Source organism: Arthrobacter sp. P2b (genome assembly GCF_900168295.1).
Taxonomy (GTDB): Bacteria; Actinomycetota; Actinomycetes; order Actinomycetales; family Micrococcaceae; genus Arthrobacter.
In genome coordinates this window covers 112,070-227,412 of the sequence record NZ_FVZL01000001.1, presented here as the reverse complement: position 1 = coordinate 227,412, position 115,343 = coordinate 112,070, and the positions used below count along the sequence as shown (strand labels likewise).

90 protein-coding genes (2 of these 90 running past the window's edge) are annotated in these 115,343 nt (G+C 63.0%); 40 read left to right on the top strand and 50 right to left on the bottom strand.

What is annotated here, in order from left to right; genetic code table 11:
- On the bottom strand, positions 1–711 hold the 5' portion of the coding sequence (locus B5520_RS00985; protein ID WP_254865434.1) for a rhamnogalacturonan acetylesterase. 498 nt of this gene lie to the left of the window's left edge; 711 of the gene's 1,209 nt are visible here — the first part of the coding sequence; its start codon is at positions 709–711; its stop codon lies off the left edge, out of view.
- A 622-nt stretch (positions 712–1,333) separates the two neighbouring features.
- Here B5520_RS00985 and B5520_RS00980 point away from each other — a divergent pair.
- From B5520_RS00980 to B5520_RS00970, 3 genes are all read left to right on the top strand, one after another.
- A complete protein-coding gene (locus B5520_RS00980; RefSeq protein ID WP_079595194.1) occupies positions 1,334–2,170 on the top strand; it encodes a response regulator transcription factor in 837 nt (278 codons plus the stop codon).
- Between the two features lie 81 nt (positions 2,171–2,251).
- Positions 2,252–2,671 (top strand): YkvA family protein, encoded by a 420-nt coding sequence (locus B5520_RS00975; RefSeq protein WP_079595193.1) that lies wholly within the window; start codon positions 2,252–2,254, stop codon positions 2,669–2,671.
- 74 nt (positions 2,672–2,745) lie between these two features.
- The gene (locus B5520_RS00970) at positions 2,746–2,925 is read left to right on the top strand and encodes a hypothetical protein (protein WP_079595192.1); all 180 of its coding nucleotides are present in this window, start codon (positions 2,746–2,748) and stop codon (positions 2,923–2,925) included.
- Between the two features lie 27 nt (positions 2,926–2,952).
- Here B5520_RS00970 and B5520_RS00965 read toward each other — a convergent pair whose 3' ends face one another.
- The gene (locus tag B5520_RS00965) at positions 2,953–3,981 is read right to left on the bottom strand and encodes a LacI family DNA-binding transcriptional regulator (RefSeq protein WP_079595191.1); all 1,029 of its coding nucleotides are present in this window, start codon (positions 3,979–3,981) and stop codon (positions 2,953–2,955) included.
- Positions 3,982–4,156: 175 nt separating this feature from the next.
- On the opposite strand from B5520_RS00965, the gene B5520_RS00960 reads away from it, so the two are divergent.
- The 4 genes from B5520_RS00960 (at position 4,157) to B5520_RS00945 (ending at position 7,709) form a co-directional block, all read left to right on the top strand.
- Positions 4,157–5,098, top strand: a complete 942-nt coding sequence (locus B5520_RS00960; RefSeq protein WP_079595190.1) for a dihydrodipicolinate synthase family protein — start codon at positions 4,157–4,159, stop codon at positions 5,096–5,098.
- A 127-nt stretch (positions 5,099–5,225) separates the two neighbouring features.
- Positions 5,226–6,524: an Nramp family divalent metal transporter gene (locus B5520_RS00955; RefSeq protein ID WP_176156717.1), complete on the top strand. Its 1,299-nt coding sequence runs from the start codon at positions 5,226–5,228 to the stop codon at positions 6,522–6,524.
- A gap of 335 nt (positions 6,525–6,859) precedes the next feature.
- Positions 6,860–7,144 (top strand): hypothetical protein, encoded by a 285-nt coding sequence (locus B5520_RS00950; RefSeq protein WP_104443411.1) that lies wholly within the window; start codon positions 6,860–6,862, stop codon positions 7,142–7,144.
- A gap of 256 nt (positions 7,145–7,400) precedes the next feature.
- Positions 7,401–7,709, top strand: a complete 309-nt coding sequence (locus B5520_RS00945; protein ID WP_139386194.1) for a hypothetical protein — start codon at positions 7,401–7,403, stop codon at positions 7,707–7,709.
- On the opposite strand, the gene B5520_RS00940 is transcribed toward B5520_RS00945, so the two are convergent.
- The 6 genes from B5520_RS00940 to B5520_RS00915 form a co-directional block, all read right to left on the bottom strand.
- Positions 7,675–8,358 carry a DNA alkylation repair protein gene (locus B5520_RS00940; RefSeq protein ID WP_176156716.1) on the bottom strand — a complete coding sequence of 228 codons (684 nt, stop codon included), beginning with the start codon at positions 8,356–8,358 and terminating at the stop codon, positions 7,675–7,677. The genes B5520_RS00945 and B5520_RS00940 overlap by 35 nt on opposite strands.
- 40 nt (positions 8,359–8,398) lie before the next feature.
- The gene (locus tag B5520_RS00935) at positions 8,399–9,268 is read right to left on the bottom strand and encodes a hypothetical protein (RefSeq protein WP_079595187.1); all 870 of its coding nucleotides are present in this window, start codon (positions 9,266–9,268) and stop codon (positions 8,399–8,401) included.
- Positions 9,255–11,822: a DUF4062 domain-containing protein gene (locus tag B5520_RS00930; RefSeq protein WP_079595186.1), complete on the bottom strand. Its 2,568-nt coding sequence runs from the start codon at positions 11,820–11,822 to the stop codon at positions 9,255–9,257. Before B5520_RS00930 ends, B5520_RS00935 begins: the two co-directional genes overlap by 14 nt.
- 68 nt (positions 11,823–11,890) lie before the next feature.
- Positions 11,891–12,211 carry a DMT family transporter gene (locus tag B5520_RS00925; protein ID WP_104443410.1) on the bottom strand — a complete coding sequence of 107 codons (321 nt, stop codon included), beginning with the start codon at positions 12,209–12,211 and terminating at the stop codon, positions 11,891–11,893.
- A complete protein-coding gene (locus tag B5520_RS00920; RefSeq protein ID WP_079595185.1) occupies positions 12,208–12,564 on the bottom strand; it encodes a DMT family transporter in 357 nt (118 codons plus the stop codon). Before B5520_RS00920 ends, B5520_RS00925 begins: the two co-directional genes overlap by 4 nt.
- Positions 12,565–12,681: 117 nt before the next feature.
- Entirely contained in the window at positions 12,682–13,320 is a 639-nt protein-coding gene (locus tag B5520_RS00915) for an isochorismatase family protein (RefSeq protein ID WP_079595184.1), read from the bottom strand.
- A gap of 136 nt (positions 13,321–13,456) precedes the next feature.
- Between B5520_RS00915 and B5520_RS00910 the strand changes: the two genes are divergently transcribed.
- On the top strand, positions 13,457–14,407 hold the full coding sequence (locus B5520_RS00910) for a GlxA family transcriptional regulator (protein ID WP_176156715.1): 951 nt from the start codon (positions 13,457–13,459) through the stop codon (positions 14,405–14,407).
- Between the two features lie 189 nt (positions 14,408–14,596).
- Here the strand turns inward: B5520_RS00910 and B5520_RS00905 are convergent, their stop codons facing one another.
- Positions 14,597–15,142 carry a LacI family DNA-binding transcriptional regulator gene (locus tag B5520_RS00905; protein ID WP_181039482.1) on the bottom strand — a complete coding sequence of 182 codons (546 nt, stop codon included), beginning with the start codon at positions 15,140–15,142 and terminating at the stop codon, positions 14,597–14,599.
- Positions 15,143–15,375: 233 nt separating this feature from the next.
- Entirely contained in the window at positions 15,376–16,731 is a 1,356-nt protein-coding gene (locus B5520_RS00900; protein WP_079595182.1) for an MFS transporter, read from the bottom strand.
- Positions 16,732–16,863: 132 nt separating this feature from the next.
- Between B5520_RS00900 and B5520_RS00895 the strand changes: the two genes are divergently transcribed.
- The 3 genes from B5520_RS00895 to B5520_RS00885 all read left to right on the top strand — a co-directional run bounded on the left by B5520_RS00895 (position 16,864) and on the right by B5520_RS00885 (position 22,636).
- On the top strand, positions 16,864–17,859 hold the full coding sequence (locus B5520_RS00895; RefSeq protein ID WP_079595181.1) for a LacI family DNA-binding transcriptional regulator: 996 nt from the start codon (positions 16,864–16,866) through the stop codon (positions 17,857–17,859).
- Positions 17,860–18,002: 143 nt separating this feature from the next.
- Positions 18,003–20,474, top strand: coding sequence for a glycoside hydrolase family 2 TIM barrel-domain containing protein (locus tag B5520_RS00890; protein WP_079595180.1), 2,472 nt, complete (start codon positions 18,003–18,005; stop codon positions 20,472–20,474).
- Positions 20,471–22,636: a hypothetical protein gene (locus B5520_RS00885; RefSeq protein WP_079595179.1), complete on the top strand. Its 2,166-nt coding sequence runs from the start codon at positions 20,471–20,473 to the stop codon at positions 22,634–22,636. Before B5520_RS00890 ends, B5520_RS00885 begins: the two co-directional genes overlap by 4 nt.
- Positions 22,637–22,791: 155 nt before the next feature.
- Here B5520_RS00885 and B5520_RS00880 read toward each other — a convergent pair whose 3' ends face one another.
- The 5 genes from B5520_RS00880 to B5520_RS00860 form a co-directional block, all read right to left on the bottom strand.
- Positions 22,792–23,796, bottom strand: a complete 1,005-nt coding sequence (locus B5520_RS00880; RefSeq protein ID WP_079595178.1) for a LacI family DNA-binding transcriptional regulator — start codon at positions 23,794–23,796, stop codon at positions 22,792–22,794.
- 103 nt (positions 23,797–23,899) lie between these two features.
- Positions 23,900–24,700 carry an ATP-binding cassette domain-containing protein gene (locus B5520_RS00875; RefSeq protein WP_254865433.1) on the bottom strand — a complete coding sequence of 267 codons (801 nt, stop codon included), beginning with the start codon at positions 24,698–24,700 and terminating at the stop codon, positions 23,900–23,902.
- Between the two features lie 29 nt (positions 24,701–24,729).
- Positions 24,730–26,550 carry a dipeptide/oligopeptide/nickel ABC transporter permease/ATP-binding protein gene (locus B5520_RS00870; protein WP_079595176.1) on the bottom strand — a complete coding sequence of 607 codons (1,821 nt, stop codon included), beginning with the start codon at positions 26,548–26,550 and terminating at the stop codon, positions 24,730–24,732.
- Complete coding sequence (locus B5520_RS00865; protein ID WP_079595175.1) at positions 26,547–27,488, bottom strand: ABC transporter permease; 942 nt, start codon at positions 27,486–27,488, stop codon at positions 26,547–26,549. Before B5520_RS00865 ends, B5520_RS00870 begins: the two co-directional genes overlap by 4 nt.
- A 75-nt stretch (positions 27,489–27,563) precedes the next feature.
- Entirely contained in the window at positions 27,564–29,093 is a 1,530-nt protein-coding gene (locus B5520_RS00860; RefSeq protein ID WP_079595174.1) for an ABC transporter substrate-binding protein, read from the bottom strand.
- Positions 29,094–29,685: 592 nt separating this feature from the next.
- Between B5520_RS00860 and B5520_RS00855 the strand changes: the two genes are divergently transcribed.
- Both B5520_RS00855 and B5520_RS00850 read left to right on the top strand, forming a co-directional pair.
- The gene (locus B5520_RS00855) at positions 29,686–30,948 is read left to right on the top strand and encodes a family 43 glycosylhydrolase (RefSeq protein ID WP_079595173.1); all 1,263 of its coding nucleotides are present in this window, start codon (positions 29,686–29,688) and stop codon (positions 30,946–30,948) included.
- Positions 30,941–33,028 (top strand): hypothetical protein, encoded by a 2,088-nt coding sequence (locus B5520_RS00850; protein ID WP_217700297.1) that lies wholly within the window; start codon positions 30,941–30,943, stop codon positions 33,026–33,028. The genes B5520_RS00855 and B5520_RS00850 overlap by 8 nt, the downstream gene beginning before the upstream one ends.
- Before the next feature lie 66 nt (positions 33,029–33,094).
- On the opposite strand, the gene B5520_RS00845 is transcribed toward B5520_RS00850, so the two are convergent.
- On the bottom strand, positions 33,095–33,697 hold the full coding sequence (locus tag B5520_RS00845) for a TetR/AcrR family transcriptional regulator (RefSeq protein ID WP_079595172.1): 603 nt from the start codon (positions 33,695–33,697) through the stop codon (positions 33,095–33,097).
- An 82-nt stretch (positions 33,698–33,779) separates the two neighbouring features.
- Here B5520_RS00845 and B5520_RS00840 point away from each other — a divergent pair, with 82 nt between their 5' ends.
- The 5 genes from B5520_RS00840 to B5520_RS00820 all read left to right on the top strand — a co-directional run bounded on the left by B5520_RS00840 (position 33,780) and on the right by B5520_RS00820 (position 40,496).
- Positions 33,780–34,559 (top strand): SDR family NAD(P)-dependent oxidoreductase, encoded by a 780-nt coding sequence (locus B5520_RS00840; RefSeq protein ID WP_079595171.1) that lies wholly within the window; start codon positions 33,780–33,782, stop codon positions 34,557–34,559.
- A gap of 153 nt (positions 34,560–34,712) precedes the next feature.
- Positions 34,713–35,768, top strand: a complete 1,056-nt coding sequence (locus B5520_RS00835) for a Gfo/Idh/MocA family protein (RefSeq protein WP_079595170.1) — start codon at positions 34,713–34,715, stop codon at positions 35,766–35,768.
- A 98-nt stretch (positions 35,769–35,866) separates the two neighbouring features.
- Positions 35,867–37,327 (top strand): MFS transporter, encoded by a 1,461-nt coding sequence (locus B5520_RS00830; protein ID WP_079595169.1) that lies wholly within the window; start codon positions 35,867–35,869, stop codon positions 37,325–37,327.
- A gap of 27 nt (positions 37,328–37,354) precedes the next feature.
- Positions 37,355–38,956: a GMC family oxidoreductase gene (locus B5520_RS00825; protein WP_079595168.1), complete on the top strand. Its 1,602-nt coding sequence runs from the start codon at positions 37,355–37,357 to the stop codon at positions 38,954–38,956.
- 37 nt (positions 38,957–38,993) lie between these two features.
- Positions 38,994–40,496 (top strand): aldehyde dehydrogenase family protein, encoded by a 1,503-nt coding sequence (locus tag B5520_RS00820; protein ID WP_079595167.1) that lies wholly within the window; start codon positions 38,994–38,996, stop codon positions 40,494–40,496.
- 597 nt (positions 40,497–41,093) lie between these two features.
- Here B5520_RS00820 and B5520_RS22305 read toward each other — a convergent pair.
- The 6 genes from B5520_RS22305 to B5520_RS00790 form a co-directional block, all read right to left on the bottom strand.
- A complete protein-coding gene (locus tag B5520_RS22305) occupies positions 41,094–43,334 on the bottom strand; it encodes a discoidin domain-containing protein (protein ID WP_139386193.1) in 2,241 nt (746 codons plus the stop codon).
- A gap of 181 nt (positions 43,335–43,515) precedes the next feature.
- Positions 43,516–45,846, bottom strand: a complete 2,331-nt coding sequence (locus B5520_RS00810; RefSeq protein ID WP_217700296.1) for an exo-beta-d-1,3/1,6-glucosidase — start codon at positions 45,844–45,846, stop codon at positions 43,516–43,518.
- Between the two features lie 175 nt (positions 45,847–46,021).
- A complete protein-coding gene (locus tag B5520_RS00805; protein WP_079595165.1) occupies positions 46,022–48,307 on the bottom strand; it encodes an alpha-L-rhamnosidase in 2,286 nt (761 codons plus the stop codon).
- A 147-nt stretch (positions 48,308–48,454) separates the two neighbouring features.
- The gene (locus B5520_RS00800; RefSeq protein WP_079595164.1) at positions 48,455–49,276 is read right to left on the bottom strand and encodes a carbohydrate ABC transporter permease; all 822 of its coding nucleotides are present in this window, start codon (positions 49,274–49,276) and stop codon (positions 48,455–48,457) included.
- Position 49,277: 1 nt separating this feature from the next.
- Positions 49,278–50,201 (bottom strand): carbohydrate ABC transporter permease, encoded by a 924-nt coding sequence (locus tag B5520_RS00795; protein WP_079595163.1) that lies wholly within the window; start codon positions 50,199–50,201, stop codon positions 49,278–49,280.
- Positions 50,202–50,298: 97 nt separating this feature from the next.
- Positions 50,299–51,570, bottom strand: coding sequence for an ABC transporter substrate-binding protein (locus B5520_RS00790; RefSeq protein WP_176156713.1), 1,272 nt, complete (start codon positions 51,568–51,570; stop codon positions 50,299–50,301).
- Positions 51,571–51,803: 233 nt separating this feature from the next.
- Between B5520_RS00790 and B5520_RS00785 the strand changes: the two genes are divergently transcribed.
- The gene (locus B5520_RS00785; protein ID WP_079595161.1) at positions 51,804–52,910 is read left to right on the top strand and encodes a LacI family DNA-binding transcriptional regulator; all 1,107 of its coding nucleotides are present in this window, start codon (positions 51,804–51,806) and stop codon (positions 52,908–52,910) included.
- A gap of 16 nt (positions 52,911–52,926) precedes the next feature.
- On the opposite strand, the gene B5520_RS00780 is transcribed toward B5520_RS00785, so the two are convergent.
- Together B5520_RS00780 and B5520_RS00775 are read right to left on the bottom strand one after the other, a co-directional pair.
- A complete protein-coding gene (locus B5520_RS00780; RefSeq protein ID WP_079595160.1) occupies positions 52,927–53,163 on the bottom strand; it encodes a hypothetical protein in 237 nt (78 codons plus the stop codon).
- Positions 53,164–53,649: 486 nt separating this feature from the next.
- Complete coding sequence (locus B5520_RS00775; RefSeq protein WP_104443408.1) at positions 53,650–54,465, bottom strand: alpha/beta fold hydrolase; 816 nt, start codon at positions 54,463–54,465, stop codon at positions 53,650–53,652.
- A gap of 159 nt (positions 54,466–54,624) precedes the next feature.
- On the opposite strand from B5520_RS00775, the gene B5520_RS00770 reads away from it, so the two are divergent.
- Positions 54,625–55,950 (top strand): saccharopine dehydrogenase NADP-binding domain-containing protein, encoded by a 1,326-nt coding sequence (locus tag B5520_RS00770; protein ID WP_139386192.1) that lies wholly within the window; start codon positions 54,625–54,627, stop codon positions 55,948–55,950.
- Between the two features lie 15 nt (positions 55,951–55,965).
- Here the strand turns inward: B5520_RS00770 and B5520_RS00765 are convergent, their stop codons facing one another.
- The 7 genes from B5520_RS00765 to B5520_RS00735 all read right to left on the bottom strand — a co-directional run bounded on the left by B5520_RS00765 (position 55,966) and on the right by B5520_RS00735 (position 62,719).
- Entirely contained in the window at positions 55,966–56,289 is a 324-nt protein-coding gene (locus tag B5520_RS00765) for a putative quinol monooxygenase (protein WP_254865432.1), read from the bottom strand.
- A 74-nt stretch (positions 56,290–56,363) separates the two neighbouring features.
- Entirely contained in the window at positions 56,364–57,536 is a 1,173-nt protein-coding gene (locus B5520_RS00760; protein WP_079595159.1) for a Gfo/Idh/MocA family protein, read from the bottom strand.
- A gap of 68 nt (positions 57,537–57,604) precedes the next feature.
- The gene (locus B5520_RS00755; RefSeq protein WP_079595158.1) at positions 57,605–58,420 is read right to left on the bottom strand and encodes a sugar phosphate isomerase/epimerase family protein; all 816 of its coding nucleotides are present in this window, start codon (positions 58,418–58,420) and stop codon (positions 57,605–57,607) included.
- Between the two features lie 62 nt (positions 58,421–58,482).
- Positions 58,483–59,472, bottom strand: coding sequence for an ABC transporter permease (locus tag B5520_RS00750; RefSeq protein WP_079595157.1), 990 nt, complete (start codon positions 59,470–59,472; stop codon positions 58,483–58,485).
- Between the two features lie 3 nt (positions 59,473–59,475).
- Positions 59,476–60,981, bottom strand: coding sequence for a sugar ABC transporter ATP-binding protein (locus B5520_RS00745; RefSeq protein ID WP_079595156.1), 1,506 nt, complete (start codon positions 60,979–60,981; stop codon positions 59,476–59,478).
- 53 nt (positions 60,982–61,034) lie between these two features.
- A complete protein-coding gene (locus B5520_RS00740) occupies positions 61,035–62,195 on the bottom strand; it encodes a substrate-binding domain-containing protein (RefSeq protein WP_079595155.1) in 1,161 nt (386 codons plus the stop codon).
- Between the two features lie 41 nt (positions 62,196–62,236).
- Complete coding sequence (locus B5520_RS00735) at positions 62,237–62,719, bottom strand: hypothetical protein (protein ID WP_079595154.1); 483 nt, start codon at positions 62,717–62,719, stop codon at positions 62,237–62,239.
- 218 nt (positions 62,720–62,937) lie between these two features.
- Here B5520_RS00735 and B5520_RS00730 point away from each other — a divergent pair, with 218 nt between their 5' ends.
- Both B5520_RS00730 and B5520_RS00725 read left to right on the top strand, forming a co-directional pair.
- A complete protein-coding gene (locus B5520_RS00730) occupies positions 62,938–64,017 on the top strand; it encodes a LacI family DNA-binding transcriptional regulator (RefSeq protein ID WP_079595153.1) in 1,080 nt (359 codons plus the stop codon).
- A gap of 126 nt (positions 64,018–64,143) precedes the next feature.
- Positions 64,144–64,785 (top strand): DUF1345 domain-containing protein, encoded by a 642-nt coding sequence (locus B5520_RS00725; RefSeq protein WP_079595152.1) that lies wholly within the window; start codon positions 64,144–64,146, stop codon positions 64,783–64,785.
- A 57-nt stretch (positions 64,786–64,842) separates the two neighbouring features.
- Here the strand turns inward: B5520_RS00725 and B5520_RS00720 are convergent, their stop codons facing one another.
- Genes B5520_RS00720 through B5520_RS00710 form a run of 3 tightly spaced genes read right to left on the bottom strand, consistent with a single transcriptional unit; the run spans position 64,843 to position 67,806 of the window.
- A complete protein-coding gene (locus B5520_RS00720) occupies positions 64,843–65,436 on the bottom strand; it encodes a hypothetical protein (protein ID WP_079595151.1) in 594 nt (197 codons plus the stop codon).
- 14 nt (positions 65,437–65,450) lie between these two features.
- On the bottom strand, positions 65,451–66,599 hold the full coding sequence (locus B5520_RS00715; protein WP_079595846.1) for a zinc-dependent alcohol dehydrogenase: 1,149 nt from the start codon (positions 66,597–66,599) through the stop codon (positions 65,451–65,453).
- 58 nt (positions 66,600–66,657) lie between these two features.
- Positions 66,658–67,806: a glutathione-independent formaldehyde dehydrogenase gene (locus B5520_RS00710; RefSeq protein ID WP_079595150.1), complete on the bottom strand. Its 1,149-nt coding sequence runs from the start codon at positions 67,804–67,806 to the stop codon at positions 66,658–66,660.
- Positions 67,807–68,493: 687 nt separating this feature from the next.
- Here B5520_RS00710 and B5520_RS00705 point away from each other — a divergent pair.
- The 12 genes from B5520_RS00705 to metH all read left to right on the top strand — a co-directional run bounded on the left by B5520_RS00705 (position 68,494) and on the right by metH (position 88,045).
- Entirely contained in the window at positions 68,494–69,585 is a 1,092-nt protein-coding gene (locus B5520_RS00705) for a sugar ABC transporter substrate-binding protein (RefSeq protein WP_104443407.1), read from the top strand.
- A gap of 60 nt (positions 69,586–69,645) precedes the next feature.
- Positions 69,646–71,229: a sugar ABC transporter ATP-binding protein gene (locus B5520_RS00700; protein ID WP_254865431.1), complete on the top strand. Its 1,584-nt coding sequence runs from the start codon at positions 69,646–69,648 to the stop codon at positions 71,227–71,229.
- A gap of 36 nt (positions 71,230–71,265) precedes the next feature.
- Complete coding sequence (locus tag B5520_RS00695; protein WP_104443406.1) at positions 71,266–72,336, top strand: ABC transporter permease; 1,071 nt, start codon at positions 71,266–71,268, stop codon at positions 72,334–72,336.
- 46 nt (positions 72,337–72,382) lie between these two features.
- On the top strand, positions 72,383–73,333 hold the full coding sequence (locus B5520_RS00690) for an aldo/keto reductase (protein ID WP_079595147.1): 951 nt from the start codon (positions 72,383–72,385) through the stop codon (positions 73,331–73,333).
- A gap of 41 nt (positions 73,334–73,374) precedes the next feature.
- Positions 73,375–75,027 (top strand): GMC family oxidoreductase, encoded by a 1,653-nt coding sequence (locus tag B5520_RS00685; protein WP_079595146.1) that lies wholly within the window; start codon positions 73,375–73,377, stop codon positions 75,025–75,027.
- 38 nt (positions 75,028–75,065) lie between these two features.
- Positions 75,066–75,779, top strand: coding sequence for a gluconate 2-dehydrogenase subunit 3 family protein (locus B5520_RS00680; RefSeq protein ID WP_079595145.1), 714 nt, complete (start codon positions 75,066–75,068; stop codon positions 75,777–75,779).
- A gap of 149 nt (positions 75,780–75,928) precedes the next feature.
- The gene (locus B5520_RS00675) at positions 75,929–76,921 is read left to right on the top strand and encodes a LacI family DNA-binding transcriptional regulator (RefSeq protein ID WP_079595144.1); all 993 of its coding nucleotides are present in this window, start codon (positions 75,929–75,931) and stop codon (positions 76,919–76,921) included.
- Between the two features lie 179 nt (positions 76,922–77,100).
- Positions 77,101–78,192, top strand: a complete 1,092-nt coding sequence (locus B5520_RS00670; RefSeq protein WP_079595143.1) for a nitrilase-related carbon-nitrogen hydrolase — start codon at positions 77,101–77,103, stop codon at positions 78,190–78,192.
- A gap of 205 nt (positions 78,193–78,397) precedes the next feature.
- Positions 78,398–80,143 carry an ABC transporter ATP-binding protein gene (locus B5520_RS00665; protein ID WP_079595142.1) on the top strand — a complete coding sequence of 582 codons (1,746 nt, stop codon included), beginning with the start codon at positions 78,398–78,400 and terminating at the stop codon, positions 80,141–80,143.
- On the top strand, positions 80,140–82,179 hold the full coding sequence (locus tag B5520_RS00660; RefSeq protein WP_079595141.1) for an ABC transporter ATP-binding protein: 2,040 nt from the start codon (positions 80,140–80,142) through the stop codon (positions 82,177–82,179). Before B5520_RS00665 ends, B5520_RS00660 begins: the two co-directional genes overlap by 4 nt.
- A gap of 216 nt (positions 82,180–82,395) precedes the next feature.
- On the top strand, positions 82,396–83,955 hold the full coding sequence (locus tag B5520_RS00655) for a TIR domain-containing protein (RefSeq protein ID WP_254865430.1): 1,560 nt from the start codon (positions 82,396–82,398) through the stop codon (positions 83,953–83,955).
- Between the two features lie 436 nt (positions 83,956–84,391).
- Complete coding sequence (metH, locus tag B5520_RS00650) at positions 84,392–88,045, top strand: methionine synthase (protein ID WP_079595140.1); 3,654 nt, start codon at positions 84,392–84,394, stop codon at positions 88,043–88,045.
- Between the two features lie 143 nt (positions 88,046–88,188).
- Here metH and B5520_RS00645 read toward each other — a convergent pair whose 3' ends face one another.
- From B5520_RS00645 to B5520_RS00635, 3 genes are all read right to left on the bottom strand, one after another.
- Positions 88,189–90,810: a GH32 C-terminal domain-containing protein gene (locus B5520_RS00645; RefSeq protein ID WP_254865429.1), complete on the bottom strand. Its 2,622-nt coding sequence runs from the start codon at positions 90,808–90,810 to the stop codon at positions 88,189–88,191.
- A 259-nt stretch (positions 90,811–91,069) separates the two neighbouring features.
- The gene (locus B5520_RS00640) at positions 91,070–91,363 is read right to left on the bottom strand and encodes a putative quinol monooxygenase (RefSeq protein ID WP_079595138.1); all 294 of its coding nucleotides are present in this window, start codon (positions 91,361–91,363) and stop codon (positions 91,070–91,072) included.
- 50 nt (positions 91,364–91,413) lie between these two features.
- Positions 91,414–92,412: a LacI family DNA-binding transcriptional regulator gene (locus tag B5520_RS00635; protein WP_079595843.1), complete on the bottom strand. Its 999-nt coding sequence runs from the start codon at positions 92,410–92,412 to the stop codon at positions 91,414–91,416.
- A gap of 165 nt (positions 92,413–92,577) precedes the next feature.
- Here B5520_RS00635 and B5520_RS00630 point away from each other — a divergent pair, with 165 nt between their 5' ends.
- From B5520_RS00630 to B5520_RS00615, 4 genes are all read left to right on the top strand, one after another.
- A complete protein-coding gene (locus tag B5520_RS00630; protein WP_079595137.1) occupies positions 92,578–93,696 on the top strand; it encodes a substrate-binding domain-containing protein in 1,119 nt (372 codons plus the stop codon).
- Between the two features lie 105 nt (positions 93,697–93,801).
- A complete protein-coding gene (locus B5520_RS00625) occupies positions 93,802–94,848 on the top strand; it encodes an ABC transporter permease (RefSeq protein ID WP_079595136.1) in 1,047 nt (348 codons plus the stop codon).
- Positions 94,845–95,639, top strand: coding sequence for an ATP-binding cassette domain-containing protein (locus tag B5520_RS00620; RefSeq protein ID WP_079595135.1), 795 nt, complete (start codon positions 94,845–94,847; stop codon positions 95,637–95,639). Before B5520_RS00625 ends, B5520_RS00620 begins: the two co-directional genes overlap by 4 nt.
- Before the next feature lie 103 nt (positions 95,640–95,742).
- Positions 95,743–96,702, top strand: a complete 960-nt coding sequence (locus B5520_RS00615; RefSeq protein WP_079595134.1) for a carbohydrate kinase family protein — start codon at positions 95,743–95,745, stop codon at positions 96,700–96,702.
- Positions 96,703–96,783: 81 nt separating this feature from the next.
- Here the strand turns inward: B5520_RS00615 and B5520_RS00610 are convergent, their stop codons facing one another.
- Both B5520_RS00610 and B5520_RS00605 read right to left on the bottom strand, forming a co-directional pair.
- Positions 96,784–98,424 carry a serine/threonine-protein kinase gene (locus B5520_RS00610; protein WP_079595133.1) on the bottom strand — a complete coding sequence of 547 codons (1,641 nt, stop codon included), beginning with the start codon at positions 98,422–98,424 and terminating at the stop codon, positions 96,784–96,786.
- Between the two features lie 124 nt (positions 98,425–98,548).
- The gene (locus tag B5520_RS00605; protein WP_079595132.1) at positions 98,549–98,725 is read right to left on the bottom strand and encodes a CsbD family protein; all 177 of its coding nucleotides are present in this window, start codon (positions 98,723–98,725) and stop codon (positions 98,549–98,551) included.
- A 115-nt stretch (positions 98,726–98,840) separates the two neighbouring features.
- Between B5520_RS00605 and B5520_RS22655 the strand changes: the two genes are divergently transcribed.
- Positions 98,841–99,110 (top strand): hypothetical protein, encoded by a 270-nt coding sequence (locus B5520_RS22655; protein WP_176156712.1) that lies wholly within the window; start codon positions 98,841–98,843, stop codon positions 99,108–99,110.
- Positions 99,111–99,273: 163 nt separating this feature from the next.
- Here B5520_RS22655 and B5520_RS00600 read toward each other — a convergent pair whose 3' ends face one another.
- From B5520_RS00600 to B5520_RS00555, 11 genes are all read right to left on the bottom strand, one after another.
- Complete coding sequence (locus B5520_RS00600; protein WP_104443404.1) at positions 99,274–100,785, bottom strand: DUF5597 domain-containing protein; 1,512 nt, start codon at positions 100,783–100,785, stop codon at positions 99,274–99,276.
- Positions 100,786–100,992: 207 nt separating this feature from the next.
- On the bottom strand, positions 100,993–102,024 hold the full coding sequence (locus B5520_RS00595) for a Gfo/Idh/MocA family protein (protein ID WP_176156711.1): 1,032 nt from the start codon (positions 102,022–102,024) through the stop codon (positions 100,993–100,995).
- A gap of 1 nt (position 102,025) precedes the next feature.
- The gene (locus B5520_RS00590; RefSeq protein WP_368483713.1) at positions 102,026–103,606 is read right to left on the bottom strand and encodes an MDR family MFS transporter; all 1,581 of its coding nucleotides are present in this window, start codon (positions 103,604–103,606) and stop codon (positions 102,026–102,028) included.
- Complete coding sequence (locus B5520_RS00585) at positions 103,603–104,496, bottom strand: sugar phosphate isomerase/epimerase family protein (protein WP_254865428.1); 894 nt, start codon at positions 104,494–104,496, stop codon at positions 103,603–103,605. The genes B5520_RS00590 and B5520_RS00585 overlap by 4 nt, the downstream gene beginning before the upstream one ends.
- Positions 104,493–104,897: a C-glycoside deglycosidase beta subunit domain-containing protein gene (locus tag B5520_RS22945; protein WP_254865427.1), complete on the bottom strand. Its 405-nt coding sequence runs from the start codon at positions 104,895–104,897 to the stop codon at positions 104,493–104,495. Before B5520_RS22945 ends, B5520_RS00585 begins: the two co-directional genes overlap by 4 nt.
- Before the next feature lie 7 nt (positions 104,898–104,904).
- Positions 104,905–106,458 carry a GMC oxidoreductase gene (locus B5520_RS00580; RefSeq protein WP_079595129.1) on the bottom strand — a complete coding sequence of 518 codons (1,554 nt, stop codon included), beginning with the start codon at positions 106,456–106,458 and terminating at the stop codon, positions 104,905–104,907.
- 53 nt (positions 106,459–106,511) lie between these two features.
- On the bottom strand, positions 106,512–107,399 hold the full coding sequence (locus B5520_RS00575) for an ATP-binding cassette domain-containing protein (protein ID WP_079595128.1): 888 nt from the start codon (positions 107,397–107,399) through the stop codon (positions 106,512–106,514).
- The gene (locus B5520_RS00570) at positions 107,396–109,231 is read right to left on the bottom strand and encodes a dipeptide/oligopeptide/nickel ABC transporter permease/ATP-binding protein (protein WP_079595127.1); all 1,836 of its coding nucleotides are present in this window, start codon (positions 109,229–109,231) and stop codon (positions 107,396–107,398) included. Before B5520_RS00570 ends, B5520_RS00575 begins: the two co-directional genes overlap by 4 nt.
- The gene (locus B5520_RS00565) at positions 109,228–110,163 is read right to left on the bottom strand and encodes an ABC transporter permease (RefSeq protein WP_254865462.1); all 936 of its coding nucleotides are present in this window, start codon (positions 110,161–110,163) and stop codon (positions 109,228–109,230) included. Before B5520_RS00565 ends, B5520_RS00570 begins: the two co-directional genes overlap by 4 nt.
- 80 nt (positions 110,164–110,243) lie before the next feature.
- Entirely contained in the window at positions 110,244–111,761 is a 1,518-nt protein-coding gene (locus B5520_RS00560) for an ABC transporter substrate-binding protein (protein WP_079595125.1), read from the bottom strand.
- 315 nt (positions 111,762–112,076) lie between these two features.
- Positions 112,077–113,336: an ROK family transcriptional regulator gene (locus B5520_RS00555; protein ID WP_079595124.1), complete on the bottom strand. Its 1,260-nt coding sequence runs from the start codon at positions 113,334–113,336 to the stop codon at positions 112,077–112,079.
- A gap of 171 nt (positions 113,337–113,507) precedes the next feature.
- Here B5520_RS00555 and B5520_RS00550 point away from each other — a divergent pair, with 171 nt between their 5' ends.
- On the top strand, positions 113,508–115,343 hold the 5' portion of the coding sequence (locus B5520_RS00550) for a glycoside hydrolase family 3 protein (protein ID WP_368483712.1). It continues 51 nt past the right edge of the window; 1,836 of the gene's 1,887 nt are visible here — the first part of the coding sequence; it begins with the start codon at positions 113,508–113,510; the stop codon falls past the right edge of the window.

Below are 115,343 nucleotides of genomic sequence, written 5' to 3'. Positions count from 1 at the left end.
CCGGACATCGAACTCCTCCGGATCCACGTACTGCGGCAGCATCTGGCCCCAGCCGCCCTGCACGCTGGATTCCAGAGGGTAGTAGCTGGCCACGGTGGAGTCGCCTCCCACCCAGATGGTCGGGTCCATCTCCGGGTGGCGGGACACCTTCTCAATCTCCAGCGCGCTGAGGGTGAAGGCAGTTCCCACCTTGCCCTCGGTAACCAGGAGGTTGAGCTGGCCGTCCAGGACCGGGAGTTCGAAGGAGGCAGTGGCACCGTTGCCGGTCAGGTTCATCTCCTGGAACACGCCTTCGGCGGCGATGCTGGCCCTGGAGGTGTCACCCAGCGTGACGGTCACCTTGTACAGGCCCTCCTTGAGATCCACGTTGAACGTGTTGGCGCTCTTGGTGCCGAACTGGAGGAAACGGACGGCGTCGCTTCCCGCTCCGGTGCCCTTGGCAGGCACGTCCACCATGTGCTCCGGAGTGTTGAAGCCGTAGCGGGTTTCGGGGCTGTAGGCGTGCGTTGCGCTGACGCCGGTGTAGCCGTCTTCCACCGGGCCGTTGCCGAAGTCGAAGCGGTAGTTGCTGGGCTCGGCACTGGCTTCCGGGGCTGCCAGGGTCAGCCCGGCGCCGCTGAGCAGGACGGCCGCAGCGAGTCCGACGGCGGTGGTCCGCTTCGAGATTTTGCCCGGCTGCGTGGGCATGGCGGCGCTGACGATCAAGGTCATCTCCTTTGATGGGGTGGGGCAGCCCGGAGGGGCTGGGGAGCCTCTTTGTAACGATTCATCGCGATGCGTTACAGCATTTGTAACAGCGCCTGCTGTTCGGAGTCAAGAGATTTTGTGCGCTTGATGTTTGGTTTTGGTTGGACATGTCACGCGCTGACCAGTGCGGCTGGTCGCGCGGGAGTCTGCGGTTGTAATCCTGACCCGCGTGGCGGCTTTTTGCCCGCCAATTTTTGTCCGGCATATTCACGGGCGTATCGGAATCGGGAATATGGCGGGCAATATTGGAGTGAGTGTGCGCTGCACCGCATTTTGTAAGGCGCTTCTGAGGGCGCTCCTCGTAGCGGAATGAGGAGCAGGCGACGGTGCACAACCCGCGTGTGACCTGCGACTACGTCGCCGGCCGAAGCGGAGGCGACCTCGTGAAGGCGAGCGAAAAATCGTAAAAGAAATGCCATATTTGCGAACCTCAAGAATCACTCAACCTGTGCCAAGGAAAGCCAATTTGCCCTATTTGATTAGGTAGGCTCAGGAGCGCATTCCGCAGACCATACAAAAAAGCCATCCGTCGGGCTTGCGGCACCGAATGCACTATGAGTACGTCAATACGGGATGCGGGGCATGCATGGTGGAGCGCGGTGTTGCCGTGGTGGTCGAGGACGACGACGACATCAGGTCCGCCCTGACGCAGGTGCTGCAGCAGTCCGGGTTTGCCGTGCACTCGACGTCCTCCGGCTGGGCTGGCGTCGAAGCGGTCCGTACCCACAATCCGGACATCGTCACCATGGACGTGGGGCTGCCGGACTTTGACGGGATCGAGGCGTCCCGGCGGATCAGGACGTTCAGCGACGCCTACCTCATCATTGTCACCGGCCGGGTGGACGAGGCCGACGCACTGATGGGATTCGAGGCGGGTGCTGACGACTACCTCACCAAGCCGTTCCGGCCTCGGGAATTGCGTGCCCGGATTGCCGCGATGCTGCGCCGGCCCCGCACCTTGCAGTCCGCCCCCGCCGAGCGCCCGCAGGTCAGGCGCCGCTCGGGGCGTCGCCAGCCCCGGCAGCTGTCCGAACATCCCCTGGCGGCCGCTGCCGTTCAGCAGCCGGACGACGGGCCGGACCTTGCAACGCCTCCGGACCGCTGCGACTTTGCCCACCAGGGATTAACCCTTCATGAAGGCTCCCGCCAGGCCGCCATCGACGGAGTGCCGGTGGACCTGACCCGCACCCAGTTCGACCTCCTGCTGTTCCTGATGGAGGGCGGCCGGACGGTGCAGAGCAAGGCTGACCTGGTCCGGCGCCTGCGCAATGAGCCTTATGCCACCGGGTCCTTCGTCAGCGCCGGTGAGGAGCGTGCCGTGGAGGTGCACATCGGCAACCTCCGCAAGAGGCTGGGCGACAATTCCGGCCGCCCCCGCTGGGTGGAAACCGTCCGCGGGGTGGGCTACCGCATGACGCCGTAGACGGGCGGATCTCAACCCGTCCGTTCCGGCGTACCCTCGTACAGGAGCCGGAACCCGTCCGGCCCTGCGGAGGGGTGAAGGATGTCCTGGGAAACCGTCGCCGGAATCGTGGCAGGGGTGCTGCTGGCATACGCCGTGCTCCTGTTCCTCCTGTGGCTCTACGCACGCCGCCACCCGGAAACCGTCACCATGAAGGACGCGCTGCGGCTGCTCCCGGACCTGTTGCGGCTCATCCGCAGGCTGGCCGCGGACCGCACTGTCGCCGTCGGAATCCGTGTCCGGCTGGTGCTGCTGCTGGCCTACCTGCTCTCACCCATCGACCTGGTTCCGGACTTCATCCCGGTGATTGGCTACGCGGACGACGCCGTCATCGTGGCGCTGGTGCTGCGCTCGGTCATCAAGCGCGCAGGTGCCGACGCCATCCGCAGGCACTGGCCTGGAAGCCCTGCAGGACTGGACGTCATCCTGAAAGCGGCCGGTCCGGTTGCGGGACCGCGGTAAATAAATACACAACCTTCGGCGCCTTTCCAGCCGAGGGCTGTTAGCGTGGAGGCCCGGCCAATGAAGGAGGAGCGATGACCATCAACTCACCCGATTCCCTGCCTGAGGACGAGCCCCGCGAGGGTGCAGCAGGTACCGAAGGCAAGAACGACGGCGGGATCCCCAAGGGTGGCGATGGCATTGGCATCTCAGCCGATGCGGAGCCGAACACCTTCGAGCCCGAAGAGGACCCGGACGCCACCGAGGAGCCTTAGCCGGCGGATGCGGGCCAGGTGGCGGGGCTAGGACCTGCCGGATTTCCCTTCGAAGCGCGGCCCGCTGGATTCGCGCGGAATCAGCGTGGGAATGGACTTCCGAACCCGCGGTTCCGAGCCCGGCTCCATGATGAGGTCGATCGCCGTCCTGGCGATCTGGTCCAGATGGACGTGGACCGAGGTCAGGGGAGTAGGGAGCCGTGACGCCAGTGGCGTGTCGTTGTAGCCCACCAGTGCCACATCGGTGCCGATCCTCAAATGATGCCGGTGGGCCGCTGACATGATTCCCATGGCGATGTTGTCGTTCGCGGCGAATACGGCGGTGGGGCGAACGGCCGCGTCCAACAGGGCTTCGCCTGCTTCGAACCCGTTCTCAATGCCGTAGCCGCCAGCAATGACCCAGTCCTCCCGGGGAACAATGCCGGCCTCGTTCAAAGCCCTGCTCGCTCCGGCCAAGCGTGCGATGCCGGTTGAAGTGAACGACGGGCCGGTAACGACGGCGATGTCCCGGTGCCCGAGGTCGATCAGGTGGCGGACGGCAAGGTAGCCGCCCACCTCGTCATCCCCCAGGGCCGAAGGACTTGCGCCGTCCGTGCGGAGGACCAGCGCGTGCGCCACGTTGCGCTCGCGCAGCAGCCGCGGAAGCTCGTCGTCGAGCCGTGCCGTGGCAAGGATCAGCCCGTCAACGTTCCGGTCGAGCAGCGTCTCGGCAGCACGGCGTTCATCATTGGGATCGTCCCCGCTGGTGGCCACCATCGCGAAGTATCCGCGGGCGGCCGCGGCACGTTCGAGTTCCTCGAACATCAGCGCCATGACCGTGTCGCTGAGGCGGGGGACCAGGACGCCCAGGGTCCGTGTCTCGCCGCGGCGAAGGCTGGAGGCAAAGGAGTTCCTGCGGTAGCCCAGCTCTTCGGCAACTTTCCGGACATGCGCGGCGGCAGCGGAACGGGAAGCGGTCCGCTCATCCAGGGCGCGGCTGGCGGTGGAAATGCTCACGCCGCTGGCTGCGGCAACGTCCTTCAGCGTGACGATGGTGCCCGGCGTGGCCCGTTCCATGGCGGTTCTCCTCTTCCTTGGCGGTGTACAGACACTCTATTCCTGAAATCTGCAAACGTTCTCTTGACAGTGACCTGTGACACGGCGCACAATGAAAACGTTCCCGCAAACGTTCTCATCCAGAAGAAACATCGCGGGACTGCCGACCATCAAAGAAGAGAAGAAGGTAGCTGCAATGACACTCGATCTCCGCGGACTCAGCCCCGCACCTGTCACCCCGTTCACCGAAGATGGCGCTGTCGACTTCGCTGCGATCCAACGTCTGGGCTCGTGGCTCGGATCGATTGAGGGCGTGAAGAGCCTCGTCGTCCTGGGGCACGCCGGCGAAGGCACGTTCCTTACCGAAGAGGAGCAGCTGGACGTTATCCGTGCGTTCGTGGCGTCGACGGACGGCCGTGTACCGGTCGTAGCGGGCATCACGAAGGAAGGCAACAAGACCGCGGCCCTCGAGGCCAAGAAGGCCGTCGAGGCCGGCGCAGCAGCTGGTCTCGTCTACCCTTCGCACGGGTGGCTGCGCTTCGGCTACCAGAAGGGCGCCCCGCAGTCGCGCTACCAGGAGATCTATGAAGAGTCCGGCCTGCCGCTGATTCTCTTCCAGTACCCCGACAACACCAAGGCGACCTACGACCTCGAGACCCAGCTGGAGATCGCCGGCCAGGAGGGCGTCTTTGCCACGAAGAACGGTGTCCGGAACATGCGCCGGTGGTACACGGAGATCCCCGCGCTGCGCGCCGCGTATCCCGAGCTGCAGGTGCTGTCCTGCCATGACGAGTACCTGCTGCCGACAATGTTCGATGTTGACGGCCTGCTCGTCGGCTACGGCAACATCGCCCCCGAACTGCTCGTCGAACTGATCGAGGCCGGCAAGGCGCAGGACTACCCGCGTGCACACGCAATTCATGAGCGGCTGCTGCCGGTGACCAAGAACGTTTACCACCGCGGTTCCCATATGGAGGGCACCGTCGCCTTGAAGTGGGGCCTCGTGAACCGCGGCATTCTGGACCACGCCACAGTCCGCACCCCGCTCCTGCCCCTGCCCGAAGGCGCCGAAACCGAAATCGCGGAAGCCTTCGCCGCCGCAAACATCGGCAAGGTCACCACCACCGCTGCCGTTTGACCCCACCCATCACGGGTCCTCACGGGTGGCGGGCTCCTTTGGCCCGCCACCCGTGCCCCAGCTTTTACTCTCCATCCCGGGCCAACGCACGCCCCCAGCAATGTCGCTGTATAAGGAGGACTCGCAGATGCGCGAGCACAATAGGACCATCACCCATCCCGGATCGACGGAACAGAAGATGGCTGCACCGCACGTACACCCCGCACCGGCAGGAACCGGGAAGCGCCGGACGTTCCTGGGCTACCTTGCCCTCATGGGCCCGGCCTTCGTCGTCGGAGCCTGGCAATTCGGACCCGGCAACCTGACCACCGCCGTCCAGGCCGGCAGCCGCTTCGACTACAGCCTCGTCTGGGTCATTGCGGTCTCCACCATCCTGATGATCTTCTTCACGGACATGAGCGTCAGGCTCGGCATCGCCACTCCCACCTCCCTGATCACCTCCATCAAGGAACACCTCGGCAACTGGGTGGGCGTCCTGGCAGGATTCGGCGTCTTCGGCATCACGCTGATGTTCTCCGTCGGCAACGCCGTTGGCTCCGGCCTGGGACTATCGCTCATTTTCGGCGGATCCCCGGTCCTCTGGACGGTCGTCTGCACCGCCGCCGTCGCCTTCGTCCTGGCTTTCAAGAACGTCTACGGGATCGTCGAAAAAGCCCTCCTGGTCATTGTCGTCCTCATGGGCATCGCCTTCATCGCCAGCACCGTGGTCGCACAGCCCGACTGGTACCGCTCCCTTGAAGGCATGGTCCCCACCCTTCCGGCCGGAAGCGAAATCCTCATCGTCGCGCTCGTAGGCACCAACTTCTCCATCAACGCCGCCTTCTACACCTCCTACGGCATCAAGGAACACCGCCGCACCCGTGCCGACTACCGCGACATCACGCTCGTCGACACCATCCCCGGCATCGTCGCCCCCGGCATCATGACGGCCCTGGTCATCATGGTCGCCGCGGCAGTCCTCGGCAAAACCGGAGCCGAAGCCGGAACCATCAACGCCCTCGCCTCCATCTTCACGCCCCTGGCCGGCCCCGTCGGTGCAATGCTCTTTGCCCTCGGCCTCTCCGGAGCAGCGTTCTCGTCCATGATCGCCAACGCCACCGCCGGCGGCACCATGCTCTCCGACGCAATGGGACGGGGCGCCAAGGCAGGATCAGTCGCCGCCCGGATCGTCACCGGCATGATCCTCGCCTTCGGCCTGATCATCACCCTGTCCTTCCAGTCCTCACCGGTGGCCCTGATCGTCATCGCCCAATCCCTGACCGTACTCATCGCCCCCATGCTGGGCCTCCTGATCGTCATCATGGCCAACAGGCGCTCCGTCATGGGCGATCTCCGCAACAAGTGGTGGCACAACCTCTTTGGAGCCATCGGCCTCATCGCCATCATCGCCTCCTCCATCAGGCTCATCACCACCCTGATCGGCTAGAAGACCAAACACCCAGACCCCTGAGTAGTGCCCGGCTCATCGAGGCGGGGCACTACTCAAGGTTTAATCAAGATTTGCGCAAGCCGACCGAAACGGTCTGGAACCGAGATTACTGGCGGGTAAATTTCTACCTGTTTCCACGTTATTTCCCCCAACACGGAAGCAAAGGAAGCCCTCGCGCTGGAGCCCGACTCGCGTGGGGGCTTCCGCCCAAACGGACGAAGGGGTTGCAGGAACTGCCGCCCACTTTCACTGGTGGACGCGATCAATGGGTTTCCTGCATTAGCCGGGGATCGATCCTTTCAGACCATGCGCGTGGTTGCTATCTTGTGTCGATGGACGCTGCCATTATCGGTCTCCTTGGTGCTTTGCTCGGCGCGGTTCTGACTTATGCCTTCAACCGCAAGAATGCATGGGACACCCGACTTCACGAGACGCGCATAGAGGCGTACCGGAACTTTGCAGCGGCCGCCATGGAGTACAGACGTGCGGTTATGGACGAGTGGTTCGAGGGCCACGACGTGGATGAAAAGACAGTGGACGATGACGTTCACCGCGCCCGTGGTTCCGCGTGGTCTGCGTACTACGGGGTGGGGCTACTTACTAGCACAAACGCATAGCCGAGCTGGCTCGTGAAGCGCTAACACGCATCACCGCATTGAAAAAGGTAGAGAGCCGGAAAAGCTTGAATGTGCTGGGCGAAAGCTGCCGGGAAGATGTCGAAAAATTTGTGGAAGCAGCGCGCGCGGATGTCCTGTCGCGTGGCGTGCGGAGGCGATCTTCCTGAAACCCCGGGCGGCGTGGAGACTCATCCGGTGGAAGGAAGGGCTGTGGGCGCTGTTTGTGCTGGTCGCAGCGTCGGCCATGGCGTGCGGCTTGGCTGACAGCTTCAGTTTCCTGGTGCGTCCGCCAACATATGTTGAAGGGCACCGCATGGTCCTGCTCGGAGCGATCGTATTTGCCGGGGCATCCGTGTGGGCTGCCTTACAGCGCAGGTCCCTCCACACGATCATCTCGATGGCGCTTCCCGCCGTCGTGGTTGGAGGGCTGGCCATCCAGATGCCCGACAGCATCCTTCAAAACGTCGTCGGGCTGGCCCTCATACCCATCGCACTGGCCATGATGCTGCTGGAGATCCAGGCTCCCGGACCTACTGATCCTGCTTACGTCGCACCATCTCGTTGATCCAGCTGGGCGCGAACGGGGACGTGCAGCCCGCAGGGGTCGGGTAATCCTTGAGGACCTGCAGGCGCTCGCCGATCTCCAGGGCACGGGCGCGGTGCCCGGCGTGCTCAATCCCGATCTGCGCCAGGCACGTGTTCATGGCCCACTGCAATCGATCGGGAGCACCCTGCATTTCCGCCTCGATGATGTCCAGCAGGCCGTCAAGGTCGAGGCCCTCGGGCTTCTTCACCACGCGTTCGCTGGTGAGGGCCCAGCCGGCGCTGGCCACTATCGGATCCGGATCGGTGAACCAGGCCTGCCGCAGTTCTTCGGCGTGCGGGCCCTTCTTCACCACGTAGTTCACCAGCCAGTCCTGCACCTTGGGGGACCGCGCCTCGCGCAGCATGGTGTCCAGTTCGCCAGGTTCGAACGCCTTCGGCCGGCATACCAGCAGTGCCAGCAGCCTGGCCGCCGTGTCGCCGGTCGACCACAGCTGGCGGGCCAGGTCATGCTGGATCTTGAGCCGCTTCGCGATGGCGCGCAGCTTGGCCAGGTTCACGCCGTGGTCGTCACCGTGCTTTTCGTTCACCTCGCGTGCCCTGGGGTCCTCGAGCGCGGCGAGCTCGGCCATCAGCTCAGCCACCTGCGGGTCGGTCAGTGTCTCGGCCACGTCGGTCTCCTGTCCATTGCGTCTAGGGCCAGCCTAAGCCCTACCCGAAACGTTCGGCGGTGGTGCCGGCGGACGCCCCCGCGCGCCTCAGCCGCAGCTCCGCCCACAGTGTGAGCGCTCCGTAGGACACGAGGGCGAGCAGCACGAGGGTCACGAACGCCCACGCGGCAGGCCGCTCCCAGTGCACGTCGGAACTGCCGACGGCGACCGAGGCCAGGATGAATACGAGGCTGACCAGCTGGGCGGCAAAGAGGACGCGGTAGCTGCTCCACCGGCGGTCCACCACCATGGGCGCGTTCACGAACCCGGTGAGGCTGAGGACCGCTCCCAGCGTCCGGGCGGTCAGCGGAGTGAGGTCCCAGCCCCAGCTCTGAATGAACAGCGCCGGGAACAGGAACATCACCAGGCCCGTCAGGGTGGCCACGCCGCCCACCCCCACCAGCGCCCGGGCAACGTGGTCCGGGATCAGCACATCGCGCGGCGCCGGAACCTGCGGATCCGCGCGGCGCTGGGCGAGGGCGGCCGCGGCCACGAGGAACGGGGTGGACGCGTAGAGCGCCGCCCAGGCGAAAAACGAGAGATTCCGCGTAAACAGCCCTTCATGCAGCGCGGTGGCGATGCCCAGCAGTGACGCAAAGACGAAGACGGGCAGGAATCCGCGCCGCACGCGGTGCCACTGGCCCGTCCGGAGGACGGCGGCGAAGAAGATGATCCCGCCGATATACGCCGAGCCCAGGATCATTCCGGTGAGGGGCGGCCTGATGGGCCAGGCGAACAGTTCCGCGATGCGGCCGGGGAGGAAGACGAGGATGGCGGCGGCGATCAGGAGGAACGGCAGGATGAAGGCTGCCAGCCACCGTACCGGGCGCAGCACGTGGTCGGTCCCTGCGACCGGCTCACGCGTGGGCATTGGCGAGCACCTCCGTCAGCGGCAGGGAACGGCCGCGGGAGGCGCCGTCTTCGAACGTCCGGCCCAGCCCGCCTGAACGCAGGGCCTCAACCACCGGTCCGTGGAAGGAGGCGACGGCAGGATTGAACAGGCCCGTCCGCTGGCGCAGCGCCTCCGCGGCGCCGGCCAGCTCGCCCGCGCGGGCCACGTCGCCGTGCCTCGCCGCGACGGCCACCAGTCCTTCGAGGCCGTACGCGATGCCTTCGTCGTGGCTGAGGCCCGCCGAGATCTCCAGGCCGCGCGCGAAATCCTGCGCGGCGCCGTCGACGTCGTCCTGCAGCATGCGTGCCCAACCCCGGTGGTGCAGGGCGATGGCGATGCCGAGGGGTTCGCCTTCCTCACCCGCGAGCGCGAGGCTTTCCTCAAAGCGCGACGCCGCCGCCTCACCTTCGCCGGCGACGAGCAGCACCCTGCCCATGGTGACGAGGGACATCGCCTCGCCCCAGCGGTCGCCGCCCGCGCGGAAGCAGTCCAGGCTGCGCTCCAGGGCGCCGATGGCCCCTTGGACGTCCGGGACTGGGGCAGCGAGCCGCGCCAGCGCTGCGGACACCAGCGCGAGCGCTTCCCCTGAGGCATCGCCGGACCGGGCGAAGAGCTGCGCGCTGCGGGTGAGGCCGCCGACGAGGTCCACGTCCTGCTGCTGCCAGAAGGCGACGGCCCGGGTGAAGTACAGGGCGATGGCCTCGGCGCGGCTGGAGAGGCTTTCACCGCTCGCCGCCGCTTCATCGAGCAGCCGCGTCATCCAGAGGCGGACCTGGCCCAGCAACCCGCCGAGCCAGAGGTAAAGGTAGAGCGACCAGGCGAGTTCGGCGGCGCGGTCCCACTGCCCTTGGGTGGTGAGCCATCCGACGGCCGAGGCGAGGTCGGCCCGCTGGAGCGTGAGGTCGGCGAGCCAGCGACCCTGGTCGCCGGTGCGCAGCCCGTGCGCGGCCGCGTGGGCGAGGCCGAAGAAGTACTGCGCGTGGTCGTCGCGGGCATCGTCCCACTCGTCCTGGGTGCTGAGGGACGCGGCGAACGAGCGGACGGTGGCCAGGAGGGTGAAGACGCTTTCGCCGCCGACGTCGCGCTGGCTCACGAGGCTGGACTCCACCAGGGCGTCGAGGGCATCGAGGGCTCCCTCGCCCACCAGGGCCTCCGCCGCGGCCAGGGTGAACGGGCCCGTGAAGACGGCGAGCCGGGCCAGGGCGGCGCGGGCGGACGCCGGCAGGAGGTCCACGCTCCACAGGATGGTTCCGGTCAGCGTGCGCTGCCGTTCCGGCAGGTCCCGGGCGCCGCCGGACAGCAGGCCCAGGCCGGTGCCGAGCCGCTGCAGGATGGATTCGGGGGTGAGGGTGCGGATGCGGGCTGCTGCGAGTTCGAGGGCGAGCGGAACGCCGTCGAGGGCGCGGCAGATCCCGAGCACCGCCTCGCAGTTGGCGGGGGTCAGCCCGAAGTCGGGCCGCACCGCGCGGGCGCGTTCAACGAACAGCGCCACGGACGGGATGCCGGCGGCTGTCTCGGGTGTGGGCCGGGCGTCCTCCGCGGGCACCTCGAGCGGCGCCACCTCGAATGTGCGCTCGGGGCGCACCCGCAGGGGAGAGCGGCTGGTGACCAGGAGCGTGAGTTCCGGCAGCGCCGAAATCAGCTTCATGACGACGGCGGTGGCGTCCAGCACGTGCTCCATGTTGTCGAGCACCAGCAGGAGCCGGCGGCCCTCCAGCGCCGTGACCAGTTTGTCCTCCAGCGGCCCGTCGCCGGCGTCGCGGACGCCGAGCTCGTGGGCGATGGCCGCCGGAACGAACTCCGCCGAACGGACGGATTCGAGCATGACAAAAACGACGTCGGCCCCTTCCTTGGCGATTTCGGCGGCGACTTCGATGGCGAGCCGGGATTTGCCGATTCCGCCGGGACCTACCAGCGTTACGAGCCTTACGTCGGGCCGGTCCAGCAGTTCACGGACGGTGGCAATGGCGCCGCCGCGCCCCACGATGGCGCTGTACGGCGCAGGCACGCGCCCGCCGTCGTAATGCTGTGGCGGCGGTTCCTCCGCGGCCGGGCGGCTGGCGTCGAACCGCTCGGCGAGGAGGACGGCGAGGTCGGCGCGGACCAGGTCGCCGAGTTCCTGCGGGTCTCCGTACCTCTTGTAGGAGGCGTCGTCGTCGTTCCGGATGCGGTCCAGCAGCCCGTCCAGGCGAGGCTCGCGCGTGACGCCGTCCTTGACGTAGATCAGCTTGGGCATGCCGGCGGACAAGGCGTACTCGTCCTCGAGCCCGGACACGTCCTCCCCGGGCGCCACCCAGCCGTAACTGCCGCCGTAGATGCCGACGAACACGTCGCTTTGCGCGAGGTAGGAGCGGTACAGGGAGCGCGGCGGGTGGGGGCGGGCGCCGAGCTCGAACATGACCGGCGCCAGGTGCAGTGATTCGACGGCCTCGCGGACGGCGCGGCGCTCCGGCTCGAGCTCCCGCAGGGTGGAACTGACGAAGACCCTGATGCGTTGGTCGGGTGTGCGGATCGACACCGCAGGTGCGTCCATCTACGCAGTTTGGACCCTGCCGGCGGGCCACGTCCACCACTTTCGGCCCTGGCGTGCCCCCTTCGGCCCTAGTGTGCCGCGCCGAGCTCGATCAGCAGGACGCCGCCGATGATGAGGCCGAGCCCGAGCATCATGACGGGGGTGATGGCCTCCTTGAAGAAGACCCGGCTGGCCAGGGCGGTCAGTGCCACGCCGGCGGCCGCCCAGATGCCGTAGGCGACGCCAAGGCTCATGCCCTGGTCCAGGGTCAGGGTGAGGAGGGTGAAGGCAAGGAAGTACCCGACGGCGACAGGGATGTACCAGCGGCGCTTGCCGGTGGAGGCGACGCGCAGGAAGAGGGTGGCGGTGACCTCGGTGAGGATCGCGCCCGCGAGAAGCAGCCACATCATGAGCGGGCCATTTCTTTCTCGGGTTCTTGTGCCGGTTCTTTGTGTGACCCCAGTTCCACGCAGAGCACGCCGGCGATAACCATGGCGACGCCGATCATCATCACCGGGGTCAGCGCCTCGCCAAAGATGAGGGCGGCCAGCAGGACCGTGAGTGTGACTCCCAGCGCGGCCCAGATGCCGTAGGCGACGCCGAGGCCCAGGCCTTTGCGGAGGACTGCTGCGAGGAATCCGAACGAAGCGGTGTATCCGGCAACAACCACAATGAAGAAGGCAGGATTATCCAGCGCCGCTTTCAGGGAGAGGGATGCCGTCACCTCACTCAGGATCGCGCCGGCGAGAAGAATCCACTTCATGTAAACAGTCCTTGATGATCGGTTGGGGATTGGTCCCCTGTTGGGAACACCGCTGATGGCGCTGGTGTTCCCGGGCTTCCCACCCCCGTTTGCCCCGTGGGAAGCCCGGGGCGCTGGTTAGGCCTGGGGGACCAGTTCGGAGCCCGCGATGGCGGAGCTGCCGAGGTCACTGCCTGCGAGCGCCTGCCGGGTGTGCAGTGCGTTGGTCCACGTATCAGTATCGGCCACCGCTGCCCAGTTCGAGTTCAGCAGGGTGAGGAGTGTCGTGTGCACGGCCTTTGCGTCGGCGAAGCCTGCGTCGTTGGCGAGGTTGATGGCGCCGGTGGCGTCGGAGAGAACCTCTGTGGTGAAGCCAAGGAACTCTGCCTCCACGGCGGAGGCGAGCACGCAGTTATTGGTCATGTAGCCGGCCAGGGTGACCGTGTCGACGTCGTGCTGCCGCAGCCACTCGGCGAGGTCCGTGCCGGCGTAGACGGAGCCGTACTGCTTGACCAGCGACTTCCACCCGGCGGTTTTGCGGCGCTCAATTTCGGGGTGCAGCTCGAAGCCTGGCGTGCCGGGCGCGAAGACCGGTGCTCCTTCACCTGCGGTGTGCTGGATGACGGCAACGGGCATGCCCGCGGCGGTGGCGGCGTCTACTGCACGCGCGATGGTGGGCAGGGACTCCTGGTGCGGCGGGTACTGGATTTCGAGGGGGCCGCTGAAGTACTGCTGCTGCACGTCGATGAGGATGAGGGCGCGGCGGGGGGTGCTCATGTTGATGGTTCTCCCTGTTGGTTCTTTGGCCTGCCTTGTGGCGGCTTTTCCAGTCTTCCGGTTGCCGGTGGTTGCCAACAGTGGCACGAAGGCGGATATACGATGGATTCGGGCCAATATAGCGGAAGGGGCACTTTTGAGGATCGCGGTGTACGCCTTCGATGGCGCGACGATGTTCCACCTTGCTGTTCCGCAGATGGTCTTTGATGAGGTGGCCCGTCAGGGTCTTGCCGATTGGAAGACTGTTCTTTTTACTGACCAGGAGGGCGGTATTACAAGCGCCGAGGGCTACCGGCTGGGCGAGGTGAAGGGGCCCGCGGCCGCGGAAGAAGCGGACGTGGTGGTGGTTCCGTCATGGTTCGACGACGGGCGCGTCCCCAGCGATTCGCTGCGGCAGGTGCTCCAAGGGGCGCACGGGCGAGGGGCGCCGATTTTGGGGTTGTGCCTTGGCGCGATCCCCGTCGCCGACGCGGGGTTGCTGGCGGGGCGTGGGGCGGTCACCCATTGGCAGGCCTTTGATTCTCTTGCTGTGCGGCACCCCGATGTGCCGCTCGACCGGTCCGTGCTGTACATCGACCACGGTGACGTCCTCACCTCCGCCGGCACGGCCTCTGCGCTGGACGCCTGCCTGCACCTGGTCCGCGCCCGGCTCGGGGCGGAGGCGGCGAACCAGGTGGCACGCAGCCTGGTCATCGCTCCGCACCGGGAGGGCGGGCAGGCGCAGTACATCGAGCACCCGGTGCCGGGGCGCTCCACGGATGATCCCATCTCGCGCCTGCTCGAATGGGCTCTGGGCCGGCTCGGTGAACCGCTGACCATTGACCGGCTCGCGGCGCAGGCACACCTGAGCCGCCGCACCTTTGTCCGCACCTTCCGGGCAGCAACGGGGACAACCCCGGCCGCCTGGATCCGCGCTCGCCGACTTGATGCCGCCCGGCGGCTTTTGGAGACCACGGACCTGTCGATAGATCAGATCTCCGCCGACTGCGGGTTCGGCAACGCCGTGACCCTGCGGCAGAACTTCGCGGCCGCTTTTTCCACCACGCCGACGGAATACCGGCGGCGGTTTGATGCGCGGGTTGGGTGACGGCTCGGGCGGACGCGTGCCCGAAGCTGTCAGGATGAGGCTTAGGACTTCCCTGAAGGGCCGTCTGGTATTAACCGATTAGGTCCTATCCTGACGCGATTTTGGGAGTCGCCTGACGTCAGGTTGGGGTGTGCCCTAACTGGGCGAAGGCCCTGTGGGCCGGATTATATGTCGACGTAACGAGCAGGTTTAGGTACCGGTTTTCGCATCTGCGGCCGCTGCCTCGCTACTGTCAATCATGCGGCGGCCCATGCCACCGTCAGTCCAGATCCAGAAACACGATTTATCTGGCATCACTTCGTCCACTGTGCCGCTCAGGAGTTCTGGCCCCACCCGCAACGTAAGTTGGTTCCCGGGCATTAGAATCTCCAGATCGAGGCCAGAATTCGCAGGGGCAAAACAGGAGTCAGTGACAGGATTCAATTGCGTTTCCATGACCTTTTGGCGGCCGCTGCGGATAGACTCTGGCCCCCTTCGTGGACCGGGTTTCGCATTGCTTGGCACCAGTCCACGCAGCGCCTTCGCGTGCGGATCGGGATGAAAATCCATTTCTCGGATGACGATCTGGACTCGCTCCCTAGTCCGGAAAGCAACCAGGTCTGGATGGTTGACGACATTTGAGACTGTGGCGACAGATACGCCTGCTGCTTCGGCTACATCGCGCATTCTCGCGCCCGAACGCGGTAAGTCTTCTGGCATTGCCCGCCTATCGTTGAGCTTGTCGAAATCGCTCACGGTCAACCTTTCTTCGTCAAGCACTAGGAACAGGGTCAGTCTGGCGTCAGCAGCCAAGGGAGCCGAGCGGCGCGAGTGGTCTTTGGCCATGGCCCCTGCCCGGCAGTGAATCACCCTCTGTTGATCGCACTTCCCGGAAATTCGAGTTCTTCCGTCCAGACTGCACCGCGTCTACGGCAGCCCGCGGGCGCCGGGCGCGAGCGGCTTTAGGAGCGCTCCCGCCCGGCGTTGCGTCAGCGTACGCCCTTCACCTTGAGGACTACGAGACCACCAGCAACTGCCAGGGCAGCGGCCGCGACGTAGACGAGGGAGTAGTTGGGCTCCGCCCCTTCTGCGACCCCGATGGTCAGGAGTCCGGCGGCAATGATGGGTGCGACTGCCTGGGGGATGGTGGTGGCGAACTGGGTGAGGTTGATGAAACGGGCGGCTTCCGTTTTCCGTTCGGGAAGCACATCGAGGAAAAGGGCCTGATCTACAGCGGAGAAGATGCCGATGGCAAGGTTCGCCAGGAAGGAGCCGACAATCATGACCGTCAGGTCAGGGGCGAGGACGATGATCACCGCACTCAACGCGAAGAGCAGTGCGCTGCCGAGAACGAATACCTTACGGCGGCGTAAGCGATCCGAGAGGAAGCCGCTGCCGATGGCACCTCCAAGAGTGCCGAGGATCCCGATTCCGCCGATGAGGGCAACCGTGCTGCCGATATCTTCGACGGGAATCCCCAACCGGGATGAGAAGAAGTATGCGGTGTAGGTCGTGTTCAGTGTCAGGGCGGAGAAGAACAGGAACCTTCCAAGCCAGTTCCAGGAGAAATCGGGATAGCGTCGTGGGTTGAAAACGTACTTGGAGAGGATTGTAACGGCTGTAAGGGGAGAGAGCTCCATGCCGCGGCTGTCCTCATCACGGAAGAGGAAGACGAACAGCATCAGGAATACCACCATGATTGCGCCCGGGATCAGGAACAGCAGAATGGGTTGGCCGGCGACAGTGCCGCCGATAACTGCGCCCACGACTGGAGCGACCATTGTGGCGAAGCCTGAAAGGCCGCCGACTTTGCCCCGCTGGGACTCCGGAACACGGTCAGCTTGAACTGCTGAAAAGAGGTTCGCAGCCTGGCTGAGGCCCATTTGGGCGATGACCCAGCCAAGGCCGAGCACGAAGATGCTGGGGGCGAGCCCCATGATCGTCAGGCCCACGATGCCGACCAGCATGCCCCCGACCAGCCAAGGCCGGCGGCGTCCGAACCGTGACCGTGTACGGTCGCTGAGCTGGCCCAGAAGTGGTCCGACAAGCAACGCGGCCAGAGACCCGATGCCCAGCAGCAGGCCAAGGTATTCCGGGTTGCCGGGGGCCAGTGCGTTGACCTGGATAGCCAGGGAGATTGCGATCGGGGTAACGAACGCAACGTAGGTGCCGAAGAGGCCAAGGATCAGGATCAGTATGAAACCGCCACTGACCTTGGGTATCGGCGATTCACCTGTCGAGGGAGCTGCCGCGAGAAGTTGCGCGGTGTCTTCTGCAGCGCCCGCAGATGCTAGGGGGAAGGTGCCTTCGGCTGGCGCCGGCGGTTGGCTCCTGGGTGTACCCATGGGAGTGACTCCTTTGTCGGATGCGTCTTTGTCGATAAGTCTGCGGCGGTATCAGCATTCTGATATCACGTGTCAGCTAAAAGTAGCTGTGTTTGATATCACGTGTCAACAGTTCTATGAGATGATCGGTCTGTGACGATCGAGACGCAGCAGGCTAAGCGACCTACGAGCTTTGATGTGGCAAGAAGGGCTGGGGTTTCCCGGGCTACTGTCAGCCATGTCTTGAATGGGCGTGGCAGGATCCCGGAGGAAACCCGCCAGCGTGTTCTGGCTGCCGCCTCTGAACTGCAGTACACACCCTCGCCTGCGGGCAGAGCCCTGGTGCGCGGCCGCAGTGACGTTCTGGTGATCGTCATCCCGCATACGACCTTTGGGCGCAATCTTCAGGATCTTGTCGATGACATCACCGCCCAGGCTGATACCCATGACCTCAGTGTCGTGGTCCGGTTCGCTGGACCCGACCCGGAAGAAACGCTGGCAGCGGTTCAACATTTCCGCCCGGTGGCAGTTGTGGATTTCGGCGTCCTTGGCGCTGCGGACCGGGACAGCCTTGAAGCATCCGGAGCGGTGGTCATTCCCAAACTCAGGCCCGATGACACCTTGGAAAACAATGCCAACTTCACCATTGGCGAGCTCATGGTCCAAGAGCTGCTTCGCAAGGGCCCCCGACGCCTCGTGTTCGGCGCACTCTTGGACGAGCGTTCCGACCCCTTCGGTCCGGCGCGTTATGAGGGCATGAAGCATTGGGCCCAGGCCCACGGACTTCCGATCCCTCGGCGCATGGAGATCCCTCTACACTTGGCCGGCGCCAGAGCAGCACTCCAAGCCGAGTTCGCTGATGAGCCAATCGGCGTGGCGTGCTATAACGATGCAGTCGCCCTTGCAGTGCTGGCAGCCGGACGCGATCTGGGGCTGAGCGTGCCCGGCCACCTCTCCGTCATGGGGGTCGACGCCACGGCAGAGGGGCAACTGGTTAGCCCCCGCCTTACAACTCTGAAGGCAGACAACGGGCCGGTAATGGCCCGTATCGCGGCGGATCTCACCTCCTTGGATGGCCGAACAGGAGCGCACCCCGGAACGCCTGAACGGACGCGGCCGTTCACTGTCATTCGCGGCGAAACCACCTAAGCGCCGACTAAAAGGCCCGCCGAATCACACAAATCGTTGACACGTGATACTGGGCAGATATACTGGTTGCACGTGATACCACGATATTTTTTGACGGCCGCTGTCTGATGGCCTGTCCATCATCGTTTACGAGGGAGAAACCGATGACCCGTGCATCGTTCAATAAGGGCTGGACATTGCGGCCCAAGAAGAGCATTTTCGATGAGCTCTCAGGTCCTGCCGCTGAGGCAACGCCTGTTACCTTGCCGCACGATGCCATGATCGCCTCGGACCGCGTAGCGGATATGCCCGGGGGTTCGCATGGTGGATACTTTCCTGGCGGGACGGTGGAGTATTCCAAGACCTTTGACGTGCCTGCAACGTACCGGGACAAGCGGGTTTCCATTGAGTTCCAAGGCGTCTACCGGGACGCCATGGTGTACGTCAACGGTGACTTCGCCGGTCAGCGCCCCAATGGGTATTCCACGTTCGAGGTGCTGCTGGATCCCTTCCTGAAGTACGGGCAGGAGAACATCATTCGGGTGGAGTCCCGCGCGCATGAGGATTCCCGGTGGTACACCGGACTGGGGATCCACCGGGACACGGTCCTCGTTGTCTCCGGTCTCGTTCATGTCCCCGTGAACGGTGTACAGGTCACCACCCCTGACATAACACCGGCCAGGGCAGTCGTCGAGGTGGCCACCACGGTAAGGAACGTCGGCCGGGAAACAGTCACTGTTGACGTCCTTACGGAGGTCCACGACGCGGCGGAAGCTTCGGTAGCCGCAGGGACAGCGCCCGTCACGGTCAGGCCTGGCGAAACCGCCGTCGTACGTCAACGGCTCTACGTCAAAATGCCTCTTCTATGGGATATTGATGCCCCGCATCTTTACACTGCGAGCACCACACTCCGGGACGTTACTGACGTCGTGGACCAGCACTCCACCACATTCGGGATCCGGTCCCTGCAGCTGGACCCTGAACTGGGGCTGCAGATTAACGGCTCAACCATCAAACTGCGCGGCGCGTGCATTCACCACGACAACGGTATTCTCGGTGCTGCGGCGATCGGCCGCGCCGAGGAACGCCGCATCGAACTGCTCAAGGAAGCCGGCTTCAACTCCATCCGCAGCTCCCACAACCCGATCAGCCAGGCCATGCTGGAGGCGTGCGACAAACACGGCATGATTGTCATGGACGAGACCTTCGACATCTGGACCGAGGGAAAATCGTCCTTCGACTACTCCCTGAACTTCCCCGAATGGTGGGAACGCGACGTCGAAGCCATGGTTGCGAAGAACTTCAACCACCCCAGCGTCGTCTTCTACTCGATCGGCAACGAAATTCCGGAAACCGGGACCGGGCTCGGATCCGGCTGGGGCCGGAAACTGGCAGAAAAAATCAGATCCCTCGACAGCACCCGATACGTCACCAACGGTATCAACGGCTTCGTTTCTGCCCTGAAGGAGGTCTCCGAAATGATGCGTGAACGCAGCAGCGGGGACACACCCCAAGGCGTCAACAATATGATGAACCAGGCAGCCGAATTCATGGCCCGGGTCAGCGCTTCACCCTTGATCACGGAAAAGACGGCCGAATCCCACGCCGTCGTTGACGTCGCCGGCCTCAATTACGGCGAAAGCCGCTACCTTTTGGACCGCGAACTCTTTCCCAACCGGATTATCGTCGGCACCGAAACCTACCCCGGCCAAATCAGCACCAACTGGAAGTTGGTCACCGAGAACTCCCACGTGATCGGCGACTACACCTGGACCGGCTGGGACTACCTGGGTGAAACAGGCATCGGCCGTGTCCGCTACCCGGGCGACGTAGGCTTCGGCGCACCCTACCCGTGGATCGCGGCCTGGTGCGGCGACATCGACATCACCGGCCACCGCCGCCCCGCGTCCTTTTACCGCGAGATTGTCTTCGGGCTCCGCCACGAACCCTACATCGCGGTCCAGCGCCCCGAACACCATGGCGTCGAGCATGCGACGGGCCAGTGGGCCTGGACTGATTCCATTTCCAGCTGGAGCTGGAGCACTCCCGAGGGTTCCCCTGTCCGAGTTGAGGTGTACAGCGACGCCGACGAGGTCGAATTGCTGCTCAACGGCCAGTCGGTCGGCCGCCAGCCCGCAGGTCAGGAACACGCCTACCGGGCCTTTTTCGACCTCACGTACAGCCCGGGGTCGCTGACTGCGGTCGCCTACTCCAACGGTGTGGAGCAGGCACGCACCACCCTTCGTTCCGCTGAGGGCCTGATCAGCCTCACGGCCAACGTCGACCGCGCCCACATCCGGTCCGATGACGCCGACCTCAGCTACATCGAATTCGAATTCCGTGACCAGCATGGGGCCCTTGCCTCGCATGTGGAAGAAGGAATCACGGTAACCGTGAATGGGCCCGGCTTTCTCCAGGCATTCGGAAGCGGCCGGCCCAACAACGAGGAAAAATACACCACGAACCATCACACGACTTTCGATGGCCGTGCTCTGGCTGTTGTCCGGCCCACAGGGGAAGGATCCATCAGCGTCAGCGCCAGCGCTCCTGGATACGAAACCATTACCGTAACCATCCATGCCGCAGCTGAGGTCCGCGAACTCGTTCCGGCCAGCGCCGAAGGAGTCTCCGCATGATCCCGGCCGAAGAACAAATTCAGGCCGAAAAGTCCGTTATCGACCGCCAAACGGTCGTAGCCCGGCACAACATCAGGATCACCGCTGTGGATCCCGAGCACGTCCTCACCGTGGGTAACGGCGACTTCGCCTACAACGCCGACATCACCGGCATGCAGACCTTCACCGACTACCACGACGCCCGGTCTGCCATGACGCGCGGCGAGGTCGCCGTGAACACCGCAACCATGAGCTCCTGGGGTTGGCACGAGATGCCGAACCCCGCCGGCTACGTCCTGGACGACGCAATGTCCCGGTATGAGACGGCACGCGGGTCAGTCTCGTACCCCGACCGGTACGACATGGAACAGGCCATGCGCGGGAATCTGACCGATGACAACAAACCGGGGGCGTGGCTCCACGCCAACCCGCAGCGGATCGACCTGGGCCGCATCGGGCTGCAGCTGCGGAACACCCCGGACAGCGAACCGGAAACGGACCCCGGCGTGCTCACTGACATCGAGCAGGAGCTGGACCTCTGGACTGGAATCATCACTACGACGTTCCGATACTCCGGGGAGCTGGTCCGTATCGAAACAGTCGCGTCCCCAGACCAGGCACGCGTCGGTTTCCGCATCGACTCCGAGCTGCTTCGAGACGGACGTTTGACCATCTCACTGCGCTTCCCCTACGCGTCGGAAGGCTTTTTCCAGACCTCCGACTGGGCCAGCCCCGAGCGCCACACCTCTGTCCTGACAGCCCGAGGCGCCGGCGGCTCAAGCATCCTGCGGCAACTGGACACAACCAGCTACCGGGTGGACCTGGACACCAACGGCGCCTCCATCACCCCGTCCCAGGAAGCACACCACTTTACCGTTTCCACCGCCCAGACAACCCTGGAGCTCGTGGCAGCGTTTACTCCGGATCCGACCGCACCGCGGGAGGCAACCGAAGCCGGTTTTGCGGAGGTCAAGGACTCCTCCGCCCGATCCTGGGAAGCCTTTTGGCTCTCCGGAGCAGCTGTCGACTTTGAGGGAAGCACCGACCCGCGCGCCCACGAACTCGAACGACGCGTCGTGCTCTCGCAGTACCTCACCGCCGTGAACAGTTCCGGGGTGATGCCGCCGCAGGAAACCGGGCTGATCACCAATTCCTGGCAAGGAAAGTTCCACCTGGAAATGCACCTCTGGCACGCCGCGCATTTTGCGACATGGGGCCGGCCGGAACTGCTGGAACGCAGCATGCCCTGGTACCTGTCGATCCTGGATCAGGCCCGGGCCACTGCAGCTCGTCAGGGATACCCGGGCGCCCGCTGGCCCAAACACGTGGGGCCCGATGGCCGGGAAAGCCCGAGTCCCATCGGATCGCTCCTGATCTGGCAGCAACCCCACCCGTTGTACCTGCTTGAACTCCTCTGGCGGGCTTCCAGCCCGGAGAAGCAGGCTGCCCTCGTGCAGGACTTTGCTGAGCTTGTGCAGGAAACGGCGACGTTCATGGCAGCTTTCACCGAGGAACGGGACGGGGTATTCCATCTGCCTTCCCCCGTCATGCCGGCACAGGAGTTCTATGACGCCGCCGCCACCGAAGACCCGACTTTCGAACTGGCCTATTGGTGGTGGGGGCTGGAAATCGCGCAGTACTGGCGCGAACGCAACGGGCAGTCACGGCAGGAGCAGTGGGCCCGGGTCCAGGACAACCTTGCACGCCCCCACACGGACGGCAAACGGTACGATGCAGTCGCCACCGAACCGTACCTCCGGCGCGATGACCATCCCTCCCTGCTCGCCGCCTTCGGGCTGGTCCCGCCCACCCCGCTGATAGACCCTTCCCGAATGGATGAGACCCTTCGCGAAGTCATCGACACTTGGGACTGGCCCAGCGCCTGGGGCTGGGACTTCCCCGTATTGGCCATGACAGCAGCCCGCTTGGGCAATGCCGAACTGGCCATTGATTGCCTGCTCAAGGATGAGGTGAAAAACCGACACACTACCGTCGGTCACAACCCTCAGATGGGCGGCATCCTGCCCCTTTACCTCCCGGGCAACGGGTCCCTGCTCGCTGCGGTGTCCCTGCTGGCCGGAGGCTCTGACACCACGCCCGGCGCGTTCCCTAAGAGTGGCTGGGCCGTCAAAACGGAAGGCTTCATCCCTTGGCCCTCAGCCTCCGTGGAGGCTAGGGCGTAACTGCTGACCGTCCTGGACCAGGAGAGACAAGGGCACTTGCGGTTTCTGTTCCGAATCTCCTGCAATTCAAGGGTGCAGGACGCAGGTGGCGGGGTTAGATGCAGTAATGCAGAGGAGGACGGTGCGATTCGCACCGTCCTCCTTTTGCTTCGACCTCAGCTGGTTTCGCCTTGGATGACGGTGAGAAATTCCCGCCCGGCATCCTGTGTCTGAATGGGGGCCTTATGTTTAGTTACTGCTTCGAGATCCGCTGCGATTTTGCGCATGAGGACGCTATTATCCAAGGCAATCGTGGTGAGACGGGGCGAAACAAGTTGACCCACCTCGGTAGCATCCACCCCGATGACGGCCAGATCCTCCGGGGTAGCGAGCCCGAGGGTGCGTCCCGCTGCCAGCACTGCGATGGCTACATGATCGTTGTAGCAGGCAACTCCAATGGATGCGCCCTCGACCGACACGGTATCAACCGCCAAAGTTGCGCCGACGATGTCCAGGGGAACTTCAATTCGTGCCGGCTGCGGCAACCCACGGGCATCTGTCACGGCTTTGAGTCCTGCATAACGGGCAGGCCCGAATGGATCTGTCCTCTCGTCAAGCAGAGCGGCAAAAACAAGGGGCCGGGGACCATCGCGGAGCAGCTCTTCGGCCATCCTCTGGCCAATCAGAAAATTGGGATCCTTCCCGGATGCATCCTCATCCCGTGCCGCACTTGGAATGGTTGCGGCACCTGAGGCTGCAAGAGTTGTCTGGTCATCCCTGGATAGGCCACCGAAATTGACAACTGCCACCGGGCGGAAGTTCATGACGGCGGCCAGGGTTTCCGCCGGGTCCCGGCCTGCGAAGCGGACCACGACGCTTAGCCCATGGAGTCCGGCCAGCCTGGTGACTTCGTCGACCAGGTCTTGAAGGTTGCTGCCAAAGGTGGTGTTCGGCATGACTACCACGATGACGTCACTTCGGCCGGTGACCAGGGCCCGCCCTGCCGGTGATGGCTGGTACTTCAGTTCGGATGCTGCATTGAGTACGCGGTTACGGGTTTCCTCGGGAAAACGAGAACCCTGCCCGTTCAAGATATGACTCACCGTGGCACGGGAAACACCCGCTTTTTTGGCGACGTCAAAGCTTGTTGGCCGCCGCGCTTGCCCCGTCTCCGTTACCACGGAAAGATCATCTCACAAAAGATTTTGACACGTGATACGTTCGGGGTTTCGTGCGGCGCTTCTCGGCCTCCTTGGGGCTCACGTAATCGGGTCATACTGGCGCTCAGGCCTTTGATCTGAGGCTGAGCATCCGTCGGGCTTCGCGGCGTTCGCGTTGACGATCGGGGTCGGCAGTGGGGGAGGCCAGCACAAGGCGGCGCGTGTAGTCGCTTTCGGGTGCCTCGGTTACTTGTGCTGTCGGGCCCGTCTCCACCAGTTCGCCACGGTACATCACGGCTATCCGGTGGCTGATGTGGCGGACAACAGAGAGGTCGTGGGTGATAAACAGGTACGCAACCCCTGTTCGGCGCTGGAGGTCGATCAGCAGATCCAAAACCCTCGCCTGCGTGGTGAGATCCAGCGCCGAGACAGGCTCGTCGCAGACGATCAGCCGGGGTTGCAAGGCAAGCGCACGGGCGATGGCTACGCGCTGCCGTTGACCTCCGCTGAATTCGCGCGGGTAGCGTGCGGCCGAATCCGCCGGCAGCCCCACCTGGTCCAGGAGGGCCGTCACTGACCGCCGGGCCTCGGACGGCTTCTTTCCTTGTCCGATCAGGGGTTCGGACAGGATGTCTGCGATCGGGAGAGCAGGGTTCAGCGAGGTGTAGGGGTCCTGGAACACAACTTGGATGTCACGGGCCAGCTTCCGGCGTTCACTCTGGCTGGCGGTTGTGATGTCGTTTCCGTCAAAGACGATTGAACCGGAGGTGGGGGCGGCCAGTCCGAGCACCGCCCGGCCGAGAGTGGTTTTGCCCGAACCTGACTCGCCCACAAGCCCGAGCGTCTCTCCTGGAGCTATGTCCAGGGAGATGCCGCGGAGCACTTCCGGGGCGGCCCAACGGAACCCGCGCCCCGGATAGCTCAACCGCAGATTAGAAACTTGCAATAAAGGATTCACTTTTGCTCCTTGGCGCTAGCCAGTACAGCCGGTGCAGGGTCGGTCCGGACAGTTTCCTCGTCCAGGATCGAGGCGATGAGTTCCTGCGTGTAGGGGTGAGATGGGTTGCGGAAGATGGTTCTGACATCGCCACCCTCGACCATCTCGCCGTCGCGCATCACAAGCACCCTGTCGCAAATGTCGGCGACCACTCCGAAGTTGTGCGTAACGAGCAAGACCCCCATGCCCAGTTCGCCCTGAAGATCGCGGAGCAGATCCAGAATCTCCGCTTGCACGGTGACGTCAAGGGCCGTGGTGGGTTCGTCCGCGATCAGAAGTTTTGGCCTGGGCGCAACTGCGCCTGCGATGAGTACCCGCTGGGCCATTCCTCCGGAGATTTGGTGCGGGTAGGACTTGAAGGTGCGCTCCGGGTCGGTGATTCCGACACGGGCGAGGAGGGCCAGCGCTGTTTCCTTTGCTTCCTTTTTCGACATCGATGATGAAAGACCTTCGACCAGTTGGCTGCCGATGGTGAATGACGGGTCCAGGTTCGACATCGGTTCCTGGGGTATGTAGGAGATCACGCTGCCACGCATACGCCGCAGCAGCTTCGCGTCATGGTTGAGCAGTGAATCGCCGGCGAGGTTCATGACGTCGGCTGAAACTTCAGCTTGTTTGGGAAGGAGCCCCAGGATCGAGAAGGCTGTCTGCGACTTGCCTGACCCCGATTCCCCGACGAGTCCCACGATCTCGCCTGCATGGATGTCAAGGGAGATACCCTTGACGACCTCCTTTCGCGTCCCGTCCAGGTTGGGATAGGAAACCCGAAGATTGCGCACTGAAAGCAGTTTCCCTTGCGTCTGGGCCGAAGCCTTCCTGGCCTCGGTTGGCTCTTCGGACGGTGCCGTGGCGTCGGACGTGGAGGCGGACCGCTTTTTCCGGTGACGGCGTGCAGCCGCCTGGGGCCCGGCGAGGGCGTCCCGGTAGGAATTGCCCAGCAGGACGAGAGCAGCGTTCATCAGGCCGAGGAACAGGGAGGGCCAGAGGAGCTGCAGCGGGGCCCTGTAGATGTTCAGGAACGCGTCGGCGGTCATTGTTCCGAAGTTTGCGTCCTGTGCTGAGCCAAAGCCAAGGAAAGCGAGGCCAGCTTGAATGCCGATGGCTGCCGTGGCCATGAATGCGGCGGAAATGATGATTGGTCCGCGCACCACGTACAGCACGTGCCGGGAGAGGATCCGGCGGTTGGAAAGCCCTGAAACTTTGGCTGCGTCGACGTATAGCTCATTTTTGACTCCCCTGACCAGGTTTCGTACCAGCCAGAAGATGCCCGGGGATATGAAGATGCCGAAGAGCGCCATCATGGTTTGGTACGTTCCGCCTGTGATGGGCTGGAGCACCATGATGAGGATCAGTGCCGGGAACGTCATGAGGAGGCTGAAAATCCAGGCGAGCACCCCGTCCACGCGCTTTCCCACGTAACCCGAAATCAGACCGAGTATGCTGCCGATCCCGACGGCCACACCGGAGCCGATCAGCGCCGAGGTGACAGAAACATTGATGGCCGTAAGCACGCGGGACCAGATATCCCGCCCGTTTTGGTCGGCGCCAAGAAAGTAACCGGGGGTCCCGGGAGGTGCGTTGATGGCAGCCAGGTCGGCGGTGTTGGGGTCATGGCCGCGCAGCACGGGCTCCAGTAATCCGAGCATTACGATGCCTATTAGGACGATGACCGAAAACAGCCCCAGGGGCGTGGTGATGATGCGCCGGAAGGCCCCTGCCCGCTTGGCAGCCGTGGCGTCAGCGACGTCCGTGACTTGGTCGATGGTGGGCGTGCTCATGACATCCTTACTTTCGGGTTGAGCCAGCCACTGGCTATATCGATGACGAGATTCATGACAACGACGAGGCCAACGCCGAAAAGTGTTACGCCGAGCATGGCCGGCAGGTCGAACTGGATGGTGGCTTGGAAGCCGTAGGTGCCGTAGCCCGGCAGGGCAAAGATTTTCTCTATAAAGAGGGAGGCGCCGAACAAGGAGATGAACTGCAGCGAAAAGGTGGTGAATCCCGGGCCCGACGCGTTGCGGAGAGCATGCTTGAGGAGTATTGATGTTTCCGATACACCACGGCTGCGCAGTGTCCGGACGTAGTCCTTGCTGAGTTCATCGACCAGGGAGCCACGGATCTGGGCTGCGAGGGCGGCGATGCCCCCGATCGAGAGGATGATCGCCGGCAAGATCACCGATGCGAACCACCGTTCGGGTGATTCGCCGAACGGTGTGTAACCCACGGCCGGGACCAGTTTTAGCGAAATGGCGAAAACGTAAACCATGGCGATGGCCAGGATGATCGCCGGGAAGACGAAGGTGATGGTCGAGAATGCCTGCAGGACAGCGTCCACGACGCCACCCCGAGCGGCCCCGACGACACCCAACCAGGTGCTGATGATTAGAGTGATGGCAGCCGAGAGGAGCACGACGGAGAGTGTGACGGGAAGGCGGCTGGCCAAGGCTTGCACTACGGGTTCGCTGGTGTAGTAGGACGTGCCCAGATCTCCCTGCAATACACCTCCGATCCAGGCGAAGTACTGCTCAAGGATGGGACGGTTCAGGCCGAGCTGACCGTTCAGTATGTCGACCTGTTCAGCGGAAGCTGTCGGGCCGAGTATGTTCCGGGCAACGGGAATGTTGGCGCCATAGGTCAGAAAGAACGTGATGGCAGTAACGATGACGATGAGGACAAGTCCGGCACCGACGCGGCGGAGGAAAAATGGGATCACAGAATGCTCCTTGTGATGCTGCGCGGGGCAGTGCCCCGCACAGCATCAGTAGTTGCTAACTAGCAGTCGTGCTGACTATTTGGTAGCAGGCTGGTAAGGCAGGACGTTCTGCCCCCGTGCGACCGGCGGCGTGAACTGGATGTCCTTCTTGACCACGTAAACGCCCTCGCCGGCCATGATCGGCGCATAGAAGGCTTCCTTGACGAGATACTCGTTGACGGCCCGGAATGCAGTGGCCTGTTCGCTGTCGGGCGCCGAGTCCGCTGTTGCCCGAAGCGCGTCAAGCTCAGGTGACGTTGTGTTGAAGGGGTTGAAGACACCGGTGAGATTCGCGTTCAGGTCCAGAGCGTCGGAACCGCTCAGGCCGTTGAACATGAAGAACATGCCGTAGGACCTGCCGAGGACCTTGGCGTAGAAGTCCTGGAAGGGAACCGTTTCCCACGTGACCCTAATGCCGATCGCTCCGAGCTGCTGGGAAAGCACGGATTCAAAGCGCAGAGAGATGGGAGTGCTCGGCATGGTGACAGCGAAACCGTCGGCGTAACCGGCTTCGGCCATAAGCGCCTTGGCCTGCTCGACATCGAAGGGGTGCTCGTTCAAGAGGTCCTTGTCGAAGGTTTCTCCGTTGGGGCTAACCATCTGGTTGGTGGCGCCGCGTTCGGCGCCAATGAGGTTCTTCTGAATGGATTCGCGGTCGATAGCCAGGTTGATGGCCTTGCGGACGCGGACATCGGCCAGGGCTGGCACCACGGTTCCTGCGCGGTCAACGAGGAAAAGACCGCCGACAGCTGCGGGGGGAGTCGCGCCGGTCGTGAACTGGCCCTCCGGGAATTGCTTGGCCTCTTCCATATTTGAGACCGAGGTTGCGTCAAGCTGCCCGCTGAGCATTGCGTTCTGCACGGCTGTTGCATCGGCGATGATCTTGGTTTCGACTGTCTGGAACGGGTAAGCATCCGCGTTCCAGTGGTCCGGGTTCTTGGTCAGGGTATAGACCGAGCCGGCTGTCGTCTTTGTCTTGTCAAGGATATAGGCGCCGGAGCCTACCGGCTCGAGTTTTGAGCTCTCGGCGGTGAGCACGCCGGGGGCGCCGATTGCGCCGGGGGTGCCGGTCAGCTGAGGAATGATCGAAGCGTCCGGCCGGGACAGGCTCACAACGACCGTGGAGGCGTCGCTGGCCTCCACGGTCGAGATGGAGGACAGGTTGGACTTGGTTGAGGGTCCAACCAGGGCTGCCTTTAGGGATGCGGTGACAGCCTCGGCGTCAACGGGAGCGTTGTCTGTGAACTTCATGCCATCGCGGATCGACAACGTCAGGGTCTTCTTGTCGTCCGAGTATTCCCACTTCTCGGCAACTCCACCTTCGAGCTTCCCGTCCACGGTTTGGTGGATCAAAGTGTCGTATACGGACAGGAAGAGCGTGGCGTCCCCACCCGTCCAGCTGCCGATTGTGAAGTTTCCCGGCGGCGCCGAGGCCGCAAGGTGGAGGGTTTGATCCTTAGGTGCTGCTTCAGCGCTGTTTTGGGACCCAGGGCTGCAGCTGGCCACGGCCAGAGCCGTGGATGCGACGGCGGCGACCGCCGCTAGTTTTCTGAGAATGCTTTTCACTACAGGACTTCCTTGTCAGGGGGCGATGACGCGTACTTACGGCTGAATGTTCAATGTGTGTGCCGGACGTCGTTTATCGACATGCGGTCGTTGTGGTCCGCACCACATCGGGTGACGCGTGATACGAGCGTACGGTATCACGCGTCACTTGCGCTAGGGGTGGGCGGATTTTGGAGCAGCCCGGCTTTCCCCGGTCCGGGAACAGTCATTGCTGACGGTGCCAGGAGGTCTGGGTAGGCAGGCGACAAGAAGGTTTCAGCAGTCGACTGGTTGTAGAGGCATATGCTCGGGGTGCTTTTTTCAGGTATTGCTCCGCCAGGGGACTGTCCTTTCAGGGGTTTGATTCGGGCAAGTGTCCCTGATTCCATCGCTTGACACGTGATACCAAGCCGAATATCTTCAGTGGTAAATACGAAACGATTCAATTCCTGTTTCCCGCAAGTTCGCGTGTCGGCGGACAGCCGCTGGCCCGCTCTTCTCATTGACTGCCGATACCGGCGGGCGGGGACCGGGGAACACCAGAGTCCCGACGACCCTCGGGTCGGTACAACGCCGACCTCGACACGTGAATGATTTTGACGAAGGAGTCCCCATGAAGCCCTCTGGCAACTACTCAGCTGCCCCGTCAGGCGCTTCTCAGCTGCCCAACCCTGGTACGGAGACATTCGAGCAGCACCTTGCCGGTGAATTCCCGGGCCCTGACGGCCCCTCCACGGCCGGTCCACGCCTGTCCGAGCCCGTTCAAAGGCAGACGAGCATCCGCCCGGGCCAGGTGTGGCTCGATACAAAGGGCGAGCGGATCCAGGCCCACGGCGGTTCAATCTTCTACGAAGATGGCGTCTTCTATTGGTACGGGGAGAACAAGGAGAAAACCACTCCCGGCAGTGGCAACTGGCACTGGGGTGTTCGCGCCTACTCCTCCACGGACCTTTACAACTGGGACGACCGCGGGTTGATCATCCCGCCGGTGGTTGATGACCCTTCATCGCCGCTGCACCCGGCGCAGAAGATGGACCGCCCTCACATCCTCTTTAACGAGGCCACGGGAAAGTACGTCTGCTGGGTCAAGGTGATGGGGGAGGGGAGCCACGATACGCAGCGCTCCACGGTGCTCATCGCCGACTCTTTCCTGGGGCCCTACGAAATCGTACGTGCCGGTCTCGAACCGCTGGGCATGAGCGCCGGTGACTTCGATCTCGTCATCGACCCGGTCACCCGTAAGGCGTACTACTACTTCGAGAAGGTCCACACCGACCTGATCTGTGCAGAGCTGACGGACGACTACACGGACGTTACCGGGGACTTTTCCAGCCACTTCCCGCACCCCGGCCCGCCGTTCACCAGGGAAGCGCCGGCGCACTTCGAACGGGACGGCGTCCACTACTTGATCACCTCCGGCTCCACCGGCTACTTCCCTAACTTCTCCGAGGTAGCATCGGCGCCCGCCTACCACGGCCCCTGGACAGTCCTAGGCGACGCGCACCCTGATGACCCCTCCCGGACCTCGTTCCGTTCCCAGATCAGCTGCGTGTTCAAGCATCCGCACAAGAAGGACCTCTACATTGCCCTCGCCGACCGGTGGTTGCCCCAGCTGCCGGAAAACATGCCAAACGTCTATGACGTCGTAGCGTCAATGACGCAGGCCGGCGGGGTGCCAGACGCGCCGCCAGAGAACGAAAACAGCAGCATCGCAGGCAGTGGCGGGGCGGACGCCGGCGATGGCCGGGCGGCAATGGCAGCAGGACTGGGTGAGAACACCGCGATCGCCGACTACGTGTGGCTCCCCATCCGCTTTGCCGATGAGCACCCCGTTATCGATTGGCACGACGAGTGGCGGGTTGAGGACTATGACTGAGGCTGCTGCGGATAACGCCATCCACACAGCAGCTCCGGCCGGCGCACACGATACTGACACCCACCCTGGTCCGCACGGGAAGAACCACGAGGTTGACGGGTTCTTCAAGGATCCCTACGTGGACGTCGACGAATGGCGTGAGATTCCCGTCCGCCACCGCTACCTTCACGGCGGATTCAAAGGTACAGATACCAACTTTTCCGTCTACCTGCCCCCGGCGGACCGGTACCAGGGGCGGTTTTTCCAACACATCACACCTGTACCTGACAGCGAGAACCTGGCGCAGCTGGACACGGGCCCGCACAACAAGATCGCCTTCGCGACCGCCAGCGGCGCGTACTTCCTCGAAACCAACGGCGGCGGAACTGCCGGGACGCCCGGGGGTGGGGCTGATCCCACGATCGCCGCGTACCGCGCCAACGCAGCAGCAGCTCAATACTCAAGGGTCCTGGCCGGGCAGGTCTACGGGGATCACCGTCCCTATGGTTACGCCTTTGGGGGAAGCGGCGGCGGGTTCCGCACCATCGGTGGTGCCGAAAACACCACCGGCGTCTGGGACGGAGTGGTGCCGTACGTGATCGGCTCCCCGATGGCCATTCCCAATGTCTTTACGGTCAGGATGCACGCCCAGCGTGTCCTGCGGAACTCCCTGGACCGAATAGTGGACGCGCTGGAACCTGGCGGCAGCGGAGACATGTTCGCCGGTCTGGACCCGGAGGAGCGCGAAGCGCTCCTTGAGGTCACCCGGATGGGGTTCCCGCCCCGCTCTTGGTTTGGCCACCGCACCATGGGAATGCACGGATTTTCAGCCCTGTACGCCGGGTTGGCCATGGCGGACCCGGGCTACTTTGACGATTTTTGGACCAAGCCTGGTTATCTGGGATTTGAGGCGCGCCCATCACTGACGCGTGACCGGGTACAGTACCGCTGCCGGATCGGGGGCCTTCTCAGAGCAACAGAACTGACGGCGCAGGGTTATGTGGTTGAACCCCTGGCCGGGCAGTCCCAGGGCGGCGTTGATGATGCCTGGGTTGGGTCTTCGGGCCGCAACGATGTTCCTGTCGCTGTGCGGCTGGAGCGCGGTCCCGGGAAGGAACTCCTCGGCGCGGAGTTGTTGGTCGAGTCTGGCGCGGCGGCGGGCGCGAGGATTGCGCTGCTGACAGTAGCGGAAGATCTCGCCGTCTTCGGCCCGACCGACAGTGCGGTTCTCCGTCAGCTCCGGGCCGGTGACGAAGTGAAGGTGGACAACAGCGGTTTCCTGGCTTCGCAGACCTACCACCGGCATCAGGTGCCTGGCCCGGATTACCCGGTTTGGGACCAGTTCCGTGACACCGACGGGTCACCCAGGTACCCGCAGCGGCCCATGCTGGTGGGTCCGCTCTTCGCAGCATCCACCGCCGGTTCGGTGCAGAACGGCCGATTCGACGGGAAAATGATCGTTGTTGAGTGCCTGCTGGACCGTGAGGCCTTCCCCTGGCAGGCCGATTGGTACCGGTCCAAAGTGCAAGAGCAGTTCGGGGAGGAAACGGCCGACAAGTTCCGTCTCTGGTACGTGGACAACGCACTGCACGGCGACAGCGAGGCCCAGGAGCGGCCCACCCACACCGTCAGCTACCTGGGTGTCCTCGAACAGGCACTGCTCGATCTCAGCGCCTGGGTTGAGCAGGGGGTCGAACCACTGGCGTCCACGAGCTACGACGTCGTCGACGGCCAGGTAGTTGTCCCCCCGACGGCAGCAGAACGCGGCGGCCCGCAGCCCGTGCTCTCCCTTCTCATTGACGGCCAGACGTGCGCTGAGGTGGCTATCGGTGAAGAGGTCACTCTCAGTGTTGCCGCTGAGCTGCCCGCACAGGCCGGCAGCATCACCGCCGTCGAGTGGAATCTGGACGGACACGGGGGCTTTCCTCATAAGGAAGCCGTTGCGCCCAGTTCGAGCATGGACACGTCCCGGACGTGTTCCTTTCCTCGGCCGGGCATCTACTTCCCTGCAGTTCGGGTCACTTCGCAACGTCAGGCAAATACGGGCACGCCCTTCGGGCGTGTCCAGAATGTTGCCCGGGTACGGGTGGCCGTCAGCTGACGACCACGTGGATTGGCTAACCGACCCCGCCGCAACCCCCACCGCGCTGGCAGGTTACTGTCCTGGTCACCCCTCACCCACGGTCAGTACTGCCAGTGCTGCCCGAATGTAGGGGATGGGATCGGAGTCTTCGCTGGTTGCCCACTGCAGCCAGGCTTCGAAGGTGGCTCCGATGAGAGCAGCGCACAGGTACCGTGCGGTGTCTTCGGGAATCCCGCGGGCCGTGAGGTAGGAGCGGGTCTGCTCGCGACGGGTCCCTAGAAAATCCTGGCTTCGGCTCATCAACTCCGGGTGCTCGGCGATCAGACGGAGCCTGCCGCGGGTGACGCCGAGGTCCGGGAGAGCGGCAACGCCGGCAAGCACCGCTTCGCGGAGTCCGTTCAAGGTCTCGCTGCGGGACATCGGCGGGGCCGGGGCTGACTCGAAGGCGTTACCTGAGGCTGCTATGACCGGTCCCATTCCGCCCCATACCAGGTCGGCTTTGTTCGCGAAATGGCGGTACAGGCTTTTGCGCCCGACCCCGGCCTCGCGCGCAATGTCCTCCATGGAGGTCTGCTCGTAACCGCGCTCAGCAAACATCTTCAGGGCGAGGGCCGCAACCGCCTCGGGATCGATGCTCACCGGCCGTCCGGGCGGACGGGCGGCGGTACTGAGGTCATTCGAAAGCATCCCACCAGTATTCACCCTTCCATAATGACACAGCGTGTCATAAACTAATCTTTATCCCCCTAAAACAGTCTGGAAGGACATCATGGGCAACGACGCCACCTGGCAGGAAACCATCACTAACAACCGCTTCGCAGGAAAAACGGTCATCGTCACAGGTGCAGCCTCAGGCATCGGGCAGGCGACTGCCCTGCGCGTCGCCAAGGAGGGCGGCAGGGTCATCGCCGCGGACATCAGCAAGGAACGCCTTGATGCCCTGGTGGAAGAAAACAGCGGCCTGGACCTGGTACCCGTCGCCGGGGACATCTCCACTGAAGAAACCGTGGCCGCTATCGTTGCGGCTGCCGGCGGTCGCATCGATGCCTTGGCAAACGTCGCCGGAATCATGGACAACTTCGCCCCCATCCACGAGGTGGACGACGAACTTTGGGACCGCGTCTTCCGGATCAACGTCACCGCACTCATGCGCCTTACCCGCGCCGTGGTGCCGCTGATGCTGGAAGCCGGGGCGGGATCGGTAGTGAACGTCTCCTCCGAGGCCGGCATCCGCGGCTCGGCCGCCGGCGCTGCATATACGGCCTCCAAGCATGCCGTCGTCGGCCTGACCAAAAACTCGGCAGTAATGTACGGCCCCAAGGGCCTGCGCTTCAACGCGGTGGCTCCCGGCCCCACCATCACCGGCATCGTAGCGAACTTCGGATCCCAGCTGGCAGCAGAACGACTCCTCCCGCTCATGAAGGCCAACATCCCCGCACCGGTAAGTGCCGCACATCTGGCCGCCTCCATCACCTTCCTGCTCAGCGACGATGGCACCAACCTTAACGGTGCCATCCTGGCCTCCGACGGCGGCTGGTCAGCGATCTAGCGTCAAAAGCAGCGGCTTGCGATGAAAGCGCCGGGAGGTTGATAACCTCCCGGCGCCCGAATGTAGATAAGGAAATTCAGTGAGCGGCATGCATCAAATAGTCGACAGTGTGGCCGACATGGAGGCGGACCGGCTCTTCAAGAGGGAAATGGCATGAGGCCCGGTGGCATGCAGCGGTGGGGGATAGTGGGCGCGGGCAGTATTTCCAGGACGGTTGTACCGGATCTTGCCAGTTGTCGGGGTGTCGAAATTTCCATCGTGCAGAGCCGGGATGGGGGGAAGGCTAATGCGTTCGCCCAAGAGTTTGGGATCAGCCGGTCCACCGGAGATTTCGGGGAAGTCCTCGCTGATCCTTCGATCGACGCTGTCTACATTGCGACACCTTTTGCCACCCACCATGCCCTGGCCAACCAAGCGCTTCTTGCAGGCAAACACGTGTTGGTTGAGAAACCTATAGCCATGAACGCAGCCGAAGCGGCCGATCTCTTTGCTGTGGCCTCGCGGATGCGGGTTTTCCTGATGGAAGCCATGTGGATGAAGTTCAACCCTGCATTTCGCCGTCTCCGCGATGAACTGGCGGCTGGCCGGATCGGTGAAGTCAGGAGTATGCGGGCCTCGTTCGGCATCCCTTTCCCGGCCGAACTTGGCAGCAGCCGGTGGGACCATGCCAGAAGTCCCGGGTCTCTGCTGGACCAAGGCATCTACCCGGTAACCCTTGCGCACACGATCTTTGGGCCGCCCGTTTCAATTCACGCCGCCGGCAGCGTGAACGAGGACGGAGTTGACTTCGCCGAACACTTCACGCTCGAGTTTGAAGGAGGGCGCTTCGCACAGTGTGCCAGCGGGATGACCGAGTTTTGCGACCCGTCCGCCTCAGTAAGTGGCCGCAGGGGCTGGATCTCGCTCCCGGCTCCTTTTTGGGCACGGACAGCCCTCGACATCCACGCAGACAGCTGGGATGTGATGTTCAGGGAGCCGCACCGTGTGGAACTGGGCCAGGAAGGGAACGGCTACGTCCCCATGTTGCGCGAGGTCGTCAAAGCCATCAACTCAGGAACCTGCGAGCATGCCATCCACCCGGCCAGCGAAACGATAGCCGTTTTCCACACCCTGGATACCATCCGCCGCGAACTGAAAGCGAAGACGGAGCCGCCGACCCCTCAAGTCCCTGCAGGGCAGACCACTTCTCCCCAGCTACGTACGGACTGAATCCCGGCGGAGGCCCATCGCGACGGGTGGCCCAGTACATACAACGCCATGGTTTGCGTGGCCCAGATCCAGACCGTCCCCTGCACAGGAGAATGCCCATGACTGCACCCAGTCCCGTTGAACCCCCCACCATCAGGACCGGACCATTGGTGGCAGTCCTGGCGTTCGCCGGGATCGTTGCCTCGCTGACCCAGACTTTGGTGGTCCCGCTTCTGGTTGAGCTGCCAAAAATTTTCGACACCACCCCGTCCAATACGTCCTGGGTAATTACCGTGACGCTCCTGGCGTCAGCCGTCATCACCCCCGTCGCCGGGCGGCTGGGGGACATGTACGGTAAGCGCCCAATCATTTTGGGCTCATTCGTTCCCCTGATCCTCGGGTCGGCTCTTTGCGCCGTGGCAGACTCCGTGGTCCCCATGATCATCGGTCGAGGCCTGCAGGGACTGGCAGCAGGCATGGTTCCTTTGGCCATCAGCCTCCTGAAAGACCTGCTTCCGCCATCCGAACTGCGCGGGGCCATCGCCCTGGTCAGTTCATCGCTGGGTATCGGCGGCGCATTGGGACTCCCGATCGCCGCCGCGGTCGTCCAGTTCACCGACTGGCGCATCCTCTTCTGGGCCACGGCAACGGTCAGCCTGCTGTGCCTGATGTTGATCTGGCGGGTTGTTCCTGCAGCTGTTGCCCCTGCACGTAGGGGAAAGTTCGACTTTCCGGGCGCCCTTGGTCTCAGTGCCGCACTGATCTGCCTGCTGCTGGCAGTGTCCAAGGGCGGGGACTGGGGATGGGGAAGCCCCCTGGTGGTGGGTCTGCTGGGCGCGGCAGTATTCCTCTTTGGCTTGTGGGGCTGGTGGGAGTTGCGCGTTCCTGGTGCCCTGGTTGACCTGCGCGTGACGGTCCGCCGGGCCGTGCTGCTGTCAAACGTGGCATCAATCCTGCTGGGCTTCGCCATGTACGCCCGGTCGCTGATCCTCCCCCAGATCCTCCAGCTGCCCACCGAGACGGGATACGGCCTGGGCCAATCAATGCTGCAGATGGGCCTCCTGATGGCACCGGCAGGCCTGGCAATGATGCTTGTCTCTCCACTGGGAGCCAGGCTCAGCGCAAGCAGAGGACCGAAGACAACACTGATCGTGGGCGCGGTCATTACGGCTTCCAGCTATGCGGTGTCGGCCTTCACGATGGACACCGTCTGGGGTCTGCTGGCCGCCAATGTGATCGCCGGCATCGGACTCGGCTTCGCCTACGGTGCCATGCCGGCCCTGATCATGGGCGGCGTCCCCAACACCGAAACCGGGTCGGCGAACAGCTTCAACGCCTTGATGCGCGCCATCGGCACCTCGGTCTCCGGCGCCGTCATCGGCGTGGTCCTCGCCCAGATGTCCACGCATTCCGGCTCGCACCTGGTGCCTACGGCCGACGGCTTCAGGACCGGGTTGTTCATCGGGTGTGCAGTGGCCCTGATAGCAGCCCTGGCTGCCGTTGCCATACCCAGGAGCCGGATGTCTGAGCGGGACCAGGACCGCCGGCAACACAACGAATCATCCGCAGTACCCAAGTAACCATCAAAACAACACTGGAGTTGAGCTGTGAACGAAGGCCCTTATGACTACATCATCGTCGGAGCGGGATCGGCGGGATGCGTCCTCGCGAACCGGTTAACGGAAGACCCAAAAATCAATGTTCTCCTGCTGGAGGCAGGCGGGCCGGATTCCCACCCCATGATCTCGATCCCCAAGGGAATTGCCTTCACCCTGAGCAACCCCAAGTACGCCTGGTTCTACCGGACCGAACCCTTTGGACCCAATAACCAAGTCGAGTACTGGGCCCGCGGAAAAGTTTTGGGCGGTTCCAGTTCGGTGAACGGAATGGTCTACAACCGCGGATCGCAGGCCGATTACGACGGCCTTGAAGCGTTGGGCAACCCGGGCTGGGGATGGAACGAAATGCTCCGCGTCTTCAAGAGCATGGAAGACCACTCATTGGGTGAATCCGAGATGCGCGGTGCTGGTGGCCCCCTCAAGGTGGGCGTCCGGAAGGACAGCGAAACAGTCGGAGAGGCCCTCATGAAGTCAGCCGGCGGTCTGGGCATCGAGACAGTTCAGGATCTCAACGCCTCCGATGCTGAACGGATAGGCTACGCACCCGCGACAATTCGCAACGGAGTACGGGTCAGCGCAGCCAAAGCCTTCCTCAAACCAGCACTGAAACGCCCCAACCTCATCCTGCGTACCAACACCACCGTCTCCGGGCTCACCTTTGAGGGTGAAACGGTCACCGGGGTGACAGCGCTGGCGGGGGAGTCCACCGTCACCTTCACCGCCAAGCGCGAAGTCATCCTCAGCATGGGCTCCATTGCCACACCCCAGCTGCTCGAGCTGTCCGGGATCGGACGGCGTGACGTACTCACGGCCGCCGGCATCGGCGTCCGCGTCGACAGCGAGAACATCGGCGAGGGCGTGCGTGAACACCGCTGCCTGCCGCTTCAGGTCCGCCTGAACAAGAACATCGGCTACAACAGGAAGCTTTCCTCGCCGCCCCGGCAGGGACTCAGCGGACTTGAATGGATGCTCACCCGCAAAGGGCCGATTTCCACGCCTGCCTACGACATGCTGACCTTCTTCAAGACCGCGCCGGAGCTGTCACGCCCTGACGCGCAGGTCCTGCTCACTCCGTACTCCTCAGGTGCAGGCTCGACTGGTTCCAATATCGAGAACAGGCCAGGCTTCTCCCTGCTCGGGTTCGCCTTGCGGCCCACGAGCAGGGGATCGGTGCACATCATCTCGAAGGATCCACGGGCCACCCCTCGGATCGTTCCCAATTACCTATCAACTGAACTCGACCGGTCAACGTCCGTCGCGCTGTTCCGAAAGATGCGCGCGCTCGTCAATGAATCTCCGATCGCCGAGTTCGCCAGCGCCGAAACCGTCCCGGGGCTCGCCGTCGAGGACGACGACTCCATCATCAGGTCCGCCTTCCTCAACGGCGGCACCGGCTACCACGCCTGCGGCGCCGTCGCGATGGGGCCGAACGAAACCGACGCCGTCGATTCACGACTGCGGGTGCGTGGCGTCCGCAACCTGCGCGTCGTCGACGTCTCCGTCATGCCGGCCATGATCTCGGGAAACCTCAACGGGCCGGCCATGGCTATGGCCTGGCGTGCAGCCGAGCTCATCCGCGACGACGCCTGAAACAAAACAGAAGTTACGAAGGAAGGAGGGAAAACGCATGACGACAACCCAGAACGACTCCATAACAACTGGCTCGGGACCACTTGAAGGGGAACGCCGACTGTTCATCGACGGACAGCTGATCGAGGCGAGTGACGGCGGCCTGTTTGAGAACATCGACCCCAGTACGGGCGAAAGCGCCGGCTACGCAGCCAACGCCACAGAAGACGACATGGAACGTGCAATTGCAGCAGCTCGGAGGGCCTTCGACGAGGGCATTTGGGCGAACGACCCGGAATTGCGCAGCAAGTGCATCCTGCAACTGCGCGACGCCCTTGAAGGGGAAAAAGAACGGCTCCGGCGCATCGTCGTAACCGAAGCGGGCAGCCCCATCGCCTTGACCTATGGCGTGCAGCTGCAGCAGCCACTGGACGAGCCTGCCTACTGGGCCAAAATGGCCCGCGAGTTCGCCTACGAAGAGGAGTGGTCACCCACCACCTCCCGCGGCGCGGTCTCCCGCCGCCGGATCCGCTACGAACCCATGGGTGTTGTCGCCGCAATCACCCCTTGGAACTACCCGCTGTATCTCAACGTTTCAGAGTCCATTCCGGCCCTGGCCGCGGGCAACGCCGTCATCCTGAAGCCGGCCTCTCTCACTCCCTGGAGTGGCCTTGAGCTTGGCCGCCTCGTGGCCGAGCGGACCGACATTCCGGCTGGCATCTTCAATGTCGTCACCACGAACACCGTCGCGGTGACCGAAATGCTCACCTCCGATCCGCGCATTGACATGGTGACCTTCACGGGCTCAACCTCGACCGGCCGCCGGGTCCTGGCGTCTGGGGCCCCGACGATCAAGAAGACCTTCCTCGAACTCGGCGGCAAATCAGCCCACATCGTGCTGGACGACGCAGACTTCACCAAGGTACTGCCGGGCGCTGCTGTGGTCTGTGCGCACGCCGGGCAAGGTTGCACCTATTCGACCCGGCTGTTGATCCCCCGGAACCGCTACGAGGAGGCGTTGCCCATCCTCAAGGGCGTCTTCGAAAACGTCCCCGTCGGTGACGTGTGGGATACCTCGGTCATCCAGGGCCCACAGGCCAGCGCCAAGCAGCGCGACGCGATCCTTGCCGCCATCGAATCCGGTGTCGCCTCGGGCGCCCGCATCTTGACCGGCGGTCACCCCATCGAGGGCCGGTCCGGGTACTACGTGGAGCCAACCGTCCTGGTCGACGTCGACCCCTACTCTGCCGTTGCCCAGGAGGAAATCTTCGGCCCGGTGCTGTGCGTCATAGGGTACGACACCGAGGACGAAGCCGTCGAGATTGCCAACTCCACCATTTATGGTCTTGCCGGCGAGGTGAGCAGCGCCTCTGACGACCGCGCGCTCGAAGTCGCACGCCGCCTCCGGGCCGGAAACATCTCCGTCAACGGCGGCGCCTATTTCGACGTGTCAACACCCCTGGGCGGCTACGGCCAAAGCGGCATCGGCCGCAGGAACGGCGAAGAGGGATTCCGCGAATACATGGAGCTGAAGTCGATCGGCATTCCAAGCCGCGGCTGATGTACGCATCGAGGGCGGCCCCCAGGCAGGGGCCGCCCCCGATGCGTCGGGACATCAATGACGAATAGCGGACTTACTAATTCTGCTGCCGCGTCAGTCCATATGGAACAGCAGGGTGTGCCCGCACTATGTAGCGGCCTGGGCCGACGCGGGTAACCAACACGCCTGTTTGGTGGCGTACGGCCGCTTCCGTGACTTGGGAAATCGCATTCTGGAGGGCTTCGTCTACTTCCCTGGCCTCTTGGACGTTTACCTCCAGCATGCCAGGTGAAGGAGCGTCCAAGTCCGGTCCGGGCGATGTCGCTCTACTTTGGCTTTGCTGTGGGTACTCCCGCGTTTTCCGAGACATGATGGCTAGTTCCTTTTTGTCTGAGTTCCAAAAGAAAGAGAGCAACGTGCAGCGTATATAGGCAGGGGCATAACCGCGTACTGCAGACCTATGTGCCGGCATTTTCGGAATATGGAACCTGCTCGCTAATACTTGCGCTGAGCTTGGCGAGTCAAGGGCGGAGCCGCGGCGACGAGCTGGCCTTGCCCCTTCTTGTCTGCCGCATGCGGGCGGCACCCGGGGTGGTGGCCTGGGTGCCGCCGAACATGTCAGCTTGCAGGGCGTTCGGTGAAGATGCCGACCCCTCCAGCGGGCAACCGGTAGATGTAAGGCGTTGGGCCCCAGTCGCCTTGGAAGGTGACCGGCGCTGTGCCGGCGTTGTAAAGAGCGGTCACCTCGGTGCCGTCCGCGAGTGTCGCGGTTCTGCGCTGCACCTGCGTCAGGTCGCCCTCGCCAGCGCGCTCTGCCACGGGGCCCGTCGGCGCAAAGACCTTGACGTCATAGATTGACCACCAGTTCTGCGCGGCACCGACGTTCATCACGCGGATGTAGCGAGCCTGAGTCTCGGGGAAGATCGCCGTCGACTGCTGACTCTTCCCGGCTCCGGTGACGATCGGTTCGCCCCAGTTCGTTCCGTCTTGCGACACAAAGATCTGGTAGCCGTGCGCTTGGTCGCCCAGGCTGGTCCCGGAGTCGATGGTGATCTGATCGACGGTTTGGGTTGATCCCATGTCGATGTCGAACCAGTCGCCTTGCTGCATCCCCCGGCCGGTGGCCCACCGTGTGGTCGGGTCTTCGTCCAGGGCGTTCTCGGGTGACCCGCCCGGTTCGGTGGCTATTGCCGTCGCCGTCCAGCCGGCACGCGGCAGGGGTTGTTGTCCGCGGGTTAGCTCGATTGATCCGCCGGTCGGCACGGTTTGCCCGAACCACCGGTCACCCACCCGAACCTGGTCCTCGAAGATCGACAGATCGGGGCTGTAGGTGACTACCGGATTCGTGCCGTCTTTCTGGTCGAAGACAAGGTCAACGGAACCTACGGCCTGCGAGTCGGTGCTGCCGCGCTGATCGCCTTTCCAGGTAAACGTGGCCGCTGCCCCGGGGTTGAGCGTGTACTCGAACCAGTGGTCGCCTGACTGCACCTTGAACGTCTGAGCTGCCTGCCCGGAGTTGTGGGTGACGAGGACCGAGGATCCGTCGGGGTTGACGAACGCCACGTCCTGCACGCTACCTGCGCCAAGCGTGCTAGATGCCACCCGCTGAGCTCCCGGCTCGACGAATTTGCTCGCCTGACCGAGGGCGTAGTAGTCAACGTTCTTGGTGTAGTCCCACTCGCCGTCGGCGCCCTCGGCTACTGTGAGGACACCGCGGCAGATGTCACAACCGCCATTGGTCGGGCCGCGGTCGGCGTCCAGGGCCATGTTCCATCGGACGACCGATTTCGCCCAGTTGCGGGTGGAGCCGATCACGTGGTTCATCGTGGCGTTGAAGGCATCCTGGTCGGTGCCCTCCCACGTGCCGCCGGAGCACTCGGTCATGTGAGTGGTCTTGTTCGGGTAATCGTTGTGGACAACGGTCTGCATCCGCACGTCGCCGGCGTAGCAGTGCCAGGCCGTGCCGTTCACGAACTTGGAGGACTCCGGGTCGGCGAAGGGTGTCTCGGCATAGCTGGGGAGGTCGTAGTTGAAGTCGTAGGTCAGGATTTTCGTTGAAAGGTCGTTGGCGCGCAGTGCCGGTCCGACGTAGTTCTTGATGAGGTCGTTCGCCTGCTCCACGGTCACGAGTGAAGACGGCGACGTCGGTGGTTGGTATGTGGGTTCGTTCTGGAGCGAGATGAAGTCGATCGGCACGCCGTTGGCCTCGTACGCCTTGATGAACTTGACGAAGTAGTTGGCGAAATCCTCGCGGAACTCGGGCTTGAGGGTGCCGCCGATCATCGAGTCCGAGGTCTTCATCCAGCCCGGCGGACTGAAGGGGGTGGCCATAAGGGAAATGTCCGGGTTGATCTTCAGCGCCTGGCGGAGCAAGGGCAGGGTGTAGGCCTGGTCGTGGTCAATCGAAAAGTTCTCGAGGCCCGGGTCTGTCTCCCCTGGAGGCATGTCGTCATAGGACCAGTTTCCTGCCGCCGAGAAGTCGGATGCACCCATGGGTTGGCGAATAAAGCTGAGCCCAATTCCTTGTTGGGAGTCGAACAGATCCCGCATCACGCTGTTGCGACGCTCATGATCGAGCTTGGTTCCGATGAGCCACGCGGAGGAATCGGTGAAGGATGCCCCGAAGCCATCCATCGTCTGATAGGCGCGGTTCGCGTCAATCGTGATTGTGTCGCCGTCAGGTGCCTTGCCCTCCTGCCACCGGATCTTCGGACCGCGGTCCAGATAGGTTCCGGTGGACAGGTCGGTCAGCGTGACGGAGACCTGAGAAGTGGGGGGCGCGTCCGACGCCTGGGCCGGACTCATGGTTAGTGCCAGGGCTACCGCTCCGGCGAGGCCGACTCTTAGCTTTTGTAGCACGGCATATCCTTTCGTTAGTAGTGCACGGAGAATCGGCGGGCAGTGTTGCCCCCACGGATTTAGGCCTTCGCGGTAGCCCGTCTGCCATCTGCAGCGAGCTGCGGTCGCTGTCGAAAATGCGGCCGCTTTGACGGACTTCCGTTCACCACCTGTTCGACCTATGGGAGCTCCATTCCCGTCGCTATTGATGCAACAGTGGCGCGGCGTTGCTGGAGATGGTGAACGTTGTGCGGATCAGGTCCCGGTCTCGTGAGCTGCTCCCGACCATCAACTCGAAGGTTCCCGCCTCGACGAGGCGTCGGGCATCGGCATCGACCAGGGAGCATTCAGTGGCCGGCAGTGAGATGTCCACATCAGTGGACTCACCTGGCCCGACCGCGATCTGCACGAATGCCTTAAGCTCCCGATCAGCCCATGTGACGCTGGTCACGGTGTCGCTGATATAGGCCTGGACCGTCTCGGTTGAGGGGCGGTTTCCTGTGTTGGTGAGCGTGATCGTGGCCTTCAGGGTCCCGTCTTGTTCGATGGTTTCGGAGTCGAGACGGAGATTGGAGTATTGCACGGTGCTGTAGCTCAGGCCCTCGCCGAAGGCGAAGAGTGGGTCCTGGGTGAGGTCGGCGTAGCGGTTTCCGTGCTGGCCGCGGAGCTGGTTGTAGTAGACAGGCAACTGTCCGGCGTGCCGGGCGAACGTGACGGGCAGCCGGCCGGCGGGTTCGATCAGGCCGAGGACAAGCTCCGCGAGGGCCCGGCCTCCCTGCATGCCCGGGTTAAAAGCTTCAATGATGGCCGCGGCCCCGTTTAGGACGATCTCTGGAAGGGTCGATGGCTTGGACTGAATCAGGACTACCACGACCGGTTTGCCCGTGGCGATGAGCTGTTCCAGCAGGATGTTCTGGGCGCCTTGGAGGTCAAGGGTTGCCGTTGACTTCATCTCACCGGCGAGGGCTACGGTGTCACCGACGACAGCAACGACATAGTCAGCGTCCCTGGCAGCCTGAACGGCGTCTAGCTGCATAACCCCGTTGACTGCTGCGGGGTGGAACAGCGGCGGGCGAGGCTGCCCGTCGGGGTAGGTGTCTCCGGCCGGGTCGGGAAGAAGCTCTCCTATGTCGGCTCCCCTGGAATGAGTGATGGTCCAGCTTTCGGGGGCGATATCCCTGAAGCCATCCAGCACGGTTCTCGTCAGTTCACGGGGATGGCCGTCAGGCATCCAGTTGATCTGCCCGGACGCGCCGGCCCAATCTCCAAGCTGCGCGTGCTGGTCATCGGCGTTAGGGCCTATGACTGCGATGGTCTTGGATTGCCCGTTGTCCCGGGCCCTGCCGTCGGAGCCGGGTTCCAGACCGCCGGCCAGTGGCAAGGTGCCGTCGTTCCGTAAAAGAACCAGGGACTTTCGTGCCATCTCCAGGTTCAGGGCCGTGTGTTCCTCGCAGCCGATGACAGCCCGTTGGACGTCCTTGTCCGGAAGCCGCGGGTCCTCGAAGAGGCCGAGATCGAACTTCAATGTGAGGATGCGGCGGACCGCGTCGTCGATCAATGATTCGTTGAGCAGCCCGTCCTGCACTGCCTGCTGCGCAGCGTCGAAGAACTGCGGGGTGTTCATGATCAGGTCATTGCCGGCATCAACAGCGACGCCGGCTGCCTCGATGTCGGTGTCGCACACCTTTTGCTCCCAGACCATGCGGCCGACATTGTCCCAGTCAGTAACGAGCGTGCCCTCGAAGCCCCATTCCTCCTTGAGGACCTCGTTGAGCAGCCAGCGGTTGGCAGTGATGGGGACTCCGTCAATGGCCTGGTAGCCGAGCATAAACGTCCTGCAACCGGCCTGGACAGCCTTCTCGAAGGGTGGCAGGAACCATGACCGGAGCTTGCGCCGGCTCAGGTCGGCTTCGCTGGCGTCCCTGCCCCCTTGGGTTTCGGAGTAGCCGGCGAAATGCTTGGCCGTGGCGAGCACGGCGGTGCGGTCAGTGAGTCCCTTCCCCTGGTAGCCACGGATCATGGCAGCCCCAAGTTCACCGATGAGGTGTGGATCTTCTCCGAACGTCTCGTTGACACGTCCCCAACGCAGGTCCCGGGTGATGCACAGGACCGGGGAGAACGTCCAGTGGAGGCCGGTTGCGGCTATTTCGGTGGCGGCCGCACGGGCCCCGCGCTCGATCAGGTCCGGGTCCCAGGTGCAAGCCATGCCGAGCTGTGTCGGAAAGATCGTGGCGCCGGGCCAGAAGGAATGCCCATGAATGCAGTCATCCGCCATCAGCAGGGGGATCTGCAGGCGGGTTCTGGCTACGAGTTCGCTGGTTCGGATCATCGTCTCTGGTGAGGCGTGGAGCAAGGATCCGCCGAGCTTGGTGCAGACGAGGTCTTCGACGTCGCCACGGGCGTCCAATTGGAGCATTTGGCCGACTTTTTCGGCGAGTGTCATCCGTGACAGGAGATCCTCGACCCGGTCAGGGGTGGGCATTGCAGCGTCCCTGTAGAGCTCCATTGTGGCTGTTGCAGGGGTTGTTTTCATGAAATGGGGCGCCCTTCAGAAGAGATGGGGGAGGGGACATGCGTGTTTGCGCGAAAGCCCGGAGCGGATCAGGGACCTCGTGGTCCAGAGGGGGCCGCCTGGAGATGCCGGCTCCGGCCCGGAGGTGAGGAGTTGCGTGTGGGGCTGGCCCATAATGGGCCCGCCCACACAGTTCCTATCGTTGGCGGGTCAAGCCTTTGAGTGACAGTGGAGTGGGCAAAGTGAGGACATGGCCGCCAGGCGCGAGTTCGGTGTCTTCGTTTCCTGGCCAGCGCAGGACGGCGGACGTTCCCTCGGGCACAGTTACCTCGACGGTGACGTCGTCGTTCGTAAGGCTCCAGGCGACAGCTGCGAACCCGTGCGGTGTCTGCAGGGAGGTGCGTGCCCAGTCGATTCCCTCCGCGATCTGCGGCGCGATGAGGATGCGACCGTACCCCGGGGTAAGGGGCGCCAGGCCGCCGACTACCCGGTGCATCCAGTCGACAACCGCTCCGAGTGCGTAGTGGTTGAAGCTCGTCATGTCGCCGGGGTTGATGCTCCCGTCAGGGAGCATCGAGTCCCAGCGCTCCCAAATGGTCGTGGCGCCCATGGTGACGGGGTAGAGCCAGGATGGACACTCGCGCTGCAGAAGCAGCCGGTAGGCGGTCGCTGTCTGGCCGGTGGAGGTCAGCGCGTCGGCGATGAATGGGGTGCCGGCGAAGCCGGTGGAGATGTGGAATCCGCTCGCCTCGACCAGCTCGGCCAGCCGTTCCCCGGCCCATTGCTGCTGTTCGGCGTCCAGGAGCCCAAAGACGATGGCGAGGGAGTAGACGGTGGTGCAGTCGCTGTAGATTCTTTCTGCCTGAACGTATTCACGCTGGAAAGCCGTGCGCAGAGCCAGCGCGTAGGATGCGAACTCTTCGGCCTCTGAAGTGCGGCCCAACAGTTCGGCCGCTGCACGGATGCGGTCGGCGGTGCGGAAGGCGCACGCGGTGGCGACGACACCGGGGTCTGCCTTCGCTTCGCCGGGATGCTCTGCCGGCGCGTCGGGGTCCAGCCAGTCCCCGAATTGGAATCCGGTGTCCCAGAGTCCCGATGGGGACAGCAGGGAGTGGACGCGGCGCCCGTGCGCGAGCATGGAGGGGAAGGCCGCTTCCAGCGTGCGGAGATCTCCGTATGCCTCCCAAAGTGCCCAGGGAACCCAGACAGCTGCGTCGCTCCAGAACGCTGCCGATTCACTGGCACCTGCCCCCTCCTGCGGAGTGGAAGCGTACTTGAGGATGTCCGGCACAATGTAGGGCACGATGCCGTCGTGGTGGGATTGCTCGAGGGCAACGTCCTGCAGCCAGTCGGCGAGGAAGTCCTTGACGTCGAACAGGTAGGCGGCTGTGGGGGCGAACGCGGAGATGTCCCCGGTCCAGCCGAGCCTCTCGTCACGCTGGGGGCAGTCGGTGGGTATGTCGATGAAGTTGCCGCGCATCCCGCGGACGACGTTCTCGTGCAGCTGGTTCAGATCCGGGACAGAGCATTCGAAGTGCCCTGTGCGGGGCAGGTCTGTGGAGATCACGACCGCGGTCACGCTGTCCTGCACCTCACCGACGTCGCCCGGCCACCCGATCAATTCGGCGTAGCGGAAGCCATGGAAGGTGAAGGTTGGCTCGAACGTGTCCTGCCCGCCGCTGAGCGTGAACCGGTCGGTCGATACTGCAGTTCTGAGCGGGCGGGTTGCCAGTTCGCCGTTGTCGAGGACCTCCGCATGCCGGGCGGTGAGAACGGCCCCGGACTCCCCGCGTACGTTCACGCGGAGATAGCCGACGATGTTTTCGCCGAAGTCGACCAGCACCGAACCGGAGGGGCTGCGCCAGACCTCTTTGGGCTTGAGTTCACCGACCCGGCGCACGGGGGCGACGGGGTCAGGAGTGAGTTGCCCGTCGTAGGGCACCGCGTGGACGCTTCCCCAGGAAGGATCGAGGAAACCCGGGTGCTTCCACCGGTCATCCTGACGTCTCGCGTCGATACTTTGCCCGTCGTAGAAATCATTCGACGTGATCGCGCTGGGCCCGACGGTCCAGGTCTCGTCAGTCACGATGACCTGTTCGTGTCCGTCGGCGAAGCGGATGCGAAGAACGGCGCAGGCGGCAACCTCGTCGCCGTAGCGCTGCGTTTCTATCCATCCCAGACGTCCGCGGTACCAGCCGTTACCGACGGCGATACCGATCGTGGAGCGCTCTTTGATGAGGGGGGTGACGTCATGATCGACGTAGTGCAGCCGCCACTCGTAACTCGTCCAGCCGGGAGTCAGCAGATCGTTGGAGACAGGCACACCGTTGATCCAGGCTTCACAGACCCCCAAGGCGCTGAGGGAGAGGGTCGCTGATACCACGTCACCGTGGCCGGCCTCGGCTACGAAATCGCGGCGGAACAACGGCGCACTGTCCGGTTCGACATCCGCGGCAATAAAACGTGCATTCAAGTCGGTCATTCTGGGTCTTTCTGGTGTTAAGGGGCACGGCGGTTGGCGCGGAGGAACTCGTGGCGATGACTGATCCGATTCCTCGGACGGCCGTCGGCCGATTTCCCCTTTTGGGGCGGCCCGCAACGAACAGGAGCCGGTGCGGGCGGGCGCGGATCAGCCCTTGAGGCCGCCGGCGAAGCCTTGAACGATGTACTTCTGCATGAAGAAGTACGCGATGAGGATGGGCAGGATGCTGATGATGATGCCTGCGAAGATCAGGTTCCACTGAGCGCCGTACTGACCGACGAATCCATAGACGGCGACCGTGATGGTCTGCTGGTCGGAGCCTGAGAGGTACAGCAGCGGCGTCAGGAAGTCGTTCCACGTGGCCACGGCCGTCAAGATGATTACGGTGCCGGTGATCGGCTGAACGAGGGGGAACACCACGGCCCAGAACGTGCGGAAAGCATGAGCTCCGTCGACAGCGGCTGCTTCTTCGTATTCTGCGGGCAGTGCCCGCATGAACCCTGCATATAAGAAGATCGAGAATGGCATGCCGCCGCCGACGTTGACGATGATGACACCGGCGAGCGTGCCCAGGAGGCCGAGATCGCGGATGGTCTGGTAGAGCGGAAGCAGGGCGAGCTGAGCTGGAAGCAGCAATCCGGCGAGGAAGCCGAGATAGGTGAACCTGGACCACCGTGTTCCCAGACGTGACAGCGGGTATGCCGCCGCTGCGGCGAGGACCACTGTGAGCGCGACGGTTACCACGGTCACGATAAAGCTGTTCATCAGGGCGCCGCCCAAACCTCCCTGTTGCCATGCATCGGAGAAGTTCTGGAGCGTCGGCTGCAGTGGGGGTGCGAGCTTGGCGCTCTGGTCTCCCGGGGCTTTGAGCGAGAGGATCACCAGTACGTAGATTGGGAACAGGAACAGCAGGCCGACCAGGACCATGGAGCCTTCCAGAATTGCTGTCCGCCAGGTGTATCGGTTCATGTCAGCGCTCCTGAAGGGCGAGAAGTCGGTACTGGATGATGGATGCCACCGCGACGAAGATCGACAGCACGACGGCGAGCGCGGCGGCGTATCCGAAGCGGCCGAGCGAGAACGCGTTCGAGTAGATCAGAGTCGAAATGGTGTTGGTGGCTCCGCCGGGACCGCCTTGGGTCATGATGAAGACCTGGTCAAAGAGCTTCAGGCCGCCGATGAGAGACAGCATCACGTTGATCGTGATGGAGGGGGCCAAAAGTGGCCGCACAATGGCCCAGAACCGGCGGATCGGGCCGGCACCATCGATGGCTGCAGCTTCGATGATCTCCTCGGGGATGCCTTGGAGTCCGGCGAGGAAGATCACCATGGAGTAACCCACGAACTGCCAGAAGACGACGACCATGATGGACCAGATAGCAATGTCCGGGTCGCCCAACCAGTTCTGGCGCAGCGCGCCGAGCCCCACAGCCTCGAGCGCTTCGTTGATTCCACCGTCCGGCGTAAAGAGGTTCTGCCAGAGGAAGCCAACCGCGATGGATGTAATCACTACGGGAGCGAAGATCAGCACCCGCAGAACGTCGCGGGATTTGATACGGGAGTTCACCGCGAGGGCGATCAGCAGGCCGGCCACATTTTGGACGACGGTGACCGCAAAAGCGATCAGCAGGGTGTTCTTGACGCTGGTCAGACCGTTCGGATCGGACCAGATGCGGGCGAACTGATCCAGCCCCACCCACTTCGGATCCTGAGAGATTCCGTCCCAGTTGGTGAACGCGAACAGGCTTCCCCGTACGCTCGGATATACGACCGCAAACACGTAGAGTGCTGCCGCGGGGAGCACGAACCACCACACGGAGTGGGCGAAGCCACGGTAGCGGCGGCGCTTTCTCGGCGGTGCTTCATTCCGGCGTACGGCTGTGTCTATTGCCATGGTGCTGGTTCCTTACTGGCTCTTCATCGAGAAGGGGTCGCGGCGCGCTGCTTCGGAGTGAAGTCAGCGCACCGCGACACTGGTGAGTGGCTATGAACTAGCCCTTGAAGGCGTCGTCCATCTGCTTCAGGAGGTCTTCAGCCGAACTGTTGCCACCGATGAAGGCCTGCAGTCCCTCGGTGTAGGTCTGGTTCACTGAGGCGTTCGGCCAGGTCTGGTCCGGGAATGAGAACGTTTTTTCGCTCCGTGCATGCTCGGCCACGCCAGCCAGGTTGGCGGGCGGCGTGTACCCTTCAACGGGCGCGCTCGGGAAGAGTGAACTCGTTTCGAGTGCGATCTTCATCCCGGTTTCAGACAGGTACAGGTCCACGAATTTCTTTGCGAGATCGATGTTCTTCGACTTCGCGTTGACTCCGAGGCCTGCGCCGAGCCCGACGGGAAGAATCGTCTCGGACTTGTTGTCCGTTGCCGGGAACGCTGCTGTCTCGAACGTCGTTCCCGCCGGAGCCTTGCCCTCTATGGTCTTGATCTGCGGGCTGACTGCGACCATGCCGATTGCGTCGCCCTTCGCGACCTGTTCCTGCGCAACATCCAGGCTGGTTCCGGTCGCGTCCTTGGTGAAGCATCCGGCATCCACCATTTGGCGATACTTGTCTAGGACGGTGGTCCACTTGGACCCAGCGAAAGTGGCTTTTCCTTCGGTCTGCTGTTCCACGAAGTCGGGAGTGGGCCCATAAACAAGGGATGCCGACAGGGCATACGGCAGGTAGGGGTAGTTTCCGCCAGCGACGGCAGAGAGGCCATATGCCACTTTGCCCTGGGCCTTCGCGGTACCGCACAGTGCAAGTACTTCGCTGAAAGTCGATGGTGCGGTGGCACCGAGTGCCTTCAGGGCCTGCGAGTTGTAGATCGCGGGAATGATGGTGGAGGCATTGGCGCCCATCAGGATTTTCCCGTCGGCGCCCATGACGGCCTTGTTCGCGTCGTTGTACTTGGATACCCATTCGGACGAGCTCAAGTCTGCGAGATAGTTGCCCTTGGCCAGGGTTTGCGCAGCGATCGGACCACCGTTGCCCGGGAACACAACAACAATGTCCGAAGCAGTGCCGGAGACGAGCTCCGTGTTGATCTGCGTAGTGATTCCCGGCCAGGGGAGTCCGGTGTAGTCGATGGTGACGCCGGGATTGTCTTCTTCAAATTTCTTGATCAGCGCGGCAGCGACATCGTCGTCGGCCCAACCCGACATCTTGAGTACCGTGCCACCATTTGCGCCGCCGGAATTTGACTGGGGGCCGGCCGAGCAGCCGGCAAGGCCGAGGCCCAGGGCCGTCAGTACCACGACAGGCAGTGCTGCAATTGCTTTACGCATGAAATGCTCCATTGGACTTCAGAGGTACGCGTGAACCGGGCGTTCAGGCGCAAGTCACGCGGTCAAGTGAAATGGATTTCCGATGTGACGTAGGACAACGCTAAGCCCCGCCGCATCTCGATGTCAATTGATTTACGTAAATCAATTGACACTCGGGTCCAGCTTCCGTGAATCGATTGACGCGGCGCCCGTTAGACTTTATGAAGTACCGATCCACAACGGAGGGAGACACGATGGCGCAACCCAGCTCGCCGACCGGTCGGAAGAAGCGCCCCTCCCTGGCGGACGTCGCCAACCACGCAGGCGTGTCACAGGGCGCCGTATCGAAGGTGATCCGCAAGGCCTATGGCGTCAGTCCCACGATGCAGCAGCGCGTACAGCAGTCGATTGAGGCGCTCGGCTATCGGCCCAGAACCGGCGCGCGGAGTTTGCGCGGGCAGACGTTCACAATTGCCATCAGTTCCGAGATTCCCCAAATCGGCAACGACTTCTTCACGCAGGTTACGAATGGGGCAGCGCGAAGGCTCACCGGCAGCGGCTACCAGCTGATCATCGCACCAGCCCTTGCCGGGGAAGGAGATCAGCACGTACTGGAATCACTCGTGGACCGGGAAGTGGACGGCATCATAGCCATCTCCCTTGACGTCAGCCGGACAACACTCGACCGGCTCGCGGAGTACGTCCCCATTGTCCTCATCGGCCGGCACGACGAGCCGCAGAACTACGACACCGTCACGAACGATGACGCAGCAGGGGTCATGCTTGCGATGGGCCACTTGCTCGAGCTGGGCCACAAGCGAATTGCCCACCTCACCGTCAAGCCGACAGCGGACCTGCCCGGATCGAGGCCACCGCACGCCATCCGACAGGAAACCTACGAAACGCAGATGCTCAAGCACGGCCTGCACCCCCATGTCCTCTACGCAGATGCCTCAGAAGCATCCGCTTACGACACGGCGCGGCTTCTCCTCGACGACCAAGAGCCCCCCACCGCCATCTTCGCCGGAAACGACACTCTCGCTATCGGAGCACTTCGTGCCGCCGCCGAACGTGGGCTCACCGCACGCGACGTTTCAATCGTTGGATACGACAACATTGAACTCGCAGGTCACCCGCTAGTGTCCCTAACCACAGTCGATCAGTACGGCGCTACAACAGGTGAAGCCGCCGTCGACCTCTTGATGGAACGCATAGCGGAATCACGCACCGAACCCCGACACGTAAAGCTCGACCCGAAACTGGTCGTCAGAGGCTCCTCATCAGAACCGGGGATGTCCGATAAACGGTACGTGGAGCCCGGCCGATTTTCGCCCTCCCCACGCCTGACACAGAGCCGATAATAAAGATTCTGTCAAGCTACTCGCGGAGGTATTGGCGGAGTCCGGGGATTGCGAAGTCGACTTTGCCGTAGCCTGCGGACTCGATCAGGCCCGCAGCGATGAGCCTATTCCGGTACTTGGATACGACGTTGGGCTTGGCTTTGAGGATTGCGCCGATCTGACCGGCGGCAGAGGGCCCGTCCTGGCCGGCCATCGCGTCAAGGAAGTCGCGGTCTCTGTCCGAGATGTCTGACAGTGCTGATTCGACGATCACCAACGTGTTCCGTCGTTGGGCCGCAGTGATTCCACGGTGGACGTTGGTCTGGTCGAGTTTCCATCCTGCCTTGTCGGCTTCGAGCCAGAGGTAGTAGCCGACCAGTTGGATCAGGAAGGGATACCCCCTCTGTGGCTTCGGCGGCCTCTTGGATGAGGTTTGGGGGAGATGCCGATGCCTCCCTGGCTGAAGAGCTCGCTGTACGATGCGGGAGGTATCAGCTCCTCATCAAAGCCCTGCTGGATGCGGCCACAGACTGAGCTTCCTACTGTATCGACACAGAGGCGCTTTTAGTCCCGCCACCCGCCGACGCCACCTGCTGGAAAGGTAACGGAGGGCATCTCGGATGCTTCAAGCAGTCGCTGTTCTGGGCCTGTCTCAGAAAGAAGTCAAGACGAACACGAAAGCTCGTCCGATTGGTGTGCCCTCGCTAGACGGTTGCTTACCGCATGGCAGTTTAGCCAGGGTGGGGGCGTGCGGCGCCTGTCACGAGAGGTAGTGCAGAATCGCCCGGGCCGTTTCCTCCGGAGCACTGACGTGGGGGCAGTGTCCGGTGGCCTGAAGCTGCATCAGGGTGCTGTGTCCCAGATTCTTGTGCAGGTAGGCGCCCACTTCCGGCGGGGCAAGGCGATCGTCGGAGCACTGCAAAATCAGGCAGTTGGTGCGCAACTTTTTCAGTTGTGGGCGGGTGTCGGAAAAGAAGGTTACCTCGGCGAAGTGGCGTGCGATGGCGGGATTTGTCCGGCAGAAGCTGGCACGCAGGTCCTCCGCTAATTCCGGCTCCTGCGGATTGCCCATGACCATGGGCGCCAGGGCCGCTGCCCAGGCGAAATAGTTGCTGTCCAGGGATGCCAGCAGGCCCTCGATGTCTTCCCGGGAAAACCCGCCCACGTACCCGTCGTACGGGTCATCCGTATGACGGGGCGAAGGAGCAAGCAGGACAAGGTGGGAGAAACGGTTGGGGTCCCGCACTGCGGCGATCACGGCGATCATTGTGCTGACGCTGTGGCCCACCAGGATGACGTCCTCAAGTTCGAGGGCAGCGCAGATCTCGAGCAGGTCCGACGCGTACCCGTCCAAGGACCCGTACTTCTCCCAGTCATAGGCGCTGATGTCGGAGTTTCCCGCACCAACATGATCAAAGAGCACCAGCCGGTAATCATCAACGAAGTAGGGCAGCAGCTTCCGCCACATAGCCTGATCACAGCCAAAACCGTGGGCAAACATCATTACAGGCCCATCATCCCGGCCGGTTATGGTGACATTGTTCCGGCCGATTACCGCAGCAACTGCTTCGATCACATTCTCACTGACGCTCGTCTAGGGTGGTGTCCTGCCCCAGACTATCCACGGGAAATAAAGAATCCTAGGGATTCCTACACTATGACCTTCAAGGTGACGTCGACTCAAAACAAGGAGCCGTGTATTAGCTTGGAGTTGCCGCTGTGAAAGGCTGCAGTTATGGACACCTCATCTCGGGAACATGACCTCGTTCTTTACGGAGCGACGGGTTTCGTTGGCCGACTGATCGCCGCCTACGTCGCGGAGCATGCGCCGGCCGGTATGCGAGTCGGTCTCGCGGGCCGGTCGATGTCCAGACTCGCGACGGTTCGGTCGCAGTTGCCGGTCGCGGCTCAGGCATGGGCCCTCATCGAAGCCGACTCGGAGGACGCGGACTCTATCGCCGCCCTGGCCGCGAACACACGCGTACTCTTCACTACCGTCGGTCCATATGCGAAACACGGACTACCCGTCGTCGACGCCTGCGCGCGGGCCGGTACGCACTACGCCGACCTCACCGGTGAGGTGTCCTTCGTCCGCGAGGCGATCGATTGTTACGACGCTTTGGCCAGGACGAGTGGGGCCCGGATCGTGCACTCCTGCGGCTACGACTCCGTGCCGTCTGACCTCGCTGTACTGATGCTTCATCAGGCGGCAGAAGCCGATGGCGCTGGCGGTCTGGTCGAAGTCCAACTCGTTGCTACGGCCAAGGCTGGCATCAGCGGAGGAACGCTCGAATCGATGCGCGGGCAGCTCGACGCAATGCGATTGAGCCCTGCCCTGCGATCATTAGCTGCGGACCCCTACGCTCTGAGCCCGGACCGCACACGGGAACCGACGACACAACAGCCCCCTGACTCCGGCCCTGTGCGCCATTCCGATGACGGCACCTGGACCGCGCCCTTCATCATGGCCCCGTTCAACACCCGGATAGTGCGCCGTAGCAACGCCTTGCAGGGCTGGGCCTACGGCCGCTCCCTTCAGTACGGCGAGGTGATGGGGGTGGCCCGGGGACCGGCGGGAGCGGTCATCGCCAGGGCGATGGCACTCGGGCTCCGGGCATTCACAGGCGCGATGGCGTTCCCGCCGACCCGAAGGGTGCTTGACCGCTCTCTTCCGGCACCGGGTGCGGGTCCGACCACAAGCATGCAGCGCGCGGGCTGGTTCCACTCCCAGGTGACCGCCCGCACCGAGGACGGACACCGATACCAGGCGGTTGCTGCGGGCCCCGGTGATCCCGGCTATGCCGCCACCGCCGTGATGGCAGGCGAGACTGCACTCGCTCTTGCCCTCGACGGTGACCGGCTGCCCGCCGCGAAAGGATCGCTGACACCCGCCACTGCACTCGGCAACGTACTCATACAGCGAAACGGGGAGTTCCCCGGCATGAACGAGGTGTACGGGGAGTTCTTCGACAAGCCCTATCCCGCCCGCACCACCGTCTCCGCCGGACTGGGGCCCGGAATGAAGGTGGAGATCGACGGAATCGCCGTGCTGTCGGGGTGACGCCAGGGAACGGAATTAGGTGAGGGGCGTGATGGGAGTGACGGAAAACGGTACTGCCAAGAGCGGTTCCGCTTCCTTCACAAACGCCTTGACATGGTCTTCTTCGTTATGCGCTGCGAGGTCCTCGTCACGCGCCCAGCCTTCGAAGAGAACGAAGGTACCGGGCTGATGTTCGTCAGAGAAAACGGTGTATTCCAGGCATCCTTGGTCTTTCCGGCTTAGCGTCTGAAGAGCGTGGAGGGCTTCCTGGAGGTCGGCTTCGTGCCCTGCTTTGGCGATGAAAACCGGCATGAGCCAGACTTCTGCAGTCTCCTGGCGGATCGGGAGGGGCTGTGGCATCTTGCCTTCCTTGCTTATGGTCGTCCTGGGTTTCCGGGAGGGACGGCTTTTCGCCGTCCCTCCCGGAAATGGGGTTAGTCGGTGATCTGCGGAACTTCCACCCATGATTCTTTTGCAGCGGATTCGACAATTGCGTCGTCGATGAGGGCCACCTGGTAACCATCGGCGAAGTTGGGGCTCACGCTGCCGCCTTCTGCAATGGCCTTGAAGAAGTCGTACGCTTCGATGATCTTCGTTTCCCCGTAGCCAATGCCCAGAGCTGGAATGGGCCACAGGCCTTCTCCGTAGGGATGGGCAGGGCCGGTGTAAACGGTGCGGAATCCGCGGCGGTCGGCCTGGTCGGAAGCGAAGCAGACCTGCAGCTCATCGCGTCGTTCGTAGTTGAAGACGATGCTGCCTTCGGTTCCGTGGATTTCGAAGGTGATGTAGTTGTTCCTTCCGTGCGCGTTGCGTGTTGCCTCCACGGATCCCACGGCTCCGTTGGCGAACCGGATCATCGTCATGACCTCGTCGTCGACATCAACCGGGCCCCGCGGGCCCTCTCCGCCCCGTACGGTGCCGAGCGCATCGGCCCCGCCCGCCTGGAGGGGCCGCTCGGGAATCCAGGTGGACAGGACCGCGTTGACGGCGCTGAACTCGCCGACGAGGTAGCGGGCCATGTCGAAGACGTGCGTGGCAATATCGCCAAGGGCGCCGGAACCCGCGATTGACTTCTGGAAACGCCAGGACAATGGCGAGTTAGGGTCGGCGCTCCAGTCCTGCAGGTAGGTCCCGCGGAAGCTGAGGATCTTGCCTATGGCACCTTCCTCGATGTACTTCTTGGCCAGCGCAACTGCAGGCGTGCGCCGGTAGTTGAAGGCGACCATGTGGACGATGTTCTTGTCTTTGACTGCGTCATACATGGCCTTGGATTCTTCGCCCGTGCGGGCCAGGGGTTTTTCGCAGATGATGTGCTTGCCCGCTTCGGCGGCAGCTATGGCGATTTCAGCGTGGAGATGGTTCGGCGTTGCAATATCCACCACGTGGATGTCCGGATCTTCGATGATGCTGCGCCAGTCAGAGGTGGAGTTTTCGAAGCCGAAGCGACGGGCCGCTTCGGCGGCCAGTTCCGGATTGGCCTCCGCGATGACCTTGCGGACCGGAAGAGCCGGTGCTGGCCAGAAGAACATGGGCATGGCGGCGTAAGCGAGGGAATGGGCTTTGCCCATGAAGCCCCCACCGATGAGGCCGACGTTGAGGTTCTGCATGTGAACGAGGTTCCTTTCGGAAAAGACGGGAGTCGCCGAGGCTGGCTTTCCCTGATGGTCAAAATTGGTTAGAGGATTTTCTCGAGATACTTCTTGCTGATTTCGGCAGCTTCGCGGGGATCGCCGTCGTAGTTGTCGAGTTCGACCATGAGCCAGCTGTCGTATCCGCTTTCCCGGATGGCGGCAATGATGTCCGGGAAGTCGAGTTCGCCCTGGCCCAGCGGGAGGAAGGTGAACGGGGTCTGCTGGAAGTCTTTGAGGTGGACGTGCCGGATCCTGTCGGGATACTTCCGGATGACTGCGGCCGGGTCTGCTCCGCCGGCTGCAAGATGGGCCGTGTCCGGGCAGAAGCCTATCCGGGTAAGCGGCATGAGCTTGTCCAGCTCGTCCGGGCTCTCCACGATGGTGCTGAGATGCGGGTGGTAGCTTGCCGACAGCCCAAAGCTTTCTGCGATGTCCGTGACGCGGTCCAGCGCTTCACCGAGGCGGCGGTAGTCCTCCTCGTTGGTTCCGGCAGCGCGTCGTGCCCCACCGCCGACGACGAGCCGTTCGGCTCCGAAGTTAGCCGCCAGCTCGGCGGCCCGGTGGATCCGGTGCATCTCGTCGGGCAGGATGTCGGCGTAAATGAAGTTGGCCCCGGTATACACACTTGCCAGGGAGACCCCGGAGCTGCTCAGGAGCTCTTTGAGTTCCTCCGGTTTGTTGGCATACTCCGCGAGGTTGCCGTCGAACATTTCCACACCTTCGTACCCGACAGATGCGATGTCCCGGACGGCGTCGCTCATGGATCCGTGGGTCATGTAAAAAAGGTCCTTGACGCTCGTCACGCCTTGGGGGTGGCCGACGACGCCGCCCCAGGTGATGGAACAGTAACCAAGTTTCATTGTTTGTGCCTTTCGACTGCGGGGATGGACTGCGAGTTGCGTGCCGGAATCACCGGCATTGTTTACTTCTTCCGGGCGAGCGCGACGGCGAGAATGATGATGACGCCGCGGACCACCTGCTGCTGGCTGCTGTCGAGCCCGGCCAGGATCAGTCCGTTGTTGATCAGGCCAATCAGCAGGGCCCCGAAGAGAGTTCCGACGATTGAGCCGAATCCGCCAAAGAGGCTGGTTCCACCCAAAATGACTGCGGCGATGGCGGAGAGTTCGTCGCCTGCTCCCCATTGGAATCGGCCCGACTCGAGGCGGCCGGCGTACAGCATGCCGGCGACGCTCGCCACCATGCCCGAGATGAGGAGCACCTGGAATTTGATCCGCTTGGTGTTGATGCCGGTGAACTCTGCCGCGTTGCGGTTGCCGCCTGTGGCGAGGACCTGCCGGCCGAACCGGGTGCGGTTCAGTACGACGGCGCCGATGGCAACGAAGATGGCGCTCCAGACCACCAGGCCCGGAATTGGACCGAAGTTCCCCGATCCGAACAGCGTGTTGAAGGTGTCGTTCAGAATCGGCTGGGGCGCCGAGGCGGTAATCCACTGGGCAACGCCAACGGCTATTCCCAGCATGCCGAGGGTCACCAGGAAGGAGGGGATTCCGAGGAGGCTCACCAGGGCGCCGTTGACCGATCCGACCACGAGCCCGACGGCGAGGCCGGCAAGGATGCCGGGGATCAGGCCCCACTGGGAGAGGGCCATGGCGGTGCAGACACTGGAGAGGCCGGCTACGGATCCGACGCTCAGGTCGATTTCAGCGCATGCGATCACGTATGTCATGCCTACTGCTATGACGGTGATGGTGGCAGTCTGCCGGAAGATGTTCAGCAGGTTGTTCGGCGACAGGAAGCCCTGGTCGCGCAGCAGAACGGCGAAGAAAAGGAAGACGACCACGAAGCCGATGTAGATGACGTAGCGGCGCCAGTCGAGTTCTTTCAGGATGGTGCCAAATTGACGGGGTGCCGCGGTGGTGTCCCGGGGCGCGATGGTGTTTGCCTTGCTCACTGTTCAGACTCCCTGGACTGCAAGTTGGAGATATTCCTCGTCAGCGATCTCGCTGCGGGGGATGTCGCGGATGATGGAGCCGTCCTTGAGGACGAGGACGCGGTCGCTGACCGCGAGTAGTTCGGGATACTCGGAGGAGATGACGATGACGGCCTTGCCGGCATTGGCCAGCTCACGGATCATGTCCAAAATTTCGCTTTTGGTGCCGATGTCGACGCCGGCCGTTGGCTCGTCCAGGATCAGGATGTCCGGATCGGTGCCCAGCCACTTGGCGATGACCACCTTCTGCTGGTTGCCGCCGGAGAGCAGCCGCACCGGCCGGTGGGGGTGGGCTACCTTTACTGCGAACCTCTTGATCAGCGACGAGGACAATTCCTTGCCTTTGGTGCCGTCCAGGAGGGGTCCGCGCTGAATCTGTCCAAGCAGCGGCAGCAGCAGGTTGTCCTGGACGGAGTGCTCGAGGACCAGGCCCTGGTCCCTGCGGTCCTCCGGGATGAGGGCGACGCCGGCGTTGATGGCCTGCTGCGGAGTTGCAAGGTTGACCTTCTTGCCGCGAAGCAGGACCTCTCCGCTGTCCACCTTGTCAATGCCGAAGAGTGCCCGCGCTAGCTCGGTGCGTCCGCTGCCCATGAGTCCTGCCAGGCCGAGGATTTCGCCGGGCCGGAGTGCGAAGGACACGTCCCGGACCCGGTGGCCGGCATTCAGCCCGCGGACCTCGAGCAGGGGTGCCGCGTCCTGGGCCACCTGACGGGCACGGTACGAAAGCTGGCCCTCGATTTTCTTCCCGACGATCCCTTCCACGATCTGCTCGGGAGTGACGTCAGTGAGCGGCTCCGTGAGGAGGTGGCGGCCGTCGCGGAGGATGGTGATGCGATCTGCGAGCCGGTACACCTCGTCCATGCGGTGCGAGATGTAAATGATGGAGATGCCACGTTGCTTAAGGCGGTCAATCAGTTCGAAGAGGGCCTCGGACTCGTGCCGCGCCAGGCTGGCGGTCGGTTCGTCCATAATCAGCACAGTTGCGTCCTGTGCGAGGGCCTTGGCGATTTCCGTCAGCTGCCAGTAAGCGGTGCCGAGCCGTGAAACCTCTGCCCGGGCGTCGACGTCGACCTCCATTTCGGCGAAGACCTCCTTGGCCCGCTTCACCGCGGTTCGGTCGTCGATGAGCCCGCCCGGGCCGAGCGGTTCAGCGGCGAGGAAGATGTTCTGCGCAACGGTCAGGCTCGGCACGAGGCTGAATTCCTGGAAGACCATGCCGATCCCGGCCGCCTTCGCGTCCTGGATCGAGTTGATGGAGGCAGGTTTGCCTCCGATGAGGATCTCGCCGGCGTCTGTCTGGTAGACGCCCTGGAGGATCTTCATGAGCGTGGACTTCCCGGCACCGTTACCGCCTGCCAGCGCGTGGACCTCGCCGTGGCGGACGTCGAAGCTGACATCCTTCAGCACGGAAACGCCATTGAAGCCCTTGGAAATCGAGCGCATCTCGACGACATTGTCTGCGGTGTTCATTGTTGCCCTTTCGGCGCGGTGCGGGGGTGGGGCCCCCGCACCGTCGGGTCTGGCTACTGCTTGTAGGACTCTTGGATGTCCTTCGGGGCGTCCTCGTGGTAAACCTGCTTCCAGGCCTCCAGGACGTTTGAGTGGTCAACCGGGAGGGCGCTCAACGCCACGTAGGCCGGCGCTTCCTTACCGAGCAGGGCGCCTGCGCCCAGCCGTGCTTCAGTAACACCCTGGTCGAAGGGAACCTGCGCTCCGAGGCCGACGACGAGCTCGTCCTTGGCCAGGGCGATGGCAACGTTTTTGCCGAGGTCCTCTGTGGCGATCTTCAAATCCTTCCGGCCGGAGGCACGGGCTGCTGCCATGACACCTTCTGCCGGGACGTCCCATACCGCCCAGATGCCGGCGAGATCGGGGTACTTGCTGATCATGGCGTTGGCCGCAGCCTGGGCGTCTCCAGCGAAGTCCGGGCCGGCGATGCCCTTTTCCTCCACTATCTGGATCTCCGGGTATTCCTTGGTGATGGTGTCCTTGAAGCCTTCGTGCCGCTGCTTGGTCACAAAAAAGTCGGCCTGGTGGAAGACAAGGCCGATCTTTCCCTTGCCGCCGAGCGCTTTGGCCATCTGGTGGGCGGAGACGACGCCGTTGCCATAGTTGTCGGCAGAGACAACGGAGACGTAGTCCTGGCCGGCGGTCAAGCCCTGGGGAACGTTGTCCATGAAGATGAGCTTCGTGCCGGCAGCAGCGGCCTTCTTGTAGGCGGAGGCGGTGGCAACGGGATCCGTGGGGATGGACACGATGATGTCCGGGTCCTGTGTCATCACGGTCTCGAGGTCGGAGACCTGCTTGTCCGGCTTGAAGTTCGCATCGGTCGTGGCGATGACCTTGATGCCCAGCTTTTCGAATTCGCTCTTGAGTCCGTTGACTTGGGCGGTGGCCCAGTCGTTGCCGCCGTAGTGCATCACAATTGCTGCTGTGGCGTTGAGTCCTTTGACCTTCTCGATCTCTTCAGGCGTCAGGTCTGCAACGGACGCGGGGGAGGGCGTTTCGCCGTTGGGGCCCTTGCTCAGGACCTGTCCCGTGATCTTGTCGAGGGCTTGTTGAGCCTTTTCGGAGATACCGGCGTCAGGAGCGTTCGAGCTAGCCGTTGTGGAGCTGCTGCAGGAGGCGACCGAAAGTGACAGGACTGCTGCCACGGCCATGAGGGGAAGCCTGCGGATCATCATTGTTCTCCAGTGCTTTGAGGTGGATGGATGGTTGGGGTAGATCAGGCGAGGGCTATGGCCAGCGCCGGGGGAATCGGCGACAGGACGAGACCAGCGGCGGCCGAGGCTGAACGGATAGCGCCGGCCTTGTCCGAAGCGCACAGGATGGCCTGTGCATGCTCTTTATTGACGAAGAAGCCCAGGGAGCACGGCCCATAGTGGGCTTGCACCCATCTCACTGCTTCGCCTGCCGCTTTAGTCATGTCACTGCCAGCTTCGGCAGCCGGGCCGTCCAGCGTGGACACAGATGCGCCTCCACCCGACGTGTCAACGGTGATGACCATGCTGGCCCAAAGGACGTTGTCATCGAAGATGCAGACAACGGCCGAGGAGCCAGCGGTGACGAAGGCCCGGACGGCTGCCGCGAGATCATCGACTGCTTCATCAGTGAGGAGCAATGCCAGATTTGCCCACTGCCCCCAGTGAATATTTCGAAGCCTGAAACAGGAATCGAGCGCAAGTGCATCTGCAACGGTGCCAGGCATTTCCGCTCCTTCCTCATTGAATGTTTTCGCTTCCGTAAACGCTAACGCGGCTACCGTGAACGTTTACGGAGACGATCGTAAACGTTTACGGAATGAAGTGTCAAACCTCACAGCAGCACGACGGAGGAGCAATGGGCAGGACCGGCGTCGACATAGGATTGACAGGCACGCCGTACCGGCGCCGGCGTCGGTACTGGCGACGCGAGACAGGAGAGACCATGGCAGACGCTGCAATCCCACGCGGGGCGAAAGGGCGGCTTTCGGACGCCCCGCCGCGGCGGAAGCCAACCATCAACGATGTCGCCCAACTCGCCGGAGTCTCGTTTGGCACTGTCTCACGGGTCCTGAACGATGCACCGGACGTCAGTGCCGCAACCCGGCAGCGCGTTTTGGACGTCATCAAGGACATTGGGTACCGCCGGAACAGGGCGGCCACCGCGCTGGTCACCAGCCGGTCCACCTCCATCGGGATACTGTCCGACGGCTCCCCTCGGTTCGGTCCTGTCGGGACACTCATGGCCCTTGAGAACGTGGCGCGGAAGAAGGGCTACGCCACAACCGTCATCAGTGTGGAGCAGCCCTACGCAGAGTCTGTGCAGCCCGCCCTGGACACCCTCGATGACGTCGGCGTGGGTGGAATCATCGTCATCGCACCAGTGGTGGATATGGCGGCAGCAGTCTGGAATGCATCATGCCGGGTGCCCGTGGAGATGATTGCCGCAGGTGCATCATCCACCCCCAACGTGTTCACATACTCTGAAAACCAGGAGCTCGGAGCACGGCTGGCCACCCAACACCTCATCGACCTGGGCCACACAGACATCGCCCACATCGCCGGCTCCATGGACTGGTTCGACGGACGGGTGCGCAAGCGCGGCTGGGAGGCCGCGCTTCGTGACGCGGGCCTTTCGCCCGGGCTCTGCCTCGAGGGCGACTGGAGCCCCCGATGGGCCTACGAAACGGGCCTGAAGCTGGTCCGCGAAGACAGGGTCCCCCAGGCGATCTTCGCGGCCAGCGACCACACTGCCCTCGGGCTTATTCGCGCGTTTGCCGAAAATGGGGTCCGCGTCCCGGACGACGTGAGTATTGTCGGCTTCGACGACATCGAAGGTTCCGACTATTTCCTGCCGCCCCTGACCACCGTGCGCCAGGATTTCACTGCATTGGCGCTGATGAGCATGGAGGTGCTTATCGGTGCCATGGAGGGGCAGGAGGTAGACCGTACTCCCATCGCACCCACACTTGTTGTACGCAACAGCTCCACCCGCGCCACACCCCGCACGTCACAGGAGACGTAGCAACAAAAAACCCTTGCGCGCGCGTCCACCGCTGCGCACACTGGACGGATGTGAGGATTGAACCCTGCCGGCTTGAGCAGCGCTGAGGCCAGGGCATGGCCCGCAACGTCCCTTCGAGGAGCATCCATGAACGGTCGGATCCTGTCAGCTCGCCGTGCTCTTGTCTGCGTTGCAGCCGGGGCAGTGGCCGGCACCGTCGCAGCGGTAGCCGTAGAACCTTCCCTTGGCCCCCTGGCCGGGTGGTGCACCGCCGGCGTCACCGCTCTGGCATGGGTGTGGCGGATCTGCTGGCGAAAGGATCCATCGGGGACTGAACGCCTCGCACGCGAGGAGTCCGCCTCCCGTGTGACCGACAACGCGATCGTCACGGCTTGTCTCGCGAGCATCGCGGCCGTGGTGGTCGCATTAATCCAGTCCAGCGACCGGAGCGAAGATCCCACCTCGGTGGCATTGGTCATCCTGGGTGTCCTCGGCACGATAGTTGCCTGGGCGCTCGTCAACACCGTCTATGCCTTGAAGTACGCCCGCATGTACTTCCTGGATCACCCCGACGACGGGTTCGACGTCAAGCAGGAGAAGCAGCCTACCTACAGCGACTTCGCCTACTTCGCCTTCACCGTGGGGATGTCGTACGCCGGGCCTGAGATCGAGCCCATCAATACTGAGGTCCGACGCAAAGCTCTTCTTCACGCTCTGCTGTCGTATTTCTTCGGCACAGTCCTGATCGCGGTCTCCATCAACTTGGTCACGAACCTCGGCCAAGGATGACGTGCGGGTGTCACCAGCAAATGCCTTGCTGGTGACACCCTTCGCCGTTCTGGCAGATCAGTTGTCAGGCTCTGTGCGCTCCTTTCGCAAGGTCCTATAGGCCGCTGCGAGCCCTACAGCCGCCAGCACCCAGGGGCCGGCCACGATGATCGGGTCGATCCACTGGTGGTTGGTGTCGGCCCGCTTTTGTCCGAAGCGTGAGCTTATGCCGTGGCTGGAGAACTCGCTGAGCACGCCGGTTTCGGTCACGGGGTTGTCCGGGCGCAGCGTCGCCAGGGACTTCACGTGGTGTTCCGTGGCGTCCACGCGGTCTGCGGCGACGAGCAGGAGCCAGTGCGCTGCCCGGCCCTCGCTGTACTTGTAGGCGTACTTCCGGATGGCCCCGGACGCGCCCTTGGGTGGGGTGGAGGTCCCGAAAACGGGGGTCAGGAAGGCGTGTTCGACGGACCGTTCCCGGGGCCATTTCTCGGGCTGGCGCTCAGGGAAGTCCCAATGTGCGCCGGTTTCGATGCCAGGTTGTTCGCGAGGGTAGGAGGGCCTGTCGGCCGGGTCCAGGTCCGCACCCCAGCCCGGGATCCGGGCGCGCAGGTCCTCCACGGACTCCTTCAGGGCCGGCTTGGCCGCGGTGTAGGGCGTTGGTATCTCAGCCATGATGGTTTTTCCTTTCAGGCCGCGCTGGGAATGACGAGGGGCTTGATGCATTCATCGAGCTTCGCGGAGAAGATGTGGTATCCCTCGGCGATGTGTTCCAACGGGATGCGGTGGGTGACGATGTCGCTGGGCTTGAGGTACCCGTTGCGGATGTGTTCGAAAAGCCGCGGCCACTGCCGTTTGACCGGGCACTGGTTCATCCGTAGCGTCAATCCTTTGTTCATGGCGTCACCGAATTTCACGGCACTGAAAATCGGGCCGTAGGCGCCCACCACGGACACGGTGCCGCCCTTGCGGACGGAGTCGATGGCCCAGTTCAGGGCAATGGGGGAGCCGCCCTGGAGTTTCAGTTTGCTGCTGGTGACGTGCTGCAGGAAGTTGCCGTCCGCCTCGGCCCCCACCGCATCAATCACGACGTCGGCGCCCAGGTAGTCAGTGGCTTTCTTCAGGTGCACCACAATGTCGTCGTATTCCGCGAAGTTGTACGTTTCAGCGTGGGCGAAGGTGCGGGCCTTCTCGAGCCGATACTCCAGGTGGTCGACCACAATCACCCGGCCTGCGCCCATCAGCCACGCGGACTTGGCGGCGAACAGGCCCACTGGCCCGGCGCCGAACACCACCACCGTGTCGCCTTGGACGATGTCGCCGAGTTGGGCGCCGAAGTAGCCGGTGGGCAGGGCATCGGTGAGCAGGACGGCGTCCTCTTCGTCCATCCAGTCCGGGATCAAGCCTGGCCCGACGTCGGCGAACGGTACCCGCACGTACTCGGACTGGCCGCCGTCGTAACCTCCGCAGGTGTGGGAGTAGCCGTAGATGCCGCCCACCGCCGTCGCGTTCGGGTTCACGTTGTGGCAGTTCGAATACAGGCCGCGGGCGCAGAAGTAACAGGACCCGCAGTAGATGTTGAACGGGACCATCACCCGGTCCCCGACAGCCAGGTTCTGCACCGAGGAGCCCACCTCGTGCACCACGCCGATGAATTCGTGCCCGAAAGTCATTCCCACCCGGGTGTCCGGCATCATGCCGTGGTAAAGGTGCAGGTCAGAGCCGCAGATCGCAGCCCTCGTCACCCGCACGATCGCATCATTAGGATGCTCGATCTTAGGGATGTCCTTTTCTTCCACGCGGACCTTGTAGGGCCCGCGATACACCATTGACCGCATCAGTACCACCTCCGGGAAATAGTTTGTTCAGTCATCAGAATTCTCCTGTCTGGGTTTGTCAGACTTTGGCCGGGTGGAGGACGACTTTGGTCCAGCCGTCTTCGCGGCTGTCGAAGTTTTTGTAGCCCTCGGGGGCCTGGTCCAGCGGCAGTTCGTGGCTGACGATGAAGGAGGGGCTGGCCTTCCCGCCGGCGATGAGGTCGCGCAGGGCCCGGTTGTATTTCTTGACCGGGCACTGGCCCGATCCCATCGTCTGTCCCTTGAACCAGTAGTTTCCGTAGTCAAAGGCCACCTGCCCCTGCTTTTCGAGCTCATCGGGGGAGCCAGGATCCTGGGGCAGGAACACGCCCACCACGCCCAGGCCGCCGACGAACCGGACGGAGTCCACGAGCCGGTTCAGGGTTTGGTTGGGATGTTCGTTTCCGGCCGGGTCGTGTGCCTGGTAGCCGACACATTCGCAGCCCCGGTCGGCCCCGAATCCCATGGTCTGGTCCTTGACGAACTCGACAGGGTCCACGGCGGAATCATCCACAGGGATGGCGCCGATCTGCTCGGCCAGCTTCAAGCGGTCCTTTTGGCGGTCTACGACCATGACTTTGCCGGCGCCTTTGATAATGGCCGAGTAGGCTGCCATAAGGCCTACTGGTCCCGCACCATAGATGACCACGGAGTCTCCCGGGTACACCCCCGCGAGCTCGGTGGCGTGCCAGCCGGTGGGGAAGATGTCGGCCACCATGACATAGTCGAGCTCTTTCTCCACGGAGTCCTCGCCCAGGCGCAGGCAGTTGAAGTCCCCGTACGGCACCCGCAGGTATTCTGCCTGTCCGCCTTGGTACGGGCCCATGTCCGCGAAACCGTAGGCCGCGCCTGCGAGCTGGGGTTCCGGCTGCATGGTCAGGCAGTAATTGGTGAAGCCCCGGTCGCAGTTCTTGCAGAATCCACAGGCGACGTTGAACGGCAGTACGACGCGTTCGCCCACCTTTACTTTGCTGACAGCCGGGCCGGTCTCAACCACTTCACCCAGGTTCTCGTGTCCAAAGGTGCGTCCGGGTTCGAAGCTGGTGCGGCCCTCATACATGTGTAGGTCTGATCCGCAGATATTCGCAGCGGTAATTCGCACCAGCACGTCGGCCGGGTGCTCGATTTTGGCATCCGGTACGTCCTCAACGCTGACGTCGTTCGGTCCTTTGTAAACTACTGCCTTCACTTTTCCGCTCTTTTCTTCTATCCCATCCGATCGTTAGTCCAGTACTGGTACCTTCCGGGCGCAGCAAAGCAAGGGACCTGCAGGACTGCGGCCCGGAAAAAGGGGGGAGTTGCACCCGATACGCGTATTGGAGCTGGCGAGGGAATGGGGGAATAAGGATAGTGGCCCCTGAGCCCACCCAAGGCTCGTGAGGCCAAAAGGTTGTCACACCGCCAGGCTTTCGGGAAAAAATCCCGCCTGACGGCTGTACGCAAAAGAGAACTTATCGAGCCTTAATGCTAAGCAGCCTTAGTAACGGTGTCGAGGGGTCATCCCCGAAATCTTCCCCCAATCGTGGGTTGGGTAGCTGAGCTTCGAGGAGGCAGGCGCGGATGCTCCGTGCCAGCGCTACACATCGACCTGCGATGGAAAGCGTCGGTAGTGACTACATTCCTTCTGGCCGATCTTGCCGTAGGGGCGTGGTCGTCCGAGCTGCTGAGTTAGCGATAAATCAGCACCCTTACTAATGCTGCTGGCGCCAGCGGCGACCTCTTATCCCTTTGTTTCCGCCACTTTGTATGCGAATAACACCAGTCGTCACACCTTTAACAAGTTTTCCGAAAACCCTTGATAGTGCGCTAACTCAGCATGTAAGTTAGCTCACAGCCCCAAAGGTGGGGTGATCACGAACACAAGGGAGTGTTGTTCATGCGGAGAACTACAACTGGAATTCGTCGGAACAAAAGACTTGGCAAGGCGGCTCTGTGCGCCTCCGTCCTGACGGTCGCCATGCTTGGGCTGACCGGGTGCAAGGGCGGCGCCACCGCGGACAATGCGGAGGAGAAGGCAAGCGGAAAGGGGCTTGTCATCGGCTGGAGCCAGCGCGGCATCAGCGGCAGTGACTGGTGGAAGACCCTCGTTGAGGGCGGCCAGGCTGAGGCGGGGAAGATTGGGGCGCGCCTCGAGTTGCTTGACGCCAATGGTGATACCGTCCGGCAGAACGCTGACGTGCAGACCCTCATCACAAAGGGCGTAGACGTCGTGGTGATGAACCCGAACGACCCGCTCGGCGTCGGACCCTCGGTTCAGGCGCTGAAGGATGCGGGCATACCCGTCGTCACCGTCAACTCAAGCCTGGATAAGTCACTGGTCCCGGACATGTTCTGCTACGTTGCCGAGGACCAGGAGCACACCGGCTCACTTGCCGGCGAAACCGCTGCCCAGAAGGCGCTCGAGAAGTACGGCGACAACGGCCAGATCAAGCTCGTCGGTATCGGCGGCTTCCCGGGAGACGTGTTGAGCGATCTCCGGTTCAACGGTTTCATGGCGGGGTGGAACCGCGTTATGGATAAGCACCCGGGCGTCACTACCGTAAAGCTCGATACGAAGTACGGGGAATGGAAGCCCGACAAAGCGCTCGCCCCGATCCGGGACGTGGCCACCGCCAACCCGGACATCAAGGTTGTCTACAGCATGAGCGACGTGATGCATGGCGGCATCGTTCAGGGCCTGCAACAGGCCGGTCTCTGGGGTGACGGGATCATCATGGCCAGCTATGACGGCGGCATGGGGGCGATCAAGGAAATGGTGGACGACCCGACGGGTCCGTTGCAGGCGGATGCCTCCAACCAGCCGTGGGACCAGGGAGCCGCCGCAGTGCGGATGGCACTTGCTGCCTTCAATGGCGACCAGGCCCAGTGCCCGGACAAGACGAACTACATCGACACGACGGTCATCACGCCCGCCGAGGCGCCGGATTACTACGTCCCCACGGACACCTATGTCCGCGCAAAAGACTGAGCTCCCTGGCCGGCGCTGCCCCGTGGCCGGCAGTTCCACCCAGAGCCCTATATAAGGAGCATGATGCTCGCCCATAACCAGGTCTCGCCTTCCACCGCAGCGGCGGAGACAGCACGAGACACCCATGACGGCGCTTCGGAGCTGCGGCTCGATGGCGTCACCAAGTCCTATCCCGGCGTCCAGGCGTTGAAGGGAGTCAGCTTCAGCGTCTCCCGTGGATCCATTCACGCACTTGCCGGGCAGAACGGCGCAGGCAAGTCGACGCTCGTAAAAATCCTCTCCGGAGCGGAGTCCCCGGACGGCGGGACCATCCGCCTTGGCGGCGAGCTTCAGCGTTTTCGAGACCCCATGGACGCCCAGCGCGCCGGGATCCACACAATTTACCAGGAACTCTCGCTCGTGCCGTCCCTCTCGGTGGCCGAGAACATCTTCCTGGGACAGTTGCCCCGGCGGGCGGGGGCCTCTGTCGACTGGCAGCGTATGCAGGCAGAAGCCCGGACCGCGCTGGACCGGGTAGGTTTCGATCTCGATGTCCGCCGCCCCGTGGCAAGTTACTCCACAGCGGAGCAACAGGCTGTGGAGTTGGCCAAGGCCCTGCACAAGGACGCCCGGGTCCTGCTTCTGGATGAACCCACCTCCACGTTGCCCCTGCCCGATGTTGAACGGCTGTTCACCGTCCTCCGCTCCCTGTCCGAACAAGGCGTGACGCTGTTATACATTTCGCACCGCATGGACGAGCTGTTTTCGCTCTGCGACGCCGTGACAGTGCTGCGCGATGGGGTAAACGCTGCGGATTTGAAGACAGCAAACTCCAAGCCCGCGGACGTGGTCACGGCAATGGTCGGGAAGAGCCTCGAAGGGTCCATTGCCGAAGCGGCCCTCCGCGGGGAACGCTCGCCCAGCCTCGGCGCCGGACCGAAGGAGAGCATCATCCTCTCCGCCCGCGACCTCTCAGAGCAGGGGTACGTGGACAAGGTGTCGTTCGAGCTGCGTGAAGGCGAGGTGCTCGGCATCTCGGGGCTCATCGGCAGCGGCCAGTCAGAACTGGCTGGCCTCATCGCTGGTGCGCGGAGGCGGACTTCCGGCGAGATCCGCGTCGACGGGAAAGCGGTGGACTTCCGTGCCCCGCGCGACGCGATCCGCCGCGGGATCGGGCTGCTGCCGCAGGACCGCAAGGCAGCGGGCTTCATCCCGGACATGGGCGTTGCCGGCAACATCACGCTGGCCAGTTTGCCGCAATTCAGCCGGCTGAGCGTGATCCAGTCCCGGCGGGAACGTGCCGTGGCCGGGGAGATGGTGGGCCGGCTCGGCATGAAGGTATCCGGAGTGCATCAGCCGCTCAAGACGCTGAGCGGGGGAACCCAGCAGAAGGCCATCCTGGCCCGCTGGCTTGTCCGCCAGTCACGCATCCTCGTGTGCGACGAACCCACCCGCGGCGTGGACGTCGGGGCGAAGGAGGACATGTACGAGCTCATCCGCGAGTTCGCGCAGGCCGGCGGAACCGTCGTGGTGGCGAGCTCGGAGATCACGGAGGCGATGATGTGCGACCGCGTCCTCGTGATGGCGCGCGGCCAAGTCGTCGCCGAACTCGACCATGACGACATCGACCCCTCCGGCAACGCCATCCTTGAGCGCTTCGCCTGACGGCCCCCCAATCAGTTTCTATTCAGGAGTACACCTATGTCCCGGACCTTGTCGTCCCTGCCGCCAACGAGTGGCGCCCCCTCCCCGTCCCCATCGCCATTGGCCAGCATCGGCTCCCGACTGCGGGGCAGCACCTTCCGTGCCCTGCCGAAGAGCTACCTGATCCTTGTGCTCCTCGCGATCGTCGCGGTGGGCTATTACGTCTCCGACGACTTCCTGACGTTCCGCAATGCTGAAAACGTGATCACGGCCGCCTCGATCGTCGTCGTGCTGGCGATCGGCCAATACTTTGTCATCCTGACCGGCGGCATCGACCTCTCCGTAGGTTCGATCCTGGCGATGTCCACGGTCCTTACGGCACTGACCCTGCAGTCCGGGATGCCCGCCGGCGCGTCCGTCGTGTTTGTGCTTGCCTGCTGCGCTGCCGCCGGACTGATCAACGGCATCCTCGTCGTTTGGCTGAACATCCCTCCGTTCATCGCGACGCTCGCCATGATGAGTGCCGTCAAGGGCTTCAGCTACATCATCCAGTCAACAAGCCTGATCGAGATCAAGGACCAGTGGATCATTCAGGTCTTCTCCCGCGGCAGCGTCCTCGGCATCCGCAACCCCGTCCTGATCTTCATCATCGTGGCCGTGATCGCGGCGCTCGTGGCCAAGTACACCACGTTCGGTCGCTCGCTTTACGCGATTGGCGGCAATCCTGAAGCATCGCGGCTTTCGGGCCTGCCTGTGGCGCGGAACCTGATCATCACCTACACAATCTCCGGCGTTCTCGCCGGCCTCGCAGGCCTGGTCGCCGCCGCCCAGCTGCGGCAGGGAAGCTCGCTCATCGGCGTAGGCTACGAACTCGACGCCATCGCAGCCGTCGTGGTGGGCGGCGCATCCCTCATGGGAGGCAAGGGCGATCCCCTGAACGCCGTGATCGGGGTGTTCATCCTGACCACCATCATCAACATCATGAACCTCGTAGGGATCTCCTCCGAGCCGCAGCTGGTCATCAAAGGCGCAGTGATCATCCTCGCCGTCTTCCTCTCCAGCGCAGGCGGCGTCCAGAGGATCTCCGGATTCTTCGCCAAACATTTCCGGCGCACCCAGCCCGCATAGCCGCGTAGCCATCGTCATCCCAATTCAGCTTCAGAAAGCAGGAATCATGTCCATTCACCCCTTCGGACGCACCGGCCTGACCGTCTCCGACATTTGTGTCGGCACCAGTGCGCTCGGCAGCTTTCCCGCCCAGTACGGTTACGAGGTCGACGAAGACACCGCCGTCGCCACGATCCACCGCGTCTTCGACGGGCCCTTCACGTTCATTGATACGTCGAATGAGTACGGCGGCGGTGCAAGTGAAGAGCGGATTGGCCGGGCCATCGCCGAGCGCGGCGGCATCCCTGAGGGATACGTCGTCGCCACGAAGGTCGATCCGCTTCCCGGCAGCACCGACTTCTCCGGGGACCGCGTCCGCCGGTCCGTCGAGGAGAGCCTGAAGCGCCTCGGGCTCGATAAGCTCCATCTCGTCTACCTGCACGACCCCGAGAAGATCTCCTTCGAGGAGGGAGTGGCCAAGGGAGGCCCGCTGGAAGCCCTCATCGATCTTCGGGACCAGGGTGTTATCCAATACCTGGGCGTCGCCGGGGGCCCGATCGACCTGGAGTTGCAGTACCTGGCGACCGATGCATTCGACGCCGTCATCAGCCACAACCGCTACACCCTCGTCGAACAGACTGCCGAGCCGCTCCTGGAGGACGCGGCCCGCCGCGGAGTGGCCTTCGTCAATGCTGCCCCGTTCGGCGGCGGGATGCTCGTCAAGGGACCGCGCGCGGTCCCGCGCTACTGCTACGCACCGGTGGACCAGGCGACGATCGACAGGGTCCTGCGCATGGAAGAGCTGTGTGGCCAGCACGGCGTCCCGCTCGCCGCAGCTGCCCTGCAATTCTCGGTCCGTGATGACCGGGTGGCGTCCACCATCGTTGGAATGTCGCAGCCGAGCCGGGTGGAGGAAACCGTCCGCCTGCTCAACCATGACATCCCCCAGGAACTCTGGGACCAGCTGCTGCCCCTTGCACGCGAGGGCCGGAACGGCATTGAAGCCGTGACGGTCTGACTGCCGGCGCGAAGCAGGAATTTACGAAAGGAAACAAAGCAATGACCAGGAAGAAGCAGCCTGAGGCGGTGGACGTCGTCATCGTCGGCGCAGGCGCCGGCGGGGCAACCGCGGCAAAGGTGCTGTCGGAGGCCGGACTGAAGGTGGTGGGCCTCGAGCGTGGGCCCTGGCTGAAGCCCGAGCACGCCTCGGGGGACGAACTCAAGTTCCTCAACCGGAATTTCATCTGGCAGGATCCGAAGATCAAACCGCGGACCTACCGCCCAAACGACAAAGTAGAAGCCGAAATCACCAACTTCTCAGCCACGCCGCAAGTCGTCGGCGGAGGCACCACCCACTGGGGTGGCATGGTCCCGCGCATGGCCGAGAGCGATTTCAAGCTGCGCAGCCTGCACGGCGATGTTCCGGGAGCAAGCCTTGTCGACTGGCCCATCTCCTATGACGAACTGGAGCCGTACTACACACGCGTTGAGTGGGAGTTCGGCACGTCGGGTCTTGCCGGGGCGAACAAATGGGAAGCGTGGCGCAGCCGCGGCTACCCCACCAAGCCGTCACCGCTGAGCCAGATCGGGCGGACCTTCGCCACCGCGATGTCCAAGCTCGGGCATGGTACGTTCCCCATGCCGCAGGGCATGGTGACCGAACCCTACCGGGGGCGCCAGCCATTCAGTGAGAACGGTTTCTGGCAGCAGTACCCGGACCCGGGAAGCGGCAAGTCATCCACGCTGATCAGCTTCATCCCGGACGCCGTTGCGACTGGGCGCTACGACCTCCGATCCGACTGCTATGTCAGCGAGATTCTCGTCGGCAAGGACGGCCGCGCCACCGGTGTCCGCTACCAGGACGAGGACGGCGACGAGTTCGTCCAGCACGCCAAAGCCGTGATCGTCTGCGGCGGCGGCATCGAGACTCCGCGCCTGCTGCTCATGTCAAAGTCAGGGCTCTTCCCGGACGGCCTTGGCAACGGCAGCGGCATGGTGGGCAAGAACGCAACCTTCCATCAGTACTCATTCTCCGTGGGCCTGTTCGACCGTGAAGTCAGCGACCCGCTCTACGGGTGGGCGGGCCACTACATGAGCTTGTGTTCGTTCGACTTCTACGAGACGGATGAGAGCCGGGGCCACATCCTGGGATCACTGATCTTCCCGTCCATGATCGGACACCCGGTGAACTGGAGTTACCCCGGCCGGCCTACGTGGGGCCAGGCGGCAAAGGACTCCGACCGCGAGTTTTTCAACCACAGCATGAAGATCGGTGTCCTCCTGCATGACCTGCCGGTGGAGGACAACCGGGTCGACCTTGACCCGAACGTCAAGGACGCCTGGGGTCTGCCGGTCGCCCGTATTACCCATACGCCCCACTCCAATGACTTTGCGCAGGAACGCTGGCAGGTCGCCAAGAACGGGGAAATCCTGGAGGCTGCAGGGGCGAAGAAGGTCATTCCGGTCAACATGGAGCGGATCACCGGCAACACCTCGCACGAACTGGGCACCGCCCGCATGGGCAATGATCCTGCGACGTCCGTCGTGGACCGCTGGTGCCGCTCGCACGAAGTACCAAACCTCTACGTCTTCGACGCGAGCTTCTTCCCGACAGCGACCGGTATCAATCCGGCCCTGACGATCATGGCGAATGCCTGGCGGTGCTCCGACCGCATTCTTCAGGTGGACCGCCATGGCTGGTCCGAAAACTGACTCGCACTTAACACAGGACACGAAAGGACAGATGTCATATGGGACAGGCGGAATGGGCTACGGTGCCCATCTCAACACGGGACGTTGACGGCCCGGTCTTCTTCACCGAGCACGAGTGGAACACCATCGAAGCGGCGTCGGCCCGGATTATCCCCACCGACCACCACCCGGGTGCACGTGAGGCCAAGGTGGTCCGCTTCATTGACCGGATGCTTGCGGGAACGCAGTTCATCTTCCCGGCAGCGGACGGCAACGGGTTCCTCCGGATGGAGGGCCGCGACGAGGCCGCATGGCAGGAGCGCATCAAGCAGCGCCGGGAGTTTTACCGCGAGGGCGTCCTGGAGTTGGACCGGCTGGCGAAAGAGCGTGCCGACGTCGAGTTCCTCGGACTTACGGAAGAGGACCAGGACGCGGTGCTCGAGACACTGTCGGGCGCGGCGAAGCCACACGCTTTCTCGCTGGAGCACTCCGAGGTTGGTCTTGGCGGCGCGCCGGCAGGAAACCAGCCGGTCAACGAGGACTTCCTGGAGTTTTTCCCGCTGCTGGTGCTCAACACCCGCCAGGGGTTTTACGGCGACCCGGTGTATGGAGGGAACGAGAACCGCGTCGGTTGGGGTGTCATCGGCTTCGACGGACCTCCGTCGCTGGCCTCAACAATGGACGGCAGCTACACCACCCGCAAGTACATGGTGGAGGGGGCCGAGTGGCCGTACGACCAGCATCCCGAAGTCCTGCGGTACCGGCGTCCGTGACAGCTGGCGCGCCGACCGGCGGCGCGTTCCGGGGCTCCTCGAGGGTAGCCGGGGATAATGGAGTGGTGTCCACGACTCCCGCGCCTTCAGAAGCCCGCAACACCAATGGGCGCGGGGAGCGGCTGGCCTCCAGGTCAAAGGCTCCCCGGATGTCCGACGTTGCCCGGCTCGCCGGAGTGTCCCAGCAGACTGTGTCACGGGTAGTCAGGGGAGCCACGAATGTGGATCCAGACATCCGACAACGCGTGGAGCACGCGATTGCGCAACTCCGGTACCGGCGAAATCCTGCAGCCGCGGCGCTCGCCAGCAACCGGACCATGACGATCGGTGTTGTCAGCTTCGAATTGTCGGTCCTGGGCCCAACGGTGGCCCTGTACGGTATTTCGGAGGAAGCCCGGCAACATGGCTACGCTACGCGTCTGGTCACGTTGGCCAGTCTCGAACGGCGGGATATCCGGGCAGCCTTCGAATCCATCAATTCGGACACGGTCGACGGCGTAATCGTGCTCGCGCCCCTGTTGGATGCGATCACGGTGCTTGAGGACCTCGACATCGGTGTCCCCGTGGTCACCTTCCAGCAGGGATCGCACCCGAGCCCCACAAGCGTTTCCGTTGACGAAGTGCGGGGTGCCCGGATGGTGGTGCGCCACTTGCTGGACCTCGGGCACGAAACGGTGTGGCATGTTCAAGGCCCTCCGGGTTGGATGGCAACATCAGCCCGGGTCCAGGGATGGGCGGCGGAACTGGGCGCGGCTGGACGCGTCGTTCCGACGCCGCTCGCAACGACCGATTGGTCGGCCGCTGAGGGATACCGCGTTGGACGTGAACTCGCCGCGAGGAAGGATGTCACGGCGGTCTTTGCCGCCAACGACCCCTTCGCGCTCGGCGTGATTAAGGCCATGGACGACGCCGGGCGCAACGTACCGGGCGATGTCAGCGTCGTGGGATTCGACGACGTCAAGGAAGCACCCTTCTTCCGGCCGGCACTGACCACGGTGAAGCTGGACTTCGAAGCCATCGGCCACATCGCTGTAGGCCGCGTCCTCGCCATGATCAAAGAGGAGGCGGAGGGGGACATCCCCCTGCTGGAACCGCTCCTCATGCTCCGCGACACCACCGCGTCGCCGCGTAGCCGGCGCTGATACCAACAGCGTCTGCCTGCACCCAAACCGGGGGCTGAACTCCCAGCTCTGGGACCCAAGGGCTCCTGGCCTATTTCTGAAAATCATTGACCTTCGGGTCTTGCAATTCCCTACCTCACCGCAATAGGCTGAGTTAGCGCTAACTCAGGAACTCAAAGAAGAGAAAAGAGAGAAAAACAATGGTCGATCCATTTGTCGTCGTTGCAGTTTCGCCGCGGACAATCAATGTGAAGAATCCCGGTGACGGCGTTGCGAACGTCAAGCGCATCAACGAATTCATCGATACAGCAGTCATGGTCGGGGCCTGGGAGGGCTCTCCTGTCAAGCTGGTTGTCCTGCCGGAGATGGCTATTCAGGGGATGATCGCTAACACCCCGGGTAACCGGGAAAAGGAGCGCCACTTTGCTGTGACAATCCCCGGGCCGGAGACGGACGAGTTGGCCAAGAAGGCCGTGGAACTCAACACCTACATCGCTGCCGAGCTGTACATGGTCAAGGATGATGATTTCCCGGACCGCCACTTCAATGTCGCCTTTATCATCGATCCGCAGGGCGACATTATCTACAAGCGTTACAAGGCCACCAGTGATGCCTATGAGGGCGGCATGCTTGGCAACATGAACCCGCACGACGTGTGGGACGAGTGGATTGAAAAGAAGGGCAATGGCAATGCAATGGATGCCATTTTCCCTGTGGCGAAGACCGAGATCGGCAACATCGGGTACGCCATTTGCCACGAGGGTGTCTACCCCGAGGTGCCGCGTGGGCTCGCGATGAACGGCGCCGAGATCATTATCCGGGGCACCCTGATCGAGCCGGCCGTGCAGAACGGCATGTGGGAACTGCAGAACCGGGCACACGCCATGTTCAACTCGGCGTATGTCGTCGCCCCGAACCTGGGGCCCGAGGTTCGTGACGACGGGAGCATGCAGGACCTGTTTGGCGGCCAGTCCATGATCGTCGGTCCGCGGGGCCAGATCCTGACCAAGCAGCAAGGCTGGACGTCGGGTGACTCGTTCGTCTGCACCACGATCGACATCGAGGCGCTCCGCCGGGCCCGAGTCTCCAATGGCCTGTACAACCAGTATAAGGACCTGCGCACCGAGCAGTACCGGGTTATCTACGACACCCCCATCTACCCGAAGAACCAGTACCTCGACGCCCCTCCCGGTGAGGACTGGCTGGCCCGGGAAGACTCAACCCGAGCCGCCAATATCGAGAAACTCATCGAGCGCGGGGTACTCACGCCGCCCTCGGGCTACAAGGCCTAAATTGGGGGATTGGCCGGGGTGCTCTTAGCGCACCCCGGCCAATTCATGTCCTGATTTGGTGAAGGCGCTTTTGCTTATGACGCACCTGAATACGCCCTCCGAGAACCCGCCCAACTTCTCCTCCACACGCACGTCCCCACCTCAGCCGCCGGACGTAAACTGACCTTCGCACCACACCTTGTGGACACTGTGTCAGGAGCCGCCCATGCTCTGGAAGCTGCTTGTTGAATACGTCCGGCCGCACCGGCAGCTGCTCGCCGCCGTCGTGGTCTTCCAACTGGCGCAGTCCATCGCGTCCCTGTACCTGCCCACCCTGAACGCGGACATCATCGACGAGGGCGTGGCCAAGGGGAACGTCGGCTACATCCTCAGCTTGGGCGGCGTGATGCTGGGGATCACCCTGCTGCAGATCGTGTGCGCGGTGATCGCGGTGTACTTCGCGGCGAAGGCGGCGATGGGCGTCGGCCGTGACCTCCGGGACGCCATTTTCACAAGGGTGGGCGACTTCTCCGAGCAGGAGGTCACCAAGTTCGGCGCACCCAGCCTCATCACACGGTCCACCAACGACGTCCAGCAGGTCCAGCAGCTGGTGCTCATGTCCGCCACCATGCTGGTCACCGCGCCCATGCTCAGCATCGGCGGCGTGATCATGGCCATCAGGCAGGATGCGCAGCTGTCCTGGCTGATCGCCGTCGCCGTCCCGGTGCTGCTGATCGCCGTCGGCCTGATCACCGTCCGGATGGTGCCGCTGTTCCGCAAGATGCAGAAGCGGATCGACACCGTGAATCGGGTCCTCCGCGAGCAGCTCACCGGCATCCGCGTGGTGCGCGCCTTCGTCCGCGAGGACATCGAGACCGAACGTTTCGCCCGCGCCAACGAGGACGTCACGGACACCGCACTGCGCGCCGGCCGGCTCATGGCGCTCGCGTTCCCCATGGTGATGCTGGTCCTGAACGTCTCGTCCGTGGCCGTGATCTGGTTCGGGTCGTTCCGCATCCAGGACGGCTCCATGCAGGTGGGCACGCTCATCGCGTTCCTGAGCTACCTGCTGCAGATCCTGATGTCCGTCATGATGGCCACGTTCATGGCCGTGATGATCCCGCGCGCCGCGGTGTCCGGGGACCGGATCGGGGAGGTGCTGCGGACCGAGTCGAGCGTCCGGCCGCCGCTTCATCCCGTCAGTACGACGGCGGGAAAGGACGGCCGCCGCGGCGAGCTGGAAATGCGCGACGTCGGATTCGCCTACCCAGGTGCCGACCAGCCGGTCCTCACCGGGATCAGCTTCACCGCCAAAGCAGGGCAGACGACGGCGATCATCGGCAGCACCGGCGCCGGCAAAACCACCCTGGTGAACCTCATGCCGAGGCTCTTCGACGCCACGGAAGGCTCGGTCCGGATGAACGGCGTGGACGTCCGCGAGCTGCACCCGGACCTGCTCTGGGGGCACATCGGCCTGGTCCCGCAGCGGCCCTACCTGTTCAGCGGCACCGTCCGCAGCAACCTGCTCTACGGCAAGCCGGACGCCACCGAGGACGAGCTGTGGGCCGCGCTGGAGATCGCCCAGGCCCGCGACTTCGTGGAGCGCACGGAGGAGGGGCTGGACGCGCCCATCAGCCAGGGCGGCACCAACGTTTCCGGTGGGCAGCGGCAGCGGCTGGCCATCGCCCGGGCACTGGTGAAGCGGCCCGAGCTGTACATCTTCGACGACTCGTTCTCCTCCCTGGACACCGGCACCGACGCCCGGCTCCGGCAGGCCCTCAAGCGCAGCACCGCCGGCGCCACGCTGGTGATCATCGCCCAGCGCGTCTCCAGCATCGTGGATGCGGACCAGATCTTAGTGCTCGACGACGGCAGGATCGTGGGGCGCGGAACGCACCGCGAGCTGCTGGAAACGTCGGAGACGTACCGCGAGATCGTCTCCTCCCAGCTGGCAGCGGAGGAGACGGTATGAGCGCGCCGCACCGGCCGCCGTCGTCCGCGTCTTCCGGTACCAGCTCCGGAACCGCACCCGGAGCCAAAACGGCAAGCGCCGACGTCGTACGCATCCCCCGCCCGGCAGGCGGACCGGGGCGGGGCGGGCCGTTCGCGGGGATGAACGTCCCGGCGGAGAAGGCGATGAACTTCTGGCCGTCGGCCAAGCGGCTGATGGGGACGCTGCGGCCGGAGCGGGCGTGGCTGCTGCTGGTGTTCGCGACGGCGGTGGCCGGGGTGGCGCTGTCCGTGATCGGGCCGCGGCTGCTGGGGGAGGGCACCAACCTGATCTTCGCCGGCGTGGTGTCGCGGGAGCTGCAGGCGGGGGTGAGCAAGGAGCAGGTGATTGCGCAGCTGCGGGCGTCCGGGGAGGGGCAGCGCGCCGACATGCTCAGTGCCATGGACCTGGTGCCGGGGCAGGGGATCGACTTCGCCGCGCTGGGCAGTGTGCTGACGTGGGCGCTGGTGCTGTATGTGCTGTCGTCGGCGTTTATGTGGGTGCAGGCGTATGTGCTGAACGGGGTGGTGCAGCGGACGGTGTTCGGGCTGCGGGAGCGAATTGAGGCGAAGATCAACCGGCTGCCGCTGCGGTATTTCGACTCGATCCAGCGCGGCGAGCTGCTCAGCCGGGTCACCAACGACGTGGACAACATTTCGCAGAGCCTGCAGCAGACCATCAGCCAGGCGGTCACGTCGGTGCTGACCGTGGTGGGCGTGCTGGTGATGATGGTGATCCTGTCGCCCACGCTGGCACTGATCGCGCTGGTGACCATTCCGCTGACGCTGGGGCTGACGGCGCTGATCGCCAAGCGCTCGCAGAAGCTGTTCGTGGCGCAGTGGAAGCACACGGGGGAGCTGAACGGGCAGATCGAGGAGACGTACACCGGGCATGCGCTCGTGAAGGTGTTCGGCCGGCAGCAGGAGGTGGGGGAGCGGTTCCGGCAGAAGAACGCGGAGCTGTATGAGGCCAGTTTTGGTGCCCAGTTCATTTCCGGGCTGATCATGCCGGCCATGACGTTCATCGGGAACCTGGTGTATGTGGGGATCGCCGTGGTGGGCGGGCTGCAGGTGGCGTCCGGGGCGATGCAGTTGGGCGATGTGCAGGCGTTCATCCAGTACTCGCGGCAGTTCACCATGCCGCTGGCGCAGCTGGGGTCCATGGCGAATGTGCTGCAGTCCGGGGTGGCGTCGGCGGAGCGGGTGTTCTCTTTGCTGGACGAGGAGGAGGAATCTGTTGAGCCCGCGCCGTCTGCTGGGCCGGTGTTTGGGCGGGGGCGGCTGGTGTTCTCGGATGTCTCGTTCTCGTACTCGCCGGACCAACCGCTGATCTCCTCGCTGTCCCTGGTGGCGGAGCCGGGGCAGACGGTGGCGATTGTGGGGCCCACCGGGGCGGGGAAGACCACGCTGGTGAACCTGATGATGCGGTTCTACGAGATCGATGCGGGGCGGATAACGCTCGACGGCGTGGACGTCACCTCGGTGCCGCGGCGCGAGCTGCGCTCGCGGATGGGGATGGTGCTGCAGGACACGTGGCTGTTCGCGGGGACCATCCGGGACAACATCGCGTACGGGCGGCCCGGGGCTACCGAAGCGGAAATTTTGGAGGCCGCCCGGGCGACGTATGTGGACCGGTTCGTGCGGTCACTGCCGGACGGGTACGACACCCTGCTGGAGGACGAGGGGTCCAATGTGTCCGCAGGGGAGAAGCAGCTGCTGACGATTGCCCGGGCGTTCCTGGCGCGGCCTTCAGTGTTAATCCTGGACGAGGCGACTTCTTCAGTGGATACGCGGACGGAGGTGCTGGTGCAGAAGGCCATGAGTGCCCTGCGGTCCGACCGGACTTCCTTTGTGATCGCCCACCGCCTGTCCACGATCCGCGACGCCGACCTCATCCTGGTGATGGAGGCCGGCCAGATCGTGGAGCAGGGGACGCACGCTTCCTTGTTAGCTGCCGGCGGGGCTTACGCGCGGTTGTACGAGGCGCAGTTCGCGGCTCCTGTTGCGGAGGACCTCTAGGGGCATTCTGGGTGCCGTGGACAGGGGTGAAACAGTCAGGGATTTCACCTGGAGGCAGGCCAAGTTCCGGAGGCGCGGGCTAGGCAGTGGAGCGATGTACAAAGCAGGGTGAGCTGCGGATGATCACAGAGTTCCTCCCCCAAGCCCTGTAATGTAAATCCACATGCGCTCCGGTGATGAAGCTGGGTGTCGAAACGGATGATTAGAAAAATTTCCTTGGGGGAAGATTTGAAACACAAACTCGACGAAGTATTCAACGAAGCGGGTTTGCCTGCTCTGACCTACGTTCCTCCCGCCGAGGCTCAGCAACTCAAAGGCTCCTTGTTTACTAGGGGCAAGCACGTCACCCTAGTTGGCCCTTCCGGCAGCGGCAAGTCCACGGTTGCCAATAGCACTTTGAAATCGCTTGACCTAGACGAGAATAAGGTACACGCCTTTTCAGGCCGTAACTACGCTGAAAGTACGAGCATCCTGGAAGTACTCGGACAGGAGTTCCGGGTTGCACCAACTACGGAAGAGATCTTGCCCTGGCTCAAACTTTATGACCTGGTAATGATCGACGATGTTCATCATCTTTCCTTAGGTGCACGAACGGAGTTGGCCAAATTTCTCAAGCTTTGGCATGAGGTTGGAATCCGATTTTTTATGATCGGGATTGCAAAAACCAGCGAAGAAATTCTTGGTCTTGACCCCGAACTGGCGATTCGCAACGACACGTGGCACTTGGAGTCTCAGTCGACCGAGTTTATGGAGAAGCTGCTTAAGAAGGGCGAAGCAGCTTTGAATATTCGGCTGGACGACGAGAGTAGGAGCACCGCGGTAGCGGCGGCACAAGGTTCGCCGTCCATTTTTCAAGCCATATGTCGAATCGCCTGTGTCGAAGCGGATGTGTTTTGGACAGGCGAAACGCTGGTTGATGTCCGAGTCGAGCTACCACTCATCAGGAACGCGGTGGTCAAACAGTATGATGGCCGTTATCTTACGAAGATCGTCAGTCTGGCTCGTGGGCGACGTCAAGCCCGCTCGGTTTATGACACCTACTACGAAATTGTTCACTTTGTAGCACGCAGCGGCAAGCAACAGATTTCGCAGGACGAGTTGTATCACAACGTTGTCGGAAGTGCTGAAGCTAGCGCTAAGGATGGTCTCAGGAACAGCTTCTATCGCGCGATGAAAGCACTGCCCGAAGTCATTCGAGAACATGAGCTCTCGGACATTCTCATCTTCGAAAACGGCACGCTCACTATTGACGACCCCGTCTTCAGGTTTTACCTCGACCACCTTGATTTTTCGAGGGTTCGTTCGCAGGTTAACATCCGGCGTCTTGGTTATGAGTACGACGTGGCCGTCTCATTCGCCGGAAGTGACCGCGCCACGGTGAAGAAGCTCGTTGACACCTTGAAGGAACGAGGCATGGAGGTGTTTTACGACTTTGACTCGCAGGCGATCCTCTGGGGCAAGGATCTGCGCGTCGAACTCGGACGCGTCTACAGTGAAGACGCTCAGTTCATGGTGGTGTGTCTTTCGGATGATTATCCCGAAAGCGACTGGCCTGCTTTTGAATTCGAAATTGGGAAGAACGCCGCCCACAAGCGCACAGGGGACTATCTCCTCCCCCTCATCGTGGGACCGACGCGACCAGCCATCATCGGTCTACCGGCTTCGACTGGCCATATTGACCTCGCCCACAGAAGCATCGAAGAAGTAGCAGACCTGCTGCAGGAAAAACTTGCGACTCTGCCCCCGCTGCGGTCCGAGGTGTCGGCCTCAGTCTAAGTTTTTCACCGACCTTGTAGTCCGCTGACTAGGCTGACTAGACAGTACTGGCGCCTCTCCAGGCCTAATGAGAATTTCTGGCTTCGGAGAGGGCCTGTGCTAGTTAGGCATTTACCGACCGCGGTAACGCAAGGAAATGCCCCCTAGTCCGCGCTCGCGGGGCAGGAGTTCGGTGAGGAGTGACTCGCTGATGATGCCGTGAAGACGGATTCGGTAGCGGCCGGAGGTGGACGCAAGAGTGTGTGGAAGATCAGGGACGGACGCCGGCACTGCCGGGAAATTGACCAGACACACGCTTACCGACGCGCCAGATGCATTCTTCTGTTCGTGCCGTGAGGATCTCGGACAGCTCACCCACCTCACTAACCCGCCGCCTCCGTCGTAGTACACGGACATACGAAGCAATGTTTCGGCGTGTCGACCGTAACCTGTTTAGATGCCTCGTTTTGCGCTTGATATTGAGTCCGTGCCCCGCCCTGTCCGATCGCAGGAGCTGCTGGACGCAGTGAATCACCGCGTCGTCATTGCTGACGGCGCGATGGGCACCATGCTGCAGGGCCGGGACCTGTCTCTCGAGGAAGACTTCCAGGGCCTCGAAGGCTGCAATGAGATCCTCAATGACACCCGCCCGGATGTCCTCGCCGACATCCACGATGCCTACTTCGCCACAGGCATCGACGCGGTCGAGACCAACACCTTCGGGGCCAACTGGTCCAACCTCTCCGACTACGGCATCGACGACCGCATCGAAGAGCTCGCCCGCAAGGGCGCCGAGATCGCCCGGGAACGCGCAGAAGCGGCAGAAAAAACAGACGGCCGGATGCGCTGGGTCCTCGGCTCCATGGGCCCGGGCACCAAGCTCCCCAGCCTTGGCCACACCACGTACGACTACCTCAAACAGACCTTCGCCCTGCAGGCCGAGGGCCTCATCGACGGGGGAGCGGACGCCTTCCTCATCGAAACCAGCCAGGATCTCCTGCAGACCAAAGCCGCCGTCAACGGCTGCAAGCAGGCCATCGTGACACGCGGCATCCGGCTCCCCATCTTCGTCGAGGTAACGGTCGAAACCACCGGAACCATGCTCATGGGCTCCGAAATCGGCGCTGCACTCACCGCACTGGAGCCGCTCGGCGTCGACGCCATCGGCCTGAACTGCGCCACCGGCCCGGACGAGATGAGCGAGCACCTCCGCCACCTCTCCAAGCAGTCCTCCGTGGCCATCGCCTGCATGCCCAACGCCGGCCTGCCGGTCCTCGGCCCCAACGGCGCGCACTACCCACTCTCACCCACCGAACTCGCCACCGCCCACGAGCAGTTCGTGCGCGAATTCGGCCTGGGCCTGGTGGGCGGCTGCTGCGGTACGACGCCGGAGCACATGGCCGCCGTCGTCGAACGCCTTGCGCCCTTCCGCACCGCAGCCCCGGTCACCACGGAGACGAAAGCCAGCAACGGCGCCGCCCGCACCCCCACCGAGCGTGAAGCCGGCATCGCGTCCCTCTACCACCACGTGCCGTTCGACCAGGATTCCGCCTACCTCGCCATCGGTGAGCGCACCAACGCCAACGGGTCGAAGGCGTTCCGCCAGGCGATGCTCGAAGAGCGCTGGGACGACTGCGTGGACATCGCCCGCGAGCAGGTCCGCGTCGGCGCGCACCTGCTGGACGTCTGCATCGACTACGTGGGGCGCGACGGCGTCGCGGACATCAAGGAGATCGTCTCGCGTTTCGCGTCGGCCTCCACCCTCCCGCTCGTCATCGACTCCACTGAACCGCCCGTGCTGCAGGCAGGGCTCGAACTCATTGGCGGCCGCCCGGTGGTCAACTCCGTCAACTACGAGGACGGCGACGGCCCCAACAGCCGCTTCGCGCGCATCATGCCGCTCGTGAAGGAACACGGCACCGCCGTGATCGCCCTGACCATCGACGAACAGGGCCAGGCCCGAACCACCGAAGGCAAGGTGGCCATCGCCTCCCGCCTCGTCGATGCCCTGGTGGGCGAATGGGGGATGCGCGTCGAGGACATCATCGTCGACGCCCTGACCTTCCCCATCGCCACCGGCCAGGAAGAAACCCGCCGGGACGGCATCGAAACCATCGAGGCCATCCGCCAGATCACCGCGAAGTACCCCGGCATCAACACCACGCTCGGCGTCTCCAACGTGTCCTTCGGACTGAACCCGGCAGCGCGCGTCGTCCTGAACTCGGTGTTCCTGCACGAGGCCGCGCAGGCGGGTCTGACCAGCGGCATCATTGACGCCGCCAAGATCGTGCCGCTCGCCTCCCTGCCGGAAGAGCAGCGCAAGGTGGCGCTGGACCTCGTCTGGGACCGCCGCGAATACGACGCCGACGGCAACACCACCTATGACCCGCTGGCCGTCATGCTGGACATGTTCGCCGGCGTCGACACCGCAGCGCTCAAGGACCAGCGCGCCGCCGAACTCGCGGCGCTGCCCACCGGCCAGCGCCTGGAACGGCGCATCATCGACGGCGAAGGCAAGGGCCTCGAGGAGGACCTCGACCTGGCACGCAGCGAGGGCCTGACCCCGCTCGGCATCATCAACGACCACCTGCTTGAGGGCATGAAGGTGGTGGGCGAGCGCTTCGGCGCCGGCGAAATGCAGCTGCCGTTCGTGCTGCAGTCCGCCGAGGTGATGAAGAACGCCGTCGCGCTGCTCGAGCCGCACATGGAGAAATCCGATTCCTCGGGCAAGGGCACCATGGTGATCGCCACGGTGCGCGGCGACGTGCACGACATCGGCAAGAACCTGGTGGACATCATCCTCACCAACAACGGCTACAACGTCATCAATATCGGCATCAAGCAGGGCATCGCCGAGATCATGGCCGCGGCGGAGGAGCACAACGCCGACGTGATCGGCATGTCCGGGCTGCTGGTGAAGTCAACCGTGGTGATGAAGGAGAACCTTGCCGAGCTGCAGTCCCGCGGCCTGGCGAAGAAGTGGCCCATCATCCTCGGCGGCGCTGCCCTGACCCGCGCCTACGTGGAGCAGGACCTGGCGGAGCAGTTTGACGGCGTGGTCCGGTACGCCAAGGACGCCTTCGAGGGCCTTGCCCTCATGGAACCGCTCGTGCGCGTCGCCCGCGGCGAGTCACCGGACGACGTCGGCCTGCCGCCGCTGAAGAAGCGCATCCACAAGGGCGGCGCGAAGTTTACGGTGACCGAGCCGGAGGCAATGCCGGGCCGGTCCGACGTTGCCTCCGACAACCCCGTGCCTGCGCCGCCGTTCTGGGGCACACGCATTGTCCGCGGCGTGGCACTCCACGATTACGCGGCCTTGCTCGACGAACGCGCCACGTTCATGGGGCAGTGGGGGCTCAAGCCCGGCCGCGGTGAGGACGGCGCCTCCTATGAGGAACTGGTGGAACGCGAGGGCCGGCCGCGCCTGCGCTACTGGCTGGACCGGATCCTCGCCGAGGGAATGCTTGACGCGTCCGTCGCCTACGGCTACTTCCCGGTGGTCTCCGAGGGGGAACAGGTGGTGGTGCTGCACCACGGGGAGGATCACGACGGCGTCCTCGGCACCGCGGGCCTGCTCGCCCCTGATGGTGGTTCAGGTGGTCCGATCGGCACCGACCGGCTGCGCTTCGACTTCCCGCGCCAGCGCCGCGACCGGCACCTGTGCCTGGCCGACTTCGTGAAGTCGCGTGAGTCGGGGCAGATTGACGTGCTGCCGGTCCAGCTGGTCACCGCCGGCTCGAAGATCGAGGAGTTCACGTCCAAGATGTTCGCCGCAAACCAATACCGCGACTACTACGAGCTCAACGGCCTGGTCATGCAGCTCACCGAGGCGCTGGCGGAGTTCTGGCATGCTCGGATCCGCAAGGAGCTGGGCTTCGCGGCGGAGGAGCCGAAGGACACGGCAGGATATTTCAAGCTCGACTACCGCGGTGCCCGGTTCTCGCTCGGCTACCCCGCGTGCCCGGACATGGAGGACCGCCGCAAGGTGACGGAGCTGCTGAAGCCCGAGCGGATGGGCGTTGTTTTGAGCGATGAGCTGATGCTGCATCCCGAGCAGTCCACCGACGCGTTCGTGTTCCACCACCCGGAGGCGAAGTACTTCAAGGTGTGAGGTGGTACTTCCGCCTGCTGGAACAGACACTGTCAGGAGGGTCTGTTACACGTGAAGAGCTGAAGGGACTGGGCCCGGTGTATTACCGAACCCAGTCCCTTCAGCTCCAGCTCGCAGGTGAGCTGGTCCTAGCGTGGGGCGTGTTATTTCTTTTCGGGGAGGAACATTGCCTTTTCCAGCGGTGTCACGGTGAGTGATTTGAGCTGGGCGGTACCGCCTTCGGCGAAGAGGGCCATCTTGTCGGCGCCCGGGTTGGGGAATACCTGGTCGGTGATGGTCTTCAGGCCGTTCTGGGCGAACACCTCCACGGAGGAGCGGTCGAGGTAGATACGCATGGTGACGTTCCCGTTCTTGTCCAGCGTGACGGGGGCGTCCTCGATGGAAGCGAAGGCCGGGTGGAATGTGGTGTTGCCGGATTTTGTGCGGTCAACAAACATCTTGCCGGTCGTGGCATCGTAGCCAATGACGGTGGACGACTGTCCGTCGCCGAGGACTGTGATGCCGGATTTTGTTGCGGTGCCGGGGGCGAAGGTAATGTCCACCTGCTGGACCTGGCCTGCCGACTGTGCCGGCAGCGGGTGCGTTCCTGCTGAAATCGGGCCGCCCTTCTTGTCGTTATAGCTGACTTTCCCTCCCAGGTTTTCCACTTGCTTTACGGCGCTTTGGGTGAGGCGCGGACCGTCAGGGGTTTGCGTGAGTTTCACTTCACGGGGGAGGGCCATGGCGCTGCGCCAGGGGTTGGTTGGGGTGTTGTTGGCGTAGTCCCAGTTGCTCATCCAGCCCAGCATTACCCGCTTGTCGTCGGGCATGTTGGCGAAGGATACGGTGGCGTAGTAGTCCCGTCCGTAATCCAGCCAGTCATAGGACTCCAGCCGAGAGGCAGCTGGCGTGGGGCTTGCTGTAAATTCATCCGCGAGGATGTGCCCCCAGCCGAACCTGTTGTTATCGACGACCTTGATGTGTGCCTGCTGGCCAACGAATTCCTTGACATCCCATGATGTCCAGTCCAAGGATTCACTGTCGTTGCCGGTGGTCGTACGGACCACCTGTCCGTTGACTACCAGGTTCACCGTTTCTTCATCGGACCTGGGAACAGCGGCAGTGTCAGTGAGCATGACGTGGTCAAGGGTCAGGTGTCCCCACCCGCCGGTGGCTTGGTCAACGATACGCAGCTGGGCGTTTTGCCCCGCGAATTCGGAGACGTCCCAGCCTTTCCAGTTCAGCAACCCGCCGTTGTCGCCGGCCAGGGAGCGGACCACATTGCCATTAATGAGCAGTTCGACTGCGAGGGTCTGTCCGGAGTCGGCGGAGCGGTTGCCGCCTCCGACCAACATGCTCATGAAATCTTTGATGATGGGGAACTCGGGGGAGGTCAGGGTACCTTGGCGGTCATCACCGGGTACCGTACCGGATTCGAATGTGTTGATCCGTTTGGCGCCAATGTAGTAGTCCCCGCCGCTGGTGGCTGGCTGGAAATTGGGGGTCAGGTCTCCGGTGCCGGTCCAGCCGGCATTGGCCAGCGTAGTTCCGTCGGGAACCTCGAAGCCTTCAAACTTGAGCTCTCCTTCGGGCGGGTTATTGTCCAGCTTGTCCGAGACGTGGGGGTGTTTGCCTCCGCCCACGAGGAAGTTCAAGTAGTCGTCGGTCACGGTGAATGTGGGTGACTGCATGGAACCGAGGGGCCAGTCCCCATCATTAAAGGAGTTGATCAGGCCGCTGCCGCCGAATCCGGTCACTGGGCTCTGACCGGGCAGGGAACCGGGCGCTGGGGCCTCACCGAAGGGACCATTCTTCCAGTTGCCCGGTTCGTTGTTCACCGTCCAGCCGTTGTAGGTTCCGTCGTTGAATCCGGCCAGGACTGTTCCGGCCGGTGGGGCAGTGGCCGGTTCGGTGGTTTCTGAGGTGAACGTGGTGCCGTCGAAGTTGCCCACGAAGTACTGGACGGCAGAGCCCCCAGCGACGCCGCCGGGGTTGATGCTGACGATCATGACCCATTTGACGTTGTTCGGGTCACCGTCAACAGCCAAGGGGAACAGGTCGGGGCATTCCCACTGCCCGCCGGTGGCGTTGGCGGGCCCGAAGTCGCTCAGTGCCGTCCAATCCTTGAGGTTGTCCGACTTGTAGAGGACAACCTTGTGCTCCTGCGATTCCACCGCGGTCATGACCCAGTAGCCTCCGCCGGCCGGGTTGTCGTACCAGAAGACCTTCGGGTCGCGGAAGTTGGCTGAGTTCCGGTTCAGGACAGGATTGCCGTCGTACTTGGTCCATGTCTGGCCGTCGTCCAGGCTGTAGGCCAGGGACTGGGCCTGCAGGCCGCGGTGCGGGGACGGCTCCTTGTAGGCACTGGTGTAGATCGCGATCAGGGGCGGGTTTTCCGCGGTGCCCAGCCCGGACGTGTTGTTTTTGTCCACGACGACGCTGCCGGAGAAGACATCTTCCTGGGCATCGGTGGAGATGGCCAGCGGCTGCTCTTCCCAATGGACGAGGTCCTTGGACGTGGCGTGGCCCCAGGACATGTTCCCCCACGTGTTCCCGGAGGGGTTGTGCTGGTAGTACAGGTGGTAAACGCCCTTGTGGAAGACGAGCCCGTTGGGGTCGTTCATCCAGTTCTTTTCCGGCGTGTAGTGGATGGCCGGCCGGTGCTGCTCATCCCCGAGTTCGGCGGCGGCCGCGGGCATCGCGCCGGCCAGTGCTGCGGCGAGCGAGAGGCTGGCCAGTGTCAGTGCAGAGACGCTGCGCGTGCTCCGCATTGTGGATTGTTTCATGTTGCTTGTGTCGCCCTTCATTGCGCGTGTCTAGCCGGTAGACAACGTTGTCAGCCAATGCGATGGACTCTAAAAGATGTCCAGCGGACAAGTCAACGGTCCTTTGGTGGCCGTTTTTCTTGAGTCTGATTTCGGTGCCGGGCGCGGGGACGACGACTGGCCCCGCGTCCGGAGGACGGGGGCTGAGGTGTGTACGAATGGGCTGCCCTAGAGGTAAAACCCCTGGGGCGCCCACTCTACTGTCGCTGTTTTAGCTTGGCTATACGACCGGTTTGAGCCAGGTCAGCTCCGAGGCGTCACCTTCGATGTGACGGGCCAGTTCCTCGTTGAACCTGGCTCCGTAGTCGGCGGTGATGTGTTCCTGGAACGCGGCTTCATCCCGGTAGACCTCGAAGACGAAGTATTCGCGGGGATTCTCTTCGCGGGTGTAGGGGAGAAACAGTTCGTTGCCTGGTTCGTTGCGGACGTGCTGCGTCAGTTCGGCCATCATTTCGGCAACGCGGGCCTCACTGCCGGCTTTGACGGTGAACTCGGCATACAAGGTTTTAGTCATGATCTCTCTCTTCAGTTCGTTTTTGCAGAGGTGCAGTTTTTCTTTGAGGGTTACGCCGACGGGCGGATTTCGCCGGAGCCTCTTTGGATGAGCTCGGAGGGGACAATGTACGTCTGCGGAGGTTGATCGTCGCCATCGATCCTGGCCAGAAGCCGTTCGGCCGACTTGACGCCGATCCGCTCCGGGTGTTGAGCGATGACAGTAACCCCGGGGTCCATCATGTCGGCAAGTGTGAAGTCGTCAAACCCAACAAGTGCCACACGCTTGTGGACGTCCAGTTCCTTCAGTGCGCGCATCGTTCCGAAGGTGACGAGGTTCTGGCTGGAGAAGATTGCGGTCGGAGGATCCTCGGAAGTCAACAGTTCAAGGGCTGCCCGCCTCGCTGCTTCCTCATCATGGAGATTGTCGATGACCGGTAGTGCGGAGGTGGGAAGGCCTGCGTTGCCGATCTCCTCGAGGAAGCCCCGCCGGCGCTCCCGCGCGGTTTGGATGTCTGTGCGGTCGCCCAGGTAGGCCAATTTGGTGTGTCCGTGCGCCAGCAGATGTGCGGCCGCTTTGCCAGCACCCACTGCGTTGTCAGTGACCACAGCATCAGCCTCAACCCCTACCGGCTCCCGGTCAATAAAGACCATTGGCAGGTTTCTAGAGTGCTCCGGGATCATATATGCCTGGTTTTTGGCGATCGGTGTCAGGACAAGGCCGTCCACCCGCCTGCCCAGGAAAGCTGCGATGATTGCCTGCTCCCGTTTAGGGTCGTCGTCGAGGCTGGCGGCGAAAACGGCTATTCCCCGGGCGCCAAGGGCATCCTCCATGGCACGGTGTATCTCGCCGCTGAATGGGTTGGAGACGCTGGGCAGCAGGAGGCCAACCGAGAGGGTCCTTCTACCTGCCCGGCGGAGGCTGCCGGCTGTGACGTCCAGCTGGTAGTTGAGCTGCGCGATGGCATCGAGCACCTTTTGCCGGGTGGCCTCGGATACTCCGGCCTCGTCGTTGATCACCCGTGAAACGGTTTTGATTCCGACACCAGCGAGTGCTGCCACGTGACGCATCGTGGGCCGGGTTGGGGACAGAGGTGGCTGGTAACGATCGGACATCGTTGTCAAGAAAGTCGCTCCTTCTCGTTCTTTTGCTATTGACTCTAGCGTGTGATCCTGATTACCTCGTCTATGACATCGTTGTCGAGGCCATGCAGGCCTCAAACACCAGGAGATTCAATGTTGAGTTCCAAGTCCCACCTTGCAACCGCCACCCGCATCTTTGCGGCAGGAGCGGCCCTGACCTTAGGAACGCTTAGCCTGTCGGCTTGCGGAGGAAGTTCCACCGCGCCGGGTGCCAGCGAAGGCACGTCAGGCGAAAAAGTCGGCGTCTCCCTGATCGTCAAGACCACGACGAACCCGTTCTTTGTTTCAATGCAGGACGGAGCGAAGAAAGCCGCAGAGGCTGACGGTGTAGACCTCAAACTGGCCGCCGGCAAGGCTGACGGCGACGAAGATACGCAGATCCAGGCAATCGAAAACGCCATCTCCAAGGGTGACAAGGGCATCCTCATCACGCCCAACGGCCCCTCTGTGGTGGACGCGCTGCAGAAAGCCCGGGACGCCGGCCTGTTCGTTATCGCATTGGACACCCCGCCGGACCCCGCCGACGCCGCAGACATCACGTTCGCCACCGACAACTTCGCCGCCGGCGAGCTGATCGGCAAGTGGACGGCAGCACAGCTGGACGGCAAGAAGGCCACCATCGCCCTCGTCGATCTCTTCGATGACAAGGTCGTCTCCGTGGACTACAACCGCGACCAGGGCTTCCTGACCGGTCTCGGCATCGACACTGCCGATCCCAAGAAGAACGGTGATGAGGCCAAGACCGGAAAGTACACCGGCGGCAAGGGCGGGGAATACGAAATCGTCGGCAACCAGGCCTCCCAGGGTGCCGAAGACGGCGGCCGGACGGCCATGGAAACCCTCCTGTCGAGCAATCCCGACATCAACGTCATCTACACCATCAACGAACCTGCGGCGGCGGGAGCATTCGAGGCCTTGAAGTCGGCCGGCAAGGACAAAGACGTGCTTGTCGTTTCGATCGACGGCGGCTGCACCGGCGTGAACAACGTCAAGTCCGGCGTTATCGGTGCCACGGCACAGCAGTACCCCGTGAAGATGGCCGAACTCGGCGTCAAGGCGATCGTGGACCTGGCCAAGACCGGGAACAAGCCCGCGAACTCCGAAGGCCTGGACTTCTACAACACCGGCGTCGAGCTCGTCACTGACAAGCCGGCCGACGGCATCAAGAGCATCACCACCACCGAAGCTTCCGAGATCTGCTGGGGTAAGTAACCCCGCTATCCGTCCGGGGAGGCCGTGCTCCGCGCCGGCCTCCCCGGCGCTCCACTTCCGCGTTAGCTACGCGCCAGCAACCATCACCAAAGATCAGGACCAACCGTGACCCAGCAACAGACCGCCGGCCCGCCCAGCGCCGGGCATGCCGACCTGGCGGAGGAATTCCTTGACCGCCAGACACCGCTCAGCCGCATCCGCAACATCCTCCACCGTTACCCCGCCGTCAGCCCCGCCCTTGTCCTTCTGATCGCGGTGGTCGTGTTCGGCCTGCTCAATGACAGATTCCTGCGGGTCGAAAACCTCTCACTGATTACCCAGCAGGTCTCCGTCGTCGGCACCCTGGCCATCGCCCAGACACTCATCATCCTCACGGCCGGCATCGACCTGTCCGTCGGCGCCGTCATGATCCTCTCCTCCATGGTCGTGGCGCAGCTCGCCGTCAACAACGGACTGCCCGCCCCTGTTGCCCTGCTCGCAGGCCTGGTGGTCGGACTCGCGACAGGAGCCCTGAACGGATTCCTGGTCACCAGGTTCCGGCTCCCACCCTTCATCGTTACCCTGGGCACGCTGAACATCTTCATCGCCCTGACACTGCTCTACTCCAACGGGGCCACCGTGCGCGGCTCGGCCATGCCGGACCTGCTGACCTGGACCGGCAGCACCTTCCCCGTAGGGCCGGTGCGCATCTCAACAGGCGTCGTCGTGATGCTTCTGCTCTACGTGGCCATCGCATTCATCCTGGGCAAAACCGCCTGGGGCCGGCACGTCTACGCCGTGGGCGATGACAAGGAAGCCGCCCGCCTGGCCGGCATCGCCGTGAACAAAGTCCTCATGAGCGTCTACCTCGCCGCCGGCGCCGTCCTGGCCATCGGCGCCTGGATCCAGATCGGCCGTACCAACGCAGCCAGCCCCAACGCCGGTGTGGACCTGAACCTGGACTCCATCACCGCCGTCGTGATCGGCGGAACCAGCCTCTTCGGCGGCCGCGGCTCCGTCTGGGGAACCCTCCTCGGCGCCCTGATCGTCGGCGTCTTCCGCAACGGACTCTCCCTCGCCGGCCTGGACGTTCTGTACCAGACCCTCGCGGTGGGCGTCCTGATCATCCTCGCTGTGTCCATCGACCAGTGGATCCGAAAGGTCAAGTCATGACCATGACAGAATCAGCAGCCACCCACACCGTCACCCGCGAGCCCATCCTGAAGGCCAGGAACCTCGTCAAAACGTTCGGACGCGTCGTCGGCCTGGACGGCGTCAGCCTCGACCTGTACCCGGGCGAAGTCCTGGCAGTCATCGGCGACAACGGTGCGGGCAAATCAACCCTGATCAAATGCCTCACGGGGGCGGAAGTCCCGGATTCCGGCGAACTCTTCGTCTCAGGACAGCCGGTGCATTTCAAACGGCCGCAGGACGCCCGCGCCCACGGCATCGAGACCGTATACCAGAACCTTGCGGTGTCGCCGGCACTCGATGTGGCATCAAACCTGTTCCTCGGCAGGGAAGAGCGGCTCCCCGGTCCGCTGGGCAAACTCTTCCGCGTCCTTGACACGAAGGGAATGCGCCGCAAAGCCAAGGACGAGCTCACCCGGCTCGGCATCTCCACCCTCCAAGACGTCACCGTCCCCGTGGAGAACCTGTCCGGCGGCCAGCGCCAGGCTGTCGCCGTTGCCCGCGCCGCGGCTTTCGGTTCCAAAGTTGTCGTGCTGGATGAGCCGACGGCGGCACTGGGCGTCCGCGAATCCAACCAGGTCCTGCAGCTGGTCCGGGACCTCCGGGACCGCGGCCTGCCGGTCATCCTCATCAGCCACAACATGCCCCACGTCTTCGATGTGGCAGACAGGATCCACATTCAGCGCCTCGGCAAATGCGCGGCCACGATCACGCCACAAACCCACAACATGACCGAAGCAGTTGCGATAATGACCGGCGCAGCCAGCGCCTAAACCAACTGCCGCCCTTACGTCGGTCCGCGCGCCGGTTACCGGTCCGCGGACTGACGTCGCTTGAACAGCCCCCACCCCATCAGATCCCCACGAGAGACAGACCATGGATTACCTCACAACAGCCCGGCCCGACGCTCACCCGACGCTTGACGTCACTGTCGTAGGCGAAGCGCTGATCGACGTGGTCACCACCTCAGACGGCCAGGTGGAACACCCGGGCGGCTCGCCGGCCAACGTCGCCTACGGACTCGGCCGCCTTGGCGTCACCACAGGTCTGCTCACGGCCATCGCCCCGGACGCCTGGGGGACCGCCATCGAAGACCATCTCCGAAGCGCAGGAGTCACACTTCTACCCGGCTCAAAATCCCTCACCCGGACGCCGTCTGCAACAGCGACCCTCGCACCGGACGGCTCCGCCACATATGACTTCGATATCTCCTGGGATCTGGCCCCCACGCCGCCCGCGTACTTCCCCAAAATCCTGCACACGGGATCAATTGCCACGTTCCTTAGCCCAGGCGCCAGCGCGGTAAAAGCCCTGCTCGAACAGGCCCACCGGCACTGCATGATCACCTACGACCCCAACATCCGGCCCGCCCTGCTGGGCAGCCACACGGAAGCGAAAGCGATTTTTGAAGAGCTCGTGGCCCTCACGGACGTGGTCAAACTCAGCGATGAGGATGCCCAGTGGCTGTACCCCCGGAAAAGCCAGGACGAAACCGCGGCACACATCCTCGGACTAGGCACCCGGTTGACCGTCATTACGAGGGGCGCCGAAGGTTCACAGTTCACATCCGCCGACGCCAACATCAGCATCCCTGCGGTGAAAACGACAGTCGCAGACACCATCGGCGCCGGGGACTCCTACATGTCAGCCCTGATCCTGGGCTTCCTCACCCGAGGAACCGAAGGATTCGCCCCAGCTGTCCTGGAGCAGCTGGGACACACCGCAGCCGCAGCCGCGGCCATCACCGTGCAGCGCCCCGGAGCGAACCCACCGACCCTTGAGGAACTGAACGCCGCAGTCGAAGCCCATGCCCCTGCTCAATATGCAGGTGCCTGAAGCACATCATCAACAGGAGGCTGCCCTGCATTTCACCTACCGAGGGGAGCCGGGTGCGCCTGCTCGGGACCCGAGCGTGGGTTAGTCCTTGTTTTTGCCGCCCCCGTGATCTTTGGGCTTGCCGGCCTTGGACTTTTCGTTGTCGAGGCCTCCACCTGTGTTGGTTTGTTCTTCGTTCGTGGTTTGGTCCTGTTGCTCCCCGGGAGGGGTATTACCTGCCTGTGCACCGGCCGGGATTTCCACGGTAATGACGGGCGCGGGTAGGGGATTGGAAACAGGAACGGGGTCTGCAGTTGTGACCGGCGCGGGGCCGGGGGCTGCGGGGACTGCGTCCGCGCTGGGTCCGGCAGAAGCGGTGAGGAGTGTTTGCAGGTCGTTGCGGACCAGGCGGATGGCCTCGGTGGTGCTCCGGTATTTTTCGAACGTCACCCCGTTCCTGACTGCTTCATCACTTACATCCTTTTCCAGCCGGTCCAATTGGGTGAGGGCAGTTTGAAGGTCGCCTTTGATCACCGCCTGGCGCACCCGGTTGAGTGTGGACTGGAAAGCAGGGGAGGGCTTGAGGGCGGTTTCGAGCTGGTCAAGGTGAAAATCGACTGGGTTGTTTTGCACCGGTACTGCCGGCCCGGCAGGTGAAGCCGACTGGACCGTGCCCTCACCGCCCAGGGTTGCAGCTGTGCCTCCGGCGAGGAGGACGGCCGCGATGGACGCGGCGAGAGCAGCCCGGGCGCGCTTTCCGGGTTTGCGCAACGGCCGGGCAGCAGCGGTTGGCGGATGCGGCGGCAACGGCGGGGGCACGGGAGTCGTTGTACTCCTGACATTCCGCTCCGTAGGTTCGATGTCAGCAGCTGTCACGGAGGCGGCGTGCGTGTCGTCCTGCAGGGCCAGTCGCTGCAGTGCGGTCGCTGCTTCTGCCGCGGTTGGCCGGTCGGCGGGTTGCCGGGCAGTCATCGCAGTTAGCAGGGCCTTCCAGCCTGCGCCAACACTGTCGGGGATGACGGGGCTCCTTTGGAGCCGCGCCACGCCCGATTCGATCTGGTTGCCAGGGAACTCAACCTGGCGTGTGAAGCATTCCAGCAGTACCAGACCCAGGGAATAGACGTCGCTTGCACCGTTCAAAGCCTCGCCGAGAGCCTGCTCTGGGCTTAGGTACGCGGCAGTGCCGACCATGCGGCCTGGCCCCGTAAGGTGGTCCTCCTCCATCATCCGGGCGATTCCGAAATCCGCGAGCTTGGCCCGCCAGTGCGTATAGGGCTGGCCGGGCCGGGGGTTGTAGAGAAGCACGTTCCCCGGTTTGAGGTCCCGATGGATCACGCCGCGGCTGTGGACGTAGTCCAAGGCAGCTGCCAGATCCGAGCCCACGGTGGCGATTTCGGCGGGGTCCATGGGCCCGTCCCGCAGATTACGGCGGAGGTCAGGGGCGGGCACATACTCCATCACCACGAAGCTCCGCTCCGTGTCCGGATCGGTGCCGGCGTCGAACAAAGTCACCAGGGACGGATGGATCAGGGAGGCAAGAATCCGAATTTCGGCGTCCTGGCGGGCCAGCAACTCGGGCTCGCCGCCCTCCTTGGAGAAGACCTTAAGCGCCACCTCCCGGCCCAGGGCTTCATCCAGGGCCCGGTACACGCCTGCGGCGGCGCCGCGGCCGACCAGCTCCTGAAGCCGATATCGCCGGCAGAAAAGTTGGCCGGTTACCGCCGACCTCTGTACTTCCGTCATGCGAGCTCCCGTAGGCGTTTCTGGCCGTTCTTATCCGGCGGTATTTGCTATCGCTGTTCTGCTCGTTGCGGAGACAACAAAAGGCGCACCCCGTTCGCTGAGTGCGCCCCTCGTTGCAGCTTGGTCAATCCTTCTTGAAAGCGTCCTTGACCTTCTCGCCGGCCTGCTTCAAATCACCTTTGGCTTGGTCGGACTGCCCCTCGGTCCGCAGGCTCTCATCGCCCGTGGCCGCGCCTGCCGCTTCCTTGCCCTTGCCGCCGGCTTTCTCGGCAGCGTTTTCGATCTTGTCGCCCAATCCCATGGTGTTTCCTCCTCTGGTTGGCAGCCGTTCGCATTCGGCTACAAACATAATAAGCATGCTTAGGATCCTGTTTTCAAGTGCCTATCCGGTTCTTGACCATTCGGGAACGTAAACGGTGCGACGTGCCGGGCTGCCGTGGAACCCTGCACTAGAGCAATTATTCGCATCAGCCGTCGACGTCACCAGCGAATACAGCAGGAAGCTGCTGAGGTTGGTGGCCAGCGGTGCGCCGGGCTCATACGAGATGCCGGTGCCGGCGCCCACCGCAAAGGACCTCGGCTGCACGCAGCTCTCCTGCGGCTGCGTCCCCGGTGAAGAGGTCATTCGAGGTGTCCGGATCGAGGGCGACGCCACCGCCGTCGATCCCGCCGCCGTCGACCGCTGATTCACTCGCCGTTCCCTCCTGCGCATCAGACAGGATTCGAGCCTGAAAGGCTCGTGGGAGCCAAACGCCGTGCGGCAGTGCTGCTGCCACGGGCAGTTTGGAATCTAGGCCTGTCGATCAGGAGTCTGCGGGACACCGCTACTCGGTTGTGAGCTGGTGGTTATTAGCTCGTGGTAATTAGGAGACGGACCTTCACGGCCCTGATGTGCTTGTCGGAAAGGATTTCAAGGCGTTCGTCCCCGTTGAGGAATCGTCCTTCCTGTAGCCCGGCGTCGGTCATCACCAACTCCCTCACTGAATCAAGCTCAACGTCACAACCAAGCTTGTGGAAGTCCACCTGCGCTCCTTGGCCCACCACGATGAACTCGGTGGGACTGATGGCCAGGACCATCCCGAAGGGACGGGCGTCTCCTGGGGTGGGGCCATGGGTGGCGGCAACCGTTTCCTCCAGGAGTTCGGGCGCGGGTGGGACCCGCACACCCGCGTCCAGGAGCATATCTTCGAGGAGCTTCCTGGAATTGCGAACAGTGATGCCGGTATCCACCAGGTCGGTCCGGATGGATTCCTCGTCCGGGTCTAGGGCGAAACCAAAAATCCGGCCGTCGCGCTGGGCATCAACTATCTCAGGAGTAAGGGACGTAATGATGGAGCAGGCGGTGCTGAATTGGTTGCCTTCCCTGCCTTCTTCCACACCGAAGACGTTGTAGCCGAGGCCTCCAAAGCCGCCAATTGCCAGAAAGGCATCTCCAGCGCGAAACCGCGCTTCAGGGATGAACAAGGGATTGGAATCGGTGGCGTATTGCCGCATGACTTCTGCCGAGTTGGGAACATAAATATCCGGGGCCAGGAAGTCGATGGCCGGCGCCGCGGCCCGCCACACGGGGACCATCCGGGCCGTTGGTCCGCCGCTAGGGTACTGGCCGGGCAAGTCCTGACCACGTTGGGGGCCGATCCAGGCATTTGCGTATGCGGGGAGGGGCAATACTTCTTTTCCGGCAGCCGCCAGACCTCCCACAAAGGATGCAAATCCCCACGCCATAAAGGTCTCTTCAGCAATGGGGTTGTCATCGCCGAAACGGTCCGCCCAGCTCCTGCTGCGGTCCGGATTTGCGCCGAGGGCCTGCACCAGCTCAAGGTCAAAGGAATCCGGAGCTTCGGAGACCGCAGTCATCAGTTGCTCGGGGAGCGGTGCATTCCACGCGGCCTCGGCCAGCGCGCTATGGTCTCTTCCTGCGCCCAACAGCCCCACTTCGTTCTCAACCTGAACCATGATGACTGTGTGGTCCGGATCGATCAGGGCCACATGCCTCAACAGGGCCGTGTAGGCAGTTCGGTCCGCTTCAAGAAGATCGCGAGAGAAGACGGACAAGCTTGGCCGCGGCATTGATCCGGGATAGGAGAAGGGGGTCTTCAGCGGTTTAGCGCCCCTGTCCGCGCGCGGAAAACGGTCACGATCAGCGCGAACCCACCCGGGGGCGTAGGTGGAGAAGGCGTTCTTGAACGCCCCGAACCAGATCATTACCAGACGGACGCCGGCGGACCGGGCGTCTTCCACCAAACCGTCCACGATTGAAAAGTCGAGTTGTCCCTCCACCGGTTCTATTTGTTCCCAGGACACAGGAGCGATCACGGTGTTGACCCCTGCTTTTGCCAGCTTGTCCCAGATAGGCAACATGTAGCTCCGGTCTGACGCGCTCGAATTATGCAGTTCACCCCCAATGCAGAGAAATGGCTTTTCCTCAACAATGAGACGGGTGTGGCCGCCCGTGCGCTCTAGTCGCGGGAGGTTCTGGTGTGGCATGGTGATCAGTCCTTAATACTTGTGTAGCGGGTTTAAATCGTGTCCCGGGTCATGGTTGCCAAGATCCGCTCAGGCTGTACCTTAACTTTCACAGTGAAGATCTTCCTGAAAACGGTTGTGAATCTGGCGCCTTATGAGGTCCAGTGTGCGCATGATGGCCAGGGAGTCGCCCAGGGGCATCACGGAGCTCTCGGGGGTGCCGGCTTCCATGAGCCCTTGGAACTCGAGAATTTCGTACCTGAGTCCGCCGCCAACAATGGGCGCGTCAATGGTGTGGGACTGCTGGAGTCCCGGCCCCGAGGGGTTGTAGCGTGAAACGGTGAGACCGTTGGGACAATGGTGCGGGGCCGGCAGTTGGATGATGCCTTCAGTGCCCAGTATCCGTGCGTTATTGGGAAGCACCGTGGACATTGATGAGCTGATGTATCCGGTTGCACCGCCGCTGAAGGAAAGAAGCGCCGTCGTGTCCAGGTCCACCCCACTGGTGCTGCGGCAGCCAAAAGCGGCGACGGCCGGTTCATCACCCAGGAGCCAGTGCGAGAGCTGAACAGGGTAAACACCCATCTCCAGCAGGCTTCCCCCGCCCAGTGCGGGATCGTACAACTGTGGCCGCGCCCGCGGCCCCGCCTCCGGAATCGGAAAACCGAAGGACGCTTCAACCTTCCGGACCACTCCGATTGCACCGTCGTCCACCAGCCGCTTCAGCTCAACGAAGGCAGGCAGGAACCGGGACCACATGGCCTCCATCAGCACCGTCCCGGATCGCTTGGCAGCCAGGGACAGATCGAGGGCTTCGGCGTGGCTGGACGTAAAGGGTTTTTCCACCAGGACGTGTTTGCCCGCCTCCAGGAACAGCCTGGCATGCTCGTGATGCAATCCTGCCGGGGTTGAAACGTACACCGCGTCGATGGTGGGGTCATGGGCAAGGTCCTGGAACGACAGGTGCTGTTTGGGGATGCCGAACTCGGAACAGAACTTCCCCGAGGCCGCGGCGGTCCGGGAGGCTGCAGCAGCGAGGAAGGCAGAGGGGACTTCAGCAAGGGCCTGCGCGAATTCGCGGGCAATGGTTCCCGTGCCGGCGAGCCCCCATCTCACGGTGTTGTTGTGGGGCACGTCATTCCTTTGCTTCCAGTGCCAGATCGGCAGGGTCGTCCAGGTCGGCAGGGTCGTCCAGATCGGCTGAGTCGTCCAGGTCGGCAGGTTCCCCTGCCGGGGCGGGTTCATCGGAAAGGCGTCCATCGGGCAGCAGCAGCGCGGCAATGAAGCCCAGGATGTAGACGCCCGCCAGGGAAAGGAAAACAGGAGAGAACACGTCGTGGTAAATGGAGGCGATTTCTGCCTGCAATGCGGGATCTGCGGCGTGGACCAGGGCCGGGGTGAGGGTGTGGGAATCGAGCCCGGTCGGCAGGAGCGACGCGACGCCGAACCCCACTACTCCGCCCACTACGGCCGAGCCGATGGTGGATCCAATCTGGCCGCTCAGCCCGGCGGTTGCTGTTGCGGTGCCGAGTTCACTGCGTGGTGCAGCACTTTGAACGATTGCAATGGCCAGGCTCATGAACGCTCCCGTGCCGAGGCCGACGAACGCCATGATCAACGCCGGGACCCACAGCGGCGCACCTTGCGGGAGCACGGACATGGCTCCGAGTCCGAGCGCTCCCATCACCGTTCCGACGATCGGAAAGCCACGGTAGCGGCCTGTCCTTGAAGCGAGCCAACCCGTCACCAGGTTGCCCACCAACATTCCAAGCACGGTTGCGATGGGGACCAGCCCTGAGATGGTGGCACTCACGCCATATGCCATCTGGAAATACGTTGGGAGGTACGCCGTAGCTGAGATGAGTCCGGCACCCATGACTGCTGAGAGTCCCACGCCTGCACTGAAGGTGCGGTTGCGGAACAAGCCAACCGGAATGATGGGGTTGCACTGGCCACGCTCGACGGCGATCAGGCCCGCCAGCGCCGCTGCGCCGGCACCGACGGCGATCCACGCCGAGGAGTTCGCTGAACTGAACCACGCAACTGCCAGTACCACCGCCACAAGGACAGCTGTGAGCAAAAGTGCACCAACGCCGTCGAACCGTTTCTTGCCCGCCGGTTCGATGTGCGGAACGGCAATGACTGCCAGGAGAAGCGCGGCCAGCCCCACCGGGACGTTGATCCAAAAGACCCAGGGCCACCCCCAGTAGTCTGTGATCAGGCCTCCGAGGAGCGGCCCGATCAGGATCGCCACCGGAAAGGCGGCCCCGATCAGTGACAGGTATTGCGGGCGTTGCCTTGGTGTTGCCACCTCGGCGACGATTGTCTGCGACATCAGCTGGAGTCCGGCGGCGCTCATGCCCTGGAAGACCCGGGCGACGACCAGCTGCGTCATGTCGTGCGCGAAGCCACAAGCGAACGACGCCACAACAAAGCCAGCCAGCGCAACCAGGAAGACCATCCGTGGGCCGACCCGGTCACCCAGCCCACCGAGGACCGGGAGCAGGACGGTACTGGCCAGCGTGTAGCCGACCACCACCCAGCTCATGTGCTGGAGGCCGCCAAGCTCGCCGGCCACTGTGGCCAATGACGTTGAAACGATGGTGTGATCCAGGGCCCCAAGGAATGACACCGCCAGGAGCGCTGCCATGAGGAGCCGCAGGCGTGTGGCAGAGATCTGGTGGGTGCTTTGGTTGCTGTTGTGGACTTCGGTCACGGCGTCCCGTCGATCTCGGCCTCCAGGCTGTGCAGAAGCGCGTGCTGCCGCCGGACCTGTTCAATGGATCGGTAAGGCAACCGATCGCCTTCGTATTCGCTGGACAGGTAACCCGACCATTCGTTCTCCTTCAGGGTCTTAAGGATCTCGCGCCAAGGTATTTGGCCGTCAACAAGGTCATCGCCGATGTCGAAGAACTTGGCCTGAATGAAGGACACGTAGGGGAGAACATCCACCAAGTCCGACATGGGAACGGCCAGGGGTTTACGCCAGCCTTCTTCCTGGGCTTCTTCGCTGAGGCCGTCATGCTTTGCGGTGGTGATTGCCCTTTGGAAGATTCCGGTGTCGATCAGCAGGCGGAAGTTCTTCGATCCGGTCCGTTCGATGAACTCGATGTACTCGTCCACCACGGGGTGCTTGATGGGAGTGGGCGCATGAATTTCAGGGCAAATAATGAGGTTCAGTTCCGCCGCGAGATCGAGGTTGCGCTCAATCACCTCCTCCCAGATCGGGTGGGGGCGCAAATCCATGGACACTACCCCGATCTTCGGCCGGACTGAGGTGAAGCCGAGGCGATGGGCCAGCCGGAGATCGCGGGCAAGCATCACAGCACCCTCATCGGCCGTGAGGTCGCGGTGACGCCACAAGCTGGAATCGATCCAAGACCCGTAGTTGGTGGGTTCAAGCTGGTACTTTTCGAGCAGCCCGTACCATTGGTCGATCCATGCCGTGGACGGCTCCGGGTAGTTGGGTATGTGGCCTTCGCCGAGGATCTCGATCCCTGTCGCCCCGATGTCGGCGATCTGTGCCATGGCATCTTCGAGGGTGAGGACGGTGTTGATGTCACCGGTGTAGCTGTACAGGGAGACACCGTACTTGAGGTTGCTCATGCGAGGACCGTGACCTTTCGCTGGGACGTGAAAATTGACGGTTGGAATTCTGCGGGGATGTAGGGCGCGTACAAGGCGATATCGACCCGCACATCATGGACACCTACGGCCAGGCCGCCTTCGAGGGGTACCGTGATGGTGGCCAGTTCGTCGAGCTGCCAACGCACGTCGGTGGACCGGCGCAGCTCCTCGATGCTGAAAGTGCGTCCCTGGAGTGTCCAGCGCGGTACTTCCCGGCTCCACTCCCGGCCATCAACAGTGACAGAAGCCCCATCAATGAGGCTTCCCCACAGGCCCCGGTAGTTGGGCATGCGGAGGGCTATCTCGAAGCCGACCGTGTCAGTACCCTCCTGGACGTTGCGAAAGCCCCGGCTTTGGATCAGTTCTCGTTCGAGGACCATGTTTTCCTCACTTCTCTGTGGACGTGGTGTTGATTGATTCAGCAATGTGGCGTGCTCCGGCGACGGCCAGGGCCACGCCGGTCAAGGTGGGGTTGCAGGCCGTGGGGGTCGGAATGACACCGTTGCCGGCAACGAACAACCCCTTGACGTCCCACACCTGCCCGGTGGGATCGCAAACGGCAGTTCCGTCGTTGGTGGTGCCCATGCGCAAGGTGCCTTGGTAATGCAGTGAGGCCCCGGCAGGGAACGTGAGCGGTTCTTCCCCAAGCGGCTCGCCTAGGGACCGCGCAGCGGCGATCACGGATTCGCGCGCGGCGGACAGCGTCTGCTCATCACGTTCCGTGAAGGTGTAGTGGATGTTCATCGCAGGCAGTCCGTAAGCGTCCGTGGTGTCTTCGGAGAACTCAACGCGATCGGAGGCTTGAAGGTCTTTGGCGCAGAACCATCCAAGGCCCACGATCGAACCAGGGATCACGTCACCCGAGATCGGCACCGGCGAGGCATCGAGCTGCATGACCTGCCCGTGGAAGGGCTGCTCATCGGTGAACGGCACCCAGCTGACGCCGCTCTGGGCGGTGATGGTGGTGTCGTGTGACGAGGCCGCGGGAGTATCGTCCCCGACGCCGGTCAGCTGTACAGCGTGGACGATCTGAGGCTGGTCATTGAGGTAACGGCCGAGGGCTTCGGGGCGGATACCTGAGGCGAACAGCAACTGCGGGCCGCGGAGGGCATCCGCGGCAACCACGACGTACCGGGCCGCAATCTCGTGCTCGTCCCCGGTCTTGTCGTCACGCACCCGCACGCCGCTGACCTCACTGCCGTCGGTCAGCACCCGCACAACAACGCTTTCGTCGAACAACTGCGCCCGGGGGTTGTTCCGGGTTTCGTCGCCGAACACCACGTCCGCGCCAGACCAGATGAACCTGCCGTCATCGGTGCGGCGGACCGCCAGCGGCATGGGCTGGACCTGACGCCCAGGTTCGCGGCCGCCGTCGAGCGCTGCGGACAGCCGTGAGCGGACGAGGTCGGCCAACGGAGCATCAGCCAAGGCCTCAGCGCTCACGGAGAGAAGGCGTTCTGCCTCCGTCAGGAGTTCGTCCATGTTCGGAAGGAACGCGATGCGCTCGCTTCCACCGGGACGGGGGCACGCACCGGTCCAGTGGGCTGCCATGCCGCCAACATTGCTGGAGAAGGCGAGGCCAGGCAGTCCAGCCTGGCCCGGCTGCTGCCAACCGTCGTCGAGGAGGAAAGTGCCGGGCCGCACAGGGCGGGCGACGTCGCGGGCATACTCAGCAAGGTCCCCTCCGGCGGGCAGGGCGCTGACTTTTCCTTCCGAACGGCGCTGCGCGGTTTCGCGGTCCTCCACGCTTGCGATGTTCTTCACGTGTGATCCGGGGGGATCGCTGATGGTGGGACCCGCCTCGAAGATGGCAATGGAGGCCTCGGGGCTGAGTTCGGAAAGGATGCGTGCATAGGTGGCACCGGCGGGGCCGCTTCCGATGATTGCGACGTCGACGCCGGCCGGATAAGGGCGCGCTGAAGGTACTGCTGTTGTGGTCATGCTGTTCTCCAGAAGTCTGTAGAAGGGAGGGCGCCAGGCCCACGGGGGATTACTCAGCGGGCACTTGTGGAAAGTGCGGGTTGAGCGTCAAGAAAAAGTCGTCGTTCCCGGCGCCGTTCGGCTTGGCGGGCCGGGTTGGCGATGGGGGAGGCCAGGAGGAGGGCCTTGGTATAGGCGTGGAGCGGCTTGGCAATCACCTGCTCCGTGATGCCCGTCTCCACGATTTCTCCGCGTCGCATCACGGCGACGCGCTCGCTGATGTGCCGCACCACATCGAGGTCGTGGGTAACGAACAGGAGCGAAACACCCGTCTGTTCCTGTATGTCGGCGAAGAGTTGGAGAACCCGTGCCTGGGTGGACAGGTCCAATGCGCTGACGGGCTCATCACACACAATGAGCTTGGGATTCCTGCACAGGGAGCGCGCTATTGCGATGCGTTGCCTTTGGCCACCGGAGAACTCCCTCGGGTAGCGGGCGCTGGCGTTGGAGGGCAGGTTCACCACATCCAGCAGCTCCCGGACCCTTTGTTGGGCATCAGCGCGGGAGGTGCCCGATACCTGCATGGGCTCCGACAAGATGTCGCTGATGGTCATTGAAGGATTCAGGGAGGTGTAGGGATCCTGGAACACCACCTGGATATCGCTGCTCAGAGCCCGGCGTTCCTTCTTGCCGAGCTTGGTGATCGACCTGCCATCGAAACGGATATCGCCACCGGTCACGGGAGCCAGGCCCAGCACGGCACGCCCGATTGTTGATTTGCCCGAGCCCGACTCGCCCACCAGCCCCAGGGTTTCCCCGGGCTTGATGTCCAGGCTTACCCCGTGCAAGGCCCGGAAGCTCCGCTTACGGCCGAACCCACCCACCTTGTAGTCCACGGTCAGGTCAGTGATCCGCAGGAGGGGCTCTGCCTCAAGCGAGGGGGTCTGATTGACGGAAGTCATCGTGCACCTTCTGTCTCGGCGGTCAGGCCTCGGTCGATGGGGTGGTCGCCTGCAGTGTTCGACGTTGAATCGAGCGCAGAGTCCAGGAGGAGGCGCGTGTACTCTTCCCGGGGGTTCGCGAACAGGTCATTGACCGCGGCTACCTCCACGATTTCTCCGTTGCGCATCACGGCCACTTGGTCGCAGAGATCGGCAACCACTCCGAAGTTGTGCGTCACCAGGACCACGCCCATGCCGCGTTCTGCCTGAAGGCTGCGGATGAGGTCCAGCACGTCCGCCTGGACAGTGACATCCAGTGCGGTGGTGGGTTCGTCAGCGATGAGGAGCTCCGGGTTGCATGAAACGGCTCCTGCGATGAGCACGCGCTGCGCCATTCCGCCTGAGACTTGATGCGGGTAGGACTTGAAGACGCGCTCAGGATCGGGAATGCCTACGCGGGCGAGGAGTTTGAGGGCTTCGTCTTTGGCAGCCTTCGCCGATATGCCCAGGTGGTGCTGCATTGGCTCGGTCAGTTGGGACCCTATGCGGAAGGCGGGATCGAGGTTGCTCATCGGTTCCTGGGGAATGTAGCCGATCCGGGCGCCGCGCAGGCGGTTGCGCTCCTTCGGAGTCATCCGCAACAGGTCCGCTCCGGCGAAACTCAAGGTTCCGGCAGTCATTTCGGCTTGCCCGGGCAACAGTCCCAGGACCGAGAAGGCAGTTTGCGATTTGCCCGAACCGGACTCTCCCACCAGGCCAAGGATCTGGCCGCGCTCCACCCTCAAGGAAACGCCCTTGACGACGTCGGACGTCTCACCGTTGGGGCGGGGATAGGAAACCCGGAGGTCGTTGATGACCAGGAGCGTGTCTCCCGGATCCACAGGCGCCATTTCCAGCGGCCGTGCCGGTTCCGGAGTGGAACCGGTGCGTTTGGCTGCCTTTACCGTCTTGGTGCGGTCGGCCGAGGATCCGTAGTTCGCCAGGGCGTCGCGGAAGCCGTTGCCCACCAGGGTGCAGGCCATGACGGTCAACACCAGTGCAACACTTGGCCAGAGCAGCAACCAGGGAGCGTTGAAGATGTTTTGCGATGCGTCATTGAGCATCAGTCCCCAGCTGGCTTTGTCAGAGGAGCCAAGGCCAAGGAAGGCGATGCCTGCTTCGATTCCGATGCCGGCACCTGCCAACAGGGCCGCCTGGATGATGGTGGGCGTGATAACCACCGGAAGGATGTGGCGGACCATGATGCGCATGTCGCTCAAACCGGAGACCCGGGCTGCGTCCACGTACAGCTCTTCCCGTACGGCCCTGACCGAGCCGCGGATCAGAAGGAACACCGATGGGGCGATCAGTATGCCGAACACCACCAGAGCAAGTGAGGTACTGCGTCCCACACGGGCCAGTACTACAAGGAGCACCACGATGGCCGGCAGAGAGAGGAGCGCGCCACTGATCCACATGCTTACGCCGTCGATCCACCCTTGGCGGTAACCCGCCAGGAGCCCGGTGGGTACGCCGATCAGCAGGCTCACGGCGATGACGATCGCGGCACTGGAAAGGCTGGTTTGGGCGCCGTAGACAAGGTTCGCCAGGACGTCGCGGCCCACGCCGTCAGCGCCCAGTGGGTGCTCGGGAGTGAAAGGGGGCGCGAGGACATCAGCGAGGCGGGTGGCGGTGGGGTCGTAGGAGGAGATCAACGGTGCGAGGATCGCCACCACCCCGAGCAAGGCCAGGAACACCAGGGAAATGACCGCTGCGGGTTCACGAAGAAACTTCTTGATCAGTTTGTCGCCTTGTGGCGCGGAGCCAACTACTTCAAGCGACTTGCGGGTGCCGGTGACAAGGTTATCGGTCATGAGACACGAACTTTCGGATTGATCCAGCCTTGTGCCAGATCGACGAGGAGATTGACGACGACGACGAGCACCACTGTGACCAGGACGATCCCGAGCACAACGGGCAGGTCGCCACGGCTGGCTGAGTTGTTGGCCTGGGTGCCGATTCCGGGGATATTGAAGACTTTCTCAATGATCACCGAACTGGAGATGGCCACGATGAACATCAGGGAGACCGTGGTGAGGCTCGGACCGGCGGCGCTGCGCAAGGCGTGCTTCACCACGACGCTTCGCTCGGGGAGGCCACGGCTGCGCAGTGTCCGGACAAAGTCCTGCTGCATGACATCGATCATTGACCCCCGGACCTGCAGGGCAATGGAAGCCAGGGAACCCAACGCCAGCGCAATGACCGGCAGCGTGATGGAGGCAAGCCACTTGCCGGGGGAATCGCTGAAGGCTGTGAACCCCGTGGCCGGCAGCAGGCGAAGTTGAACAGCGAAAACCAATGCCAGGACCAGGGCTACCAGGAAGCCTGGAATTGCCTGGACCAGGGTGGACGCCACCTGGAGACCGCGATCCAGGCGGCCCCGGCGCAACGCCGCAGTGACCCCGATCAACGTTCCGAAGCAGGCGGCGAGGATCAGTGATCCGATCACCATGGACAAGGTGGGCGGGAGCGTCTGGGAGAGCAATTCTCCTACAGGTTGGTTGGTAAACCAGGACCGGCCCAAATCTCCGCGCACGGCCGATCCGAGCCATTGGAAGTACTGGGTGATTAACGGTTCATCGAGGCCCAGCTGTTGGCGCTTGGCCTCAACTTGTTCGGCCGAAGCCACAGGTCCCAGAACCTGACGGACAGGGTCTTGCCCCGTGAGGTTCAAGAGGAAGAACGTCGCTGTGGATATGACGAACATGAGCACCAGTCCTGAGGCCAGGCGGCGAAGGATAAACATCAGCACGGCAGCTCCTTGGGCTTCGGAAGATGAGGGGATTGGCGGGGGGAGGCCGGCCTTGGAACGGGCCGGCCACCCACCTACTTCTTCGAGGCTGTGAAGCCCCAGAGCGGCGGCAGCGTGGAATAGCGCTGCGGCGTGACAGTGATTTCAGTGGTGCTTGCAAAGACGTTGTCAGACTGGATGTAGGGCGCAAACCAGGCCTGCTCCACCAAATAGGTGTTTAGTTGACGGAACGTTTCGGTTTGGGCGTCACCGGTTTCGCCTTGGGCCTTGTTGATCAGATCAACCACAGTGGGATCGGAGACGTGGAACGGGTTCCAGAGTGATTCGGGAGTGAGCGCAATCTGGGCGAAATCCCACGGGCGCGGGCTGTTGAGGCCGAAAATCGCTGCGGGGTACTTTCCTGCCAACAGATCCGAGATGAACGTCTGGCCGTTCACAGGCTGGTACTGCGGTGTGACGCCGATAGCCGTCAGCGCTTCAGTCACAGCCGCTTGCTGGTCGGGATATACGGGTGACACATCCGGCATGGGCAGGGTGAAGCCGTTTGCGTAACCGGCGTCGGCGAGAAGCTTCTTCGCGGCGTCCACATCAAAGGGGTACTTCTTGTCCAGGTCCGGGATGAAAGCGTCGCTGGTGGAACTGAAGACCTGGCTGGTGGCCTTGCCCTTACCGCCAAAGACTTTCGCGTGGATGGCGTCGCGGTCCAAGGCCATGTTGATTGCCTGGCGGACCTTCGGCTCGGCGAGCGCAGGAACCAGGGAGCCCTTGCGGTCGAACAAGTAAAGGCCGCTGGTGGTGTAGGCGGGGCTGGTCTGGATATTCAGGCCGGCGGACTTGAGGCTGTTCGAATCCTTGTCGGTCACCACTGCGAAGTCTGCTTCACCGGCCCGCAGTGCGTTGAGGATTGCATTGTTGTCGTTGAAGACCGTGACTTCGACGGTGTCGAACGGGAAGTCTTTGGCGTTCCAGTAGTCAGCGTTTCGCGTGTAGACGTACTTGATGCCGGTCTGGGACTTTGCTGCGTCCAGGATATATGGGCCGGAACCTACGGGGGTGGTGTCCAGTTCCGCGGTTCCCAAGGCTTTGGGGCTGGCAAGGACACCGGCGGTTCCGCCCAGGTTCGGCACGAGCGATGGGTCAGGAGCGGAGAGCGTGACCATGAGGTTGGTGGCGTCGGTGACGGTGACCTCCTGGATGAAGCGCAGTTGCCCACCGGCTTCACCGGTACCCTTGCGGGCGGAATCAAGATTGGCCTTCACCGCGGCGGCATCCAGGGGCGTGCCATCGGTGAATTTGACGCCCTCCCTGATGGTGAGGGAGAGCTTGGTCCTGGCGTCATCGTAAGACCACTTGGTCACGATGTTCTCGGCCGGTTCTCCTTCATTGGTGTTCCGGAAGAGGGAGTCGTAGACGGGCTGAAGGAACTGGGTGGTGGGGCCAGTGCCGAAGTTGCCCGGAGAGAAGGACTCGGGCGGTGCAATGGCTGCAATGTCCAACTCAGTGGGGGCGGTGGAACCACCAGGGGAGGAGCCGTTGCAGGCGGTAAGCGCCAGGACGGCTGTGACGGCGGCAATGCCGACTAGTTTGCGCATGTTTCTCCTAGACAAGGCGTCGAAAGCTCAGCTTCGAGTGATCCGACTGTTCTCCGGCGACAACGCTACGGAGATCGATAGGTATTGCGGTGAATTTTGGCTGAAATGCCGTGGAAGGGCGCCTTGCTTGACAGGGAATCCGGGAGATTCCTTGTCTGCGTTACCGGCGCAGGGCCAACGGATGCAGAGGGTGTGCTTCATATGGTCTCCCTCGCCGTCGAGGCCAATATTGCTGGTAAAGCGCTTTGTGGCGCCTGTTACAAACATAATCCGGTGACCGGAATAAGTCAACAACTTCTTCCGGAGTTCGGAATATCAGGCAGAAAGCCCTTCCCTGCCCTGATTGAGGGGTTGGGTCAGCCGCTCGAGGAGCCCGGGGAGGTTGTCTTTGGAGAAGAGCTCGCCCAGTACAAGCTGAGCGGCACCTACGACGCCGCCTACCTGCTCGTCAATGGCGGATAACTCCACGATCAGGTCCGGTGCACCTGTTGAGGGCAGCCGCTCCAGGACTGCTTGCTGTATGGGCTTCAGCACAATGTCTTTGGCCCGGGCAATGCCACCGCCAACAACCAGCATGTGAGGAGCGAAGAAACTTACCAGGGTTGCCAAGCTGCTTCCAAGGAGCGCAGCTGTTCGGTTGAGTAGTTCTTTCGCGGTAGCATCCTCGTGCTCAGCGGCCAACGTCACGTCATAGGCGCGAACGCGTCCGGTCTCCTTGAGGACTTGCGCGAGGTAGGGGCTGCGTCCCGTTTCAGCCAGCATCAGGCCGTCCCGCTCGATCGCCCATCCACTGGTGACTGCCTCCAGGCAGCCCGTGCGTCCGCACCTGCAGGCAACCACTCCCGCCTCGGGAACGGCCACGTGGCCAATGGAGCCGGCCAGACCGTGGGAGCCCCGGTAGAGGCGGCCGTGGGTGATGAGGGCCGCTCCAACCCCGGCGCCGGCTCCGAAGTAGAGCAAGTGCTTTGCTTTGGCCGCACGCGGATTGTTTTCGATTTCAGCCAAAGCCAGAAGATTTACGCGATTGTCTACCCAGACCGGAACCGGCCACCGCGCCGCAAGCTCTTCCCGCACCGGGTAGTCATCCCAGCCGGGCAGGACTGGTACGCCGACGGGAGTGCCGGTGTCGAAATTAACCGGACCGGAGAGGCCTACGCCGACCCCGAGCAGATTGTTGCTGCTCTGCTCCCGGACGACTTCCTCGATGATGGCGTTGACCTGGTCCAGGATCCGCGTGGGCCCTTCCCGGACGTCGCATAGTTCCCTGTGGCGGGTGCCCAGCAGGGCGCCGGCAAGATCGGAAGCGCTGACGACCATTTCATTCGAGGCGATGTCCACGCCTACCACGTAGCCGGCCTGGGCGTTGAGGGACAACAATTTGGCTGTCCGCCCGCCTGTAGAGGGAGCTCGCCCGGGGGAGTGGATGATGCCGATCTGTTCGAGTTCCGCAACCCGCTCGGCAACAACACTGCGGCCCAGGCCTACCTGGTCGGTCAGGGTTGCCTGCGTGATGCCGTCCTGCCGCCGGATTGTTTCCAGCACTGATGCCAGTCCGGTGTACCGCTCTATGGCCATTGATTTTCCCTCCAAGCGCCTTCAGCACCTTGACGCGACCCGCGGCGACAGCCGGACCGCGCTTGAGGTCAAGCGCCGGCAGTCTGGGTGCTTTTTGGGTCACCATCCGCAACTTTAGCTTGCGCTGAACAGGTCTAGTCTATAACTTTTTCCGGTAAGCGGATAAACTATATGAAACCCATCACACAAGGAGGCCTCATGCGGCGATCTGTCAGGACCACAGAAGACGGCGTCCAGTACCGGGACTTAAACGGAAACGGAGTGCTGGATCCGTACGAAGATCCACGGCTGGATGCGGTCACTCGCGCCACGGATCTCCTGGGGCGCTTAAGCGTTGAAGAGAAAGTGGGGCTGCTCTTCGGCTCTGTGATGCACGTAAACGAGCCCGGTGATTATGACACCGCCGGACACTTCGGGCCGGAAACGCCGAGGGGGTTTGTCGTCGACCAACTCATAAATCACTTGTACGTAGGACACATTCCCTCGGGCGAACACATGGCCCGTTGGCAGAACGCCATGCAAGAACTCGCGGAAACGACGCCCCACGGCATCCCCATTACCTTCATCACAGACCCTCGGCACGGTTTCGCGCAAAATGATGGGATGGCCTTTGCGACGGGCTCGTTTTCACAATGGCCAGAACCGATGGGCTTGGCAGCCATCGGGGATATTGAGGTGATCAAACAGTTTGCCGAGGTGGCCAGGAGTGAGTACGTCGCTGTTGGGTTCCGCGCGGCTGTTCATCCGCAGATTGATTTAGCGTCCGATCCACGCTGGGCGAGGCAGCTCCAAAGTTTCAGTTCAAGGTCGGATGTGACCTCTGAGTGCGCTGCAGTCTTCATCGCCGGGTTGCAGGGCGAGGCACTCTCCTCAACCAGTGTCGCCTGCACCGCGAAGCACTTCCCAGGCGGAGGGGCGCAAGAAGACGGAGAGGATCCACATTTCCCATACGGCAAAGCCCAGATCTACCCCGGCGGTAACTTTGAAGAGCATCTGGCGCCGTTCCGTGCGGCGATCACCGCGGGCACAAGCGCGATCATGCCGTACTACTCGTTGGCGAAAGACCTAGTGATCGATGGCGTAGAGGTGGAGGAGGTGGGCTTTTCGTACAACAAGTACCTGATCACGTCACTGCTTCGCGAAAAGCTCGGCTTCGACGGCGTCATCCTCACAGATTTTCTCTTAGTAACCGATCGCGAGGCTTTCGGTTTGCCCTTCCCCGCAAAGGCATGGGGTGTTGAGCACCTGAGTCCCCTTGACCGGGTGGAGAAACTTTTCGACGCCGGCGTGGACCAGCTTGGCGGTGAATCCTGCACGGAGTTGGTGCTTGAGTTGCTGGCCGGCGGAAGGTTGTCTCCGGAACGGGTTGATGCTTCTGTGCTGAGGATCCTCCGGGTTAAATTCGAGCTCGGGCTCTTCGACAATCCCTACGTTGACGTGGATGCTGTCAACGAGGTGGTCGGTTCGGCTCAGTTCCGCGACGCCGGACACCGCGCCCAGGCGGAATCAGTGACCATCCTCAAGAACGATGGGTTGCTGCCGCTCCGGGCGGACACCCGCGTCTATGTCGAAGGAGTCAACCCGGAAGCTGTCGGCGGCCGGGTCACCCTGGTGGATGACAGGAAAGACGCCGAGGTGGCCCTCGTGCGGGTGTCTGTTCCCTACGAACCACGCAACGAGTACTTCCTCGATGCCATGACGCACCAGGGAAGCCTCGACTTCCCGGAGGAAGACATAGCGCGGGTGAGGGCCCTTGCAGCAGAACTCCCTGTGATCCTGGACGTCTACCTGGAACGGGCAGGAATCCTGACCCCCTTCCAGGGCATCGCATCGGCCATCACCGCCAACTTCGGTGCATCCGACGCCGCCCTGTTCGACGCCTTGACGGGCACCATCCCGCCCAAAGGCCGGTTGCCGATTGAGCTTCCCCGGTCCATGGACGCCGTCGAAGCTTCCCATCCTGACGTCCCCAACGACACCGAAGATCCGCTCTACCCCTATGGTGCC

Bases quoted from the DNA above. Each gene is read 5' to 3' on its own strand.
- B5520_RS00980 (WP_079595194.1), top strand. From the start codon at position 1,334: ATGGTGGAGCGCGGTGTTGCCGTGGTGGTCGAGGACGACGACGACATC.
- B5520_RS00975 (WP_079595193.1), top strand. From the start codon at position 2,252: ATGTCCTGGGAAACCGTCGCCGGAATCGTGGCAGGGGTGCTGCTGGCA.
- B5520_RS00970 (WP_079595192.1), top strand. From the start codon at position 2,746: ATGACCATCAACTCACCCGATTCCCTGCCTGAGGACGAGCCCCGCGAG.
- B5520_RS00965 (WP_079595191.1), bottom strand. From the start codon at position 3,981: ATGGAACGGGCCACGCCGGGCACCATCGTCACGCTGAAGGACGTTGCC.
- B5520_RS00960 (WP_079595190.1), top strand. From the start codon at position 4,157: ATGACACTCGATCTCCGCGGACTCAGCCCCGCACCTGTCACCCCGTTC.
- B5520_RS00955 (WP_176156717.1), top strand. From the start codon at position 5,226: ATGCGCGAGCACAATAGGACCATCACCCATCCCGGATCGACGGAACAG.
- B5520_RS00950 (WP_104443411.1), top strand. From the start codon at position 6,860: ATGGACGCTGCCATTATCGGTCTCCTTGGTGCTTTGCTCGGCGCGGTT.
- B5520_RS00935 (WP_079595187.1), bottom strand. From the start codon at position 9,268: ATGCCCACGCGTGAGCCGGTCGCAGGGACCGACCACGTGCTGCGCCCG.
- B5520_RS00930 (WP_079595186.1), bottom strand. From the start codon at position 11,822: ATGGACGCACCTGCGGTGTCGATCCGCACACCCGACCAACGCATCAGG.
- B5520_RS00925 (WP_104443410.1), bottom strand. From the start codon at position 12,211: ATGATGTGGCTGCTTCTCGCGGGCGCGATCCTCACCGAGGTCACCGCC.
- B5520_RS00920 (WP_079595185.1), bottom strand. From the start codon at position 12,564: ATGAAGTGGATTCTTCTCGCCGGCGCGATCCTGAGTGAGGTGACGGCA.
- B5520_RS00915 (WP_079595184.1), bottom strand. From the start codon at position 13,320: ATGAGCACCCCCCGCCGCGCCCTCATCCTCATCGACGTGCAGCAGCAG.
- B5520_RS00900 (WP_079595182.1), bottom strand. From the start codon at position 16,731: ATGGGTACACCCAGGAGCCAACCGCCGGCGCCAGCCGAAGGCACCTTC.
- B5520_RS00890 (WP_079595180.1), top strand. From the start codon at position 18,003: ATGACCCGTGCATCGTTCAATAAGGGCTGGACATTGCGGCCCAAGAAG.
- B5520_RS00885 (WP_079595179.1), top strand. From the start codon at position 20,471: ATGATCCCGGCCGAAGAACAAATTCAGGCCGAAAAGTCCGTTATCGAC.
- B5520_RS00870 (WP_079595176.1), bottom strand. From the start codon at position 26,550: ATGAGCACGCCCACCATCGACCAAGTCACGGACGTCGCTGACGCCACG.
- B5520_RS00855 (WP_079595173.1), top strand. From the start codon at position 29,686: ATGAAGCCCTCTGGCAACTACTCAGCTGCCCCGTCAGGCGCTTCTCAG.
- B5520_RS00850 (WP_217700297.1), top strand. From the start codon at position 30,941: ATGACTGAGGCTGCTGCGGATAACGCCATCCACACAGCAGCTCCGGCC.
- B5520_RS00845 (WP_079595172.1), bottom strand. From the start codon at position 33,697: ATGCTTTCGAATGACCTCAGTACCGCCGCCCGTCCGCCCGGACGGCCG.
- B5520_RS00840 (WP_079595171.1), top strand. From the start codon at position 33,780: ATGGGCAACGACGCCACCTGGCAGGAAACCATCACTAACAACCGCTTC.
- B5520_RS00835 (WP_079595170.1), top strand. From the start codon at position 34,713: ATGAGGCCCGGTGGCATGCAGCGGTGGGGGATAGTGGGCGCGGGCAGT.
- B5520_RS00830 (WP_079595169.1), top strand. From the start codon at position 35,867: ATGACTGCACCCAGTCCCGTTGAACCCCCCACCATCAGGACCGGACCA.
- B5520_RS00820 (WP_079595167.1), top strand. From the start codon at position 38,994: ATGACGACAACCCAGAACGACTCCATAACAACTGGCTCGGGACCACTT.
- B5520_RS00810 (WP_217700296.1), bottom strand. From the start codon at position 45,846: ATGAAAACAACCCCTGCAACAGCCACAATGGAGCTCTACAGGGACGCT.
- B5520_RS00805 (WP_079595165.1), bottom strand. From the start codon at position 48,307: ATGACCGACTTGAATGCACGTTTTATTGCCGCGGATGTCGAACCGGAC.
- B5520_RS00800 (WP_079595164.1), bottom strand. From the start codon at position 49,276: ATGAACCGATACACCTGGCGGACAGCAATTCTGGAAGGCTCCATGGTC.
- B5520_RS00795 (WP_079595163.1), bottom strand. From the start codon at position 50,201: ATGGCAATAGACACAGCCGTACGCCGGAATGAAGCACCGCCGAGAAAG.
- B5520_RS00790 (WP_176156713.1), bottom strand. From the start codon at position 51,570: ATGCGTAAAGCAATTGCAGCACTGCCTGTCGTGGTACTGACGGCCCTG.
- B5520_RS00785 (WP_079595161.1), top strand. From the start codon at position 51,804: ATGGCGCAACCCAGCTCGCCGACCGGTCGGAAGAAGCGCCCCTCCCTG.
- B5520_RS00770 (WP_139386192.1), top strand. From the start codon at position 54,625: ATGGACACCTCATCTCGGGAACATGACCTCGTTCTTTACGGAGCGACG.
- B5520_RS00765 (WP_254865432.1), bottom strand. From the start codon at position 56,289: ATGCCACAGCCCCTCCCGATCCGCCAGGAGACTGCAGAAGTCTGGCTC.
- B5520_RS00760 (WP_079595159.1), bottom strand. From the start codon at position 57,536: ATGCAGAACCTCAACGTCGGCCTCATCGGTGGGGGCTTCATGGGCAAA.
- B5520_RS00755 (WP_079595158.1), bottom strand. From the start codon at position 58,420: ATGAAACTTGGTTACTGTTCCATCACCTGGGGCGGCGTCGTCGGCCAC.
- B5520_RS00745 (WP_079595156.1), bottom strand. From the start codon at position 60,981: ATGAACACCGCAGACAATGTCGTCGAGATGCGCTCGATTTCCAAGGGC.
- B5520_RS00740 (WP_079595155.1), bottom strand. From the start codon at position 62,195: ATGATGATCCGCAGGCTTCCCCTCATGGCCGTGGCAGCAGTCCTGTCA.
- B5520_RS00735 (WP_079595154.1), bottom strand. From the start codon at position 62,719: ATGCCTGGCACCGTTGCAGATGCACTTGCGCTCGATTCCTGTTTCAGG.
- B5520_RS00730 (WP_079595153.1), top strand. From the start codon at position 62,938: ATGGCAGACGCTGCAATCCCACGCGGGGCGAAAGGGCGGCTTTCGGAC.
- B5520_RS00725 (WP_079595152.1), top strand. From the start codon at position 64,144: ATGAACGGTCGGATCCTGTCAGCTCGCCGTGCTCTTGTCTGCGTTGCA.
- B5520_RS00720 (WP_079595151.1), bottom strand. From the start codon at position 65,436: ATGGCTGAGATACCAACGCCCTACACCGCGGCCAAGCCGGCCCTGAAG.
- B5520_RS00715 (WP_079595846.1), bottom strand. From the start codon at position 66,599: ATGCGGTCAATGGTGTATCGCGGGCCCTACAAGGTCCGCGTGGAAGAA.
- B5520_RS00705 (WP_104443407.1), top strand. From the start codon at position 68,494: ATGCGGAGAACTACAACTGGAATTCGTCGGAACAAAAGACTTGGCAAG.
- B5520_RS00700 (WP_254865431.1), top strand. From the start codon at position 69,646: ATGATGCTCGCCCATAACCAGGTCTCGCCTTCCACCGCAGCGGCGGAG.
- B5520_RS00695 (WP_104443406.1), top strand. From the start codon at position 71,266: ATGTCCCGGACCTTGTCGTCCCTGCCGCCAACGAGTGGCGCCCCCTCC.
- B5520_RS00690 (WP_079595147.1), top strand. From the start codon at position 72,383: ATGTCCATTCACCCCTTCGGACGCACCGGCCTGACCGTCTCCGACATT.
- B5520_RS00685 (WP_079595146.1), top strand. From the start codon at position 73,375: ATGACCAGGAAGAAGCAGCCTGAGGCGGTGGACGTCGTCATCGTCGGC.
- B5520_RS00680 (WP_079595145.1), top strand. From the start codon at position 75,066: ATGGGACAGGCGGAATGGGCTACGGTGCCCATCTCAACACGGGACGTT.
- B5520_RS00675 (WP_079595144.1), top strand. From the start codon at position 75,929: ATGTCCGACGTTGCCCGGCTCGCCGGAGTGTCCCAGCAGACTGTGTCA.
- B5520_RS00670 (WP_079595143.1), top strand. From the start codon at position 77,101: ATGGTCGATCCATTTGTCGTCGTTGCAGTTTCGCCGCGGACAATCAAT.
- B5520_RS00665 (WP_079595142.1), top strand. From the start codon at position 78,398: ATGCTCTGGAAGCTGCTTGTTGAATACGTCCGGCCGCACCGGCAGCTG.
- B5520_RS00660 (WP_079595141.1), top strand. From the start codon at position 80,140: ATGAGCGCGCCGCACCGGCCGCCGTCGTCCGCGTCTTCCGGTACCAGC.
- metH (WP_079595140.1), top strand. From the start codon at position 84,392: ATGCCTCGTTTTGCGCTTGATATTGAGTCCGTGCCCCGCCCTGTCCGA.
- B5520_RS00645 (WP_254865429.1), bottom strand. From the start codon at position 90,810: ATGAAACAATCCACAATGCGGAGCACGCGCAGCGTCTCTGCACTGACA.
- B5520_RS00640 (WP_079595138.1), bottom strand. From the start codon at position 91,363: ATGACTAAAACCTTGTATGCCGAGTTCACCGTCAAAGCCGGCAGTGAG.
- B5520_RS00635 (WP_079595843.1), bottom strand. From the start codon at position 92,412: ATGCGTCACGTGGCAGCACTCGCTGGTGTCGGAATCAAAACCGTTTCA.
- B5520_RS00630 (WP_079595137.1), top strand. From the start codon at position 92,578: ATGTTGAGTTCCAAGTCCCACCTTGCAACCGCCACCCGCATCTTTGCG.
- B5520_RS00620 (WP_079595135.1), top strand. From the start codon at position 94,845: ATGACCATGACAGAATCAGCAGCCACCCACACCGTCACCCGCGAGCCC.
- B5520_RS00615 (WP_079595134.1), top strand. From the start codon at position 95,743: ATGGATTACCTCACAACAGCCCGGCCCGACGCTCACCCGACGCTTGAC.
- B5520_RS00610 (WP_079595133.1), bottom strand. From the start codon at position 98,424: ATGACGGAAGTACAGAGGTCGGCGGTAACCGGCCAACTTTTCTGCCGG.
- B5520_RS00605 (WP_079595132.1), bottom strand. From the start codon at position 98,725: ATGGGATTGGGCGACAAGATCGAAAACGCTGCCGAGAAAGCCGGCGGC.
- B5520_RS00600 (WP_104443404.1), bottom strand. From the start codon at position 100,785: ATGTTGCCTATCTGGGACAAGCTGGCAAAAGCAGGGGTCAACACCGTG.
- B5520_RS00585 (WP_254865428.1), bottom strand. From the start codon at position 104,496: ATGAGCAACCTCAAGTACGGTGTCTCCCTGTACAGCTACACCGGTGAC.
- B5520_RS22945 (WP_254865427.1), bottom strand. From the start codon at position 104,897: ATGGTCCTCGAACGAGAACTGATCCAAAGCCGGGGCTTTCGCAACGTC.
- B5520_RS00580 (WP_079595129.1), bottom strand. From the start codon at position 106,458: ATGACCACAACAGCAGTACCTTCAGCGCGCCCTTATCCGGCCGGCGTC.
- B5520_RS00575 (WP_079595128.1), bottom strand. From the start codon at position 107,399: ATGACTTCCGTCAATCAGACCCCCTCGCTTGAGGCAGAGCCCCTCCTG.
- B5520_RS00570 (WP_079595127.1), bottom strand. From the start codon at position 109,231: ATGACCGATAACCTTGTCACCGGCACCCGCAAGTCGCTTGAAGTAGTT.
- B5520_RS00565 (WP_254865462.1), bottom strand. From the start codon at position 110,163: ATGTTTATCCTTCGCCGCCTGGCCTCAGGACTGGTGCTCATGTTCGTC.
- B5520_RS00560 (WP_079595125.1), bottom strand. From the start codon at position 111,761: ATGCGCAAACTAGTCGGCATTGCCGCCGTCACAGCCGTCCTGGCGCTT.
- B5520_RS00555 (WP_079595124.1), bottom strand. From the start codon at position 113,336: ATGGCCATAGAGCGGTACACCGGACTGGCATCAGTGCTGGAAACAATC.